Origin of the sequence: Streptomyces sp. NPDC046915, from assembly GCF_040644935.1 — a bacterium.
Taxonomy (GTDB): domain Bacteria; phylum Actinomycetota; class Actinomycetes; order Streptomycetales; family Streptomycetaceae; genus Streptomyces.
Map to the genome: position 1 here is coordinate 1 of NZ_JBEYXB010000001.1, position 115,343 is coordinate 115,343.

The following is a 115,343-nucleotide window of genomic DNA, read 5'->3' on the forward strand; positions in this document are numbered from 1 at the left end:
CTGGCCCGGCGCGTGAACATGAACACCTCCACGCTCCACCGTTACTGCGCGGGGGAAGCCGTGCCGCAGGACTTCGCACCCGTGGAACGGCTGGCCGCCTTCTGCGAGGCGACACCGGAGGAACGGCTCGAACTGCACCGGCTGTGGCTGCTCGCGGTGGCGGCGCGGCAGCGGGTCCGTACGACGGCCGCGGCGGCCGAGGAGCCGGAGGAGCCGGTGGACGAAGCGCCCGCCACCTTCGAGGAGACCGCCGCGCCCCAGGTCGCAGGAGGGCCCGAGCCCTCCCCCGCCCCGGCTCCCCGACCCTGGTACCGCCGCCGGCAGGTCCTGGTACCCACGGCTGTCGCCTGCGCGCTGCTCGCGACTCTGGGCAGCCTGTCGGCCCTGCCGACGGACCACTCCTCGGACGCGTCCGGCCCGCATGCCTCCTCCGGCCCGCGGACGACCGCTCCCAGCCACCACTCGTCGAAGCCGAAACCGTCCGCGAGTTCCTCCCCCACCGACGACCGGAGCTCGTCCTCACCCCGCGCGAAGAACAAGGCCCCCAGTTCGTCCGCCCCGGGCACGGACCCCACCGGCGCCGGAAAGCCTGCCACCGGCCTGCCCGTCACCTGGAACGCCGACTCCCAGGTCTGGAACCTGGGCTGCGGCCACGACTACGTCATCGACAAGCCGCCCGCGCAGGTCCCTCCGCCCCCGGTGCAGCAGGACGCCGCAGCGTGGGCGGCAACGCAGGGCGCGGTGCACGGGCGGCAGACGATGGTGCAGATCTCGGTGCAGGGCCGGTCGTCCACGGCCGTCGTCCTCGAGGCGCTCCGGGTCCGCGTCGTCAGCCGTGGCAACCCGGTCGCCGGCAACGCGTACGCCATGGACCAGGGCTGCGGCGGTGAACTCACACCCCGCAGCTTCACCGTGAACCTCGACGCCGACCGCCCCATCGCCCGCCCGAAGGACGGCGCCGACAGCGAACACGCCATCCCGGCCGTGCACTTCCCGTACCGCGTCTCCGCCGAGGACCCCGAAGTCCTGTTGGTCGACGCGACGACCCAGACCCACGACGCCCGCTGGTACCTGGAGCTCGACTGGTCCTCCCAGGGCCGCACCGGAACGATCCGCGTCGACGACCACGGCCACCCGTTCCACACCACCAGCACCAAGGGAATGCCCCGCTACTGGTACGGCACGAACGACTCCGGCGAACGCCAGTGGGTCCCCTACGGCAACTGAGCGCGAGTTCGCCGCGCGAATCGCCTTCAGGCGGCGGCGCAGCAGGTCGGCGACGTGGGGCCGGCCCGAGCACCTCGCCGACCTGATCTGCGCCCTTCAAGGTGGCGGCACCTCAGTGTTGAGCCTGTCGGCAGGCACGCGCTCGATGCGGGTCCAGCCCCTCCAGCCCCGCTCCTCCAGGATCGCCAACACCCGTTCGGCGCCCGGTGCGGACTCGACCATGGTTGAGTCCAGCAGGTGGACGAATTGGTCGTCGAAGCCGTCGGCACCCACCTCACCGGCCTCCACAGCGCGAATCATCAGGCGCTCCACGATGTCGGCGACCTCGACGACCCGCGGATCGTCGGCCGGCCAGTCGAGTGCCCCTCTGAGAAAGCCGTAGAGCTTCACCATGTCGGGGTCGTCCAACTGCTCGTGTTTCTTGGCGATCACGGAGTCGATCAGGTGCGGCACCTGCGCGGCGACCATGATCCAGGCATCCCGCTCCAGCTCGATGTACCGCTCCCCGACGCCGAGACCGCGCAGCCGGCCGAGGTAGTCCACCACGCTCTGCGGGAGCGCCAGGTGCTCGCCGGCGGCGAGCCGGGCGAGCCGTCTGCGGGTGCCCTGCAACCGCCGGATCTCGGCGCGCAGGTCCTTGTCGATCTCCTGGACGCCCTCGGCGAACTCCTCCGGGCCGGCGTCGAGGAGTTCCTGCACCCTGGCCAGCGGCACGCCGGCATCTGCCAGGGTGTGGATCCGGATCAGTCGCACGACCGCGGCAGCGCCGTAGGTCCGGTACCCGGATCGGTCGCGTTCGGGCTCCGGCAGCAGCCCGATCTGGTGGTAGTGGCGTACCGCCCGCACCGTGACCCCGGCGTACGCCGCTAACTGGCTGATGGTGAGCATGGGGCTCAGACTGCCTCAGGCGATCTTCCGGCGATAGGCGGCCATCGCGAAGACGTACGCCACGACGAGGATGCCGACGCACCACGCGAGTGCGATCCAGATGTCGTCGCCGACCGGCTGCCGGGCGAACAGGTCGCGGATCGTGTTGACGATCGACGTCACCGGCTGATGTTCGGCGAAGGCGCGCACCGGGCCGGGCATCGTCTTTGTGGGCACGAATGCCGAGCTGATGAACGGCAGGAAGATCAGCGGGTACGCGAAGGCGCCCGCGCCCTCGACCGACGCCGCGGAGAGCCCGGGGATCACCGCGAGCCAGGTCAGCGCCAGGGTGAACAGGAGCAGGATGCCGGCGACCGCGAGCCATGCCAGTGCTCCTGCCCCTGAGCGGAAGCCCATGAGGAGAGCGACGCCCACGACGATCACGAGCGAGATCAGGTTGGCGACCAGAGAGGTGAAGACATGTGCCCACAGCACACCCGACCGTGCGATCGGCATGGACTGGAATCGCTCGAAGATCCCGCTCTTCATGTCGCTGAACAGCCGGTACGCGGTGTAGGAGATGCCCGACGCGATCGTGATGAGCAGGATGCCGGGCAGCATGTAGTTCACGTACGCAACCGACCCTGTGTCGATCGCGCCGCCGAACACGTAGTCGAACATCAGCATCATGGCGACCGGCGTGATGACGGTCGTGATGATGGTGTCCAGGCTGCGTGTGACATGGCGCAGGGTCCGCCCCGTGAGAACAGCGGTGTCGCCGAGGAAGTACGCGGTCATCCTTGTCCCCTACTTGTTCATGCCGATGGCGTCGCTCTTGTCGTCGCCGCCGATGATCGCGAGGAAGATCTCCTCCAGGGTCGGCTGCTTCTCGACGTACTCGACCGTGGGGGGCGGGAAGAGCCGCCTGAGCTCGGCGAGGGTGCCGTTCACGATGACCCGGCCCTGGTGGAGGATCGCGATCCGGTCGGCCAGCTGCTCGGCCTCGTCCAGGTACTGCGTGGTGAGCAGTACCGTCCTTCCGTACCCGGCGAGTTCTTTGACCGCATGCCACACTTCGATGCGTGCCTCGGGGTCGAGCCCGGCCGTCGGCTCGTCCAGGAAGATCACCGGCGACTTGCCGATGAGGCTCATCGCGATATCCAGTCGGCGGCGCATCCCACCCGAATACGTCGACACTCTGCGCGCGCCCGCCTGGGTCAGCGAGAAACGCCTCAGCAGGTCATCCGCGATCGCGCCCGGGTCCTTGAGGTGGCGCAGCTTGGCGACGAGTACGAGGTTCTCCCGGCCGCTGAGGATCTCGTCGACGGCGGCGAACTGCCCGGTGAGGCTGATGGACTCCCGCACGTCCGCCGGTTGCGTGCCGACGTCGAAGCCATGGACGCTCGCCGTCCCCGCGTCGGCCTTCAGGAGCGTGGCGAGGATCCTCACGGCCGTGGTCTTGCCCGCCCCGTTGGCGCCGAGCAGGGCGAAGATGCTGCCCGGCGCCACGTCGAAGTCCACGCCGCGCAGCACTTCGAGCTTCCCGTACGACTTCTCGAGACCCTGCACGCGAATCGCCGGACCGGCGATCGATTGGACCGTCATGGTCATCTGCCTCCTTTGCGGAGCCGTTCCAGGCGACCGCGAGGAAGCGCTCCCGCCGGAAGGATGGAGGGTTGACCCAGCGTCAAGGTCAAGCTCGCTCCGACCACGGCATCCAACAAGACCACACCAAACGAAACGGTCTGTCAGCGCGACGGCACCCAGTTCCCTTGTTACCAAGTGCGGACAGAACCGGGTGAACAACTCCCGCCCAGGTGCCATCTCATGGGGTGTAAGGAACAGCAAATAAAGGCCGTTCGTCCTGCGGGAGCAGGCGGAGGTGCCACATTCTGATAATCCATGGGGGATTTCGATTATGACGACTTACCGTGCTCGCCGTACCGTCCGTCACGCCGGCCTGGTGGCTGTCGCCGCCGCTGCGGTGTTCTCGTTGACCGCCTTCCAAGGAGGGGGCAAGGACGAGGTGCCGTCCGCGGTGCCCGCCGCGTACCACACCACCGCATCTGCCGCCGCGACCAAGGCGGCATCCCCGGTCCGCACCCAGACCTTGGCGGACGGCAGCAAGGCCGAGATCTACGAGCTCGGCGCCCAGCACTACCTCGCCAAGATCGTCAGCCGTGGTCAGGTCTTGGCCACGCTGGAGACGAAGCAGCACGACGCCGGGCTCGACGCCAATGACATGTTCGTCGTGCTCACGCTGGACGGCCAGGTCCATTCCTGGATGGGCGGCGGCCACACCGGACCGGGCACCTTCAAACTTGCGGGCGGCTGGACGGCCAAGGTCACGAAATTCGGCGACCTCCGGTACCGCGCGCAGATCCTGGGCCACGAGGGCGCGGTGTACGCCACCCTGGAGGCGAACCAGCACGACGCCGGGCTGGACGCCAACGGCGTATACATCGTGCTCAGCGCCGGCGGTGTGATCAGCGCTCACCAGTAGACGCGCGCCCGGCTGCGGCGGTGGAGCCACCTCGGGCGGCTCCACCGCCGCAGTGACGGAAGGGTTCGGGGGCCCTGAGGGCTTCTCATGCCTGTCGTCGGCGCCTCCAAGCCCGCCGAGGCATGAGCAAGAGCAGGAGAATGAAAGGAAAAAGATGTGCTTGAGACGCTGGGGTTGGATACGGTCTGCGAGGCCGTCTACCGTGTCATGCTCGCTTCCCCTCGGAGTCGCCTGAAGGACGTGGCGGCAGCAGTGGGTTTACCGGAGCAGGAAGTTCGCCATGCCTTGGACGAACTTGCTCAACTTTCCTTGCTGCGCCCTTCATGGGAAGAGCAAGGGCACATGAGACCGATCAGTCCCGAGGTCGGTCTGGAAGCTCTGCTGGCCCGCCAACAGGCCCAGCTGGCTGTCCACCAGCAGCAGGTGGAGGCCGCCCGAGCTGCTGCGGCAAGCCTGATCGCTGAATATGCGCAGTTGCGCCCTGGCCATGCCGAGCGTGAAGTCGAGTACCTGGACGGCATCGACAGCATCCGCGACCGACTGGCTGAGCTCACCCGGCACATCCAGCAGGAGGTCTGCGCTTTCGTCCCCGGTCGTTTCCTGAGCGAGGACAACATCGCCGCTGCTCGACCTCTGGATGATCAACTCTTGAACCGCGGGATCAGCCTGAGAACGCTCTATCTGGACAGCATTCGCCATCACACTCTTACTCTCGCCTACGCCCGCTGGCTCGCCGAGCGAGGCGCTGATGTGCGTACGGTTCCCACGCTGCCCGTCCGCATGACATTGATCGACCGGCGAATCGCTGTGATCCCCGTCAGTGCGGACAGCAGTGGCGCCGCTGCGGTGGTTCTGCACGGCTCGGGAGCGGTTGCGGCCATGCTGGCGCTGTTCGAGCTGACCTGGCAGGGGGCGACTACCATTGACTCGGTCAAGACGCGCAACGCTCAGGGGCTCACCCCACAGGAGCAAGAAGTCCTGCGCCTGTTGGCGGCGGGGCACACCGATGACGTGGTTGCCAAGCGGCTGGACATCTCGGTGAGGACTGCCCGTCGGTTTGCCGCGGACCTCATGGAACGACTCGACGCCAAGAGTCGCTTCCAGGCCGGGTACCGTCTGGCTCATGCAGGGTGGGTGGAAACCGTCCAGCCTGCCATGACGCCGTGAGGCACAACCGTGCTCATCCGGGCATCACCCATCCTGTAACGCGCTGTCCGCCTGCGAAGTGGAGTGCTTGCCGCTGTCCGGATGGTGTGGGCCGAGGGTGCCGGATGAACTGATGCCGCGTCGGCTCGCTCTCTGCGGCCGCAGATGAATCGCAGGCGGACCTTCGCCCGGCCTGGCAAGTTGCCAGCCTGCGTGGATCTTGGCTTCGTACATCGCCGCGTCCGCATGCCGAAGAGCGACAGATATCGAGGGCTCTTGCAGGTCGGCAAGACGGGCCGCACCTATCGAGGCTCGCATCGGCAGCCATGTTCCCCGCCACGGCACCGGCTGATGCAATGCGTCGTGCAGCGCCTGTAGCCGCGACCCGTAGTCGGCGTCTTCGGCAACGATCACCGCGGCGAACTCGTCTCCGCCGAGCCGGCCGGCGATCCCATGAGGAGCGCACCACGCGGCAAGCCGGGCAGCCGCCTCCTTCAACACCGCATCGCCTCCTGCATGGCCGAAAGAGTCGTTGACGGCCTTGAAATCGTCCAGGTCGACGAGGGTCACAATCGCCGGAAACGGATCGCGGGCGATGCGCCGTGCGCGGCTGTGCCAGTCGTACCGCGTCGGCAACCCCGTGAGAGGATCTTTCCGGGCCAGATTGAGGCGACGTCGGCACCAGGCGATATGCGCCGCCCAGCCTACGGCGGTGACACACGACCCATAAACTGCCGAGAAAATGCCGCTACTCATCGCACACTCGCCGTACATGCGATTCTGCAAAAATGCCGATCCATCAGCGGACCTCCTTGATGTCCACTTCCACGGCGAGGCTGGATCGCTCGGCTGTCACGTGTGCGAAGCCGCCTCGGCCGGCGGGTGTGGCGCACAGCGCGCCACACCCACGGCGTATCGATGCGGACTGGTCAGATGACTTCGTGGAACTGGGCGGGCTCGACTCGCTTCGAATCGGCGACCAGCTGCTGAGTGAGAGCACGGAGATTCATGGGTTGTTTCCTCTCGTGGAATTGAGACTCGGATGGTGACGGTGATGCGGTGTTACTTCGCCTCAGCCGCAGTGGAGCACGTCGGTCTGAGGACGTCTGGGTGTGCCCGTGTCAGGTCAGGTCGTGGTGCCCGTGACGCAGGCTTCGATAGGTGAGTGCGCGGCCGATCGCATAGGCGGCGGCGGTCCAGGCAGCACTGAGCAGGAGGGTACGCAGCAGCATTTCGGTGTCCCAGGTGCCGTTCACCTGTGCTCGGTACAGGTCGAGCGCCGGCCGGAACGGGAGCGCTTCAGCGAGGGGCGCGAGGACGCCCGGTTGGGGGCCGGGGAGGATTCCGCCGAGGGCCAGGACCGTGTAGGCAAGTGTGTTGCTGAGCACCACCTCGGATCGGCGTCCTAGGCAGGTACTGGTCACCAGCAGGCCCATGGACATGGCGGCGAGCATGACGAGCAGGTAGGCCGGGAGGGCGAGCAGGAGGTGCGGAGTCAGCGATGCCTGGTGGAGGGCAACGGGGACGATCAGGGCTGCTGCGAGCCAGGTGCCGAGGGCTTCGGCAAGGTAGGGCACACAACGCGCGGCGAGGATCGCGGGTACCGGTATACCGGCGGTCAGTAGGCGGCCCATCGTGCCGAAGTACCGTTCTTCAGTGGCGATGTCGGGCAATCTGACCACCAGCGGGGTGATGGCGAGGTAGGCGACCGCCCCGGTGAGCGCGTAGGCAACTGTGCTTGCGCCGCCTGACAGTTGTCCGAGGAGAGCGTAGAAGGCCGTTTGGAGGACCGCGCGGGGCAGAACGCTGAGGATGAGGGTACGCGGGGGTGCGACGGTCAGGTAGTTCACGGCCGACAGGCGGGCTGCCAGGCGGTAGGGCCAGGTGCCTCGGGCCGTGCGCCGGCCGTCGGCGTGCCAGGAGGAGTGGGCGAGCCGATCATCGCGGGTGCCGTCGCTGAGGTGGGCGCGCGCCGTCACGTCAGTAGTAGTCAAGGGTGGCCTCCTTTCGCGCTCGTTGCAGCAGACGGCCGAACACCGCGTGGGCTGTCGCGTACTGGACAGCCGTGCAGGCAAGAAGGATGGTGACGGCGTGCGATGGCAGGTCAGAACCGTTCATGGCAGCCAGAGTGATCTCTCGCAGCCAACGCAGGTCCAGGAGGGCCGAGGGCCAGTGGAGCCAGGTCGGCAGCCGGCTGATCGGGAGAAGAGCGCCGCTGAGGAGGAAGACAGGAAACAGGAGTGCCTCGGCGATGCGTCCGGCGGCCCGGCTTGAGATGAACAGCCCCGCAAGGAGGGTTCCCACAGCGGTGGCCGAAGCCAGAGCGAGCACGGCGGCCAACGGCAGAAGGGCGGGCCTGGCGACGTGGAGGTGGTAGCCCAGGGCCGGAGGAAGCACGGCGGCGACGAGAAGGTTCAGCAGCAGCGCGGCGGTGCTGGCTCCGAGCGCTTTGCCTGCCACGATCCAGCGCAGGTCCGTGGGACGAGTGAGCAGGCCGGCGATGGTGCCGAGACGGATCTCGCGGCGCAGAAGCATGCCGGAGGACCAGACGGTTGCTGTCCACAAGGTCATCAGGCAGCTTCCGGCGACCAGGGCGGTGGGATCGTCGACTCGGTGGGTGGACAGGAGAAGGGTCTGCACGGCGGCGGGCTGGACGAGCCCGATCACTGCCAGAGCGGGATTCGCTCGTAGCTCGTGGCCGTGGAGGTATGCGGAGCGGATGAGGACGCTGGTGGTCATCGAGACACCAGGGAGAAGACGTCGTCCAGTGTGACCGGACGGACCTCCACGTCGTGCGGAGGGACCTCGACGAATGCCTGGCCGAGCCTGGTGAGCAGGTCGGGATCCCAGGTGGGGAGGGGTACTTCTATGCGCCAGCCGTGCCGGTCGTGCCGGGTGCTGTGGTGGGACAGTGCGTCCGGCAGGCGGGGTGGGGCCCCGGTGCCGCGGACAGTGAGGGTGCCGACGTGGCCTGCCAGTCGCCGGAAGTCGGAGATGGTCAGATCGTGGGTGATGCGTCCCTCGCGGAGCATGAGCACACGGTCGGTCATTTCGTCGATGTCCAGCAGATAATGGCTGGTGAGCAGGACGGTCGTGCCACTGCCGGCCAGTTCACGCACGGTGCCCCGCAGCCGGGATGCCTCCTCCGGGTCCAAGCCGATGGTCGGTTCGTCGAGGAGCATCACCTGGGGGTCCGTCACCAGGCCGGTGGCCAGGTGGAGACGCTGGCGCATGCCTTTGGAGAAGGTCTCCACGCGGCGGTCGGCTGCCTCGGCCAAGCCCATCCGTTGCAGCAGTGCCTCTGCGCGAGCCTTCAGCACCCGGCGGGGTACGTCGGCCAGCATGCCGAAGAACAGCAGGTTCTGGCGTGCACTCAGGCGGGGGTACAGGCCGCGGTCGCCTCCCAGGACGACGGATATGCGGCGGCGAACGGCCTGTGGGTCGGTCGTGATGTCAGCGCCCGCGACACGGGCGGTTCCTGCGGTGGGGGTGAGCAGCGTGGCCAGGATTTTGATCAAGGTGGTTTTGCCGGCGCCATTGGCGCCCAGAATTCCCACCACCTGGCCCTGGGGGACCTGGAAGGTGATGTCGTGCAGGACGGTTTGCGCCTGGCGGCCGCGTCCGAAGGTTCGCTTGATGCCGGTGACGTCCACGGCGGCGTCCGGGTGACTCGTTGCCGCGGCGGCGCGGGCAGGGAGCGTGGTGTTCATCGGCGGTCCTGGGTGCCCGGGCGTCCGGCGGGACGCAGCACGATGGTGACCTCCAGGGCGTCGCGCGGTATGCGGGGCGAGACGAGATCCCGCTGGAGCAGGACGGTGAGTTCCTCGGTGAGGGTGGCGGCGCGTGCCGGAAACAGCTCGGGGTCGAAGGCGGCGGTGACGGTGAGGCTCAGATGTGTCGTGCCTGCGTCCTGGCGTGCGATCGCTTGAGCGACGGGACGACCGCGGTACACGGCGCCGGCTGAGGTTCCAGGGCGTCCCAGCGGGCTGCGGCTGATCTCAGGTACGCCTTCAAGGGCGGCTGACAGCGCGACGGGGGCCAGGACGACTTCGGTGCGGCCGTCGATGCGGGCCAGCGGTGTGCGGTCCCGGCGGCCGATCAAGCGTACGGAGACTTCCCCGGGTTCGCACGGGCTGTCTACGCATTCGACGAGGTCACCGGTGCGGTAGCGGATCATCGGCTGGAGCTGCGCGAAGGGGAACAGTTCGGTGGCCACCAGCTCCCCTGCGCCGGTCTTCACGGGCCGGCCGGTGTCCAGGTCGAGGACTTCGGGCAGACCGGTGGCATCGAAGTGGAAGCATCCGCACTCGTCGCACTCGGTGGCGCCGCAAGTGGCCTCCGACATGCTGAGGCGGTTGATCAGCGTCGTGCCGGGCCAGGCTCGGGCGAGCAAGGCGCGCTGGCCTGGCAGGAGCAGGTCGGTGAGGTTGACGATCCGGTCGATCCGCAGCTCCGCGGGGTCGATGCCGCGCTCCCGCAGGGCGTGGGTCAACAGCAGCAGGCCGCCGGGGGAACCGAGGACGTGGCGGTCGTAATCGCCTGGTGCGAGGTCTTGGCGACGGAGCAGGTCGATCGTCTTGTCCATGCCTTCGTCGGTGAAGACGTCCACCGAGAGGCGCAGTTGGGACAGCGAAGTCTGGGCGAAGGCGCCGTGCACTGTGGCCGGTATCGCGGAGAAGGCCAGGACGGGGCGGATGGGGGTGTTCGTGCGTGCGGCGACGGCCTCGCGCAGGGCATCCATGTGCTCGGAGAAGGCGGCGAGCTCCTGGGCGCTGCGGGCGCGGATGAACGGCCGTCCCGTGGTGCCGGTGGTGTGGGTGACCACGTGGGGCGTCAAGTCGGGATGCCGGCAGGGGTGGGGGCTGGCGAGCACGACCTGTTTGTCGATGGTGGGCAGCCGAGGGAGGTTGTCGGTGCTGGTGACCGCCTCGGTGTCGATGCCGTCCCAGTGGTCACGGTAGAACGGGAGCTTCAGGGCATTGGCCACTGTGGGGGCCAGCAGATGGTTTCGGAAGGCGGTTTTCGCCGGGACTCGCGTGGTCGGCTGGACGATGACGGTCATGCGCGGCCTCCATCGCCTGCGGCCTGCATGCGGGCCAGGTCGTAGTCACTGAAGCCGGCCAACTCGCGCAGCTCCAGATCGGCGTTGCGCCGACCGCGACGGGCGGCGTGGTCGGTTTCGCGCCGCATGAACTCGCCGAGCTCCAGCTCGTCGACCCGGGCGTTCAGACGCTCCAGGCAACGAGTCGTTGCCTGTTCGACCGCTTGGTCGTCGCCGTGCAGATGGCGGAGCCAGTGGTTGGCGTAGGCAACGTGCCGCAGTTCGTCAGCAAGAACATGGTCGAACATCGTGGCGACCTCGGAGTAGCCGCTGGCGCGCAGTTTCGGCACTGCTTGCGAGAGCACCTCGATGGCCGCGTCCTCGCCGGTGCGGGACAAGACGACGAGCCGGTAGTCCAGAGGCTGGTCGGCCATGGCGCGGTAGGTGTCGGGGTTCCGAAAGGTGACTTGACGATAGTCCTCACCCAGGGCGGTGAGATGGTCCAGGAGGAGATGGGTGTGGCGCAGCTCATCGTGCGCATGGCGGGACATGTCGAGGTAGAACTGCAGAGGCATGTCGGGGAAGTCGGCAAGATTGCGCAACGGAACGTCGGTGGAGATGAATTCGGTGGCGATGCCTTTGCGCAGTGCGTGCAGCACGATCTCGCGCGCCGACGCACCTGCGGTGGGGTCCCGGAAGTCAGGATTTTTCACCCCGGTGAACCGGGCCCACTGGGGGTAAGCCCGCTCCGGACAGGGAGGCACGGGAAGAGGCGTGGTACCGGTGGGTGTCCTGGACGGGCCCAGGATGGCCGGCGCCCGCAGCAGAGTCTCGGTGCCCAGGTCGCGGTAGGTCTCCGGGGTGGGCAGTTCACCCGGCCCCTCGGGGTCGTGAGGGTGGGGTTCATAGGGGGCGAGGCCGGCGCGGACCTCGTCCAGGCACGCGTCGTACAGCCGCCGGTCGTGGTAGGTGTGCTCGGAGCGGCAGCCATCGCGTACTGCGGTCAGGAGATCGGCCAGGCGCTCGAGCAGGTTCCGGCCGAAGGCGACCGCGCGTTGAGGATCGTTCACGCCGAGCAGCCCACAGACCACTGCCGCCGACGCGGGGGCCGGTTGGCCGAGCCGCTCGGGATGGACGCGCATCTGGAGCAGGCGGGCGTGCAGGAGACCGCTCTGGCTGATCAAGCTGTGCACGCTCCGGACCAGGATCGCACGGGGAGCCACATCGCCCAGCGTGGGTCCGAATGCGGCAAGAGCGCGACCGGCGAGCAGCGTGGCGTGGTACAGCCGCAGATTGAAAGCGGCGAGTTCGGCGACGGTCATCTCGTCGGGGCTGGGGACCGGGATACCTACAGGGCCAGCCATCGGCTGGAAAGAGGCGCGCATGTTGAACACTCCTGGAGAGAGGACTGTGAGACATCGGAAAGCTGGGCGGCGCAATGACATATGAGGCACAGTCCAGAGAAAGGTCCCGGCTTTGGCCTTCGCGTCGAAAGGCAACGGCCCCGAAGATTCGCCTCTCCCGGGCTACTGCCAGCCCATCGAATCCGTGCCCTGACGCCAACTGGCGTCCACGTCGGCCGTCACGGTGATCCCCGCAGAAGCGCCGGCCCAGCCGCCCGCAGAGGGGGACGCCGAGTGCGGGACGGTGAGGGCGTCGAGGACGGTCAGAGCATTTCCGGCGTCGCGGGCAGTGCTAGTCATCGAGGACCTCCGGCTGAGAAGGAGCAAGAACGCCTCGAAGGCGGACGTGAAGTTCCGCGATGGCGTCGTTTTTCCGCCCGCCGAGCGTCTGCTGCGGCGTGACCCCAATCTGCCCCAACGGTTTCCTCGGAGGCCAGGGTCCCTTCCCCTCCTGAAGCTGCGATGGCAGGAACAGGTCACTACACCCCGCAGAGGCTCACGTCTCACTCAACACGACCGGATGACTCCTCTGCCGTGTGGACGGTTGTTGCCACGGCAGCATCAGTCCGGGCGATGCCCCTTCCCTCCTGGGCATGGATCCGTGAGGCTGACACATGTCGGCGAAGATCATGCATCGAGCTGCGCGCACCGGGGGCGTCCGCCGGCAGTAACGCCGAACAACCGAGACCTGCTCGTCACATCGGACACACACTCCAGTCGCGCTCAAGCCCCGAACGCCGGAGCGGGCCCCCAGCCCAGCACTCACATCCCTGGGAAGACCACTATGACCACCACCACGCACGCCCCTCCCCCCACCGGGGCTCCCGTCAGCGCCCTCACCAGCCTTGTCAGCGCCCCGGCCGCATTCTTGTCCGACACCTGGCGCCGCAGGCCCCGCGTATTCCGCCCCGCGACTGCTCCTGTGGACGTCCTCACCCTTACCGACCTCGACCGCTTCCTGGCCTGCGGCCTCCTGCGCGAGCCGTACGTGGAGATGGTTCAGGCAGGGCGACACCTGTCGGCCGGCAAATTCACCACCAGCCGCATGGTCGGGGCCGCCACCAGCGTTCCCCATGCTGACGCCGGCAAAATCAGTCAGCAGTTGGCCTCCGGAGCCACACTGCTGCTGCGCAACGTGGAGCACTGGCACGCCCCGGCCGCTGACCTGGTGTCACGCCTGGGCAGCGAACTCGGCCGCCGAGTAGAGGCGTTCTTCTTCCTGTCCCCACCCGAGCACCAGGGTCTGTCCGTGCACCGTGACGACGCTGACGTATTCGTCATCCAGGTCCAAGGTCGCAAGGACTGGACCGTCCATGGCACTCCGACTGACGGATGGTGGCAGCCCCAGCCTGAGAAGGATCCGGGAGCCACCGTGCTGCGGACCACCCTGGAACCCGGTGACATCCTTTATCTGCCCCGGGCCGCGGCACACTCAGCCGTGGGTACGGGCGACGACCTCTCTGCGCATCTGTCCCTGACGGTGCGCGAGATCGGCACCGCCCACCTGTACGAGGCCATGCTCCAACTTCTGGAGGCCGAGCTCGAGCTGCCACCCCGCCCCCTGGACGACACCGGTTTGGAGCACGTCGCCCACCAGCTCCTGACCCATCACCGAGCCCGGCTGCGGGACCTGTCCCCCGCGGACCTCCTCTCAGCCGCCAGAAGCGCCACGTGCTTGCCCCCGGCTCACCCCTCCCGCCTGGCCGACTCGCAATCACGGTCAGCGGCATCGTGAGGCCGTCCTCGCGCCTTCCGGTGAACTGCCGTCGCCTGGAGCAGCATCTATGACCGTGTCCTAGGTGGTGAGGCATCGGTGGCCTCGGTATGGGACGGGGTACATGGAGTTGGGTTCCGGGCGGGTGGTGGGAGAGCGCGGAGCGCTGGCGGCAGAGCGCCGCCCCGACCGGCCGGTACCGCCTACCGTCTGCTGCCCGCCAGACGGCCCCGCCTCACTTCAGGTGTCGGTCCAAGAACCGGCGCGACCGGGCCTCCGATGTCGGGCAGTTCGAGGAGGGCGTCCAGAGTGGTCCGCCATTCCGGGACCGCCTTTTCGACCAGCGGGCCGATGAAGGACTCGAAGATCTCGTCGACCGGCTCGCCGGCCCGCATCGCCCGCCGGAGGTCGGTACGGGCCTGCTCGTCGGCGGCGGAACGGGGACGGTCACCGCACCCGGCGGCGTCGATGGTGGCCACCGCGTAGCCGCGCGCCGCGGTGTACCGGGCCCGAGCCACCAGCCGGGGTTCCGCCTTGGGCAGGCCGTTGTTGTGGGCCATCAGGACCAGCGGGGCCGGTGCGGATCCAGACGTCCACAGGGTGCGCTCCCGGACGACCTATCGCCCGACCGTGACCCCGGAGGGAGTTGCTTTGCTCGCCTCGGATCTGCCAGCGGGATCAGGCACAAGGCGATGCGCGCGTCGGGGTCGTCCGCAACGAGCAGCGTTGCGGCGTTGTCGGCATCGGGCTGGGCGGGGGCTCGGCGAAGCATGTGCCGAACCAGCTTACGCGCCTGTTCGTAGGCATCGTCGGCAACCTTGGACACCAAGGCTTGCACGAAGGGGACGACTACGCTTGATGTCGTGGACCGAGGCCGCCGTGCAGCTCCGTCAACGCAACCGGCTCGCTCCAGTGCGTCGCGTCGGCCTCGGCTGCGCTGCCGCTGTTCCGCCTCCCGGTGTGCGCCCCGGTCACGTACATGGCCTGAACATGTCCAGCCTCAGCAGCTCGCAAGTGCCAGTACCCGGCTTGATCCATCCGATGTCCGGTCGTCAGCCGGGCAAGACGGTACTTCGCCTGTGGATCGCCACAGTCAGCAGCCTCTTCCAGACCGGAGTCCGGGTCGTGCCGCGAATGTTGCTCGAACGCCATTCCGCCAACCTCTGGTTGCTGCCGCAACCAACTGGGGTTGAGGAGCGGGGCGATGGGACCCCGGCATCCAGTTCGGCATGGCCCACCCGCACCCTGGCGGATGTACCGGGCGGATGTCCCGGCGCAGGGGCATGACTTGGCGTACCTCTAGTCCGGTTCGGCCAGGCGCTGGCGCCGCTTGGCGACTGTGGCGGAGCCTGTCGCGGGGTGGCCGAAATCAAAAGATCCCCATCAGACGTACTGAGTAGCAGAACTCATGTGCGTCAGGACGCGCGCTGGCAGGCTCGGGGCATGACACATGGCAGAGGGGCGCTGACGGCACTGCATCTCTTCCTGGTCTGGGCGACGATGGCGGCCACGATGCCGGCGCTCGGCTTCGAGTTGGTGGTGACGGCCTGGGGCGGCGGGGCCGGGGCGGCGATGCCGGTCCTCGCGTTGGGCGTGCCGCTGATGGTTGGCCTGCTGGCCACAGCGGGCATACCGGCGAGGACCGTGGTGCCGCTGTGCGGCTCGGTACGCCGACGGCTCGGCTGGGCAGCCCTGGTCTTTGTCCTCGGCACGCTCGGCGTCCTGGCGGGCCTGGCCGCCTACGGCGGGAACGTCGACCTGGGGAGCGCCGGCACACGGGTCGTGCTGACGGGGGTGCCGTACGCCGTCGCCGCGGCGTTCTTCGTGCCGAGCCGGTGGGTACGGCTGGGGGCGGTGGCCGCGCTGGCGGCCGGCGTCGGCTACGGGGGCTTCATCGGCCCGGCGCAGGCGCAGCAGCGCCGGGACACGGCGGAGATCACGCGCTACCGGAAGCATCCGGAACTGCTGTATCTGGGCGCTACGCCGCCTGGAATGCGGGTATCTCGCGCCGTGGTCGGGCCCGCCTACTTCAGCGTCGAGTACCACCCCGTCCGGGAGGGATACGAGTTGGGGTACGTGGGTCTCGTGGTGCGTTCGCCGCTCACGCCGACAGCACGATGCCCAGAGCCCGTGGAGAAGGAGGCGACCTGCACGGTGGACGGGCACGGCGACATGCGCATGATCCGCCGCCTCCCCCGAGGCACCCGCGACATCACCCTCACCCGCCACCTCCACGACGCGGAGGTCGAGGTCACCAGCCAGTCCCTCGACGAAAACGGCCTGCGCCACCTCCTGAACACGCTGCACCCGCTGTCGGACAGGGAGCTGGAAACGCTGATGCGGGAAAAGGTGATCGCCCAGGGCTACTGAGCATGCCCGCCTCGGGCCTCAAGGCAGCCAATCCCTGCCCGGTCCTCAGTCGTGGCGCGTCGGCCTCGGTGCGGACCGGGGCACCCAGGGCTCGCCCCGCGCAACGCATCCTCAGTCGACGACGGCCCCGGTGTGCCGGAGACGTTCGGCGACGCGCTGTTCCAGCCCAGCCGGCGCGCCGATCCCGGTGACGGGCACGACGGCGCGGGCCTGGGGCTGCCGCTCACGCGACGCCTGGCCCGCGCCGTCGGCTGTGAGGTGTCCTACGACCCCCGGCACGTGCCGGGAGCCAGGTTCACGGTCAGCCTGCTCGCCGGGTGACCGGGGCCTGTTCCTCCTCCGTCGGCCGGGCGGCGGACCGGTGTTCCTGAACCTGGGCGTACGCCATCAGTCCGAACAGGATGGCGAGGAGCACGGCGGACGAGCCCGCGGTACCCAGGTCCAGGCCGCCCTTGGCGACCGGTTTGGTGAGGAAGTCGCCCGCTGTGGCGCCCAGCGGGCGGGTGAGGACGAAGGCGATCCAGAACAGCACGACGTTCGGCACCACGGGCACCTTCATGAGCGCCACGAGCACGGCGAGCAGCCCGGTCACGAGCAGCGCACCGCCGGCGTAGCCGAGGCCGGAGCTGTCGGAGAGGAAGTCACCCATGGAGGTGCCGAGGGTGTTCGACACCAGGATCGCCGACCAGAACAGGGCCTCTCCCCTGAAGGTGACGATGTCGCGGATCTGGAACGTCATCCCGCTCAGCTTCCAGGCGAGGAAGATCACCAGGAGGATCGAGATCAGGATGGCCGCCCCGACGGGGTAGCCGAGGCCCAGGCCCTGTGGACCCCAGCCCAGCTTGGTCGCGCCTTTCGCGAGGTACTTGGCGCTGGCGTCTCGGTTCATGAAGTCGGACATCGTGGTGCCGGCCATGCTGGTCGACAGGATCACGGTCCAGTAGAAAAACGGGTTGTAGCGGTTGGACCGCAGCTGGACCACCAGCGTCACCACGAAGACCAGGAACAGCGCGATCGTGGTGAGGAAGTAGCCCAGCTTCAGGGTCTGCGCGAAGAGGTCGCCCGCCGTCTCGCCCAGGGTCGTCGCGGCGATCTTCATGACCCAGAACGCCAGCGTGACCTCGGGCAGCTTCTTCATCACCGACTTGGTCTTCGACGCGCTCGCCACGTCGAGGTCGGTGAGGACCTCCGGTTTCTCCAATTCAACTCTCCTGTCCGGTCGAAAGACAGGGCGCTCGCCTCCGGAAGGCGGGGCGAGCGCCGTGTGAGATGAGCCGACCGCCGAGCGGCCGTGATCTTCGACCGTGGCACAGAGTGCCTGAACGCATCCTGAACGCGTACCGCGCGGCAGGTCAGGCCGTGTGCCGAGCGACAGGTTCCGGCTCGGTGACGTCTTTCCGCGTCCCGATCAGGTACACGACCGGGCCGAGGATGACGGCCAGGAACAGCGCGCTGGTGATCACGGTGCCCAGGCCCAGGCCGCCGTCACCGGTCGGCTGCGAGAGGTGGTCGCCGATCGAAGCACCGAGGGGGCGGTCAGGATGTAGACGATCCGGAAGCTCCACACCGCGTCGAGACCAGCACCGCGAGCCAGTAGAAGGACTCGCGGCCGGTGGTGTCGATGCTGTGGATGGACAGCGCCCGCTCACGCCGGTACCAGACGACGAACACGACCGCGAGGGCGATGGCGAACACCGTCGTACTCGTCTCCAGCGGCTCGCCCATGTTGTCGGTGAGATTGTCGCTGATCAGGGTGCTGACGATGCTGATCACGGCCACGGCGAGCCAGTACGCACGACCGTGCCACCGGACACCTGAACGCATCCTGACCGCTCGCCCGGCACCGTGCGCGGCACAGCGCCGGGTCGTAGTACCCCGGTACCACCTGACCTGCGTACCTCAGTCCCCGGTACCACCGGATCCGGCAGATCTCGGGCTTAGCGTGACGGAGGAGGCGTCAGGCGTTTCGGGCGCCGGAGTCCGAAAGAGAGAACGCGAATGATCGAGGCACAGCAGCTCACCAAGAGGTACGGGGAGAAGACAGCCGTCGACGGTCTGGACTTCACCGTGAAGCCGGGCACGGTGACCGGCTTCCTCGGACCCAACGGTGCGGGGAAGTCCACGACGATGCGCATGATCGTCGGCCTTGACGCGCCGACGCGCGGCTCCGTCACGGTGAACGGACGGCGTTACGCCCGCCACCAGGCGCCACTGCAGGAGGTCGGGGCACTGCTGGAGGCGAAGTCGATCCACCCGGGCCGCTCCGCATACAACCACCTCCGGGCTCTCGCGCTGACCCACGGCATTCCGCGCCGCCGAGTGGACGAGGTCGTCGAACTCGCCGGTCTCGGCAGCGTCGCGAAGAAGCGGGCGGGTGCCTTCTCGCTCGGCATGGGACAGCGGCTCGGCATCGCGGCGGCCCTGCTCGGCGATCCGCAGACCGTGATGCTGGACGAGCCCGTCAACGGACTGGATCCCGAGGGCGTCCTCTGGATCCGGAATCTGCTCACCTCCCTCGCGGCCGAGGGACGCACGGTCTTCGTCTCCTCGCATCTGATGAGCGAGGTGTCCCTGGTCGCGGACCACCTGATCATCGTCGGGCGAGGCCGGCTGCTGGCCGACACGACCGTGCAGGACCTGGTCCGCGACGCGGGCGGCGACAGCGTGAAGGTCTCGACGAACGACCCCACGCGGCTGCGGGACGTGCTGGCCGGGCCGGGCGTGGAGGTCACCGGCCGCGTCGGCTCCGAGGAACTGCAGGTGACCGGGGTGTCCGCCCGGGAGATCGGACTGAAGGCAGCCGAGCATGGGATCCCGCTGTTCGAGCTGACCACGAGCGCGGTGTCCCTGGAGGAGGCATTCATGGAACTGACCAGGGACGCCGTGGAGTACCACGGCTCCACGACCGGCACCGAGACCTCCGGGAGCGCGGCATGAGCACCCTCACGGCAACCCCCGAGACCCCCGAGACCGTTCCGGCCGCACAGGCCCGACCCGCCTACCGGGTGACCGGCCGACGCGTGCTGTCCTCGGAGTGGGCCAAGCTCTGGTCCCTGCGCTCCACCTGGATCACCCTCGGCCTGGGCCTGCTGTTCCTCGTGGCCTTCGGCGTCATCGCCGCCAGCCACTACAAGTCCAATCTCGACTCCGGCCGGCACATGGACCGCGACTTCGCCACCGCGACCGCCGTGAGCCTGTCCCTCTTCGGCACGAACTTCGCCCAGCTCGCCCTCGGTGTGCTCGGCGTGCTGGTCACGGCGGGCGAGTACTCCACCGGCATGATCCGCTCGACCCTCGCGGCCGTACCGCGCCGACTGCCCGTGCTGTGGTCCAAGGCCGCGGTGTACGGACTGGTCGCCCTGGTGGTCGCCACCGTCGGCGCGTTCGTCGCCTTCCTCGTCGGCAGCCGGATCGTCTCCGGCACGCCCGCCGCCATGGACCTCGGTCACGCCGGCGTCGTACGCAGCCTGCTGGGCGCCGGTCTCTACCTCGGCCTGGTCGGCGTGATCGGTGCCGCTCTCGGGGCGCTGCTGCGGTCCGTCGCCGGCGGCATCTCGGTCCTGGTCGCCGCCCTCATGCTGGTGCCCGGACTCGTCTCCCTGCTGCCCACCTCGTGGCAGGGCGACATCAACCCCTACCTGCCGAGCCACGCCGGCGAGTCGATCTTCTCGCTGACCCATGACTCCACCACCCTTTCGCCCTCCGCCGGGCTCCTGGTCTTCCTCGGCTGGACGGCACTGGCGCTGGCGGGGGCGGCGTACCGGCTGCTGCGCAGCGACGTGTGAGCAGCGGCCACCCGCATCATGGGTGGGTGACCTCCGTGACCACCGAAGATCTCAGCGGGATGGGGCCGCTGGTCGCCCGGCTAGGCCGGGTCGGCCAGCGGCTCCGGCACGCCGACCGGGCCCGACCATGGGTGCTGGACACCGCGGTGGTGGCCCTGGTCTTCCTGCTGTTCTGCCTGCCGGACGTGCTGCATGCGGTCGGCGCGATCGGCGGGGACGGCGACGGGGACGGCCCGCGCCGCTTCCGCATGGTGTTCACCCGGTTGCCCGTGGCGGGCATGCTGATCCTGCAAGCCGGGCTGGTGCTGCCGCTGCTGTGGCGACGCCGGGCACCCGCCGTCGCCTTCGGCGCCGTCACAACCGTGTTCGTCCTCCAGTGGTCGCTCGGCGCCGTGCTCCGTGCGGACGTCGCCCTCTTCGTCGCCCTGTACAGCCTGGCCCTGCACGGGCGGCTGCGGCAGCTGCCGTGGGCCTGTGTGGCCATGGTGGGTGCGCTGGGCCTGGTGGCGGCTCGGGTGTCGGCGGCGGTGTCGATCTGGGACGCGTTGTTCTTCCTGCTCAGCACGGCGACCGCGGCTCTCGCGCTCGGTCTGATGATCCGCATCCGGCGGGCTCAGCTGGCCGGGCTGCGCGACCGTGCGGCCCGGCTGGAGATCGAACGCGATCAGCGCGGCAGGCTCGCCGTCGCGGCCGAGCGGACGCGGGTGGCCCGCGAGATGCACGACATCGTCGGCCACAACCTGTCCGTCATCATCACCCTCGCCGACGCGGGCGCCTACGCCACCGCCGTCGCCCCGGAGCGGGGAAAGGAAGCCCTGCATCTGATCGGCGACACCGGTCGTCAGGCCCTGAGTGAATTGCGGCGGGTCCTTGGCGTACTGCGTGAGGCGGATGGCCCGCGGACCGAGCCCGAGCTGAGCCCGCAGCCGGGGCTCGCCGACATCGACGCGCTGTGCGAGGGGGTACGCGCGGCGGGCCTGGAGGTCGTCTACCGTACGGTCGGACACGTCGACGTCCTCGACAACGGGGTGCAGCTGACGGTCTACCGCATCGTCCAGGAGGCCCTGACGAACACCCTCAAACACGCCGGCGCCGGTGCCTGTGCGAACCTGGCGATCGTCGTGGAGGACACACGACTGACCATCACCGTCCAGGACTCCGGCCCGCCCGCCCCGGCCGAACGTCCCGGCACGGCGAACGAGGAAGGACACGGCCTGGTGGGCATGCGAGAACGAGCCGCTCTCTACGGCGGACACGTCAGCGCAGGTCCCGCAGGCCCGGGGTGGACGGTGCGGGCCGCACTCGACCTCGCGCCCCAGGGCGGTGCTGCCAGGTGACCACCGTGCTCGTCGTGGACGACCAGCCGCTCCAGCGGTACGGCTTCCACATGCTTCTGGACTCCATGCCCGAGACGGAGGTGGTGGGTGAGGCCGCGCACGGAGCGGAGGCCGTGCGCAAGGCCGCCGAACTGCGCCCTGACGTCATCCTCATGGACGTACGCATGCCGGGCATGGACGGAATCGAGGCCACGCGTCGTATCGTCGCCACCGGCGACCGCTCCCGGGTCCTCGTCCTCACCACCTTCGACCTCGACGAGTACGTCTATGCGGCCTTGCGTGCCGGGGCCAGCGGCTTCCTGCTCAAGGACGCCCGACCCGAAGAACTTCTCGCGGGCATCCGTGCCGTCGCCGTTGGAGACGCTGTGATCGCGCCCGCGCTCACCCGCCGCCTGCTGCACGAGTTCGCCCGCCTCGTGCCGTCCGGCGGCGACGGCTCCGCCGAGGATCCGCGCCTGACTGCCCTTACCGACCGCGAACGCGAGATCCTCGTCGCCATCGGCAAGGGCTGGACCAACAGCGAGATCGCCACACGTTTCGTCCTGTCGGAGTCCACGGTGAAGACCCACGTCGGCCGCGTCCTGTCCAAGATCGGCGCCCGCGACCGCATCCAGGCCGTGATCTTCGCCTACGACCACGGCCTGGCCCGGCCCCAGGCGGGCTGAGCCGACGAATCGGCCATGGAGACGGCCGTCGTGCATCACCGTGGACCGACGCCAACGCCGTCTCCGACGCGCCCCGTCCACGCGTCGTAGGCCACACCCTCTCGTCGTGCTGGGTTACGTGTGGACCTGCCACCACCGGTCCGCCTCAACGTGATCCAGCTCGGCGTCGTACTGGCCGGCGTCAAAGTGGAACTCCGGCGGCAGAGCCGCGGGAGCGTACGGAACCTCCCAGTCCGACCACTGCACGATGTCCCCGAGCCGCTGCACGACCACGGACAGGAAACCGCAGCAACCGCCGGTGCACTCGGGTTCCCCCAATTCCACGCGCCGAGTCTCGCTCGTCGCCCGCAGGGGACTGGGCCGGCCGGCGGGCAGCACATCAGCCGCGAACGGCCCACGTCCCCCCGTGGCCACTGCCCCTTCGACCACGTCCTCGCCGTTGACCCAGAACCGCAACTGGGCAGCGAACCGGGGACCCGGCGGCAACACTCTGATCTCCAAACGGTCGAACATCAGACCACCCTACGAGGCACGTCACCAAGTACGTAGACATCACGGATGAGCGGCTACCAGGAGGTCGACGACGTAGATCTCTTGTACGGTCTCAGCAGGGAATGCCTCCAGAAGTCGCCTGCGCTCCTCGGCGAGAAAGGCACGGTTCGCGGCCTGGCCGAGGACGAGGATCGCGGAGCGGCTGCTGATATTGGCGAGGTGTGTGTCGAGAGGGACCCTGCGCTGCCAGCGGATCTGCCGGCGTGTGACCCGCAATCCGCTCAGCCCCGCAAGCTGGACGGCCTCGTCGTCGTCGGGACGCACCGCGGAACGCGCGGGAACTCCGCAGTGGTGCGCGATGCGCTCGTGCTGGGCACGGATCCACGGCACGTCGAAGGCGGTGGTGTTCCACCAGACGGCCAGCGCACCATCCGGGCGCAGAACTCGCAGCGCCTCAGGGACGGAACGGCTCGTATCGGTCCACTGCCAGGACTGCGCGTACGTGATGAGGTCGTGTGAGGAATCGGCGAGCGGCAGGGCATTGCCGTCGCCCCGGACGACCGGCACATCCGGGAGCACCCGTCGAAACTCGACGGTCATCGCGTCACCGGGCTCGACGGCGACCACGTCGGCACCCCGCTCGCACAGGAGCGAGGTGGCAATGCCGGTGCCCGCGCCGACATCGGCGACGCGGGCACCGGCCAGGGGGCGGCTCAGGAACTCCTCGACGAAGTCGAGGAGCGCGGGCGGATACGAAGGGCGGCTCGCCTCGTACTGGGCAGCAGCAGAGTTGAAGGAATGAGCACGTGAGTCAGCAGTCATCTCCTCATCATCGGTCCCTGACCGGTGCGACAGGACGCCACCATCCAACCCACTGATCTTTTCCGGTCACAGCACCAGCGGCCGGTTCTGGTGATCTCGCCTTGTTGCAGCGGGCGTTGAGATACGGCTTGAACGGTTCCAGCACAGCGTTGGGACGCCGGTTCCGGACGGAGGGGAGCAGGCCGCGCACGGTAATCTCGGCGAGGTGAACGGTCCCGCACCCATTGGTCCGCCGGAAGTTCTCGCGGCGCTCGGCGCGTCCTTCCGGCTGCTTGAGCACCCTGACGTGATCAGCCCCCTGGAGGTGTGCGCCGCATTGGGCGTTCCGCTTCAGCGGACCATCAAGACCTTGGCATTCGTCACCACCGAGGACCGCCTGCTGCTGGCGGCGCTGCCCGGCCACGCCCGGCTGCGCTACGGCGCTCTCGCCCGCGCAGCCGGGATCCGCCGAGGCGACCTGTCCCCCGCCGGCGCCGGGCGGCTGGCGCGGGCGGGGATGCGGCCGGGCGGAGTGTGCCCCGTGTCCGCGGACCGGGCCGCGATGGTGGTGTTCGACGAGACCGTCAGCAGCCTGGGACGTGTGCACTGCGGCAGTGGCCGGCCCGACCGCAGCATCGAGATCGAGGCGGTGGACCTCATGGCCGCCGTAGCGGCAGCCGGAACACCGGCCGCTACGGCGCCGATCGCCGACCGTCCCGGCGACGAGCCGGCATGACTGTCCGCGGGCTCGGGCAGGTGATGGCCCGGGTACTCCTGCAACGCGGCGCCCAGCGCGTATACGGGCCTGGGACCCGCGGTCGGTCGTGGAGCCCGACGTGAATCCGGTCCGCCTCAACGTCACCCATCCCGCCCAGGTAGAACGCACCCGGCGGGCCAAGGTGGCCCTGGCACTGCCCCCGGCACAACAGCTTTCGCCCGACGCCGCACCTCGGTGACCTTCGCCGGCCGGCTGCCCTGGAGGTCGCAGGAAACGGTGTCTGAGGCCTGCATGACAGGGCGACAGCGCTCCGGATGAGCCCATATATGCTGGTCCGCAGCAGCACCGGGGGAAGGGACATCGGATGGACTGGTTCTGGTGGGTTCTCATCGTCTTCTGGACGGGCGGCTTCGCGTGGGCAGCTGACAACGTCCGCACCGCACTCCGCAACCGGCATGAACGCAAACTGCAGTTGCTGGAGGCGGCGAAGCAGGAACGTTTGGCCGTCGAAGCGGCGAACAAGTCCCCGGAGCCAGTGTGCGGATGCACGCACCATCTCGCCAAGCACGACAAGCAGGGCCAGTGCCACGAACGCGTCGAGGTGCCAACGGCTTGGGACGAGAACAAGAAGCCGCTGCGTTACGAGGCCGGCCAGTGCAACTGCCAGCAGTACGTGGGACCGCAGCCTCTGTCACAGGTGTTCGCTGAGGACCTGACAGATCTCGCCTGATCACGCTCGTCCCCGCCGCGCCGCCAACCGCCGTCCGGTCGTCGCGTCGGTCACGGTCCTCGATCCCAGGGCCGTGTGCAGGGTCGCGCGGGCCGGGCCGATGCGGGCGTCGGCCGGGCAGGCGATGTCCGGGCCCGTCCGTGTGGTGACCCGCACTGTGAGGAAGACCCCCGTGCGCGTCTCGGATGCCCGCAGGTGAACAGGGCCGTCGCATCCACCCGACTGCGCCATGACCGTGAGAGTGCGATCGTCGCCGCTCACCGTGACCGGTTGAGTGATCGCCTCGTTCCTCGTGACGGTTCTCGCCCCGGCTGCTGTTGATGCTGAACATCCCGTCAGGGCGACCAGGGCCGCGACGGTCACTGACACAGGGCGACGATCAAGCGAGTAAGTCTTCACAGTAGACCGACGCCGGCGAGAGCAGATTCGTTCACCCTGTCCTGGGTATCGCAGCGGCCGGGCGGGGGCACGTCACCACCCGCTTCGGCCAGATCAGTCCGCCGAGACCCGCCCCCGGTCTGGCGTCACCGACGGCTTCTGCAGGAGCATCCTGACCCTGAGGGCGTGCGGCGCGCCCACGGTGCTGAGAGGAATGAAGCCCATGGGACTCCTCGACGGAAAGACCGCGCTGATCACCGGGGCGGGCACCGGAATCGGCCGGGAGACGGCGCTGCTGCTCGCCGAGGCGGGCGCGACGGTGATCCTCGTCGGACGCCGGCCGCACGTTCTCGAGGAGGTGGCCACGGCCGTCGACGATGCCGGTGGCTCAGCCTTCACCCGGCCCACACACGTCGAGAACGCCGGGGAGGTCCGGGAACTCGTCGCGTGGACGAGGGAGGTGGCAGGGCCGGTCGACATCCTGGTCAACAACGCGGGCGGCGCGAGCCGGGTGCTCGATGTCCGCTGGATCAGCGAGGCCGAGTGGAACACCGTCATGGGCGTCAACCTCACCGCGGTCTATCTGCTCACCCAAGCCGTCCTCCCGGACATGCTGGCGCACGGCGGCGGCACGGTCATCACGATTTCCTCGCTGGCCGCGGTACGGCCCACCCTGCTCGGCGGAGCCCCGTACGGCGCGGCGAAGGCGGGCGTGCGCAACTTCATGACGTATCTGCGCAACACCTTCCGCAACGACCTGGTCCGCGCCACCTGCATCCTGCCCGGCGAAGTGAACACGCCGATCCTGGACGGCCGAGCCGTCCCGCCGAGTGAGGAGGCACGGGCCGCCATGGTGCAGCCGCAGGACGTGGCACGAGCCGTCCTGCTGTGCGCCACGCTCCCGCAGCGGACGGTCGTCGAGGAGCTGGTGATCGCGCCGACCCTGGTGCGGGACACCTCCGCCGACGTCGAGGCGAGCCGCTGGATCGGAGCCCCGGAGGACGCCCGCGAAGAGCGATGATCCGGGCTGTCCCGTCGGCTCGGCCGGGATCCGGCTGAGAGCGAACGTCACTCAGCCAATCCTCGGCACCCCTTCACCCGCACCCGCTCTGCCACCCACACAGCTTGGCGTCAGCGCCCAGCGTCCCGCGTATGCCGCCCCGCGACGGCGCCGCCGCGCAGTGCCTCGGGGTGGCGCAGGGCTGCGCCGGGCACCGGGGCCATCCCGAAGCGGGCGTAGTACGGCTGCTGCGGCGCGTCGCACAGCAGGTCCACCGAGTAGAACCGCTCCGTGCCCTCCAGGATGCGGCGCATCAGCTCGCTCCCGATTCCCTGGCCCCGGTGACCGGGAAGGACCTCCAGCCAGGGAATGGCAGCAGTGAGCACGCCGTCACTGATCATGGTCACGAATCCGATGACACAACCCGCCGCGTCGTCGATCGCCAACACCGCGCGGAAGCTCCCGCGCAGCACGGCCAAGTGCTGTGCGGGTGAAGGCGGCTTGGGCCAACCAGCGAAGAACCCACACAGCATGCTCTCGTCGGCGTCGGCGATGTCATCGGTATAGCGGATCACACCCAGCTCCCAGTCTCCGCCGGTCACCGGGACCGTACGCGTCTGCCGAGCCGACACGCAATTCAGGAGGGCAGGTCGAGGATGACGGCGCTCCCGTGCCCGGTGTTCTCGGCGTGTGCGGTGCCGCCGTGGGCGATGGCCACCGCCTGCACGAAGGCGAGACCCAGGCCGGAGCCCTCGCTGGTGCGGCTTGCTTCAGCGCGGGCGAATCGGTCGAACGCTCGGGGCAGGAACTCGGGCGGGAAGCCGGGCCCCTCGTCCGTGACGCGCAATCGCAGCCTGCCGTGGTGGACGGCGGCCGTGAGGTGGACCGCCCCGTTGCCGTGGCGCAGGGCGTTGTCGAGCAGGTTGCCGATCGCGGGCACCAGCCAGCGGGCGTCGACGTCGACGACAGTGTCGGGCGCCTCGACGGTCAGGATGCGCCCGGTCCGTTCGGCGGTGCGTCGATGCGGGGCGACGGCGGCCTCCATGAGGTCGGTCAGGCGCATGGGGGACCGGGTGATGTGGTCGCTGCTGCCGAGCTCCTCCAGGTCGAGGAGCGCGTTGGAGAGGTCGATCAGGCGCTGGACCTCGGTGTCCACGGAGCGCAGGGTGAGGGTGAGTTCGCCGGCGGAGCGGGGGCGGTGCAGGGCGACGTCGAGTTCGGCGCGCAGCAGGGACAGGGGGGTGCGTAGTTCGTGGCTGGCGTCCGCGACGAACCGGCGCTCGCGTTCGGCGGACGCCTCCAGGCGGTCGAGCATGCGGTTGAGGGTGTGCCCGAGTCGGGTGATCTCGTCGTCGCGGTCGGCGGGCACGTCGAGGCGCAGGTTCTTGTCGCCGTCGGCGAGGGTGGCGGCTCCGCTGCGGTAGCGCTCGACCGGGCGCAGGGCGGCGCGGGCGGTGCGATAGCCGACGTAGGAGGCGGCGATCAGGGTCAGGCCCGAGGCGACGGCGAGCTGGGCGAGGAGTTCGCGCAGCGCCTCGTCGCGATGGCCGCGCCGGACGGCGGCGATCACGATCCGGGGCTGTCCGTCTGCCGTGACGCGCTTGGCCTGTAGGCGCAGGGTGTCGGAGGTGATGGGCAGGAGGGAGCCGACGTCCCGCCGCACGGTGGCTCCGCGTACGACCCGGTCCAGCTCGGCTGGGGTGAGGAGCATCTGGTGGCGGAGGGCGTCGCTGGAGTGCAGGACGCGGCCTTGCCCGTCGAGGACCTGTTGGAGGCTGCCGCTGGGACCGGGCGGGAGCCGCGCTTCGGCTCGCACGGCCTGGTCGAGGCTGCGTTGGTAGGTGGTGAGGTCGTCGTTCAGTTGCTGGTCCAGGGCGGTTTTGACGCGCCAGTAGACCAGTCCGGCGGCTCCGGTCAGGACCAGGGACATGGTGACGGCGACGGCCAGGACGAGGCGGGTGACGACGGGCAGCCGCCGCAGCCGGGGTCGCAGCCCGCCCGGCAGGGTCACGGGGCGCTCTCCAGGCGGTAGCCGCGCCCGCGCAGGGTCGTGATGGTCGTACGGTCGAAGGCACGGTCGACCTTGGCACGCACCTTGGAGACATGGACGTCGATGGCGTTGCTGCGCAGGTCGGTCTCGCCGTCCCAGACCTCGTCGAGCAGCTGGAGGCGGGTCACGACCCGGCCGGCGTTCTCCATCAGCACCCTCAGGACGTCGAACTCGCGGCGGGAGAGGTCGAGTTCGGTATCGGCCCGCCAGGCCCGCTGCTGCTCGGGATCGAGGACGAGGTCGCCGACCTGGAGGCGGCCGGAGCAGTCGGGGCGGCGCCGGGAGATGGCCCGCAGCCGGGCCAGCAGCTCCTCCATGGCGAACGGCTTGACCATGTAGTCGTCGGCGCCGGCGTCCAGCCCGGCGACCCGCTCGTTGATCGCGCCGCGCGCGGTCAGCAGGATGATGGGCACGTCGATGCCCTCCCCGCGTAGCGTCCGGCACACCTCCACGCCGTCCGTCCCCGGCAGCATCACGTCCAGGACCACGGCGTCCACGCGCGGATCACGGGCGGCGGCCAGCCCGGAGGAGCCGTCATAGCGACCCTCGGCGGTGTGGCCGGACTCGGTGAGGTAGCGGACGACCAAGTCCGTGAGGCGCGTTTCGTCGTCGACGACCAGGTAGTGCATGCCGGTCAGGCTAACCGTCCGTAACACCGGCTGCGGACGCCGGAGAGGCTTCATGGTCTGTTCATGTGACATCCCTACCGTCCTTCACGTCGCGGTGCACCGCGGACCGCGACCGGTCCGCCGTCCGACGTGCCGTGACGGAAGGGACAGTCATGCACACAGCGGTCACGGTGCTCGCCGCCAAGGGCATCACCGACCACATCGCGCCCGCGGACCTGATAGCCCGGGGCGGCCTTGACGTCGTCGCCCTGCTCGTCCTGGTCGGCCTGCTCCACCGGCGCCGCCCCAGCGCACCGGCGATGCCGCTGGTCCTGGCCGCGCTGAACATCGGCCTGTTCGCCGCGATGAGTACGATCAGCGCCGGAAAGTTCCCCGCCGGGGTCGGCTTCGGGTTGTTCGGCATCCTCTCCCTGGTGCGGCTGCGCAGCGCGGCGTTCACCCTGCGTGACGTCGCCTACACCTTCGTGGCCCTGGTCGTCGCCCTGTGCACCGGGCTGCCGCAGCGTCAGACCTGGCTCGTCGTCGCGCTCGTCGCCGTGGTGCTGGTCGCCGTGCTGTTGGTCGACGACCCGAGGTCGTACGAGCCGCCGACGCGGACGGTCAAGCTCACCCTCGACCGGATCTACCCCGAGCCCGCGCTCATCGCCCACGACGTGGCACTCCGTTTCGGGCAGGCCCCGCTCTCCGTGGTCGTCGACGAGGTGGACTACGTGCGCGAGACCACCCGGGTCTCCGCCCGCTACCCGACCGTTCCGGAGGAGGCCGGGGCCGCTGCGGACGCCGAACCGCGCGAGCAGGTGATGGCGTGACCTCGGCCTTCTCGTTCGAGGCCGGGCTGGGCCTGTCCGCCCTGCGGGGCGCGACGCTGGCCGAGGTCGACGCGGCGGCGGCCCTGCAGTACCGCACCGACCGCAAGTACCTGGTCCCGCTCGACCAGGCGCGCGCCTTCGTCCACCTGCTCGCCGACCGCCACCACGTCCTCGACCTGACCGGGCGCCGTACGACGAGCTACCTCAGCACCTACTTCGACACGGAGCAGCTGGCCTCCTGGCACGCTCATGTCCAGGGCCGGCGCCGACGCTGGAAGGTCCGCACCCGCCTGTACGCGGAGGACGGACTGTGCCGGGTGGAGGTGAAGACGAAGGACGGCCGCGGCGCCACGGTGAAGCACGCGCTGCGGGTCGCGGCCGCCGCGTACGGCGCACTGGGCCTGGAGGCCGGGGCCTTCGTGGATGAGGTGCTGGGACGCTCCGGTATCCCGGTCACGGCCGCGGAGCTGTCTCCCGCCGCCGAGATCCGTTACGTCCGCGCCGCCCTCGCCGACCTGGGGCACGGCACCCGCGTCACCCTCGACGGCGCCCTCACCTGCCACCACGGCGACCGCACCGCCGCCCTCGACGCCGGGCACGTGCTCGTGGAGACCAAGGGAGGCGTCCGACTGGCCTCCGCCGATCGGATGTTGCTGCGCCTGGGTGCCCGGCCCATGTCGCTGAGCAAGTACATCGTCGGCCAGTCGCTGCTCACCCGCGGCCTGCCCGACAACGACGTGCGCCGCCTCGCCCGCACCCACTTCTCCGCACAGACGAGCACGGAACCCCTCTTCGAAAGGATCTCCGCCGCATGAACGCCCTGCGTGGCATCAAATGGCCGTACGTCGTGATCGCACTGCTCGCCGTCGCCGCTGCCGCCTTCGGCCTGCTGCATCCGGCCGCGGCCTCGGCCTCCGCGAAGAAGAAGCCCGGAGCAACGGCACGGATCAAGCAGAATCCGCCGCCGAAGCTCTTCACCGACGCCGAGATCGCCACGATCGGCAAGCAGGCGGCGGACCAGCGCAAGAAGGCAGACGCCCTCTTCGCACAGTGGAAGGCCGCGCACGGCACCACTCGCGACGACAAAGCCTTCGCAGCCTGGGCGGCGCGGCAGATCCCGGCACCGCCTTCGGCCCAGCAGCGCACCACCGAACTCCACCTGGTCCAGGCACTCGCCAAGACCCGTACGGCAGCGGGAAGGAAAGCCGCCACCTGGCTGGAGCTCCATGGCAAGAAGGACATCTGGAAGCTCTACCTCCACGACCAGCGCGAACTGATCCCCGCCGCACAGGGCAACGCGGAGAAGGCAGAACTGAAGGCCGCCCTGAAGCTGGCCAAGACCATCAGCGACCAACTGGCGGCCAAGGACAAGCAGCCGGCCCCGTTCGTCCTCGACCCCACCCTGCGCCTGGACAAGCACATCAAGCCCGGCGCCAAGGGCCCGTACTCCTACCCCTCCCGGCACGCGGCCCGCTCCGCCGCGGCCGTCACCTTCCTCAGCGCCCTTTCCCCGCACCGGGCGCGGGACTACGAGTGGATGCGGGCCGAAGTCCTCTACTCCCGCCTCTACATGGCCGGCCACGTCCCCAGCGACCTGACCGCCGGCACTCTGCTCGGCGACCTGATCGGCGACTACGAACTCGGTATCACCGGCCACTGACGGGTTGATGAGCCGCTTCCTGGCATGGATGTCGAAGGCCGGGCGCGGTTCGGGGATCGTCCGGGCGGAACCCACACCCTGCCCTGCCGAGGCCAACGCATCGGCAGGGCAGGGTGTTGTGCGCGGTCAGGTCATCGGGCGTTGAAGCGGTAGGAACCCGCTCGGGCCCGGTAGACCTTGTAGGCGGCTCCGCCCGAGGCGTCGTCGCGGACGTGAGCGACTCCTCGGGGCGCGGTGACGGGCTTGTCCTGGGTGGGGACCCAGATCTCGGCCTCGGTGTTGTACGGGACGGTGACGGCGAGGTCGATCCTGCCGTCCGGCCGGCGCCGCCATTCCGAGGACACCCTGCCGCGCACCGTGTCGATCGAGGCGCTGACATGGTCGAGGGTCGCGGGAGACAGCTCGGTGTCCTGAGTGTCCTTCGGGACGCGCCTGTTGACCGCGACCGAGGGGATGCAGGGGCGGATGCGCAGTGATTCGTAGGCGGTGGCGGTCGGCTTGATACCGGCCAGGCTCTGGTAGAACCAGGTGGCCACGTTGGAGCGGTAGTGGTGGTCGACCGAGAGCCGGTCGGTCCACTGCTCCCACAGCGAGGTGGCGCCCTTGGCGATCTGGTAGACGTAGCCGGGCACCCCGGTCTGGGTGACCGCCTGCAGCGCGATATCCGTGTAGCCGTACTCGCTGAGGATGTTGAACTCGTAACGCGAGCCGTACATGTCGTTCTGGATGTGCCGGTCGGCGGCCACGATACGGTCGGCGAGCAGCTTGGCGAGGGCCTTCTTGTTCTCGGCGAGTGTCTTCGTACCGGCCAGGTACCGGGGGTCGCCGGGGTTCAGGTCCGAGCCGGGCACCAGGTCGAGGGCGATGGCCATCGCGTTCTCGCTGGAGATGCTGCCCTGGGTGAAGTGGCCCTGGGAAGCGTCCCAGTAGTTCGCGATGAACGCCTTGCGCAGGGTGCGGGCCAGTTTCGCGTAGTGGGCGGCTCGTTCGGTGCGGCCGATTCTGCGGCCCACCTCGTCCATGTAGTCGCAGAAGTGGATGTAGAAGGCGAGGCTGATGACGGCGTTGCTGCCGGGGCTCTCCGCGCCGGAGTAGGCGCCGAGGGAGGCTTCGAACTTGTAGTCGTTCTCGGCGGTGAACAGCGTCTCGTAGTACTTCAGGAGCGTGTCCTGATGCTCGTAGAGCTCGGCGAACAGGCTGCTGTTGCCGTAGTACGTGTACAGCTCCCTCGGGATGACGAAGTACGCCGAGTCCCAGGCCGGCACCGCCTTCCACGCGGCGTTCCAGCCGGGTGTGCGGTCGTAGCCGTAGCCGCCCTTGGCGATGGGGACGAACATGGGCAGTTGGCCGGTGGAGATCTGGGTGTCGGGGAAGTGGCGCAGGTAGTTGGTGAGGAGCGCGTTGACGTCCCAGGTGAGGGATTCCGACTCGGAGCTGGCCATGGCGTCACCGGTCCAGCCGTTCTTCTCCCGTGACGGGGTGTCCGTGGGCTTCTGGACGAGGTTGTTCTGCTCAGCCCATTCCAGGTTGCGCTGGAGGCGGTTGAGCAGTGCGTTGTCGGTGGTGAAGGTGCCGGTGCGGGCGAAGCCGGAGCGGGCGACGCCGACCGTCAGCACGTCCGCGTCCCGCTCGAGGCCGGGGGCCCGGCCGAGGACGGCCTCGAGGTTCATCACCTCCAGGTAGCGGAAGCCGAAGTGGCTGAACTGCTGCTCCCAGGTCTGTGTCGACTGCCTGCCGAGGGTGTAGTAGTGCGTCTGCAGGTCGGCGTCGTGCTGGAAGTTCTCCTCCTCCACGGAGAGCGGGGAGCCGGCCGTGCCGTCACCGCCGCTGATCCGGTTGCCCCCGCGGATCCGCAGGGTCAGGCCCTCCCTGTCGGGGCGTACACCGGTGAGCCGCAGGCGGACGAAGCCCGTCAGGATCTGGCCGTAGTCCAGGACCCAGACCCCTGTGCCGGGGGCCGTCTCGGTGATCGAGGCCGGGCGCAGTGACTGCTGGACCAGCACCGGATCCGCCTCGTGGGCCCGTAGGACGGCGGGCTTGAAGCCGTCGGGAGTCGTCGTGGCGGGTAGGGCGCCGTGATACTTCGGCGACGGGCCGGAGCAACTGCCCGGCGGGATCAGCACGGTGGCCGGACGCCACTCGTGGCCGGTCCGGTGTCCGACCGCGCGCCACTCCCCCAACTCGTCCGCGCGCCGGGCGTCGTACTTCTCGCCCGAGTACACGGAGTCGAACGTCGTGGGCCCGTCCGTGGTGAGCCAGTCCCTGTCCGTGACGAGGGTGGTGACGGAGCCGTCGGTGTACGTCACGACGAGCTTCGCGCGCAGGCGGGGCTGGCCGGTGTACGGAGCGAGCTGCCAGTACCACTCCTGCGGGGTCGTCAACCCGTACCAGCCGCGGCCCAGTTCGGCGGCGACCACGTTCTGCCCGCCCGCCCGGAGCAGCGCGGCGACGTCGAAGGTGTCGTACAGCACCGTGCGGTCGTAGGCGCTCTGGTCGGTGAGCAGGCGGGGCACGTTGTTGCCGCCCCGGTCCGCCTGCTTGCCGTCGACCGTGATCGGGTCGCCGTTGACGGTGAAGGTGACGTTGCCGGCGGCGCTCAGGTGCAGACGGGCCTTGGCGATGCGGCGCCCGCGGGGCAGCGTGAAGGCGCGGCGCAGCAGCGGGCCCGGGTTGGCGATGGGGAGGATGGCGTTCTTGGCGGGGATATAGGGGTTCTTGGGCGGGAAGGTCAGGCCGTCGGTGGTGGCGATGCCGCTCTCGAACGGGTTGGTGCCGGTGGTGAGATCGGTGGAGAAGTCGCGGGCGCCGGTGCCGGTCACCTTGACGCTGCGGATCGTGGCGTCGGTGCCGCCGGCGAAGCCGAAGCTGCCGTGACGGCGGATCTGGTCGCCGGTGAGGGTGCGGCTGTCGGCTTCGACGCCGTTGACGGTGGTGGTGACGGTGAGGCCGTGGGCTGCGACCTCCACGGTGTGGTCCTGGGTGGCCCAGCTGTCCTTGGTCAGTCCGGTGGAGGCGGGGAGGGTGATCGTGGCGACCGGGACGCTGCGGGTGCCGGCGGTGGTGGGGTTGGTCTCCCTCTGCGGGTCGTAGTGGTCGACACCCCAGTCCGGCTCGGAGGTTCCGTCGTCCACCCAGGTGTTGCCGGCGTAGTGGCTGGTCCTCATGACCAGCTGCATGTCGTCGCCGTTCTGCCGGACTGTCCAGTTGAGGCCCTCTCCCCAGGTCTTGCCGACGGGCTCGGCGCGCAGCAGCAGGTACAGCCCACTCGCGGGGTCCGTGCCGCCGCGGAAGACGACCGTCGCGGTCAGATCCTCCCAGTCGTGGTCCTGCGTGGTGCGACCGCCGATCCATCGCGCGCCCGACCAGTCCTTCTCCCCCTTCAGCAGGCCGGTCTCCCACATCGCGGGCTCGCTCCAGGTTCCGGGTGCGCCGTTCTCGTCCCAGGTCCGCACCCGCCAGAAGTACGCCTGCTCCGACCGCGGCGTGCCGCCCCCGAAGGCGACTTCGGTGCTGTTCGAGCCAATCACCTTGCCGCTGCGCCAGATGTCCGCCCTGCCGGGGCGGGTCCCGACCTGGATCTCGTACGCGGTCTGTTCGGCCACCGGGGGCACCCAGCTGAACGTCGGCGCGGTCTGCGTCCCCAGCGGCTCGACCCGGGAATTCACTTGCAGGTCGGCGGGTGCGGAACCGTGAACGGCGGTCGTCGCCCGCGCGTTCGCCGCGGTGGCGAGCGGGAGGGAGGCCCCGGCTGCCGCCGCTGTCATGATGCCGAGCATGTGCCGGCGGCTCAGCGCACTTCTGTTCTCCTCGGCCACGGCTCAGATTCCTTTCGTGAGCGCACAACTAGTTGCGCAGGAATGGGGGTGCCTCTCCCCGAAGCACCTGGTCGCGCGTGGCTACGGGCAGGCCGGCAGCAGGCGACGCGGTGATTGAATCGTTTCAATACCTTCCAAGTGGAAAGCTTACGAACAACCTGGCCCGGATCACAATGGGGTGACGACCAAGACGGCTTCGTATGGGAGAGTGAGCGCACCGTGGGTCAGGCACATGCACGTGGGCCGTACGCCAGGACGCCGGCCCGCAGGGCGGAGATCGTCCGGGCGGCACGCGACAGTTTCGCCGAGAACGGCTTCGCCAAAGCCTCGCTGCGGGACATCGCGGAACGGGCCGGTATCACCCACGCCGGCCTCCTGCATCACTTCCACAACAAGGACGAGCTGCTTGCCGAGGTGCTCGCCCAGCGTGACGCCGATGACTGGCGGCAGGGCCTGGCACAGGTCGACGACCTTGACCAGCTCGCTCCCTACCTCGCCGAGCTCATCCGCCACCACCAGAAGGCTCCCGAGCTGATGCGCCTGTGGATCGAGCTCGCCGCCGCGGCCTCGCGCCCGGATCATCCAGCCCACACCTACTTCGCCGCACGGTACGACCACGCGCGCACGCAGTTCGCTGAGGGAATCCAGGACAAGGCGGCCCGTGGCGAGCTGCGTCCTGGCCTCAGCCCCGAGAGCGCCGCGGTTCTCTTTCAGGCCGTGCTCAACGGGCTCCAGTTGCAGTGGCTGCTCGACCAGGACCTCGACATCATCGGCCCCCTCGACGACTTCGTGCGCCTGCTTCACGACCGGGACGAACACTGAGCGGGGCGCCGCCCGATCCGGCCTGCACGCGGTTCGTACGTCCGCGTGCCCCACGGCGAATCACTGAGGACGTGGACCAGGCACCGGACGTCGCGTCGTACCCTGCATCGCAGACGATCAAGACGCCCCTCGCGTGGCGTTTTGGCCGCTGTCAACACTGAGTCACAGGAAGGTCAGGCCAGGCCATGGCACACGACGACGGAAACCAGCCGACGCGCCGGGTGGCCGATGGCATCACCGACGTCCCCGCCGAGCAGCCGGGCGGCAGCGTCGGCGGGGCACTCGGCGTCGTCAGGCGCTACCGCCGCGCGCTGTACGGCTTCACCCTCCGCGTCTCCGCCCTGACGGCCGTGCTCGGCTGCGTGATCGTGGCCGGGGGATTCGCGGCGACATGGGACACCTTCGAGGCGGTCCGGGACTATGCGGACTCCAACATCGCCAATGAGGACTCCTACGTGGCCTACGCCGATGGCGGCATGCCCCCGTTGGTACGGGTCGGTGCCGTGGTGTCGCTGCTGCTGTTCGTCCTGGCCCTCCTCGTCGTCTCCGTCCTGCACACCGCGTACGCCGTCGGTGACTCACACGCCAGGCGTGACGGCGGACCGCTGGCCACCCGCGAGTTGTGGCGGCGCACCCGCCGGCGCTTTCCCGCCACCCTCGCGGTCAACGCGCTGACGGGGCTGGCTGTGGGCGCCATAGAGGTGACGGCGCTGGTGTTCTGGGGCCTCGTCCAGAGCAGCGAGGTGCCCGGTGTCGAGCGCCCGTATCTGCATGAGGCCGCGAGCCCGCAGTACACGCTGGTGGGATGGGTACTGCCGATCGCCGTCGGGTGTCTCGGCCCGCTGCTGTACTTCCGCCTCTCGGTGGCCACCGCCGAGTCGGTGCTGGAGCACCGTTCCCCGTTCGTGGCGTTGTACCGCTCCTGGCGGCTGACCCGCCGCGCACGGTGGCGCACGCTCGGCTTGGGCACGCTGGTCACTGTGGGCGCCGTGCTCGTCTTTGGGCTGGCCCGGTACGCGGCGGCTCCCCTGGCGCACCCGGCCGGGCTCGGCATGCTGTGGCTCAGCGATGGCAACGTGTGGATCACCGGCGTGCTGGTGCTGATTCTGCCGACCGCCGTGGCCCTTCTTCTGTTGCCCCCACTGGTCATGCCGCTGGTGTGCGCGGTCTTCGCCCGGCTCCATGGGGACCTGCGGGTACGCGAGGAGGCGACCGTGCGGGCGGACGCGTCGAGTTCCATCGCCCACGGATGACAGTCGCAGCGGACCGACATACGTCCTGGAAGCCGGTCGGCGGCCAGGACGACCGTGTCTCGCCGGTCGTTGACAGGCGCCGCCGGCATCCGCCGGTGCACCGGGGCTCGAGTGGTGCACACCCACTCAGAAGTGGCTCGCTTACGCGAAGTACGGACGTTCATCGGCCTGTCCTGGTGGCAAGGGCCGGGCTGCCCCCGGTGTAAATCCTGGAGTGAAGTCGTGAGCGATACTCAGCATCGGCGCCGCCGACGACGACAACTCCTCCAGATTTTCGCTTCTCTCCGTGATTGACCATAAGCGAAACGCGATCGACATGACGCGAAGTCCTCTTGAGCCGGGCCCGAGTCGGCAAAAGACTGCTGCGGTAGCAAGGCCGCGCTCCCGTCCCGGGACCCGCGGCACAGCAGTCGCAATCGCAATGTGAGGAGACCGTCGATGCCCGACGCCAGCCGTCGAGACGACGCACACTCGATCACGCTGGCCGATGGAACCGCCACCCGAACCCAGGAGGCGGCCCCCGTCGACCTGGTGCCAGTCCAGGAACTGCACCGCCGTTGCTCGCTGGGCAGCCGAGCCCTGCGATACCACGCGGGCAGGTCCGGGCTCTCACCCGCCGAATGGCGTCAGTTGTCCAGCCCGGAGCGCGGCACCACGCTGGTGACCGCTCCAGCCGAGCGTAGGGAGCACATCATCGCCATGACGAACGTCATGCGCACCGATCAGCAAGGGGTGGGGGAACTCGCGATCCTGATCGAGGACGCGTGGCAGGCCAGGGGGCTTGGCACCGCGCTGGCCGAACATGCGGCGGCCGTTGCCCGCCGCGAGGGACACCACGCGCTGGCCGCCGCGGTGGAGGCGAGCAACAAGCCGATGCTCCACGTCCTGGAGAAACTGGACGCGAGGCCGGTCGGAGCCAGCGGGTCCGTGCTCGACCTCCGCATCCTGCTCTAGGCCTTCATGGACCATCGTTGTTGACCCGAGCCCATCAGTCGATCCAGGCCCACGCCGACGCGGCCGGCGGCATCGACTGGCTGATCCAGATCGACTCGCGATCCTGCTGACGCCGGACCAGGTCGTCGACGGACCCTAGTGGGCCCCGCTCGGGGACGATGCCTGTGGTGTGCCGGGGAGGCGAATCGTGACCACGAGGCCGCCGGTGGGGCGGGGTGTGAGGTCGAGGGTGCCGTTGTGTGCTCGGACGATGCTGTGCACGATGGCCAGCCCGAGGCCGACGCCGGCGTGCTCGCCGGTGCGTGTGCGTTCCGTTCCGCGTTGGAAGGGTTCGGTGAGGGTCGGTACCAGTTCCGATGGGAGCGGATGGCCCGTGTTCTCGACCCGCAGCAGGCCCGCGTCGTGCTGCGGTTCGGTGTGGACCGTTACGGTGCCGCCGGCGGGGAGGTTGTGGACGACGGCGTTCTGGACGAGGTTCGTCACCATCCGCAGTATGAGCGCCGCGGAGCCGACGGCCTGTGTTGTCTCGCCGGAGACGTCGAGCGTGATCTGGCGCCTTTCGGCGAGGGGAAGCAGCGTTTCGGCGGCCTCTTCGGCTATGAGGGAGAGGTCGACGGGCTCGCGGGTGAAGCTCCCGCCGTCGGCGCGGCTGAGCAGCAGGAGGGCCTCGGTGAGGTTGATCGCCCGCGTGTTGACGGTGTGGAGGCGTTCGATGAGTTCGCCCTGGTCCCGCGTGGGATCGTTGCGGGCGGCGTCGAGGAGTGCCTGGGAGATCGCCAGCGGGGTGCGCAGTTCGTGGGAGGCGTTCGCGGCGAACCTCTGCTGCTCGGCGACGTGGGACTCGAGTTGTTCGAGCATGGTGTCGAACACATCGGCGAGTTCGCGGAATTCGTCCTGGCGGCCCTCCATGCGGATCCGGTGGGACAGCGACCCGTTCGCGGCCGTCCGTGCCGCGTATGCGATCCGTGTGAGTGGTGCGAGCATCCGGCCGGCGAGGATCCATCCTCCCAGGAGGCCGAACACGAGGAGGAAGGCCAGTGCCGTGGCCGCGGCGGGGGCGAAGCCGCGCAGGAGGTCGGAGCGGTTGGGCCCGATGATGATCAAGCCGTTGAACGTCCTCCGGATGGATCTGGCGTCGGCGGTCGGTATCCAGCGCAGCACGAATACCCACACCACGGCCAATAGGAGAGCGCCGGCGAGGAGGAGGAATCCGGCGTAACTGAGGGTGAGTCTCAGTCGGGCGCTGAGCCCTCGGCGTCTATTCATGAGTGCCGCCGGACTGGGTGGTGTCCGTGCCGGTGTCGATTCGGTAGCCGACGCCGGGCACCGTGGCGATGAGCCATGGCTCGCCGAGTCGTTTGCGCAGGGCGGAGACGGTGATGCGGACGGCGTTGGTGAAGGGATCGGCGTTGTTGTCCCAGGCCCGTTCCAGTAGCTGTTCGGCGCTGACGACACCGCCTTCGGCGGCGACGAGGACCTCGAGCACGGCGAACTGCTTGCGGGTGAGCGCGACGTAGCGTCCGCCGCGGAAGACCTCCCGGCGGAAGGGGTCCAGCCGCAGGCCCGCGATCTCGCGGACGGGGGGCCGGGCGTACGCGCGTCTGCGGTCGAGCGCCCTCAGCCGCATGACGAGCTCACGCAGCTCGAACGGTTTGGTGAGGTAGTCGTCGGCGCCGAGCTCGAACCCGGAAGCCTTGTCGTCGATCCGGTCGGCAGCGGTGAGCATGAGGATCGGGATGCCGCTGCCGGAGGCGACGATGTGCCGGGCGAGCTCGTCACCGGTAGGGCCGGGGATGTCGCGGTCGAGGACCGCGAGGTCGTAGGAGTGGACGCTGAGCAGTTCCAGGGCGGAGTCGCCGTCGCCGGCGATGTCGGCGGCGATCGCCTCCAACCGCAGTCCGTCACGGACGGCTTCCGCCAGGTAGGGCTCGTCCTCCACGATCAGCACGCGCATACCTGAAGCCTAAGCAGCGCACCATATCGCCGACGTATGCAAAGACGTGTACACACCGGACACGGGACTCAGCCTGCCGGTGCCGGCGCGGGGCGAGGCTGGTCCGTCGGCGTCTCCGCCGTAGTGCGCCACCAGCGTCGCGACGCGAGCGCGGCCAGCACGGTGCCGGCGGTGTTGACCAGTACGTCGTCCACGGAGGACACCCGGTCCAGCCACAGGACGTACTGTGCGGTCTCGACCAGGACCGAGCAGCCCGCCCCGAGCGCCAGGATCCGCGGCACGGACGCCAGCGCCGCGAACCGCATCGGGGCGAAGAACCCCAGCGCCGCGAAGACCAGCAGGTTGCCGACGATCCCGAGCGGCCCCATCGTGACCAGGTCCCGCAGCGGTACCAGGCTCACCCGGCGGGGGGCGGTGCCGGGCCCGGCACCCGGCATCATGGTCAACCACAGGAACGGCACCGTCCCGTGGACCATGCCCACCTCGGCCAGCGACATCCGCCACGCCGATGTGACGCCGGCGGCACGCCGCCGGCGCGCCAGAGCCCACACCACCAGCGCGGCCCACGGCAGCGTGACCAACGTCATGAGCACCACACCGTTGAACGTGTCGAAGCAGCCGTGCCACCGCCCGGTCATGCACATCGGAGCGGACATCATGAGCGGCCGCCACAGGACGAACGCCGCGCTCGCCACGGCGAGGACCGCCAGGCTGAGGAGCACGATCCCGCGCGTGCGGCGGGGCGGTGCTGACAAGGACGCGTTGTGGTTCATGCCCTCATTGGAGACGGAGAGCCGTTGCGGTGGTGTATGCGACTTTCGATACGCCCGCGATACACGGAGTCCCCGGCATCAAGGAACCGGCCCGAGCCGGCAGCGAGATGGTCCAGCCTCCGGCGGTCGCACCGACCCCAGGAGTCAACTTCAGTCTCTCCTAAGCCAGTTACCGCCACTCGAACGGACAACGAGCGCGGTTCTTCGGTCATCATCTGTCAGTCCCAGAGACGCTGACCCGGCGTCACTCCCCCGGGCCTACGGTCCGTGTATCGGACGGGCCGGCGAAGCGCCGGTCCGTCGCAACCGACAGTCAAGGGGAGGACGTCGCCATGGCGAGCGTGGAAGTGTCACTGAAGGAAATGATGACCGCTGTCGAGGGGGCGCTGGGAGCCGCGGTCGTCGACTACACCAGCGGCATGGCCCTGGGAACGCTGGGCGGGGACAAGGACCTCGATCTGACGATCGCCGCGGCCGGGAACACGGACGTCATCCGCGCGAAGGTGCGCACGATGGAAGAGCTGGGCCTCAAGAGCCGGATCGAGGACATCCTGATCACACTCGAGAAGCAGTACCACCTCATCCGCCTGATCACCGGTCGCAGCGGGAACGGCCTGTTCCTCTACCTGGTCCTCGACAAGGAGCTCTCGAACCTGGCCATGGCCCGCCACCAACTCAAGCGGGTCGAGGAGCAGCTCGAGGTCTAGCGACGTCTCAGAACCCGGGGCGACGTGCGCCCACGATGTGAAGACTTCTTCAAGTCACCACATCAGCATGACCCCAATTCATGCCTGCGCACGGCCCCGAGCAGCAAGGATGGGCCGTAAAAGGGCCGGTGCGGCGGTGTCACAGGGCGCCGCCGCACCCTGGCAACCCCAACCCACCCGACGGGCAGAGAGCGAGCGCTCATGCAAGTCCCCCTCTACCAGGCCAAGGCGGACTTCTTCCGCATGCTCGGGCACCCCGTACGGATCAGGGTCCTGGAACTGCTCCAGCACGGGCCGGTTCTCGTGCGGGACCTGCTCGCCGACATCGAGATCGAGCCGTCCAGCCTCTCGCAACAACTGGCCGTCCTGCGCCGATCCGGCATCGTGGTGTCCATCCGGGAGGGATCCACCGTCCGTTACGCACTGGCCGGTGGCGACGTCGCCGAACTCCTGCGCGCGGCCCGCCGTATCCTCACCGAACTCCTCGACGGGCAGAACGTACTCCTCGCCGAACTGCGCCAGGCCGATGCGTCCGCCGCACCCATGTCCATGAACAGCCGCGGCTGACGGTACCGCGCACGCTCTCCAGCAACCTGACGCCGGACGTCCGGCAGCCGTGACGACCAGAGGGCTGTCACGCGCTGACTCCAGGGGCCGGGGGCCGGGAGCCAAGATCGATTGTCAGTGGTGCGTGAGACGGTAGGAGCATCGAGTCGGAAAGAGGGGGAGCAGTCATGTCCGGAAGCCAGAACTACATCAATCACGTCGCTCTCGTGCTGGATGCCAGTTCGTCCATGTCGCACCTGAGCCGCAAGGTCGTCGAAGTCGCCGACCAGCAGATCGCCTACCTTGCCCGCCGATCGGGGGAACTGGACCAGGAAACCCGCGTCACGGTGTACGTCTTCGCGGACAAGGTGGAGTGCGTCATCTACGACAAGGACGTGCTGCGGATGCCGTCGCTGAAGCAGCTGTACCGGGTCGGTGGGATGACGGCTCTGCTGGCGGCGGCACTGAAGTCACAGCGGGAGCTGGCGCAGACGGCTCAACTGTACGGCGACCACAGCTTCCTGACGTTCGTGCTCACCGACGGTCAGGAGAACGCAAGTCATCGCTGCCCGGACGCTCCTGCCAGGGATCCGCGTGAACTGGTCGAGGCCGTGGCCAAGATGACCGCGACACAGGAGGACAACTGGACGCTGGCCGTCCTGGTGCCGGACCAGATGGGCAAGCGCGAGGCCATGCAGTGCGGTTTCCCCAAGGACAACATCGCCATCTGGGACGCCACGAGCACGCAGGGTCTGGAGGAGGCAGGGCAGGTCATCCGGCAGGCCACCGAGAAGTTCATGGTGGGGCGCTCCCAGGGCATCCGGGGATCGCGGGCGGTGTTCTCCACGGGTGCTGAGGCGGTCAACAAGGACACCATCAAGGCGGCCGGCCTCACCCCGGCGGATCCGGCAGAGTACGAGCTGATCCCGGTGACTCGTGACGCGGCGATCCGGGACTGGGTCATCGAATGCGGGCACACCTACCGTACCGGTGGCGCGTTCTACCAGCTGAGCAAGTCGGAGAAGATACAGGCGCGGAAGCAGATCGCGGTGCTGGAGAAGAAGACGGACCGGGTGTACACGGGGCCCGAGGCCCGAGCCCTGCTCGGCCTGCCGGACGCGGAGGCCCGTGTCAGGCCGGACCACAACGACGACTTCACGATCTTCGTGCAGAGCACCAGCGTGAACCGCAAGCTCGTCCCCAACACGCGGCTACTGCTCATGCTCTGACGCCCGGGAAACAGGGTCCGGTCGCTCAGCCCCTTCAGGTGCCGGTGGGCAGCACAAGTCCCATTATCGAACACTTGAACGATCTACGCTCGCTGTTGCGACCGGGCGCGACCGTGCTCCGGGCGATGCCTGGGCGGGCGGATATGCCTTCGCTGGGGGAAGCTGAAGGCGTGAGCATCAGTAGCGAGCGCCCGGCAAGTGCTGAGCAGATCTACGCAGCGCTGGCCGCTCTGGCAGCTGAACCGGTGGCAGATCCGGAGAAGCGACCCGAGGGGCCGCAGGAAGAAGACCGCCTGCACCTGCTGGGCAGTCTGCTGGCGAAGACGGAGCTCGAGATCACCGCCGCAACCCGTCTGACCGAGGAAGAGGAGATCGAAGACGTCCTTGAGACGCTGCTCGGCTGGGGGGAACAGTTGGGAGCGGCTCCTGGCCTCGCGGTCAACGTCCTGACGAACAGGCTGCAGCGCACCGCGCTGCAGGTCTCCGAACCGGAGGCGGAAGAACTGCCACCGGGCCGGGAGGCCGCCTTCGCCGCCGTGATGACAGCGGTGTACGCGCTCAGCGCCCAGCTGCACGCGGAGCGCGGCGATACGGAGGCAACCCGACGCGCTCTGAGCGGGGCGGAAGAAGCTCTCATCGACATCCTGCAAGGCATGCATGACCTGCGCGTCGCCATCGGCGACGCGGCCGGACAGGAGGACAAGGCCGACAGCTGAAGAACCCTGCCCGTCCCTGCGCCATGGCACCCGCACAGCTTCCGCCTCGATCCAGCTCGGAGGCGGAGAAGGGCCGTGGCCTGGGCATCGGGCAAGCCTGCTGCGACCGTCCGCCCGGCCGCTACTCATCGAGGAGATCGACCAATGACCGCCACCAGCCTCGTCCGTCCTCCTCGCCAACGCAGGTGACGTCGGCCGTACGGTCCTCGAGGAGCTCCAAGCGCAGGGCGTACCGGTGCGCGTGATGGTCCGCCGCGACGACGGGCGCGCAGCCGATTTGCGCGCGCTCGGCGCGGAGGTGGTCGTCGGTGATCTGACCAGGCCGGAGACCGTCGCGACCGCGCTGGAGGGGGTCGGGCGGATGTACTTCGCGATGCCCGTGTCACCGGACCATCTGCTGGCCGCGACGGTGGTGGCCACTGTGGCACGCGAGTACGGGCAGTTGGAGGTCCTGGTGGGCATGTCGCAGATGACGGTGTCGCAGATGACCGCCACCAGCACCGCCGAGTCCGACCAGCAGCGGCTGCACTGGCTGGCAGAGCAGGTTCTGAACTGGTCAGGCCTGCCCGTGGTCCACATCCGGCCCACGTCGTTTCTGGACAACCCGCTGTTCACCACCCTGGCGGCGGCGTCGATCCGGGAGAACGGCACGATCGTCCTGCCGTTCGGCACCGGGCGCACCTCGCCGATCGCCGTGCGGGACGTCGCCCGGGTGGTCGCCACCGTGCTCCGCGATCCGGCCCCGCACATCGGGCACGTCTACGAACTGACCGGACCACGCTCGGTCGACATGACCGAGATGGCCAAGGAGTTCTCCCAGGCCTTGGGGCGCGAGGTGACCTATGTGAACGTGCCGCTGGACCAGTGGCGGGCCGATGTGCTCGCGAAGGCGGGCCTGTCACCACACACCGAACAGCACATCGCCACCATGGCCCGACTGCACCGCGAAAACCGCTACGACCGCACTTCTCACGACGTCGAAAGCGTGACGGGCATACCCGCCCAGACGATCGAGGCGTTCGTGTCCGCCCGCAAGGACTTCTACCTGGGCTGAGCGGCAGCTCAGTTCCAGAGGTGCGGGCCGGTGGACGTCAAGGACGTCGGTTGGGGGGCACGGGTCCGGGCGACGTCGTCTTCTTGGGGTGGTGCCGGGGCACCACATCCTGGGGGAAGGTCAGCTGTTGGCCCATCCATTTCAGGGTGGCGGGCATCTCCCGTACCCAGGTCGGGAAGTTGTGACTCCCCTGGTCGGGTTGGATCGACGCGACGCGCATGGGTGCCTTGGCGGCCTTGATGAAGGCCAGTGTCTGCGGGTAGCCCCGCTCGCCGTGTTTGCTCTCGGCGACCATGACCGAGACCTGTGGTGCGGGCAGGTGCTTCAGCCGCCACATCAGATCGTGCTCGTTGACCCGGTCGATGCGACTCGGGCCGCTACCGAAGAGGTTGCCGGTCGTGGGGTCGTCCTTGACCTTGTAGTCGGGGGACAGCGCGCCGGCGGTTGTGTACACCCCGGGGTTGCGCATCGTCAGCTGCAGGGCGCAACTGCCGCCGGACGAGTAGCCCATGACGCCCCAGGCACTGCCGTCGTGCCCCACCCGGTATGCGGACTTCAGGGCATCCGGGAGGTCCTTGGCCAGGAAGGTCTCGGTCAGCGGCCCGCCCGGCACGTCCACGCACTCGGTGTCGCGCGGCGGTGCGATCGTCGGCCGGATCATCACCATGATCGTCGGCTGCATCTGACCGCTCTTCTGGAGCTGTCCGGCGGTCTGCGACACCCTCAGGTGCTCGGCGAGATTGAAGATGCTGCCGGGATATCCGCTGAGCGCCACGATCACCGGGAAGCGCTGCCTGGCGTACGCCTTCTGGAAGTACTGCGGCGGCAGGTAGACGAACGCGGGGTCGACCACGCCCGTGCGGCGGCCGATGACCTTCACGGACTCCACGCGGCCGTTCACCGCGGCAGGACCGGTGGGCAGTCCACCGACCCGGTTCAACTGCTCGTTGGTGCCGGGCTGTATCAACTTCCCCGTCACCGCGACACCGCGCCCCGTGCCGTTGCCGATGGACGCCTGCGTCACACCGACAGGAGCGGTTTCGGTGTCGCCGAAGAGCTCGCCCCACGATCCGAAGAACTGGTACGACGAGTTCAGCCAACACGCGAAGGCCGCGATGAGCGCCACCTGCGTCACTCCGATGGCCGCCAGCCGTCCGAGCACCTGCCGCAAGCCCTGTCGCGCAAGCCGTGGCCACAGCCAGACCAGCAGAGCCACACAGACGACGGACAAGGCCGCCATGACGTACACGGTCGCTTCGCTGGTCAAACCCATGCCACTCGATCCCCGGTTTTCTTGCCTGTGCTGATTCCTTCATACAGAAAGAGGGCTACAGACATCTCTACGTTCCTCAACGAGGGCAAAGCCCTCTGGTTCTACGCGGAAGCACCGATTGTCGGTGCGCAGATGCCCGGCCTGTCGCGGTGCCTGTCGAACTTCACGCCCGCCAAGCGATCCTGACATTCGAATGATCTTACTCCGGCAGGGAACCGATCTCCCGTTCTGCGGCGTGGGCGTAGCGGGCGGCGAGGTCTGCGAATGCCGTGGCCAGTCGGGGTGGGCCGATGACCTCGATATCGGTGTCGAAGCGGCCGATGGTGGCGGCGAGTCCGGTCCATGACCAGGAGCCCAGGGTGAGTCGGCAGTGGTGGGGGCCGAGTTCCTCGACCATTCCGTCCTGGGCGAAGGGGGCGACGTCGGCGGCCGGGAGGTGGAGGATGACTTCGCCTTGGCAGGGCCAGTCGGTGGTGGGGCCCTCGTTGCCGCGGAATCGGCTGGTGATGAAGGTGGAGATGTTGCCGCCGGGGAGTTCGCGCGGGGCGAAGCGGGGGCCGGTGGGTGTGCGGGGCCGGATGCGGTCGACGCGGAAGGTGCGCCAGTCCTCGCGGTCGAGGTCCCAGGCCACGAGGTACCAGCGATTGCGCCAGGTGACCACGTGGTGGGGTTGTACGCGGCGGGGGTTGTCGGCTGAGGTGCTTGGGCCTGGGGTGTAGTCGAAGCGCAGTTCCTCGCGGGCGTGGATGGCGCGGCTCAGGTCCACCAGGACCTGACTGTCGACCTGCGGGGTGTCGCGGCCCGCGGGCGGTTGGACGGCGGTGATGCGCAGCAGGTCGATGCGGTGGCGTAGGCGGGGTGGCATGACCTGGCGGAGGGTGGCCAGGGCGCGGGTGGCGTCTTCGGCGATGGTGGTGCCGGTCGCTGTGGTCTGCAGCGCGACGGCCAGGGCGACGGCCTGGTCGTCGTCGAACAGCATGGGTGGCATGTGAGTGCCGGCCTCCAGGCGGTAGCCGCCGGCCGGTCCTTTGGCGGTCGTGATCCGGTAGCCGAGTTCGCGCAGGCGGTCGACGTCACGGCGCACGGTGCGCGAGGTGATGTCGAGGCGCTCGGCGAGCGCCTGGCCGGACCAGTCACGGTGCGTTTGAAGCAGCGAGAGGAGAGCGAGCAGCCGGGAGGAGGTCTTATGCATGAGATCCATCCTTACGGCAGTACAGGACACAACCTGTCCTCTACCTCCGCCATGGTGGCATACGAGCCGTTCGGGAGGCATCGCTCCTGGTCACGGCAGCCGCCACAGGGCTTGGCCGGTCGGCGGCGTAATCGGTTTGTCGAAGCAAGGAGCAGATCATGTCCGTCACGACCACCACCCACCTGAACTTCCGGGGCGCTGCACGTGAGGCGCTGGACTTCTACCAGTCCGTCTTCGGCGGACGTACGGTCGCGGTCACCTACAAGGACGCGGGCGCCGTGCAGAACGAGAGCGAGGCGGACTGGGTGATGTGGGGCGAGGTGGCCGGCGACAACGGCTTCCACGTCATGGCCTACGACGTGCCCTCGCAGCTGCCCTGGAACCAGGGCGAGAACCCGTTCTTCGTCTCCGTACGCGGTGACGACGCCGAGGAGATCAGCGCGTTGTGGGGCAAGCTCGCCGAGGGCTCGACCGTCACGCGTCCGCTGGAGCCGGCGCAGTGGGCGCCGCTGTACGGCATGCTCACCGACCGCTTCGGCGTCACCTGGGTCCTGGACGTCGCCGCCCCGTACAACGGCTGACCCAGCCGCCCCGACATGCCTGTGCCGTCCGGCCCGCCGCAGCCACACGGGCGGCCCGGACGGTGCAGGCACCGAACACGCACAGCAGCGGATGGAAACGGGGCACCGTGCGGATGCGGAAGCTGGGGCGGGCCGGGCGAAGGTGAGGGCGCGGCGGCAGGCGGGGCTGTCGATGTCGCGGCCCGCCGCCCTGCGTCCGGCTCACGGAGGGAGTCGGCTCGGAGACCTTCCTCGCCCTCACGGGGTCGCTCGCGGCCTTCCTGAGGGGCGGGCGGACTCCGGTGGCTGGCGGTAGGCGGCACCACTACGAGTATCGATGTCAGTGGTGGCAGGCAGGATGACAGGCATGACCACACCAGTTGCGCAGATCATGGATGCCGCTGCCTACGCGCAGACCGTCGAGACCGTGGTGAAGGCCGCGGCCGCCTACTACGCGGACGGCACTTCCCCGCTGGACGATGACACGTACGACCGGCTGGTACGGGGCATCGCCGTGTGGGAGGCCGATCATCGCGATCAGGTGCTGCCCGACTCGCCGACCGGAAAGGTCGCCGGCGGTGCCGTGGAAGGCGACGTGCCGCACACGGTGCCCATGCTGAGCCTGGACAACGTGTTCTCGCCCGAGCAGTTCACGGCCTGGACGGCCTCGCTGGCGCGCCGGATCGGGCACGAGACGGAACGCTTCTCCGTCGAGCCGAAACTCGACGGACTCGCCATCGCCGCCCGCTACACCCACGGGCGGCTGGCCCGGCTGATCACGCGCGGCGACGGGACGGCCGGGGAGGACGTCTCGCACGCGATGGGCACCGTCGAAGGCCTGCCCGAAACGCTGTCCCAGCCGGTCAGCGTGGAGGTGCGCGGCGAAGTCCTCATGACGAACGCGCAGTTCGAGCACGCGAACGAGGTGCGCACCGCACACGGCGGGCAGCCTTTCGCCAACCCTCGGGGCGCGGCCGCCGGCACCCTGCGGGCCAAGGACCGCGCCTACACGGTCCCGATGACCTTCTTCGGCTACGGCATGCTGCCGCTGCCCGACAGCGACGACGATCTGGCCGCGCGGCTGGGCGGCCTCGCACACAGTGAGTTGATGACGTTGGCCGGAGAGCTGGGAGTGAACACCACCGCCACCACCGCGGTGCCCGGCATCACCGCAGCCACCACGGACGAGGTCCTGACCCGGGTGCAGGAGATCGCCGCGCTGCGTGCCGAACTGCCGTTCGGGATCGACGGCATCGTCATCAAGGCCGACCTGGCCGACGATCAGCAGGCCGCCGGGTCCGGTTCGCGGGCGCCGCGGTGGGCGATCGCCTACAAGCTGCCCGCCGTCGAGAAGATCACCCGGCTGCTGGCAGTGGAGTGGAACGTGGGCCGCACCGGCATCATCGCCCCGCGTGGCGTCCTGGAACCGGTCGAGATCGACGGCTCCACGATCACCTACGCCACACTGCACAACCCGGCCGACATCACCCGCCGCGACCTGCGCCTGGGCGACCACGTGATGGTCCACCGCGCCGGCGATGTCATCCCGCGCATCGAGGCCCCGGTCGCCCACCTGCGCACCGGCGAAGAGCAACCGATCGTCTTCCCCGAGGTGTGCCCGCGGTGCGGCTCCGGTATCGACACCGTCCAGGAACGCTGGCGGTGCGGGCAGGGCCGCAACTGCCACTTGGTCGCCTCCCTCTCCTACGCCGTGGGCCGCGACCAATTGGACATCGAAGGCCTGGGTGCCACCCGCATCGTCCAACTGGTCGAGGCGGGCCTGGTCGCGGATCTCGCCGACCTGTTCACCTTGACCCGGGACCAGCTTCTCGGGCTGGAGCGGATGGGTGAAACCAGCACGGACAATCTGCTGGCCGCGCTCGCCACGGCCAGGACACGACCGCTGGCGCGGGTGCTGTGCGCGCTCGGCGTCCGCGGCACGGGCCGCTCCATGTCCCGCCGTATCGCCCGGCACTTCGCCACCATGGACAACATCCGCGCCGCCGACGCCGAGGCCCTGCAGCAGGTCGAGGGCATCGGCGCCGAGAAGGCACCCGCGATCGTCGCCGAACTCGCCGAACTCGCCGGGCTGGTCGACAAACTCACAGCGGCCGGGGTGAACATGGCCGAACCCGGCGCCACTCCCCCATCCGCGGTCGGCGAGGACACGTCCGGGACCGCCGAGGACCCTGGTGGCGCCGCGGCCGGCGATCCGCTCGCCGGGATGACGGTGGTGGTCACCGGCGCGATGACCGGACCTCTGGAGCAGCTCAGCCGCAACCAGATGAACGAACTCATCGAGCGGGCCGGCGGACGCTCATCCTCCAGCGTGTCCAAAAGGACCACCCTCGTCGTCGCCGGGGAAGGCGCCGGATCCAAGCGGGCCAAGGCCGAGGACCTCGGCATCCGACTGGCCACACCCGACGAGTTCGCCCTGCTCATAGCCGACTACCTGGACTGACCCCGGCCGACGGGCCACCCGCACACCGCAGCGACCGCCTGCGTTGCCTTCAAGCCCGACGGCTCCGGCTTTGTCGACGAACTGGCCGACCAATGGGTTCACGCGAGCTCGCGCATCCGGCGGATCGGGCTCGCGAGGAGGATCGCCGGGCTGACCATGGAGAACACGGCCATGAGCGCGAAGGAGGCGCGGGTTCCCCACAGGGCGGCGGCACCTCCCGCGGCCAGCGCGCCGAACGGGACCGCACCCCAGGAGATGAAGCGGACCGTCGCCATCACGCGCGGCAGCAGCTCCGGGGGTGTGGCGGTCTGCCGGTAGGTGCGGGTCACGATGCTCGTCACCACCACAGCCCCGGCGAAACCGCCGTTCCCCAGGGCGAACAGGCCGAGTGCCACGGAGTGGCCGGCCAGCGGCATCAGCGCCGCGAAGCACGGGGAGACCACCGCGGCCCAGCACAGCGCCCGGCCACTGCCCAGGCGTGCGACGATCCGGGGCGTCAGCGCCGCACCGACCAGGGTGCCGAGGCCGTCGGTCGCGATGAGTATCCCGACCAGGGCGGGCGGCGCGTCGAGGGTGCGGACCAGGAAGACCGGGGTGAGCGCCATCAGGCCGCCGCAGACGAAGTTGACGGCGGTCGCGTCCGCCGTGCAGGGGCCGATGACCGGGTGGCGGGTGACGTAGCGCCAGCCCTCGCGGATCATCTCGCCCATGCCGCGGCGCGACCCCTCCTGTGCGGGGTGCGCGACCTGCGGCAGGCTGCCCATGAGCGCGGCCGAGACGAGGTAGCTCACCGCGTCGACCACGATCGACGTCGCCGCCCCGAGCAACTGGACCAGCACGCCGCCGAGGGACGGCCCACCGAGTTGGGTCGCCGCCCGGGTCCCCGAGGTGAGGCTGTTCCTGGCGGTGAGCTCCTCCTTGCTGACGATGGAGGGCAGGAAGGTGGAGTTGCCGACGTCGAAGACGACCGATGCCAGCCCGACCACCAGGGCCACGACGATCAGCTGCGGCAGGCTCAAGACGCCGAGCGCGGCAGCCACCGGTACCGAGGCCACCGCAGCGGCCCGGACCAGATCCATCGCCACCTGCGTCCCGCGCAACGGCAGACGGTGCACGAGGACTCCGGCCGGGAGGCCGATCAGGAGCCACGATGCGAAGGAGGCGGCCGTGATCAGGCTGACCTCGAACGCCGAGGCGTGCAGCACCAGTACCGCGAGCAACGGCAGGGCCACCGCCGTCACGGCGTCGCCGATCCCGCTCACCGTGGACGCACCCCAGTACCGCCAGAACGCCGCCACGCGCGACGCGCTGTCCGGCTGATTCTCCCTCTCTCCCCGTCCCTGCACCGCCGTCGTCATACCTGCCCCCTGCGACCGTCGAGTGAGTCCCTTTAGGGAACTGACTATACTCATGGATCATGCGGTACACAGAGCTCGGCGACCCGGACTGCGCGATCGCGCAGTCGCTGGCGGTGGTCGGTGACCCATGGACGCTGCTGCTCATCCGCGACGTCGCGGGCGGGACGCACCAGTTCGACGCGCTCCGGGACGGGCTCGGCATCAGTCGCAAAGTACTGACAGAGCGCCTGAAGACCCTGGTCGCGGACGGAGTGCTGGAGAAGCGTCTCTACAGCCCGCACCCTCCCCGGTACGAGTACCACCTCACGCCGGCCGGACGCGGCCTGCTACCGGTCCTCGTCGCCCTCCAGGACTGGGGCGCCCGCCATGTCATGGGCGACGGCGTCCTGTCGGCCACCAGCGCGACCGACTCCGCCGAGACCCGACGCGTGCACGCCCTGGTAGGGCGTCGGCTCCCCGAGCTCGAACTCGCCGGCCCCGATGGCGTGCCGGTCGACCCGGTCTCCACGGACCGGGCGTGGACGGTCCTGTACTGCTTCCCCGGGGCCTACGCACCCGGCGGGCACGACTATCCGCCGGGCTGGGGCCAGATCCCCGGCGCCCGCGGCTGCACGCTCGAGTCGTGCACCTATCGTGACCGGATGGCGGCCTTCGCGGAGCGCGACGCGAGGGTGCACGGAGTCAGCACCCAGCGCCCCGACCAGCTCGCCGCCTTCGCGGAGCACGAGCGGATCGCGTTCCCCCTCCTGTCCGACGCCGATCTGCAACTGGCCGCGGCGCTGCGGCTGCCCACCTTCCGCGCAGCGGGTGTGGACCGGCTCAAGCGGCTCACCCTCGTCCTCGACTCCTCCCGCACGGTGCGCGGCGTGCTGTACCCGCTCAACGACCCGGCGGGTTCCGTCGACGACGCCCTGGCGCTCGTCGACTCGCTGACAGGAGCGTGACGGCTCAGCCCGCCGAGACGAGGGGCGCGCACCGGGGGCCGGTTCCAGTGCCGTCCGCCCCGTTCGCCGGAGCCGGCATCTACCTGCTCCGGGAACTCGGCCAGGGGGGCCTGGAGGCCGCGAGCTCGGCTGCCGCCGCCCGCAGCTTCTCCGCGTTGCGTTGCGCGCCGGCCCGCATCCGGCTTGCCCCCTCGTCGCGTGCTCGGCATCCATGATCACATTCCCCTCCAGCCACCTAACTTGACCTCTGTGTCAAGTTAGGTGTTATCGTCGAAGTGGAACTTGACCCATGGGTCAGGATATCTCTGAAGCGAGCAGGAGAGCCTCATGTCGAAAGTGATCGCCGTCTTCGGTGCCGGTACCGGTCTCGGGGCGTCCGTCGCCCGCCGCTTCGGCCGGGAAGGCTTCCGTGTCGCCCTGGTGGCCCGCCGCAAGGACCGGCTCGATGCCCTGGCCGCCCAGCTCGGGGGCGAGGGCATCGAGGCCGCAGCCTTCCCCGCCGACCTGTCCGACCCCGCCGGGGTGCCCGCCCTGGTGGGCGCCATCCGGGAGCGCTTCGGCCGGATCGACGTCGTCGAGTACGCCCCGATCGGCGGCGACGTGTCCTTCACTCCGGCCAGCCGCCTGGACGCGGCCACCCTGGAGAAGTTCTCGCGCCTGCTGCTCCTCACCCCGGTGGAGGTGGCCCGCGCCGTGCTGCCCGAGATGACCGAGCGCGGCGACGGTGCCTACCTGATGACCACCGGCTACACGGCCGCACAGCCCGTACCCCATCTCAGCGGCCCGGGCCCGGTGATGTCCGCCGCCCGCAACTGGCTGTACTCCCTGAACGGTGAACTCGCCGACAGCGGCGTCTACGTCGGCACCCTCACCGTCGCTGCCCTGATCCTGAACAGTGAGACCGCCGAGGCGGCCGCCGCCGGCGCGGACGCTGCGGTTCCGGACACCTTCGGCACCGAGTTCCCCGTCGTCCACCCGGACGAACTCGCCGAGCACTACTGGGACATGTACACCAAGCGCGACCGCGTCGAGCAGGCCCACCCCGTGGAACTGACCCCCCAGGCCGGCGCCCCCGCGTGGAGCCCGCAGGGCGGCATCGGCGCATAGCCCGAACCCACGAAGAGGCCCTCGCCGAGGGTGAAGCGGCAGCCCTCACGACCACTGGCAAGACCGCTGCCTTGAGAGGCCTTAGGTCGGCCTGAACACGCCGACGAGGCCGGGATCCACGACGAGACCGGCCCGTCGGCACCTCATCTCCGCACCGCGCATCGCCCACGCGAACGACTGATTCGAACCTGCCCGCCGGACCAGAACTCCCCGGGATTCCGGTTGGCCTTGGCCCTGCTCCTGCGTCGCCTCGGGTTGCGACGCCATGCCGTGTCCTATGTGGTGCCCGGTTCGTCAAGGAAGCCAAGCAGCACGGCGGCCTCTGCGCGGAGCCGCGCGGCCCGGGCAGCGTGCGCGGGCGCAGTCAACTGCGCCGCAGCTTGCAGCCGCTCGGCGGCCTCGGCACGCACGACATCCACCACACTGTGCTCGCTCAGCTCACGCCGCGCTGCTTCGGTGACGCCGACACCCACCGGCGACTGCTCAAGGGCCAGGCCACGGAGCTCGGTTTCGCTCACGGGGACCGCCTCAGCGTTGTCCAGCGCGGCAAGCGTCGCACGCAGAGCGCTCACCGCGGCCTTGTCACGGGCGCGCATCGCTTCCGGCAGTGCTTGACGCATACGAAGACGCAAAGACATGCCGGTGACCTTATGTCGGCGCCCCTGGACCCACAACGCGATATACGTGCCGCAGGTGAGGCGCCTGCTCCCTCAGCCGAGCGCAGTTGGCAATGCGGGGCGGCATCAGCGGTCTCGGTCGCTCCCTCGGCGTCCTCCGGACGGCGCGGGTTGACTGGTCTAAACCCTTGACTGGTACAGACCAAAGCGGTTGAGTGTGCTTTCACACCCCCCACCACGGCCGTGCCCACGCCGTGGCCGGTCCGCCGACCGGCACGTGCGCACAAGGTCCGGCTCTGCCCTGCCCTTGTCCGGGTGCGGCCGTGCTCCGCAAAGGAGTTGATCCTGTGTCGAGGCGCCGCATCTCCGCCGTGGTCACCGCACTCGTCCTCGGAAGCACCGTGCCGGTCCTGCTGCCGGCCACGAACGCGTCCGCCGCCGCGTGTTCGAGCTACCCGAGCTGGGTCGCCGGAAGGACATACACCACCGGCGACATCGTGCGATACACCGACGGCAAGGCCTACATCGCCGAACACGACAACCCGGGCTACGACCCGACCATCAGCACCTGGTACTGGGACCCCTACGCCTGCGACGGCTCCGGGACGCCCGTCGGCACCTTCGTGGTGAGCGAGGCCCAGTTCAACCAGATGTTCCCGAACCGGAATTCGTTCTACACGTACAGCGGCCTCACCGCCGCTCTCAGCGCCTACCCCGCCTTCGCGAACACCGGCAGCGACACGGTCAGGAAGCAGGAGGCCGCGGCCTTCCTCGCCAACGTCAGCCACGAGACCGGCGGTCTGGTGTACGTGGTCGAACAGAACACGGCCAACTACTCGCACTACTGCGACTGGAGCCAGCCGTACGGCTGCCCGGCCGGCCAGTCGGCCTACTACGGGCGCGGCCCCATCCAACTCAGCTGGAACTTCAACTACAAGGCCGCGGGCGACGCACTCGGCATCGACCTGCTCAACAACCCGTGGCTGGTGCAGAACGACGCCGCCGTGGCCTGGAAGACGGCCCTTTGGTACTGGAACACCCAGACCGGGCCCGGCACCATGACGCCCCACAACGCCATGGTCAACGGCGCCGGCTTCGGCCAGACGATCCGCAGCATCAACGGCTCCCTCGAGTGCGACGGCAGGAACCCGGCGCAGGTGCAGAGCCGCGTGGACGCCTACCAGCGGTTCACCCAGATCCTCGGGACGTCGCCCGGCGGCAATCTCTACTGCTGACCGCCGTGCAGGAGTTCGTGAAGTGAGTGCGTTTCGGCTCACCGCCGTCCACCGCATCGGCTTCGGCGCGATGCGGTGGACGAGTAGCATCCGCCTGCCATCCGCAGGGGCGTGAGCGGCGATGGCGATATTCCGTTGCCTCTCGGCATTTTCGCCACTGGTTGATCAACAAGAGTGGCGCTTAGTGTCGGGGCTGTCGGCATCACTCACCTGAAGGGCAGTCAGATGCACGCCCAGATCGTCTTGTTCGACGGCTTCGACCCGCTCGACGTCATCGGTCCCTACGAGGTGCTGTACGCAGGCGGCACCGCTTCCGGCGGGGCGGTGACGGTGGAACTGGTCTCCGCCGAGGGGGCGCGTGAGGTGGTCAGCGGGACCGGTGGCCTGCGGCTGCGGGCCACAGCCCCGCTCGACCCTGCTCATTGCGACCTGGTCCTGGTGCCCGGGGCCTCCGGGCTCGTCGGTGAACCTGACGAACTCTCGCAGTTCGACGAGGACAACGGCACGTGGCGGCAGGACGAGTACATCTCCGTACTCCTCGGCCGGACGCTTGGCACCGGGCTCCCGGCACTGCTGAAGAGCGCCATGGAGAACCCCCAGGTGACCGTAGCCACGGTGTGCGGTGGTTCCCTCGTGCTGGCCCTGGCCGGTCTGTCCGAAGGCCGCTACGCCACCACCCACCACATGGGCATGGACCTGCTGGATGCCACAGGCACCCACGCGGTGCACGCACGCGTCGTGGACGACGGGGACCTGGTGTGCGGGGCCGGTGTCACATCCGGGCTCGACCTGGGCCTGTACCTGCTCGAGCGGGAGGTCGGGCCGCAGATCGCGCACGCCGTCGAGGAGTTGTTCGCCCACGAGCGCCGCGGCGTCGTGTGGCGCGACCGCGGGCCCGTACCCGCCTCGCTCTGACCGCCCGCACGTACCCGCACACATCGCACAGAAGGACTCTCGACATGAACCCCGCCGGCACCTGGGACCTGTCCATCGCCACTCCGATCGGGAAGATCACCGTCGTACTCGACCTGCGTGAAGAAGCCGGAGCCTGGCGCGGCAGCGCGCACGGTGCGGGCGAGGAGGTCCCGTTGCGCGACCTCGCACTGCACGGAAACCGGCTGACCTGGCGGCAGTCCATCACCAAGCCGATGCGCCTGAACGTCGCCTTCGACGTGGTCGTCGACGGCGACACGATGACCGGCACCTCCAAGGCGGGCCGCCTGCCCCGCACCGATGTCGCCGGTCAGCGCCGCGCCTGAACAGCCTGAGGAGACGCTGTGTGCCTCAAGATCTCTCGTGCCATGGCTGAGGCCGCGTCACAGCCCGGCTTCAGTCGTCGCCGGTCACCTGGCCGGCCTCACCGGTGAGGATGCGGGCCTGCCGAGAGCAGCTCGCCGGCGGCGCGCTCGACGTCGGCCTCGGACACGAGCACCAACTGCGCTGCCTCCCCCAGCGGGATGAAGCTGTCCACGCCGGCGACCCGTCGGATCGCGCCGGTGAATCCGGCGTCGACCAGGGCGGTGACGACTCCCTCCGACACGCCTCCGGTACGGCGGGTCTCGTCGACCACGAGGACGCGTCCCGTCGCGCGGGCTTCCCGCAGCAGGTCTTCGACCGGCAGGGGGGCCAGCCAGCGCAGGTCCACGACCCGGCACGCGATACCCTGCCGCTCCAGCCGGCGTGCGACGCGAAGCGAGATGTGCAGGCCGTTGCCGAATGTCACGAGGGTCAGGTCCGCGCCTGCGCCATAGGTGCGCGCCTGGCCGATCGGTACGTGCTCCGTGGATGGCGGGTGAGCGGCGAGCCAGGCGTTGTCACCCTCCGTGTACAGATCTCGCGTGTGGTAGAGCGCGATCGGCTCGAGGAAGGCGCTGACCGTTCCGTCCACTTTCCCCGCTGCCACACACGTGCGAAGCATCGCGGCGGCGTCGTCAGGGCGGGACGGGGAGGCGATGACCAGACCGGGAATGTCACGCAGGACGCCGAGCGCGTTGTCGTTGTGGAAGTGGCCGCCGAACCCGCGCTGGTAGCCGTAGCCGGCGATGCGGACCACAAGGGGGTTGCGGTACTGGCCCTGGGAGAAGAACTGAAGCGTGGCGGCCTCGCCGCGCAGTTGGTCCTCGGCGTTGTGCAGGTAGGCGAGGTATTGGATCTCCGCCACCGGCAGCAGCCCGGACAGCCCGGCCCCCAGCGCGAGGCCGAGGATGGCCTGCTCGTCGAGCAGGGTGTCGAAGACCCGAGCGCTGCCGAAACGCCGTTGCAGTCCCCGGGTCAGTCCGTAGACCCCGCCTTTGCGGCCGACGTCCTCGCCGAAGACGACCATCTCCGGGTAGCTGTCGAGCAGGTCGGCGAGTGTGCGGGTGATGGCCTGGGCGACGGTGACGGGCTCGCCGCCGGGCCCTGCGGGTGGTTCGCTCGTACGGCGTGCCGCAGCCCCCACGAGATCGGGACGGCGGGGTGCGATGGGGGCGGCGATCTCCGCGGCGGTGGTCAAGGGCTCGCTGTCGAGGGCCTCCTTGGCAATGGCGAACACCCGTCCCCCGACCTCGTCGTACCGGTCGAGAACCTGCTCCTCGGTGAGGACGCCGGTCGCGGTGAGCAGCCGGGCCGTGGCGAGCAGCGGGTCACGTCGCAGATCCGCGGCGACTTCGGACGGCAGCCGGTAGGCGGCTTCGGCGTCCGAGCCCGCATGGCCGAGGAACCGCACCATCGACAGGTGCAGGAACGCGGGCTGCCGGTGCTTGCGTACATGGGCCACTGCCTCGGACGCGGTGGCGAAGGCGGCTGACGGATCGCACCCGTCCGCGGCGAAGTAGGCGAGAGGAGGCCGGTCTCCGTAGGCGCGCCGCACCCAGTCGTGCGGTGTCGGCACACTGATCCCCAGCCCGTTGTCCTCGCAGACGAACAGCACTGGCATCGGAAGGCCCTGGTAGGCCGCGTGACAGGCGCTGCTGATGGCGCCGGCCGCCGTGGAGTGGTTGACCGAGGCGTCGCCGAAGGAACAGCAGACGACGGCATCCTCGGGCCAGGCGCACTCGGCCCCGAGCCGCTTGGCGCGGGCGATGCTCCATGCCACCCCGACTGCCCGCGGCAGGTGGGAGGAGATGGTCGACGTCTGCGGGATGACGGCCAGTTCGCGACGCCCGTACACCTTGTGCCGGCCACCGGCGATCGGCTCCTCGGCCCCGGCGGCCACCCCCAGCAGCATGTCCCTGACCGCGTCGACACCGCCGGCCTGCCGGGCGCGGGCGCAGTAGAAGGCGCCGGACCGGTAGTGCAGCAGCGCCGGGTCGGTGGGGCGCAACGCGAGGGCGAGCGCGGCGTTGCCTTCGTGCCCGCTCGATCCGATGGTGTAGTAGCCACGGCCCTGCTGCTGCATCCACCGCGCGGCGGCGTCGGTGTGCCGGCTCTCCAGTTGGGCGTCGAACAGGTCCAGCGCGGTACGGGTGTCCAGGGCGCCGCCCGGACTCGCGGCGTGGTCGGGAGACCGGAGACCGGACACTGCCTCGCGGAAGTGCCGGTCCAGGTCCTCTGCGCTGCTCACAGGCGGAAGGACAGGTCGGGTTCGAGGGTGGCCACGTCCATCTGCGCTTTCTGGAGACGGCCGGAGTGGTCCCAGTTCATCGACTGCCAGCGGGTGAACTGGTCGAGCACCCATTGCCCCGACTGGCGACTGCCGTTGCCCGACTTGCCGTTGCCGCCGAACGGGAGGTGCGCCTCGGCTCCGGAGGTGGTGTTGTTGACGCTGACCATGCCCGCGGAAATGCCGCGCCGGAACGTCCACACCTCGTGCGGATCGGTGGTGTAGATCGCGGCGGACAGCCCGTAGCCGTGGGCGGTGGCCAGGTCGAGGGCCTCGTCGAAGTCCCGGTAGGTGGTCACTGAGACGATGGGGCCGAAGGTCTCGGTGAGGAACAGGTCGTCGTCGCGGCGCACCCCGTCGACGATCACCGGGTGGTAGAACATGCCCGCCTCAGGGTCCCCGACGAAGCCCTTGCGCGGGTTGTCGGCCCTGATCCGCCCGACGCCGTCGGAGCCGTAGGTGCGGTGATGGTCCTTGATCCACCCGAGGAAGGTCTCGTAGCGCCGCGCGAACCGCTCGTCGAGCATCGGACCGTAGAGGACGTCCTCGAACGCGTCGCCGATGCGTGCCGCGCGGCTCGCGGCGTCGAAGCGGGCGAGGAAGTCCTCGTGCACCGACTCGTGCACGATGAGCGTCCCGAGGGAGGTGCAGCGCTGCCCCGCGGTGCCGAATCCGGAGAACAACGCCCCCTCGACCGCCAGGTCGAGGTTGGCGCTCGGGGTGACCACCTGGGGGTTCTTGCCGCCCAGCTCCAGGCACGGGGTCTGCAGGTGGCTTCCGCACAGGGCGCCGATCTTCTGGCCGACGAGCGTGGACCCCGTGAAGCCGACCTTGTCGACCAGCCCGCTTCCGAGGGAGGCCTCCAGACCGGCGTACGTCTGCTCCCCGTCGGCGAGTACGAGGTTGAGCACTCCGTCGGGCAGGCCGCCTCCGTGCACGAACAGCTCGAAGAGGGCCTTGGCGCTCGCCGCGGCGTACTCCGCGGGCTTCCACACCACGGTGTTGCCGGTCACGAGCGCCGGCACGAGGTACCAGGCCGGGACGGCCACCGGGAAGTTGCCCGCGGTGATCACGGCGACCGCACCGACGGGGTTGCGGAAGGTGAACAGCTGTTTGTCGGGCATCTCCGAGGGAACCGTCTGGCCGTACAGCCGGCGGCCCTCGCCGAGGAAGAAGTCGCAGGTGTCGATGATCTCCTGGACCTCGCCGAGTGCCTCCGCGAACGGCTTGCCGATCTCTTCGGTCACGATGCGGGCGAGCCGGTCCTTGTTGGCTTCGACGAGCCGGCCGATCTTTCCGATCGCGGATCCGCGCACCGGCGCCGGGACGTCCGCCCAGGACCGCTGGGCCGCCTTCGCGGCCCTGGCGGCCTCGACGAACGTCGAGGCGTCCCCGAGCGAGACCTCGGTGACCAGCTCTGCGGTACGACCAGGATTGGGGCGCTGAAGAGTCCCGCCGGGGGCGCCGGCGACCAGGCGGCCGGCAACGATCGAGGCGACGGAACGGGCCATGGCTTTGCTCCTTGTCGGCTGGTACGGGGTCAGTGCAGACCGGCGAGGATCCGGTCGAGGGCCCGCAGGGCGATCCCGAGCTCGTCCTGGGTGACGGACAGGGCAGGGCGGAAGCGCACGGAACGCTCACCGCACGGCAATGCGATCACCTGCTCCTCGGTTCGCAACCGGTGAACCACCTCGTCGCGGACGCCGCTGTCGGACAGATCGATGGCGCTCATCAGTCCGCGCCCGCGCGAGTTGGACGTCACCGGTGCGTGTCGGACTTCCAGATCACGTAGCTCGGACAGGAACCACGATCCCACGGCTGCGGCACGGGCCACCAGGTCGTCTCTTTCGATGATCTCCAGGATGCGGCGTGCCCGGAGCATGTCGACCAGCCCGCCGCCCCAGGTGGAGTTGATCCGCCCGGACACCCGGAAGACGTTGTCGGGTACCTGGTCGACCCGGCGGCCGGCCATGATGCCACCGAGCTGGACCTTCTTGGCGAAGGCGACGATGTCCGGCTCGAGGCCGAGTTGCTGGTAGGCCCAGGTGGTGCCGGTGATTCCCACCCCGGTCTGCACCTCGTCGAGCACGAACAGCGCGTCGTACTCGTGGCAGAGCGCCTGCATCGCCTGCAGGAACTCCGGACGCATGTGGTTGTCGCCCCCCTCGCCCTGGATCGGCTCGGCGATGAAGCAGGCGATGTCGTGCGGGTTGTCCTCGAACGCTCGTCGCGCCTGTTCGAGGGACCGTCCCTCGGCCTCCTCGACCTCGGCAAGGTGGTGCTGGAGGGGGAACCGCACGGCGGGTACGTCGATGCGCGGCCAGTCGAACTTCGGGAAACGGGCCGTCTTGTTGGGCTCGGTGTTGGTCAGCGAGAGGGTGTAGCCGCTGCGGCCGTGGAACGCCTGCCGAAGGTGGAGCACCTTGGTGCCGAGCTCGGGTGAGCGGCCCGCGGCCTCGTTGCGGCGGCTCTTCCAGTCGAACGCCGTCTTGAGCGCGTTCTCGACGGCGAGCGCTCCACCCTCGACGAAGAACAGTCTCGGCAGCTCTGGATCACCGAGCACCCGGGCGAACGTCTCGACGAACTCGGCGTAGTGCGTGGTGTAGATGTCGGAGTTGGCGGGCTTGTTCGCCGCCACCTGCGCGAGCAGGGTCATGAACTCCGGATCGTCCACGATGCCCCGCGCGTTGAGCCCCAGCGGAGCGGACGCGAAGAACGAGTAGAGGTCGAGGAACTTCTCACCGGTGCGCGCGTCGACGATCCACGAGCCCTGACTGGCGAGCGGGTCGAGCACCAGTTTGAAACCGTCGGTCAGCACATGGCGGCCGAGCCTCTCGTGCACCTCGTCCGGGTGAGCCGTCGACGTAGCGGCAACCGTCATGGAGCACCTACTCTCGATAGCTGTTCACAGAAGGTCTTTCGGTAAACGCAGGGAGCAGAAGAAATATTTTAGCTATCACGCAACAGTAACCACAAAGTTTTGCCCATTGGTAGGGTCGCGGAAAAAATGGGCTGATCCGGCCACGGCGACACCGCCCACGACCACGACAAAGGCGAGCAAGGTCGCCGTCTCGCCGTTTTGAGCAGTATGCCGGAATTGATGGAAATTGCGAGGACCGGCTTTCCGGCGATGGAAGGATGCCGACGCAGGGGCGTCCGCATGCCCGAGCCCGTCGCCGGGTCCCCGCCCCGACCGCCTGCCGTCGAGCAGGGCAGCCGTACGGTCGGTGAACAGGGCCTGCGCGACACGACCGAAGGACGGAACCGGGTCCGGGCGGGTGGGCGGGCGAGGTTCAGTCGTCGACTTTGACGGCGAGGACGGGGACGGGGCTCTGGAGCAGAAGCCGCTGGCTGACGCTGCCGAGAATCGCCTTGCCGACGGGGGTACGGCGCTTGATGCCGATGACGAGTCGGGTGGCGCCGCGGCTGGTGATCTCGTTGAGGACGGCGTCGACGGGGTCGCGATCGTCTTTGCCTTTGCGGTCGATGATGGTGAGTTCGACGCCGGTATCGACGGAGGCCGTGCCGAGCGGCCGAAGGCCGAGGTTGCAGACGACCAGGTCCGTACCGAGGTACCGGGCTTCGGCGACGGCGGCCGACAGCGCACGAGCGCCTTCGATGCTGTCGGGGACTGCCACGATGACGGTCATGAGTCTCCTGCGTCTGGTCCGGGGACTTGGATTTGTGGCCCTGGTATCGGAGGTGCTCAGCGGAGGTCGCCTCGCATGAAGGCCTCCTCGAGTTCCTCCAGCGAGCGTCCGCTGGTGTTCGGCAGCGTCTTCCACGCGAGGAAGGAGAAGACGGCGCCGAGTACGAAGAACGTCCCGTAGGTGCCGGTGATACCGCCGATGGACACCAGCGTCGGGAAGGACTGCGCCACCAGCGCGTTCGCCAGCCACAGGACGAGCACGCCGACTCCCATGCCGAAGCCGCGCATCCGCAGCGGGAACAGCTCGGAGAGACAGACCCAGACGGGGACGTTCAGGGTGATCTGAATGACCAGGACGAGCAATGCGACGAAGCCGAGGATCGTGAAGGCCCGGAACTTGCCGTCCGGCAAGAGGGCGGAGGACAGGACGATGAGGCCGTGGCAGATCGTGGTCCCGACCAGGCCCATGATGATGATCTTGCGCCGTGGGATGCGGTCGATCAGGACGAACAGGCAGATCGCTCCACCGATCACGGCCATGACTCCCAAGGAGATGTTGGCGATCGGTGCCGCGTTCTGGCTGAAGCCGGCGACCTGGAGCAGCTGCGTGCCGTAGTACATGACGGAGTTGACCCCGGTGAACTGCTGCGCGACGGCGATGACGATCGCGGCGAGCAAGAGGCGGCGAACCCACGGGATGGCCAGGTCACGGATGCCTCCGGTCTGCGACTCCTCCTCTTCCCCGGCGAGGTGCTCGACCTCCGCCATCTCCGCGCGGGCGCGGTCCTCCGTGCGTACCTGCATCAGCACGGCCAGCGCCTCGTCGTAGCGGCCCTTCGAAACCAGCCAGCGCGGAGTCTCCGGCATCCGCAGCATGCCCACGAAGAGAGCGACGGCGGGCAGGGCGCAGACGGCCAGCATGTACCGCCATATGCCGTCGTGGTCTCCCCAGATACCGGCGATCACGGCGTTGAAGACGAAGGCCAGCATCTGGCCGACGACGATGGCGAGTTCGTTGCGGCCGCCGAGCCTTCCTCGCCGCTCGGTGGGCGCCAGCTCGGAGAGGTACACCGGGACCGCGACGGATGCACCGCCGACGGCCAGACCGAGAACCAGCCGCGCCGGCAGGATGACACCGAGATTCGGGGCGAAAACCGTGCCGAGCGTGCCGACCAGGAAGATGACGGCGAGGACGGTCAGGGTGTTCTTCCGCCCCAGGGTGTCGCTCATGCGGCCGATGACGAGGGAACCGATGGCGGCGCCGATGAGCAGGATGCTGACGACCAGGCCCTCGGTGACGCTGTCGAGTCCGAGATCCTTCTGCATCGGCTCCAGGGCGCCGTTGAGGACACCCGTGTCGTAGCCGAAGAGAAGGCCGCCGAAGGTGGCGACCACGGCCACCGTGTCCATTCGTCTCTGGTGCGGCCCGGGTCGCAGCGGCGGCAGTGTGACGCCGTTCTTCGAACTGGTTGTCGGGCCATGGGGCATAGGGACTCCATATCTGTCCGTGAGGGCCGGCTGGACACGACTCCGCGCGACGGGCCTCGGGAGGACCCCGGTGCCGCTCCGCCCTTCCGGGTCCGCCGGGTCACGGGTGCCTCGGCGGCAGCGCTTGCCGATGAGTACGCACCGGTAGCGCGGTCCGCGCTGCACCGCCTCATCGAAGAGCGGCGGGATGTTCGCCGCGGGATCAGTCTCGCTGAACCGCCGACCCTTGATTTAGAGCGCTTTAATTCTGGGTGTTCGTTCATGGTGTGTTGCCCGGATGTGCGTGTCAAGACTCTCGTCAGATCGGACGGCCGGCCCGCTCGGTCGTTGTGGGCCGTCCGGTGACGGTGCCCGCCCGCGTGCGCGGCGCCGGGGAAGCCTGTAGGCAGGAGGCATCGGACCTGGCGGGAGAGCAACATGAGACGTGTGCGCCGGGACACCCGGCCGGCCGCGGCCGGGGGGTTTCTGACCGCCCTACCTGGGGATCTTCGCCGTGCCTGAACTGCCGGACGTCGAGGGTTTCCGCGAGGTGCTCGTCACCTGCGCGAAGGGCAGGCGCATCCGGAGCGTCGACGTACGAGACAAGGGTGTCCTGCACGGGGTGAGCGTACGGCGACTGCGCGAGGCTCTGGAGGGCCGGCGGTTCACCGGGCCGGAGCGGCACGGCAAGTGGCTGCTCGCCCACACCGACGGACCGACCCTCCTGCTGCACTTCGGCATGACCGGCCGACTGCTGTGTGCCCACCCCGACGACGTGGTCGAGGCCCACGACCGCGTCCTGTTCACCCTGAGCGGCGACCGTCAGCTCCGCTACCGCGACCAGCGCAAGCTCCAGGGCCTCTGGCTGGCCGACGACGGTCCCGCCGTCGCCCGGCTGCTGGAGCGCCAGGGCCCCGACGCACTGGCGGTGGACCGCGAGGACTTCGAGGCCACACTCGCCTCACGCCGTGGTCACATCAAGACCGCGCTGACCGACCAGTCCGTGCTGGCCGGGCTCGGCAACCTGCTCGCCGACGAGATCCTGTGGCGCGCCGGGCTGCTTCCCAGCACCCGGGCCGACGTCCTGACGGAGGCCGAACGCCGACGCCTGTACACCCACATGCGACGCACGCTGCGCTCCGCGGTCACCGCCGGCCGCGTCCCACCGCGCGACTCATGGCTCACCGGCCACCGCGACGACCCCGACCCGATCTGCCCCCGCTGCGGAACCCACCTGCGCCGCTCCCGTATGGCAGGCCGCAGCACGGTCTGGTGCCCGCGGTGCCAGCCGGACGAGACCTGAGCGCACGACCGAGCGGCCCGGTCAGCCGTACATCGCCACACGGTAGAGAGCCGCGAGCGCGTCGTCGATGGGATGGGGCTGCGGCTTGCCCGAGGAGTCGAGCCTGTTCCACCTCTGCAGGTTCACCGCGACGGCCATCTGCCGCTTGCCGTCGGCACGGGTCATGGCCAGCGCTCCAGCACCCCAGACCGTGCCGCCGTGGCCCCAGAAGGTGCCTTGACCGGGAACCTCCATCGGGTGCAGGCCGAGACCGTATTCGATCGTCTTTCCCTCCTGGGAGACGACCGGAACCGTGCGTCGCATCTGCGCCAGCGACGACGGGCTGACGATCTCGCCGGTCAGCAGCATGCCGAAGAAGAGGTTGAGGTCCGTGACGGTCGATATCAGCGAGGCCGCCGGCCCCACCCACGACATGTCGTAGACGCTGTAGTCGCGCGGCGGGTCGATCATGCCGAACCACGCCTCGTAGATCCGCGAGTGCGGCCCGTTGACGTACGGCTCGGCGGGGAGTTCGCTGTCCCGGAGCCCGGCGCGCTCGATGACGTTCCGGGTGATGTACCGCTCGGCCGTGGTACCGGTCACCTGTTCCAGGAGTTCGCCGAGGAGCAGGTAGTTGGTGTTGGAGTACACCCCCGGAGTGCCGCCGGGGGCGCCGACGGCAGGTGCGGTGACTCCCATCTCGATCAGTTCGGTGGGGTGAAACCGCTTGAGCCGGTTGTCGTCCAGGCTCTGCGGTCCGGTGTCCGCGAGGGCGGGGAACGCCTTGAGGGAGGGATAGGCACAGGGGAGGTACTCGGCGAGGCCGCTGGTGTGGTTGATCAGCATCCGGACCGTGATCGCGTCACCGCGTCCTCCGGGAACCAGCCTCGGAAGGTACCGGCCGATCGGCAGGTCGAGACCGATCTGACCGCTCTCGACCTGCTGCAGAACCGCGGCGGCGGTGAAGGTCTTGGTGATGCTGCCGACGCGGTGCCGCATGTCGGCGGTGACAGGGCGACCGGTGGCGACATCGGCGACCCCCGCGGCGCCGCGCCAGACCTGGTCGCCGTCACGCACCTCGGCGAACAGGCCCGGCATCCCGGCGCGGTGGACGTTCTCGATGGCGGCGTTCAGCTTCGCGGGATCCAGTGGGTTCCTCACGGCATGCGTCCTTTCGAATTCCCCGGGGTGAGCTCCTCGGTGGTCGCCTGACCCGGGCCACAGGGCACGGATGGCACGCCGGCCCGCCTGCTGCCGGGCCCTTCGGCACGCTCATGTCCTCATTATGCACGCGGTGCGTGCAACACCAAGTGCATAAGTTAGGCTGAGTACGGCGAGAGGAGTGAGATGGCAGACCGAAGGCGCTGGTCGACCGAGGAGATCCTGGATGCGGCGGCGGAGCTGCTGCGCACGAGCGACGCCGACTCGTTCAGCGTGCGCAAGCTCGCCACGGCCCTCGGGACCGACTCCTCCAGCCTCTACCGGCATTTCCGCAGCAAGACAGAACTGCTGCGGGCGGTCGCCGACCGGATCCTCGTGGCCGCCATGGACGGCTACCGCCCCGAGGGCGACTGGAAGCAGCGCATCACCGCCCTCGCCCTGCGCGTGAGAGAGGCCTTCGGTCAGCAGCCCCAGCTCGCCGCGGTCTGGGGACGCTATGCGTCAGGCGGCGCCGGTTCCCGGCTGGTCATGGAAGAGGCGCTACAGGCCCTGCGAGCTTCGGGACTGCCCGACGAGGAGATCCCGGCGCGCTACCACCGGATCGCGGTCCTCATCGCCGCATTGATCGCCTCCGAGGCCGGGGTCAGCACCATCACCCCCACGGAGCACGAACAGGGCATGGAGCTGTTCCGCGTCGCGGTCCTGGGCGCCGACCCCGAACGCTTCCCCGCCCTGGCCCACTTCGCCCGTGACGTCCGCCCCCTCGGGGCGGACCGTCGCGCCGCGTTCGAAGAAATCCTCGCCGCCCAACTCGCCCACATCGAAGCCTCGATCTGACCGAGCCGGCCAACCGGCTCAGGAGTGTCGACAACAGGTGCGTGATGGGCCGGCCCACCCCCGTCGGAGTGCGGGCCCGGGAGTGCGGGCCCGCCCGAGTTCACAGCCGGTGCCGCGCGACGTAGCCGTAGGCGAACCCCTCGCCCGTGCGTGGCGCCCGGGTCCAGGAGCGGGTGGTGAAGGTGCGGAGCCTGCCTCGGGTCAGCGCGAAGCGGGGAAGGGCGAGCCCGAGTTCGGTGTGCAGGGCCTCCAACACGCGGAGTTCGCAGTCGAGTTCGGTGCCCTCGGGGCGGAGCAGCCGTGCGGGGTCCAGGGCCTCGGGTATCGCGCCGGAGCGCTGGATGTCCGTACCCCGCACGGTGAACGCGTAGAGCTCCTCGTCCTGTTCGGCCACCGACAGGTGGAACGCGGCCGGGCGGTCACCCGGAGACGAGCGCCTCGGGTCGCGCCACACCGCCACCGCGCGGCCGGACGCGGAGGCGACCGGAGCGGGGGAAAGGAACAGCTTGGTCAGGTGGTGGCGGGAGTGGCCGTCGAAGGCGAAGGCCCACGCTTCGGCGGTACGGCCGACGGCGACCACGGCCCGGTCCTCCCAGAGTTCCACGCCCTCCCGCTCGTGGGGCTTGGGTGCCCGCCAGGAGGCCCTGCGCGGATCCGTGGGCGCGCTCAGTTCGGCGCCTTCCTCACCGATCACGGCGGGCAGGCGGGCGGGGTCGATCCCCTCGACCCAGACACAGCGGTATCCGTCGAACGGCTGCCCGTTCGCCACGGGCTCCGTCAGCCAGGCGAGGCCCGCCGGATCGAGATCGGGCACCGGCTCGGGAGCAGGCCCCCTCTCCCCCGCCCGCGGTGTCGCGAGGATTTCCCGCCCGCGCTCCGGGGTGATCAGCGGACCGAGGACCGGATCGGCGAGCAGGCCGATCGGGGCGATCAGCGCGGGCCCGGGCGCCTCCCACAGCGGGAGCGCGTCCCGCAGCACCCGCCACGCGGCGTCGGTCGCCCCCCACCGGGCCGATTCCCAGGCCTCGGCGACGGCCCGGCCCCATGGACCGGGAGGCGCGTAGCGATGGGTGCCGTCCCGCATCGTGCTCAGTACGGCCTCGGCGCTCTCCCGGGCGGCTCCACGGGCGGTCATCATCCCGATCCAGCGGTCGTCCTCGCCCGGCCGCCATCCGCCGCGTGCCGGTTCCATGGCCTCCACGGGCAGGATCTCGGGCAGGTAGCGCGGGTCGGCCACCAGATTGCCGTAGCCCCGGGCGCTGTGCGGAGCCAGCAGATGCCGGAGCTGGTTCAGCAGGACGGCGCTCCGTGGCCGTCCGAAGGACTGCGCCTCCTCGAGCAGGGGCAGGGCCTCCTCGTACCGTCCGCGCAGGGCCAGCAGGCGGGCCTTCTCCACATGGGCGTCCTGGGCGCGCGTGGTCGCGTTCACGAAGTCGGGTCTTGCCGCCCGGTCGCCGTGGAAGCCGCGGTACATGGCCTCCATGTACGCGCGGAACGACGGGTAACGGTCCGGCAGTTCACCGCTCCAGCCCTTGTAGACGTACAACGCCCACTCGCCGTCCTGGTCGCTGTCGCCCGGGTCGAGCAGGGCGTACGACATGTCGGAGTCCGTCTCCAGCCGTAGCGCCCGCTGCCACATCCCGGCCAGCAGGACGTCCTCCTCGCGCGGGTTGTCGCCCAGGTTCTGCTCGTACAGCGGGGTCATGTCGTACGGATCCTGGAACCAGTCGATGTCCGCGGCACCGCCGAGCTGATAGACCCCGGCCGTCTCGTCCACGTGCCAGCCGTCACTCACAGCCAGGAACTCCCGGTACGAGGGCGGCAGCCTCCGCCCGAGCCGCTCCTCGGCCGCGGCGACCGCCGCCTCGTCCGCCCCGAGCCTGCCCAGGGGGACAACGGTCTGCCCGCCGTCCTCGTCCCCGTCCGCGTCCTCGTCCGCGCGCGGAACCCACTCCTCCTGCCAACGCCCCAGGAACTCACGCCAGTTGAAAGACTCACCACTCATGACCGGATAGTGCCATCCGGCACCGACAACGGCGCCCCGCCTCTTCGTTCCAAGTCCCGGAGCGGCATCCCCCGGCGCGGTAGCGGCCCTGGGATGCTGGTGCTGGTCAGTGGGACGGACGGGGTCGGAAGGGGGTGTCGGCGTGCCGAGGAGGGAACGTCCGCTGGAGGAGGGGGACGGACCATTACTGCGTCTCGCGGCGGGCCTGCGCCGATTACGGCGGGAGGCAGGGAACCCGACGTACCGGGAACTGGCCAAGACCGCCCATTACTCGGCCTCCACCCTGTCGGCGGCGGCCGCGGGACGGCAGCTGCCCAGCCTTGCAGTGGTGGTCGCCTTCGCCCGGGCCTGCGGTGCCGACCCCGCCGTGTGGGAGGAGCACTGGCGAGTCGCAGCGGAGGAAGCGGCAGCCGGAGACGGCGATGGGACGCCCGGCCCGGACGCCGCGCCGGAGGAGAAGAACGCGCCGTACGCGGGGCTGCTGGCCTTCCGTACCGATGAGGCCGAGTGGTTCTTCGGCCGTGAGCGGCTGGTGGCGGAGCTGATTCGGAAGGTGACGGCGTGCCGGTTCACCACCCTGGTCGGGGCGTCGGGCGCCGGCAAGTCCTCGCTGCTGCACGCCGGGCTGCTTTCGCAGTGGCCGGCGGAACATCCCGACTGGCCGGTGGTGGCCCTCACTCCGGGTCCGCATCCTGTGGAGGAGTGCGCGGCGACGCTGGCCGCCCATACAGGTGAGTCCTCCGGCGAGCTGTACGAAGCGCTGGTGCGGGATCCGCGGGCCCTGCACCGGGCCGTGCTCCAGGCCCTGGCCGCGCGGCCGGCGGAGACCGAACTCCTGCTCGTCGTGGACCAGTTCGAGGAAGTCTTCGCCTTGTGCGAGGATCCCGTCGAGCGCGGCGCCTTCATCGAGGCGCTGATCACCGCGGCCCACGCCGCGAACAGTCGCTGCCGGATCGTGGTGGGTGTGCGGGCCGACTTCTACGCCCACTGCACCGATCATCCCCGACTGGTCGAGGCGGTGGGCGAGGCCCAGGTCCTGATCGGTCCCATGACCACCGACGAACTGGGCCGGGCCATCACCCGGCCCGCCGTCCGCGCCGGGCTGGCCGTCGAGGGAGCGCTGCTGGCGGAACTGGTCGCCCAGGCGAAGGACCAGGCCGCGGTCCTTCCGCTGCTCTCGCACGCCCTGTTGGAGGCCTGGCGGCGACGGCGCGGCAACGCCCTGACCCTGGCCGGTTTCCGGGCGACGGGCGGTATCGACGGCGCCCTCGCCCGCACGGCCGAGACGGTGTACGCGGCGCTGGAGCCGGACGGTCAACGGGTCGCCCGCAATGTGCTGTTGCGGCTCACGGCGCCCGGCGAGGGCACCGAGGACACCAAGCGCCGGGTGGACCGCGCGGAACTGGACTTCCCCGGCACCGACACCGCGACCGTACTGGAGCGCTTCGCGCGCGCCCGGCTCCTTGTACTCGACCAGGGCGGCGTCGAGATCGCCCACGAGGCCCTCATCCGCCGCTGGCCACGGCTGCGCGGCTGGCTGGCCGAGGACCGTGAGGGGCTGCGGATCCACCGGCGGCTCACCGAGGCCGCGACCGCCTGGGAAGCCGTCCAGCACGACCCCGGCGCCCTGTACCGGGGCGTCCGGCTCGACCAGGCCGCGGAATGGGCGGCGGACTGGGGCAAGGACACGCTCAGCGAGCGGGAGGGCCGGTTCCTCACGGCAAGTCTGGCCGCCCGGGCCGCCGCTCGGGCGGCGGCGCTGCGCGGTGCCCGGCGGCTGCGAACGCTCCTCGTGCTGCTCGCCGTCCTGCTGTTGGGCACCGCCACGGCCACGGGAATCGCTCTCGTCTCCCGGGATCAGGCCCAGCAGCAGCGCGACATCGCGGTCTCCCGTCAGGTCGCGCAGCAGGCCGACGCGCTGCGCCGCACCGAGCCTGCCCTCGCCCTCCAACTGGCGCTCGCGGCCTACCGGTTGCACCCGACCGCCGCCGCGCGCGGCGCCCTGCTCAGCTCGTACGCCACACCGTACGCAACCCAGCTGAGAAGCAAGGACAAGGTCGACGCCGTGGCCTTCAGCCCCGACGGGCGTCTCTTCGCGGCCGCCGGGGCGGACCGGACGGTACGGCTCTGGGACGCCACCGCCCCGCACCTCCCCCACCCGTCCATCGTCCTGCCCGGCCGGGCGGCGAGCGCCGCGGCGGTGGGCGTCCGGGCGATGGCGTTCAGCGGCGACAGCCGGACTCTGGCCACGACCGATGCGCTCGGCACGACGACTTTGTGGGACCTTCGTGCGCCGCACCGGCCGCGCGCCCGGGCGGTGCTAAATCCGCCGCGGGCCGCAGCCGGGCCGGGACACGCGGCGGTGGCTTTCAGCCCGGACGGCCGGATCGTCGTGTCCGCGGGGCCCTCGGGCACCGTCGCCAGGTGGCCCGCCGCGAGCCGGGGGCGCCCACCGGCGACGGCTGTCCTGGGTACCTTGGACGGCGAGGTCCGCTCCCTGGCGTTCGCCCCGGACGGGCATGCCCTCGCCGTCGCGGGACCGGCCGGGACCCGGCTGTGGCACCTGGCGCACACCTCGACCGACGGCGACGCTCAAGCAGTGAAGGCGGCGGAGACGGTGCGGCTGCCGCCCGCCAACGCCGTGGCCTTCGCCCCCGACGGCCGTACGCTCGCGACCGGCGGGGACGACCGCGCCGTACGCCTGTGGAATCCCGCGACGCTCCGGCCCGGGGGCCGGCCCAGTCCGCTGACCATGCTCACCGGCCACACCGACACCGTCTTCGCGCTCGCCTTCGCTCCGGACGGCCGCACCCTGGCCAGCGCGGGCGTCGACGCCGACGTCCGGCTGTGGGACACCGGTGTCCGGCCGGACGATCGGACGGCCGTCCGGCTGCTGGGCGTCCTCAGCGGTCATACGGGGTACGTCACTTCGGCGGCCTTCAGCCCTGACGGCCGTACCCTGGCCACCGGCGCGAGCGACCAGACGGCACGCCTGTGGAACCTTCCCCTCCCCGCCCTCACCGGTCATACGAGTTCCGTGTACACGGTCGCTTTCAGCCCTGACGGCCGCACCCTGGCCACCGGCAGCTACGACCGCGCCGTACGACTCTGGGATGTCACCCATCCGCTCCGCTCACGTCCGCTGTCGGTGCTGTCCGGACACACTGCCGCCGTCAACGCGGTCGCCTTCGACCCGCACCGGCCGGTGCTCGCCTCCGCCAGCCTGGACCGGACCGTCCGTCTGTGGGACGTCGGCCGTCCCCGCACACCGCGCCCGCTGGCCCGCGTGACCGGCGGCACGGACGCGGTGAACACCGTCGCCTTCGCGCCGGGCGGCCGCCTTCTCGCCGCCGGCGACGGAGACGGGACCGTACGTCTCTGGGACACCGGCGACCCACGGCGGCCCCGGGCGCTGTCCGTGGTGCCGGCCCACAGCGACGAGGTGGAGTCGGTGGCGTTCAGCCCCGACGGCCGCATGCTGGCCAGCGCCGGCCGGGACCATCTGGCCCGCCTCTGGGACGTGAGCCGCCCCGGCCGGCCGCGTCCACTGGCCCTGCTCGACCGTCACCACGACGCGGTCAAGACGGTCGCCTTCGCTCCCGATGGCCGCACCCTGGCCACCGGCGGGGACGACCGGGTGCTGCGTCTGTGGGACATCACCCAGCGCACCGCACCCCGGCCGATCGCCAGCCTCGGCGACTACGCCGGCGCGGTCAAGGCCGTCGCCTTCGCTCCGAACGGCGGCACCCTGCTCACCGCGAGCGAGCGGGCCGTGCGGATGTGGGACGTCCGTGATCCGCACCGGCCGGCCGAACTGGCCGTACTGAGCGGACACACCAAACAGGTGGACGCGGTGGCCTTCCGCCCCGACGGCCGCCTCATCGCGACGGGCAGTGAGGACTGGACCGCGCTGCTCTGGGATCCCGATCCGGAACGGGCGGCCACACGGGTCTGCCGCGACGTGGGCCGCTCGGTCCTTGGCACCGCCGACTGGCGCCAGTACCTGCCGGGCCTCTCCTACAGGCCCCCATGCCCGGCGGCGACGGCTCCGGCGGACGGACCGTAGAGCGGACCGGCTGCGCAGAGGCGCTGGGAAGGCCGCCGCCCTGTACGACGACCGGGCCCGCGACGGGTGGTGGCACCCGTGCCGTTGTTCGCCGTTGGCGCTCCGGGGCGCTGTGGGGTGTCTGCGGGCGCTGTGGGGTGGTCTGCGGGCGCTGTGGGCGAGCGCCCTTTGTACGGCGGTTGATTGTTCGGCGCCCTTGTCTCGACGCCGGACAACGTCCACGGGCTATACCGGTGCCGGGGATGGAGCAGGCCTCGGGGCCACGCTCACGCAAGTCGGAACGGGACGGGACGGGCCGGACCAGCGGCCCGTCGACGCCGTTCCTCAGGAAAGGACAGTGCCATGAATGGCAAGCGACGCATCCGCGCCCTGGTGATGGCGACCCTCGCCGGGACGCTGTGCTGGTCCGGCGGGACCGCGTCCGCGCACGTGCCCGCCACCGTTACGAGCGCGGCGGCCATCACCTGCGTCGGCACATCGTTCTCCGGAACCCTCGGAGTCAACCAGGCCATCTGCAACAGCGGCTACTCGGTGACGATGCAGGACAACGGCGATCTCGTACTCCGCCGCTCCAACGGAAGCGCCTGCTACGCCAGCGGCACGCGCGCCCCCGGTGACGCCTCGGCCACCTTCGTCTTCCATGCGGCCGCCCCGCCGACCGTGGACATCAACAGCGTCTCCCAGGGGCGGGTCGGGCGCATCGTCGGGGCGCACAACGTCACCGGTCTGGGGACCAACGCAAGCGTGAACAACAGGGGCGAGTTCTACGTCGGCTACAAGAAGATCGGCTACTGCTGACTCGCCCACACAACTTCCGTCCATCGAACGCAAGGAGATCCGCCACGATGCGTGTCAAACGCTTCCTCGTCGCCATAACCGGCCTGACGGCCTTGCTGGCCGGATTCACCCCGGCCGCGGCGGATGCTTCCGCGACCGCCGGCTCGCTGTCCAGCGACGGTGCGCGAGCCCAGCCGTCAGCGCCGCGCCCGCTCCCGCCCGCTCCCCGGCTTCCCGCGGGCGTGAAAGCTGTCGCGCCCTCCATCGCACCCGCGGCCGGATACGCGGAGTACGTGCCCGGCTCGTTCCCCGCGCCGTGCAGCCACGGTGTCCTCTGCCCGGCCGTGTGGAACCCGGCGTCGGGCAAGTGGCGGCAGTACCACCTCGCCGCGTGCAGCGCCTACCAGCTGTTCAACTGGCAAGGGGACGGCGGCTACTTCGACAACCAGACCGGCAACGTCACCTCGTACTTCTACGACCAGCAAGGAAGGGTGCTGTACTCCTTCACACCCGACCAGACCAACCACTACTACAACTGGGACCCGGTCTGGTCCATCCGCAACTGCTGATCTTCTCCGGCCCGGTCACGGGCTGACCCGGTGCCGATCCGTGAGCTGTGCTTCGCGGACCGGCACCGTGTCATCGCCTTCGGCCGTCAATGAGCCGAGATCTCAGGCGGACACCGTGGTTCCAGGAGTACCGAACCAATGACCGGCGGCTCGTTCGAACGCTTCATGATCGGGGTCGCCATCATCTGCCCAGGCGACTACGCCGTCAGGTCGGACGAGCACGGCGCCCAGTGCGAGGTCGTTCCTCGCCGGCCCGGCCACATAACGTATGCGGCTCTCCCAGCCCAGCGCTGAACCGTGCAGGCATCGGTCACTGCTGAAATCGAGTACGACGCCTCGTCCGTCCGCCAGCAGGGCGCCGAGGCGAGTGCCGTCCTCCAGACGGAAGTCCGGGGCGTTGCGGCCGGCCAGGGGGTGCTTGCTGCCGAATTCGTAGCGGTTCGACAGTCCCGACATCTTGTCGAACACGTAGGTCGTTCCGTCACCGGTGTCGATCAGGTCGCGCATCACTTTCTGGATGGCCTGGGAGTGCGGGTCCGGCCGCATGGCCGCCACTTGGGCGCGTGACCAGTCCAGTACCCACGCGCCGATCGGATGGCGCTCGTGGGTGTAGGTGTCGAGAAGCTGGGCCGGCGCGTTCCCCTGGACGGTCGCTGCGAGCTTCCATCCCAGGTTCATGGCGTCACCGAGGCCGAGGTTGAGTCCCTGCCCTCCGAGCGGGGAGTGAATGTGGGCGGCGTCGCCCGCGAGCAGGACGCGCCCCTGCCGGTAGGTCGTCGTCTGCATGGCCCGGTCCGTGAAACTCGAGGCTAGATGGATCTCGCTCAGGGTCACGTCGGTGCCGGATACACGGCGCAGGACTGCCTGGAGGTGCTCTTGAGTCGGCCGCTGCGAGCGGTCGAACGCGCCGCCGTCGAAATCCATGATGCCGAGGTGCCCGTTCACGGCTGTCTGGAGGTACATGCCTGTCGGGGTCAGGTTGAACCCACGGCGCAGCTTCTCGGGATCGGCGATGGTGGCGAAAACGGCGTAGCCGGTGAGCTGCGGCTCCGTGCCGACGAAGTCGAAGCCCGCGAGCCCGCGCACCGTACTGCGTCCGCCGTCGCAGCCGACGAGCCACCGCGCCGCGTACTCGTCCTCGCCGGCTCGCGCGATCACCCTCTCGTCGTCCTGCGCGATGGCGGAGACGGTGACCCCGCGCCTGACCTCCACGCCGAGCTTGGTCGCCTGCTCCGACAGCACCGTCTCGACCGCTTCGAGGCTTGTCATCACGCCCTCCGCCGCCGGGCTGGGAAGCCGGAACGGCAGAGCGGTGACGTCGACCTTGGCCGGGTCGAGCATCATGCCGGCGAAGTGACCCCCCTGACGAGGGGGTGGCAGCTCGTCCTCGTCGGAGTACGCGCCGGTCCCGTCGTCGACGCCCGACGCCGTCAGCAGCGGGAGTAGTATCCCGCGGCGGTAGAACGCCCCAACCGATGCGGCGGACAGGCCCCGCGTCCCGAGCGGGACCGCCTTCCAAGGGGAGAGGGGCTCCGCTTCCCGCTCGAGGACCAGGACCGAGCAGCCCGCGAGGCCGAGCTCGCAGGCCAGGAACAGGCCAACCGGGCCGGCGCCCACGATCACTACGTCATGCATGAGGGGTCCCCTTACCGGAGGTGGTGGATGCGCTGATCGGGCCGCGGGGTGCGTCGTCGCCGTAGGGCACGCGGGCGAGGGCCAGTCCTCCGAGCCCGGCGTCGGCGATTCTGCCGTCACTGATCATGGTGACTCCTTGGGTTTCGCACGCCTGCCGAACACTCCTCCGGCAGGCCCGCGAGAAAGATCCCAAACCCCACCGACACATCGCCGACATCCGACCGACGGCTCCGACAGCTGACCGACACGTCATCTCACCGCTGAGCAAAGCGACTTGACGGGAAGGCCAGCCCCGGGCCCAGCACAGGAGGGCGCCGCGGCCGAGGCGTCGGAAACAGGCTGGTCATGTCTCCTCTCTCAATCGCGCCCACGTGTGGGTGTCCAGGCCGTCATGTGGGCCAATGCGGGAGAGTTCGGCACCGTCGCGTCCCAGTGCCACGATGACGGGACGGGCTCCGCGGCTGACGTAGGGGGACTTCCAAACGGCGATGAGCTTGTGCTGCTCGGGAGTCTCGAACCGGCGGGCACCGACGAGAACGTGGCCCACGTCCCGTCCGAGGCGCACTTTGACGCAACTGATCCATGGGGCCGAGGTGATGGAGCGCGGCGGGTCAATGCGGCGGGTGAGGCTGAGGACGCCCCCACCGTTACAGACGCCGAGCACATCGACGTCGACAGGATCGTCTCCGGAGCCGCTGCCGCCCCCCACGTACCGCCACTGCTCGCCGTACCACTCCAGCAGCGCAATGTGCTCACGCATCCGCGGCGATCTCGGACGCCACACGATCCAGACCGCCCCGACACCGGCAGCGACGTCGACATCGGCCGACACCACGGTCAGCGCGCGCCGCGGCAGCCACCACGGCTGCGGCCCATCTCCCGCCAGCACCCGCCGCACCACGCCCCGCAGTAAATTCTCCCACCGGGGTCCCGTCCACACGGTCTCTCCCCATGCCTGCATGCGCCTGCGATACCCGGCACGCGAGAGCATCAAGCCCCAAGCGCCTGAGGCAACGCTTCACAACCCCCCGACCAAGAGATCGTCTCAGGACCTCAGAACCTGTCTGGATGATCTTGCATGGCTCGTGCGATGAGTTCGTAGATCAAGAACTCTCCGGGGTCACGGTTTTCTTTGAGGCGGTCAAGGTTGCCGGGGCTGAACCAGCCATAGGTCGAGTGCTTGGACCACTCCAGCATGGGATGGTCCAAGTCGCCTTCGACGTCCACGAGATAGTCCGCCTCATGACGGAGTCCAGCGCCGTCGTCTCCGTTCCAGGTCGTGGCGCCCAGGAATCGCCGCACATGGCGCAGGCGCCAGCCGGTTTCTTCTTCGACCTCTCGCGCGAGAGCCTCAAGGAGGGTCTCTCCGGGCTCGACGTGGCCGCCGACGATGTCCCAGGTGTCAGGGAAAAGGCGCCGGTATGGACTTCGCTTCTGGGCGAAGGCTTCACCGTCACGGTTGAGGATGACAGCACCGACGGTCCAGAGCTCGCCAGGCGCGGGAACGGGCAGCTCGACGTCGTGTGCCACGCTGAAAGGCTGCTTGCGTGCGGGCATAGCCGACAGCGTAGGCCGGGCGTTTCCGCGGCCCTCCGCTTCGCTGCACTCCAGCGCCCGTTCAGGCAGTTGCCGGTGTCGGGCTCGCTGGGATCGTTGCCACAGAGCCGATCAAAGGGATGCCGGCGCGCGACACGGCTGGAGTACTCAGAACGGCACTGACAAGACCTCAACCCAATGACCCGGATCAGTCCCACCAGTTGAGCATCAACTCGGCGCGCCTGCGGCCGGGGTCACTTCGCCGACCGTGGCCCGAATCGACCGGGCCACCGCATGGCAGGCGGTTTTGAAGGCCACGATGTCCACCTGCGGCGACGGGCCGTCGCCATGTCCCCAGAACCCGGTGGCTCCTCGCGCGACACGGATCAACGCGTGACTCGACTTCCACTTGCCCGTCAGATCGTCTGGCAAGGATGCCACGTGACCCGGCGGAGTGATCACGTGCCGCCTGCTCATCGCAACCGTGCAGCCCGCCGCTCCCCTGAATGCTCAACTTCACAGGCAGAGCCCGCGTCACGGCCTCGCCAGCTTCGCCAGCCAGGGATGTCCGGGATGCACGCGCGTCTGCCACCCGCCAAGAACTTCGCGCCGTGGCCGGCTCAGCAGCGGTAGGACCCTGTCGAAGTCCGCATGGTCCTTGGGTCGTGGCGCCTTCGCTTTGAACAACAGCACCAGCTCCGGCACCAGGTAGGGGATGCCGTCCGCGGTCCGCTCGATGATCGCGTCGTACGGCAGCCGCAGGTTCTCGTCCCGTCGGCAGATCCATGTGCCGCCGTCGTGCGGCTCCCGGAAGACGTCGAACAGGAACTGGCCACTCACCGGATCCCGCAGCCAGGTCTGGTGTGTGGTCGCGAGCGCCTCGGCTCCTGCCCTCGCCCAGACCCGTCCCGAGCCAACCGCGTCAAACACGTACTCGGGGAAGCGGTCTCGAATCTCCGCGAAGCCCGCCGCGGGCACCGCGATCTCCAGATCACCGTGGGGTCGCGACTGCTCTCCACGCCTGGACCTGTCGGAGCGGTGGGCGGACTGGAACGAGGCACCTTTCACCGCGTCGAGCAGGTCACACGTCTCGGTGTGGCAGAAGCCGACCGACGGTTCGCCGGCGGCGACAGCGGGTGACCAGCTCCGCCGGGGCTGAGTCGGGTACCTGGAAACCACACGGTGCTCGGCGCCGTCGGGGACGGCGAACAGACCCGGCTGTGGCCTCGTACCCTGTTTCCTGTGTCGTCCTCCCGCCGCCTGCGTCGCGTCGCCGTCCTCGTGCTCGAGGGTGCGAAGCCGCTCGATGTCGGCATTCCCGCGCAGGTGTTCACGACCCGGGCGAGCATGCCGTACGAGGTGCGGGTGTGCGGCGCGGCACCCGGGCTCGTGACCGGCGGCGACGGACTGGCGTACCACGTCGCCCACGGCCTCGACGCACTTAAGTGGGCCGACGTCGTCTTCGTCCCCGGCTATCGGTTCCCGGACCGCGACGACCCGCCACAGACCGTGGTCGACGCGCTGATCGCCGCACATGACCGAGGTACGCGGCTTGCGGCCATCTCGACGGGCGCCTTCGCGCTCGCCTGCACGGGCCTGCTCGACGGCAAGCGCGCCACGACGCACTGGCATTACACACGGGCGCTCGCGCAGAAGCATCCGCTCGTCCAGGTCGACGAGAACGTCCTCTTCGTAGACGAGGGCAGCGTGCTGACGTCGGCCGGCGCCGCCTCGGGCATCGACCTGTGCCTGCACATCCTGCGCGGCGACCTCGGGGTGGCCGCGTCGAACCACGCGGCCCGGCGCCTGGTCGCGGCCCCGTACCGCAGCGGCGGCCAGGCGCAGTACGTGCCGCGCAGTGTGCCCGAGCCGCTGGGTGAACGGTTCGCCGCCACCCGCGAATGGGCCCTGAACCGGCTCGGCGAGTCCCTCAGCCTCGAAGCCCTCGCCCAGCACGCGGCGGTCTCACCTCGCACGTTCTCGCGGCGCTTCGCCGAGGACACCGGGTACACGCCGATGCAGTGGGTCATGCGTGCCCGTATCGACCTGGCCCGTGAGCTGCTCGAACGTTCGGAGCGCGGCGTCGAGCAGATCGCGAACGACGTCGGTCTCGGCACCGGTGCGAATCTGCGGATGCATTTCCAGCGCATCCTCGGCACCACCCCCAGTGAGTACCGGCGCACCTTCACCCGGGGCGAGTAGCCCGCCACCCGGCGTCTGGCGCGATCCTTTCGAACCATGGCGCTCACGCCAGGGCCGCGGTCTGATCCCGCACGCGAGGCTGGTGACCGAACCGAAAGGACGTCACACATGACTCGCATCGCCATCAACGGATTCGGCCGCATCGGGCGCAACGTGCTGCGCGCTCTGCTCGAACGCGACAGCGACCTCGAGATCGTCGCCGTCAACGACCTCACCGAGCCCGCCACCCTCGCCCGGCTCCTCGCGTACGACACGACCGCCGGCCGGCTCGGCCGTCCGGTGTCCGTCGACGGGGACGCCCTTGTCGTCGACGGCCGACGCATCACGGTGCTCGCGGAGCGGGAGCCGGCGCGGCTGCCGTGGGCCGAGCTCGGCGTCGACATCGCGCTGGAGGCGACGGGCCGCTTCACGTCGGCCAAGGCCGCCCGCGGCCACCTGGACGCGGGAGCGAACAAGGTCCTCGTCAGTGCGCCGTCGGACGGCGCCGACATCACGCTCGCGTACGGGGTCAACTCCGAGGCGTACGACCCGCTTCTGCACACGATCGTCTCGAACGCCTCGTGCACGACCAACGCGCTGGCGCCGCTGGCCTCGGTGCTCGACGAACTCGCCGGCATCGAGCACGGCTTCATGACCACGGTGCACGCCTACACGCAGGAGCAGAATCTGCAGGACGGTCCGCACCGCGACGCCCGCCGCGCCCGTGCCGCCGCTGTCAACATCGTGCCGACCACCACGGGTGCCGCCAAGGCGATCGGCCTCGTGCTGCCCAACCTCGACGGCAAGCTGTCGGGCGACTCGATCCGCGTGCCGGTGCCGGTCGGCTCGATCGTCGAACTCAACACCACCGTCGCCCGCGACGTGACCCGTGACGACGTGCTGGCCGCGTACCGCGCTGCCGCGCAGGGCCCGCTCGCCGGCATCCTCGAGTACTCCGACGACCCGCTCGTGTCGTCCGACATCGTCGGCAACCCCGCCTCGTCGATCTTCGACGCGGCCCTCACCCGCGTCGACGGCCGCCACGTCAAGGTGGTCGCCTGGTACGACAACGAGTGGGGCTTCTCCAACCGCGTGATCGACACGCTGGAACTCCTCGCCGCACGCTGATCTGCCCCCGAGACGTGCTCTCCGACGACCGACGTCCGGCCGGTGCGGCGGGCTGCGGCGATGGGCGGCGACTCGCTGAAAGTCGACCGCCCCGCGGCTCGCGTCAGGCAAAATTCTCTGACTAGAGTCAGAGAATGGACAGGGCGCAGATCGAACAGGTCCGGCGGTTCAACCGCACCGTGACCGAACGCGTGGGGGCACTGCAAGATCGCTACCTGGGCCGCGACCGGCCGATCGGTGAGGCCCGGCTGCTGTGGGAGGTCGGCGAACAGGGTCGGGACGTGCGCCGGCTGCGCGAGCGCCTCGGGCTCGACTCCGGTTACGTCAGCCGGCTGCTGCGCTCCCTGGAGACGGCCGGTCTGGTGACGGTGGAGCCGCAGCCTGAGGACCGACGGGTGCGCACGGTCCGGCTCACCGACGCCGGCCGTGCCGAGCGCGCCCTGCTCGATCGCCGTAGCGACGAGTTGGCCAGCTCCCTGCTGGAGCCGCTCAACGACGCCCAGCGCGCCGGGCTCGTCGCAGCCATGGCCGAGGTCGACCGGTTGCTGACCGCCGCAACGGTCACCCTTGACGCCATCGACCCCGATCACCCCGACGCCCAACACTGCCTTCGGTCCTACTTCACCGAGTTGCAGGAGCGCTTCGAGACCGGCTTCGACCCCGCGCGGAGTCTGCTGCCCGACGTCGGCGAACTCCGTCCGCCCCACGGCCTGTTCCTCATCGCCCGACTGCGCGGCGAGCCGGTGGGCTGCGCCGGTCTCAAGCTGCCGCCCGGGGCGCCGGCCGAGATCAAACGTATGTGGGTCGCACCCCGCGCCCGAGGCCTTGGACTCGGCCGCCGGTTCCTGACCGAACTGGAGGCTCGGGCCGTCCTGCACGGTCGCGACGTACTACGCCTGGACACCAACAAGGCGCTCACCGCCGCGATCAACCTGTACCGCTCCCAGGGTTTCCAGGAGGTCTCCGCTTTCAACCACGAGCCTTACGCTCACCACTGGTTCGAGAAGCGGATCACCACAACTCCGCGGGGAGAGGCATCTCGTGGCTGACTTCGAGCCAATGGATCTTGTCGTCCTCGCCGACGACGAGGGCAACAGCGTTCGCGTCCACGTGTTCGGGCGGGAGCCGTCGTGGCCGCAGGGGCTCGCGGCCGAGATCGTCGTGGAGACACCGTTCGTCACCGGTCGGACCCATCTGATTCTCTCCGGCCACAAGCTGCGGTCCTGGGCAGAGTCCCTGGACAAGCTCGACGCCGGCGAAGCCGCCGCGTGGATGAAGTGGGACCGTGGGCCTTCCATCTCCATCCAGCTCACGGGTGATCGGGACTGTCCGGAAGTGGTGGTGGACGACGAGTCCTTCTCGATGGTCACGGTGCGGGTGCCCGTCGTACTGCCCGACGGCTGGATCGAGGACCATCGAGCGCGACTGCGATCACTTCAGTCCGCGATAGCGGACTTCTGACCGGACGGGGTGACGGCATACCACTCCTTGTCTTTGCCCTGACCGTTCATCTGGCCGGCCTGTGTGTCGCCCACGTACCGGTACAGCGGCCAGCCGGCGAGGGTGAGCTGCTTCATGCCGTTGCGGTGGACCGTGCCGAGAAGGCTCTTCTCAACCCCCGAGGTCTGTACGGAGTCCCCCACGATGACGGGCACCCATGTCCGTGTGCACGCACCGGCACAGGTCCACTTGGAGGGATTCGCCTGGTCCTTGCCGTAGAGATAGAGGGTCATCCCCTTGTCGTCGGTGACCACGCTGCCCGTGCCCTTCATCGCCTTGGCCGTCACCGTGGTGGTCGTGGCCGTGTGTCCGCTCCCGGAGTCGCCGGCGGCGGCAGGTGCCGACGTGGCCGGTGCGGAGGTAGCTGGTGCGAACGTAGCCGGTGCGGAGGTCGCGGGATCCGACGCGGCCGTGGCGGCTGGGGCAGCACTGCCGGGACTCATGCCGGACGCATTGTCGTTCGAGGAGCCACATGCCCCCAGCAGGAACGCGGAGGCAAGGCCTGCGACCGAGGCGATGACGATGCGTTGCGGGATCAAGGAGTTGCCCTTCGTCGGGAGTCGCATCTGCTTACTCGCTTAGTACGTCGGGTGGCTCACCGGGCTCTCAGCCGCTGATGTCACATGACGCAGTCTTGACCATCGCCGTGCTCGCTCGGCGGAGGGCGTCCGGCGTGCGGGCGGCGAGGGTGGGGTAGCCGTCGACGCCCATGAACAGGTCGGCCTCGGCCGGCAGGGAACGCAGGACGTGGCCAGGGCGAGTGCCTTGATGACGTCCGCCCCCGTGCGAAGAAGCCGGGAGGGGCGCCGAACTCGGCGGCGGCCTGCTCCATCGGATCGTCCGGCTGACGGAGGACGAGCTGGCGCCAATCAATGCCCTGAAGCCAGTGGCAGGCGGCCTCCACGACATCGGCGACGACTCCGTAGCCATCGGCCGGGCCGATGTTGGTCAGGGCCAGGTCGATGGTGCCGGTGTGGAAGGTGAAGCCACGGGTGGTGTACCAGCCGCCGGCGTCGTAGGCGTGCTGCGGGAAGCTGAAGTGGCCGAAGTGTAGGCGCCGCCTGTGGTGGGCTTCCATGCCCCGCTGTCGGCGTGGAAGCTCGCCCGCGCCGCGTCGGAGGAGGCACATCCGATGCCCGAGTAGCCGGTCCGGGTGGCGGCCCGCGCGGTGCCGCCGCCGATGACGCCACCTCCCGTGGCGGGGCCCTTCCTGGCGGGAGAGGCGGACGGTCCCGCCGTGTGGGAGGTCAGGACCACGGCGAGGACGACCACGGTGGCGAGGACGAGCGGCACGGCGGTGAGTTTGATGCGTACGTCGGTGCGGCGGGTGGCGGCCTTGGCGAGGGTCTCGCCGACCTGCTCGCGGCGGGCGGCCAGCCGGGCGGCTGCGGCCGTGGGCAGCCAGGCCACTTCCTCGGGATGGTCCCCGCCGCCGACCGGTACGGACCGTGAGCGATCCCGGGCATACGCCGTGGGAGTCCCCCGAGACCCGCCAGATCGCCTTTCGCTGTGCTCGGTCATGGCAGTGCCGGGCCCAACCTTTCGCCGCAGCCCTGCTCTTGGAAAATCATGTGCCGGGCGGCGCCGGATCGTCGAGAATCCACGCATGGCCACCATGACCGTCAACAGGACTGAACGCGGCCCGTTCCCCCGGTCCTCCGTGACCGCGGTGGCCGGACGTACCTTCGGCGCGATCCCGCCAACGGCACTGGTGCTGCTCGGCATCGTCAGCGTTCAGGTGGGCTCGGCGTTGGCCAAGCACCTGTTCAGCGCAGTGGGCAGCTTCGGGACAGTCGCGTTGCGGCTGTTGTTCGCGGCGGCGGTGCTGATGCTGTTGTGGCGGCCCTCGCTGCGCATGAGCCGTCGCGCGTGGACAGTGGTGCTGGGCTACGGCGTGACCCTCGGCTTGATGAACCTGTGCTTCTACCTGGCGCTGGCCCGGATCCCGCTGGGGATCGCGGTGACCATCGAGTTCCTCGGGCCGCTGGCGGTGGCCCTGGCCGGGTCGAGGCGATGGCTGGACGCCTTCTGGGCCGTGCTCGCGGCAGGCGGTGTGGTCCTGCTGATGGAGGGACGCGGCGACCTCAACCCGGTCGGTCTTGTCCTCGCCCTCGCCGCGGGAACGTGCTGGGGCCTGTACATCCTGGTCGGCGCGGCGCTGGGCCGCCACACCACGGAAGGCAATGGGCTGGCTCTGGGCATGGCCGTCGCTGCACTGGTGGCTGTGCCGTTCGGCGTGGCCGACAGCGGAACGGCGCTGATGCAGCCGGGGGTCCTGGTCGCGGGGCTCGGCGTGGCACTGTTGTCGTCGGTGATCCCGTACTCGCTGGATCTGGAAGCGCTGCGCAGGATCCCACCGCGCGTGTTCGGCATCCTGATGAGCCTCGAACCAGCGATGGCGGCCCTCATCGGCCTCATCGTGCTCCAGGAGTCGCTGCGCTGGTCGCAGTGGATCGCGGTGCTGTGCGTGGTGGCCGCATCGGCGGGCGCGGCACGCGGCACCCGCTCAGAATTCTGACCGGCTCCCGTATCGGCCCTCGGATCGGCCCTCGGATCAGCAATGATCAATGCATGAACGAGTTCGTGCTGATGTCAGATCCAAAGGTTGCGGCGATCCCGACAACCGACTGCGGCGAACCCCTAGTCGACGTCCGGATCGACGGATCCCTCGCCGTCGACTCCCGCAGGGCGGACGACGCGGGGGCGTTCGCGTATCTGCGAGAAGGGGTCCTGAACCGTCTTCTGAGGGCTCAGCAGTTACTCCCGGACGGCATCCGTCTGCTGTTCATCGAGGGGTACCGGCCGCCTGCGCTACAGCGCCGGTACTTCGAGCATTACGGCGACGAACTGCGAGCCGGCAATCCGCACTGGTCGCAGACGCAGGTCCGCGAGGCCGCAAGCAGGTACGTATCGCCACCGGAGATCGCGCCGCACAGCGCGGGCGCCGCGGTGGACCTCACCCTCGTCTCGGCCGACGGGAGAGAACTCGACCTGGGTACTCGGGTGAATGCCAGCCCGGAAGAGAGCGACGGCGCGTGTTACACCGCCGCCGAAAACGTCGGCTCCGAGGCTCGGGCCCACCGCCGGGCGCTCGGTGCCGCGCTGACCGCTGCGGGCCTGGTCAACTACCCCACAGAGTGGTGGCACTGGTCCTTCGGCGATCGTTACTGGGCTCTTTCCACCGGAGCCGACAGTGCGGTGTACGGGCCACGAGAACTCATCCGGCCACTGTGAGGAGCCGCGGGGCCGGCCCGAGTTGAGGTGGACTTCGAGTCACTGCCACACCTGTGCGGCGACGTGCCGGAAGGTGCCGCCCAGATGCGCGGTGGCGGCGTCGCCGGTGTTCGCGATGCTGTGTTCCCTCTACAGTGAAGCCCGATGACACTCCTGCATGTTCGTGACCATGGGGGCGACGGCCCTCAACTGGTTCTGCTGCACGGTTACGGACGGTCGCTCACCGACTGGGATGCCTCGGCCGCCCTGCTCACCGCGGGGCACCGTGTCCTCGCCGTCGACCTTCCCGGGCACGGCCGCTCTCCGGGTATCTCTTCCTGGACCATCCCCACCGTCGTGCGGTGCATCGCGGACACGCTCGACGCGCGTGGCGTGCCGGAGGCCGTTGTGGTGGGCCATTCCCTCGGTGGACTGGTCGCGGTCGAGTGCGCCCGGGTGAAGCAGGAGCGTCCCCGTGCCCGTGCCGCCGTGAATCTCGACGGCTTCTGGTGGGGGCGCGAGTACCCGGGAGGTGCACGGGTGAGTGAGGGGCTGCTGGCGTCGGCCGGGATCATCGCGCCACCCGAGTACGTCGAGGAGCAGGTCGTCCACTCCGCCCGGTTCGGGATTCCCGCCGATCGTGCGGAGGCCGCTGCCCGCGAGGCCGCACGCCAGTTGCCCGACGGCAAGTGGCAGACGATGCCGTCACGGACGGAGGCACTGGAGATCGTCGACGAACTCCACAGGCTCGGCGCGCTCGGTGTCACCACATGGCTGGACGGGGTCGACTGCCCGCTGCTGCTGGTACAGGCCGGCCGACGGCTGCCGCCCGCGCCTGGCATGGAGTGGTTCGACGAGTTCAACGGCCGGTTCAAACGAGGGGTCTCCGACGAGCTGGCCGCGCTCTCCCGCACCCGGCCGACTGTCAGCGTCAAGCAGATCGACGCCACCCACTCCATGACCCTGGAGACTCCAGAAGCGGTGGCGACGCTGGTCGCCGCGTACGTTCGAGGCCTGCCCGACTGAAGAATCCGGCACAACTCACGAGCCCGGCTTGCCGATACCAATCCCGCAGGTACGTCACTGCCCAAGGCCCGCGCGGTTGACGATGCCCACGATGGCCATCGGCTCGCGCCGAGGACTGCGGCCACGTCATCCCGCCGCACCGCCCTGACGCCTTGCTCGGCCTTCTTTGCCCCTTCCTGTTCCTGGCCGGTCTTCCAAGACTGCGCAGACATCCGTGAGCCGTGCTCGCTTCCGCGGTGGGCGACGTCCTGGGAGCAGCCGAGGCTGATCAGCGGGCCCCGGCTCCGACGGCCCGTTGAGGCCGGCGTTCCCGCGTTTCCGCGATGCGCCCGGCCACTTCCAGTACTCGGGCCACGTGGGCGTACTCCGCCAGGTCGGCCGGCAGGTCGACCACGAGCGTGGTCATGCCCAAGTCCCCCAGGCGCAGTAGGGCGTCGGCCACCTCGTGGTAGTCACCGACCAGCTTGGGTGTGTCGATGCCCACGCGCCCGGCGCCGTACCAGAGACAGTCGTCGTGCCAGTCGGCATCCTCCGCCAGGTCGAGCGTCGCCCGGTGCTGAGTAGACGTCAGCCCCTCGGTGAAGAGCTTGCGCAGCAGCGCGTCCCGGCGGGTGCCGCCGTAGTCGTAGACCGCCGCTTCCCGCGCCTCCCGGGACGTCTCGCGTGCCACGATGCCGACGATCAGCGCCACTCCCCCGGTCGCGCCCTGCTGCTCCAACCGCCGGATTTCCCCGGCCAGTTGCTCGTAGGGCTTGGCCATCAGCAGGCAGGCGTCCAACAGGGGGGCGAGAGCGTCGAATCCGGGGGACGTCGAGGCCGGTGCGTAGATGCGTGGCTGCTCGCCCGGCAGCGGGCCGGGAGACGGGGCGGCGACGTCGTACCAGGCTGAGTGGTGCGGGAGGCCGGCCAGTACCGCCCGCACGCAGGCGGCGAACTCGGCGCAGCGGCGCTGCCGTTCCGCGGCGGGTGCCGTAGCCGCGCCGAGCAGGCCGAGGTCTGCTCCTCGGGCCCCGGCGACGACGTTGAGGTGGACGGCTCTGCCGTGGAGATAGGACAGCGAGGACACATGGCGTGCCACCATCGCCGGCTGGGACAGCGGTGCGGTGACCGCCACGACCGGTTCCAGGGTGCGGCTGCGCGCCAGCACCTCCTGGGCGGCCGTCCAGGGGTCGAGGGCCTGCCAGAAGTCGTAGACGAGCATGCCGTCGGCGCCCAGTCTCTCGGCCCACGAACAGTGCTCGCCCAGGATGCGGAGGTAGTCCGCACCGTCGGCCGGTTGCTCGCCGGCGAACGCCGTGCCGTGCGACGGACACACCGTCCAGAACCGCCAAGGGACGGGCGCCGGGACCGCATCGCATTCCGGGAATTTCGTGGCGGCGCTTCCCGGACCTCCCAGACTTCCCAGACTTCCCGAACTTTCCGAGCTTCCCGGTGAGCGGTCAGTCATGGAACACGTTCGCTTCGCGCGGTTCGCGACGAATTCCTGACGAGTCCATCCGAAGAACTTGCGTAATCCGGCTCATGAGTTCTCATCCAACGGCCGGGTGCGGTATCAGGTCAATGTTCGGGGGGCGGGCGCTCGAGGGTTTCTGTAGCGGGCCGCGAGCGTCCGGCGGTGGTCGTCCGGATCGGCGAGTGGTGAAGCCGCTGGTCGGCCGTGCAGGGCCTGCTGTTGCCCGCGGGATCTGCGAGGCGGGGAGGAACACAGGGAAAGAAGCGCCTCCAGAGACGGTCGAGAAGAACTCGACGGGAACCGCTGGTCCGGAAATTCGATGCTAGGTTCCCGGCATTGTCCATGGCGACGAGAACGGGGCGTCGGAACGAGCCCCCTGTGCCGACCCGGTCGTACCCACGGAATTCCCTCGAGAGGTACTATTGATGACCGCTGAGCTTCGTCAACCTCCTTTCGCCGCTGGAATCGTCGCCGACCCGGTGACCGGTCCGCGCTCCCTCGCCGATCTGGTGATGGCGCAGTGCCGGCACACCCCTGGCCTGCCGGCCGTGGTGGACGGGGACCGTACGCTGACCTATGCCGAGTTGGAGAGGGCCTCCGCGTCGCTGGCCCGTCGGCTGCGGGCCCTCGGCGCCGGACCCGACCGTATCGTCGCCCTGCGGCTGGAGCGGTCGGTGTCCCTGGCAGTCGCCGTGCTCGCGGTCGTGCGCTCCGGAGCCGCGTACCTCCCGCTGTCCCTCGACGACCCGCCCGCCCGGCTGCGCATGCTGCTCGACGACGCCAACCCGGTGGCGGTGGTGACCGAGCCGGAAGGTGTCGGGGCGATGCTCGCCGAGTCGGGTGTGCCGCTGGTCGGTCCGGAAGCGACGGGGGCGGCCGGGGAACCGGGCATGGACGACACCGGGCTGGATGCCGCGGCCGGCCACGACCTCGCCTACCTGCTGTACACGTCCGGCTCCACCGGGCGGCCGAAAGGCGTGCTGACCGAGCACCGGGCCATCGTCAACCGGCTGAGCTGGATGCAGGACGCCTTCCTGCTCGGGCCCGGCGACACCGTGCTGCAGAAGACCCCGTACACCTTCGACGTGTCGGTCTGGGAGTTCTTCTGGCCCATGATGACCGGCGCCACGCTGGTCATGGCCGCTCCCGGAATCCACCGCGACCCCCAGGCCCTGGCCCGGCAGATCCGGGACCACGGCGTGACCACGGTGCACTTCGTGCCCGGCATGCTCGCCGAGTTGCTGCGGCTCAGCGAAGTGGACGTGGGTCCCCGGCTGCGCCGGGTGCTCTGCAGCGGCGAAGCGCTCACGCCGGGGCTGCAACGGGCCTTCTTCGCCGCGTTGCCCGGCGTCGAGCTGCACAACCTCTACGGGCCGACCGAGGCCGCCGTCGACGTGACGCACTGGCAGTGCCGGCCGGACGACCCGGCCGACGCACCGGTGCCCATCGGCCGTCCGGTCTCGGGCGTCGAACTGCATGTGCTGGACGAGCGGCTGGACCGGGTGCCGGACGGCGAGCTCGGTGAGCTGTGCATCGGCGGCGTCCAGGTCGCCCGAGGGTATCTGAACCGGCCCGACCTGACCGCGGACCGCTTCCCCCGCGACCCGTACGGCGGTGAGCCCGGCGCCCGGCTGTACCGTACGGGCGACCTGACGCGCCGTCGGCCCGACGGAGTACTGGAGTACCACGGACGCCAGGACGACCAGGTCAAGATCGGGGGCGTGCGGATCGAGCTGGGCGAGGTGGAGGCCGCGCTGTCCGGACTGCCCGGCGTCTCCCAGGCGGCCGCCGCGGTGCGGCACAGCGGCTCGGGCACCGCTCTGCTCGTCGGCTATCCCGTGGCCGGCGAGCGGGTGGACGCCGGTCTGCTCGAGCGGTGGAACGCCCTGCTGCGCCGCACGCTGCCCCCCGCGCTGGTTCCGGCCGTGCTCGTGCCCCTGCGCTCCCTGCCGCTGACCGCACACGGCAAGACGGACCGGGCCGCGCTGCCCTGGCCCCCGCCGCGGGAGGAGACGGCCGGGGAGCCCGGCGCGGATCCGGACGACAGGCTGCTCGCCCTGTGGAACCGGGTGCTCGGGCAGGGTGTGGCCCCCGACCGGGACTTCTTCGCCACCAGCGGCAGCTCGCTGCAGGCGCTGGCCCTGCTGGCCGCCGTACGCGACGAACTGGGGGCCGAGATACCGCTGGACCGGTTCTTCCGCCGGCCCACCCTGGAAGGGCTGCGCCAGGCCGTGGCGGAGGCGGGTGCCGCTTCCCGCCCGGACGAACTGCCCCGCCTGGACACCTCCGGGCCCCTGCGGCCGGCGCCCGTCCAGGAACGGATGTGGTTCCTCCAGAGCCTGGAGCCCACCAGCACCGCGATGAACGTCCCCACCGGACTGCGCCTGCGCGGTGCCGCGGAGCCGGCGGACCTGCGCCGCTGCCTCGCCGCACTGCTCGCCCGGCACGATGTGCTGCGCACCCGCTATCCGGAGCGGGACGGCAGCCCGCTGGCCGTGGTCGAGGTGCCAGGCGACGATTCGCTGCCCGAGGCCGAGGAGCTGCCGGGTCTCGGCCCGGCGGACCGGGACGAGGCGGTGCGGCGTCTGGTGGCCGAGGCAGGGGCGGCACCCTTCGACCTGGCGGCCGGGCCACCGGTCAGGGTGCGGCTGATCCGTTTCGCCCCCGACGACCATCTGCTGGTCCTGACGCTTCATCACATCGCCACCGACGGCTGGTCCTGGTCCCTGCTCGCCCGGGAGTTCGCCGACGACTGGGCGCGGGTCGCGCGGGGACTGCCGCCGGCGGCTCCCGACGGCCGCCCGCAGGTCCTCGACCACGCGGCCTGGCTGCACGAGGAGTCGCGGCACGAGCAGGCCCGGGCGGAGCTGGAGGCTTCCCGCGCCCACTGGCGCCGGCAGCTCGCGGACGCGCCCCCGCGGATCGCCCTGCCGGCCGACCGGCCGCGCCCCCAGCGGCTGAGCGTCCCGGCCGCCGTCCAGCCCGTCACCTGGAGCGAGGGGATGAGCGAGCGGCTCGGCGCCTTCTGCCGACGCGAGCGGGTCACCGGACACATGGCGCTGCTGGCCGTCTTCGGCCTCTGGCTGGCCAGGCTCGCCGACCAGGAGGACCTCGTCGTCGCCTCGCCGAGCGCCAACCGGACGCCGGACCGGACGCGGACGATGCTGGGCTGCTTCGTGACCACGGTGCCGCACCGGCTGCGGCTGGACGAGGACGCGACCTTCCGGGATGTGCTGCGGCAGGCGCGGGAATCGACCCTGCTCGGACACCGGCATGCCCGGGTGCCCATCGACCGTATCGTCGCCGACCTGGGTGTGGACCGGCAGGCGAGCAGTCTGCCGCTCTTCCAGAACCTGCTGGTGGTGCAGAACATCCCGTCGTGGCGGTCCTCCGCCGAGGCCGGCGAGGTGAGCGTGGTCCAGGTGCAGCCCAGCCAGACGCACTACGAACTGAAGCTCGAGGTGTTCCCGGCCGAGGCCGATCTCGCGGCCCGGCTCGTCCATCCCGCCGAGATGTTCGGCCCGGCGCGGAGCGAGGCGATGGCACGGCAACTCGCGGCCCTCGCCGACCAGGCGCTGGCCGCTCCGGACCGTCCGGTCTGGGACTACTCCCTCGCCTGAGCTCCCCCCGCCACTGTCTGATCTGGAGTGCCGGATGACCACGATCGCCCATCCCATCGACCCGAGCGCCGTGCTCCGCCCTGAAGCCCGGTGCACCGTCCTGGAACTCTTCGAGCGGCAGGCGTGGGACACCCCGCAGCTGGTGGCGCTGACCCGGAACGGGGACGAGCTCAGCTACGGGGAGCTGCTGGAACGGGTCCGGCGCGGGGCCGCCGGACTGCGCGCCGCGGGACTCCGTCCCGGCGAGGTGGTCGCGGTCGACGGCGGCCACACGCCGTCCGGCGTGACCGCGCTGCTCTCGGCCCTGTGGGCGGGAGCCGTCGTCCTGCCGCTGGACCCCTCGTTCCCGCCGGCGCGCCGCTCCGCCCTGCTGACGGAGTCGGAGTCGGCCCTGCTGCTGCGGACGGACGCGGCCACCGGCGACGAGCCGGAGTTCCAGGGGCGCATCGTCACGTACGAGCAGCTGATGGAGGCCGGGGACCGCGCGCGGATTGCGGTGCCCGCGCCGCCGCGGCCCGACAGCGACGCCTGTCTGATCCTCACCTCCGGCAGCGTCACGGGCCGTCTCCGCGGACTGCCGGCCCGCCACGACGCCCTCGCCCACCGTGTCGCCTGGGAGGCGCGCACCCTGCCCTGCGGTCCGGGCGAACGCGTGGCGCACCTGGCGGCGTTCACCGCCGACTCCCTGGTCAGGGGCATGCTGCCCGCGCTGGTCAGCGGGGGCACCGTGTGCCTGCCGGCCGCCGACCGGCCGCTCGACGACCTGGACGCGCTGCTCGACTGGCTCGTCACCTACCGCGTCACCGTCGTCCACACGGCGCCCGGCGCCCTGGACGCCCTGCTCGGCGTGTGCGAGCGGAGCACCGCGGCGGACCTCTCCGCGGTACGTCTGCTCTGCCTGGAGGGCGAACCGCTCCAGGGCACGCTGGTGCGGCGGTGGCGCCGGACCTTCCCCGCGTCGACGGCACAGCTGGTGAACCTGTACGGCACCGCCGAGTCCGCCCTGGCCACGGCCTGGTATCCGGTGCCCGGAGAGGTGGACGAGGGGATCGTGCCGGTCGGTCACGGCATCGACGGCACGCAACTGCTCGTGGTCAACCGGCGCGGCAGGCTGTGCGGCATCGGCGAGCTCGGCGAGGTCCTCATCCGCTCCCCGTACCTGAGCCGTGAGCGCCTCCGGCCGGACTCCGGCCCGGCCGCGCCGTTCGAGACCAACCCGTTCCGCCCGGACGACGAGGGCGACCTGGTGCAGCGCACCGGAGACCTGGGCCGGTACCTGCCGGACGGCGGGGTGCAGATCGTGGGACGCCGGGACGACCAGCTCAGGATCCAGGGGGTGCGCGTCCAGCCCGCCGAGGTCGGCGCCGTACTCGGGCAGCACCCGTCGGTCGCCGCCGCCACGGTCGTGCCACGGCGCGGCGACAGCGGCGAGCAGCACCTCGTCGCCTACGTCGTCCCCGCCGGGGACACCGTGGCGGACCCCAGGGCCCTCCGGCAGGCCGTGGCCGAGCGGCTGTCCACCGCGGCGGTGCCCACGCACGTCGTGCCGCTCACCGCCCTGCCCCTCACCCCGTACGGCAGGCTCGACAGGCAGGCCCTGCCCGCCGCCGAGGAGAGTTCTGCCGACGCTCAGGAAGAGGCGGGTCCGCCGCGTAGCGGGACCGAACAGGCCATCGCCGCCTACTGGGCGGAAGTGCTCGGCGTGCCGGCACCGGACCGCGCGGCGGACTTCTTCGCCCTCGGCGGGCACTCCTTGCTCATGGCGCGCGTACTGGCGCGGATCCGGCGCGACTTCGGCGCCCCGCTGGAGCTGCGTGACCTCTTCGAGGCACCCACCGTGGCCGCTCTCGCCGCCCTGATCGACGCCGGCGATCACTTGCCCGAGGCGGCGGCGCCCCCGCCGCCGGCCGTAACCGCGGAGCACGGTGCGCACGTACCGCTCACCCCGGAGCAGGAGGGCGTCTGGTTCCTCGAACAGCTCGCCCCCGAGGCCGGCGCCTACAACATGGCCGGTGTCCTGGCTCTCCCCGCCGACGTCCCGGCCGAGCATGTGCGAGGCGCACTGGACCGCCTGGTGGAGCGGCATGAGGCGCTGCGCACCGCGTTCGGCATGGAACAGGACCAGCCGGTGCAGCGTGTGCTGCCGCCCGGCCCCGCGGACCTCGACGTGCTGCCGCCGGCCGCGAGCCGTAGCGAGGCGCTGGCCCGCCTCACGGCCGAGGGGGCCGAACCGTTCGTGCTCACCGAAGGCAGGCCGCTGCGTGCCCGGCTGGTCCGCTGCGCCGTGGATGCGGCCGAGCAGTTCCTCGGCCTGACGATCCATCACCTCTCCTGCGACGGATGGTCGTGGGACATCGTCCTCAGTGAGCTCGACGAGCTGATCTGCGCCGCTCGGGAGGAGCGGGAACCGGTCCTGGCGCAGTCCCGGCAGCAGTACACGGAGCACGCCGTGCGCTCTCGCCGGCCCGGTCAGGAGGCCCGGCGTGCGGCCGCGGTCGCCTACTGGCGCCGGCAGCTCGGCACTCCGCCGCCGGTCCTCGACCTGCCCACCAGCCGTCCCCGTCCGCCGGTGCAGACCCATCGCGGGTCCCTGCGCCCGGTAGTGGTGCCGGAGGGACTGGCGGCCGAGCTCACCGAGTACTGCCGCGGTCGGGGGGTGACCGCCTACATGGCGCTGCTCGCGGCCTTCGGGCTCGTCCTCGCCCACACCGCGGACCAGGACCAGGTGGTCCTCGGCACCGACAGCGCCGGACGGGACCGGGCCGAGACGGAGGAGACCGTGGGCTTCTTCGTCCGGACCCATGCGCTGCGCCTCGACCTCGGCGGCGGGCCGGGCTTCGACGAGGCCGTCGGCCGGGTCCGCGAGCTGCTGCTGGCCTCGCATCCGCATCAGCATCTGTCGTTCTCCCGGCTGGTCGAAGCGGTCCGGCCGGTACGTGACCCGAGCCGGGCCCCGGTCTTCCAGGTGATGCTCCGTATGCCGCCGAGCGGTTCTCCTGCCGCCCGGCGCGTCCTGCGTCAGACGTCGAGCGCCGAGATCCCGGCGGACGTCAGCCTCGCCCCGGCCGCCAAGTTCGACCTGACGCTCGTGGCACGGGCGGAACCGGAGCGTCTACAGCTCGAATTCGAGTACAACACCGACCTGTTCGACACCGATCTGGTCGACGCGATGGGCGGGCGGCTGGTCCGGCTGCTCTCCGCGGGCCTGCGGGCACCGGACCGGCCGGAAGCCGTGAGGCGGGCCGGCCGTCCGGCCCATCCGTTCGGCTCGGCCCTGCCCGCCCGGCCGCAGCCCGGGGTGATGGCGGAGTTCGCCCGGCAGGCGGCCGACGCCCCCGGCTCCCCCGCCCTTCGCTTCGCCGACGGGCACATCGGCTACGGAGAGCTCGCGGCCCGGGTGGCCGCCACCGCGGCACTTCTGCGCCCCGGTGACGTCACGGCGATCGTCGGCGGCAAGCACCCGGATTCGATCACGGCCCTGCTCGCGGTCGTCCAGGCCGGTGCGGTCGCCGTACCCGTCGACGAAGAGCTGCCGCCGGCCCGGCAGCGCGCACTGGCGGAGCTGGCCGGCGCCACGGTGGTGCTCGCGGCGGGCCGCGACCGCAACCCCTCGTGGTGCGAGGGCGCGGCGCTGCCCGTGCTCACGGTCGTCCCCGTGCGGGCCGCGGCTCCCGGCGGCGTACCAGAACCGCCGCGGTCCGGCGCATCGCCCGATCCCGCAGCGCCCGCCTACGTGTTCTTCACCTCCGGCAGCACCGGAACACCGAAGCCCGTACTGGGCCGTCGCCGCGGGCTCGACCACTTCGTGGCCTGGGAGCGGGCCGAGTTCGGCATCCGCCCCGGCGACCGCGTCGCCCAGCTCACGACGTACTCCTTCGACGCCGTCCTGCGGGACGTCTTCGTACCGCTGACGGCCGGTGCGGCGCTCTGTCTGCCCCCGACGGCCGCGCGGGAGGACGCGCTGCGCCTGCTGGAGTGGCTGGCGGCGGAACGTGTCTCCGTCGTGCACACCACCCCGTCCATGGTGGCGTCCTGGCTGGCGCTCGGGGCCGACGCCGCCGGGCCCGACCTCTCGGCGCTGCGGCTGATATGCCTGGCCGGTGAACCGCTGACCGGGGAGCTGGTGGCCCGGCTGCGGACCCGGCTGCCCAGCTGCCGCGCCGAGATCGTGAACTTCTACGGACCCACCGAGACCACGATGATCAAGACCTTCCTGAGGGTGCCGGAGCCGCCGCGGGAGGGACCCCAGCCCGTCGGCCGCCCGCTGCCAGGAACCCAGGTGGCAGTGCTGGGCCGGGACGGCCGGCCCTGCCTGCCGTACGAACGGGGCGAGGTCGTCATCCGGACGCCGTACCGAGCCGAATACCTCTCCGGCGGCCCCCAGGGATTCAGGCCCAACCCGTTCCACGGGGACGCGGCGCCGGACGACCTGCTCTTCTGGACGGGCGACACCGCGGTGGTCCGGCCGGACGGCGGGATCCTGCTGACGGGACGTCGGGACGCCATGGTGAAGCTCCGGGGCATCCGCGTCGACCCGGCCGAGGTCGCGGCGGCGATCGCCACGCACCCGCAGGTGGCCGACTGCCACGTGGAACCGCACCGGGACTCCGACCGGGTGTCGCTCGTCGCCTACGTCGTGCGCGTCCCGGACGTGGCGGTGAGCACCGAGGCGCTGCGCGAACACGCGGCCGAGCGGCTCCCGGCGGCGATGCTGCCCTCCCTGATCCTGTTCATCGACGCGCTGCCCCTGCTGCCCAACGGCAAACCCGACCGGGCCGCGCTGCTGGGCGGCCGTACGGCCGGCCCCGACGCGGGTGCCACGACCGAGCGCGTCGATCCCCGCACCGCGCAGGAGGCCAGGCTGCTGCGCATCTGGCGCAGTGTCCTCGGCACCGAGGGGATCGGGGTGACGGACGACTTCTTCGCCGTCGGCGGACACTCCCTGCTCGCCACCGTCCTCATCACCCGGATCCGCAAGGAGTTCGGCGTGGCGGTGTCGCTGCGTCATCTGCTGGCCGCGCCGAGGATCGACCGGCTGGCCCTGACGCTGGCCGGGCTCGGCACCGACGGCACCGCGGAGCACCAGGGCCCGCTGATCCAGCTGCGGGAGGGGCGGCCCGAGGCGGCTCCCCTGTTCCTCGTGCATCCGATGGGCGGCGACATCGTCTGCTACCAGCCCCTGGCGCAGGCGCTCCCGGCGGGCCAGCGGCCCGTGCACGCCTTCCGCGCCCCCGGCCTGGACGGCGGGCCGGTACCGCGGGACCTGCGCCAGCTCGCCGCCGGATACCTGCACGAACTGCGGCGCGCGCAGCCCTCCGGGCCGTACCGGCTCGGCGGCTGGTCGTTCGGCGGTGCCGTCGCCGTCGAGATGGCCCGGCAGCTCTCCTTCGACGGGGAGCGCACCGAACTCCTCGTCCTCCTGGACAGCTACGCACCGGGCAGTGCCGCCTACGGAGACGCCGGTTCGTCCGCCCGCGAGGATCTGCGCGCCTTCGCCGAGGACGTCGGCCGGCTCACCGGCGCCGACCGGGAGCAGACCGAGCAGGCCCTGCTCCGGCCGCCGCGGGCCGGTGACCCGGAGGCGACCGCCGAACTCCGCCGCCGCTTCGCCCTGTTCACCGCGCACCGCGGGTGCGCGGCCCGGTACCGCGCGAGCACGGTCCGGCTACCGGAGACCCGGCTGCTCCTCTTCGTCGCCGGCGCCCAGCGCAGGCCCGAGGGAACCACTCCCACGCTCGGCTGGTCCGAGCTCCTCGACGGCGCCGTGGATCCGGTGATCATCGCGGACACCGATCACTACTCCGTCGTCACCGACGCCCGCGTCGCCGCCCTGCTCGGCCGCGCCCTCGAACTGCCGGACGGATCAGCGGGCCGCTGACGCGAGGCGGCGATCTCCTGCCTGGCCAGGAAGTCCCTGCTGCGGGCCGCCGACGGCGCGCACGGTCTTCCTCGGCAGAGCCCGCAGGGACCGCCGACCGAGCGAGGACGCGGGAGCACTGCTGACGGCCGGGGCGGAGGTTCGTTCCGTCCCGGCTCTGCCGTTGGGCATGTCGGTCTTCGACGGGAGCACGGCCATGGTGCCGTTCGACCCGACGACTGCGGCCAGGGCGTCGTGGTGCTGACCTCGCGCGGGGTGGTGACAGCGCTGGGCGCCCTGTACGCGATCCTCGTTCGTAACGGCGGCGCAAACGCCCCCGAGCGAGCTGATGGAGGCCATGTGCCGGTGGTCTCTTGCCGAACCGGCCATGTCCGGCTGGTCCCTGACGTCCTGTGAGCCCAGGTGTGCGGCTCCTCGGGCGGCTCAGGCGAGGCGCGCCAGGAGGGCGGTGCGGTCGACCTTGCCCGTGGCCGTGGTGTCGAAGAGGTGCAGCACCGTCACCGACGCGGGGACCATCGGCCTCGGGAGCGTCTCGCGCAGGACCCGCTCGACGGCTGCGGCTTCGGCAGCGCCGGTGACGAAGGCGCGCAGGCAGGGTTCGCCGGCCCGGTCGTCCAGCAGGACGACCGCCTCCCGCACCCCTGGTGCCCGGCGGGTGACCTGCTCGATCTCCTGGAGGTCGATCCGCCACCCGTTGAGCTTGATCTGCGTGTCCCGGCGCCCCGACACACGGAGGTTGCCGTCGCCGTCGAGCCAGCCGAGGTCCCCGGTCCGGTACACGCGGATGACGCGGCCCGCGAGCTCCACCGTGGTGAAGGGGGACGGCCCCGCCTGTTCGCCCAGGTAGCCGACGGCCAGTCCGGGACCGGCGATGACCACCTCACCGAGGACACCGCTCGGCAGCACCGCGCCGTGCTCGTCGGCGACGGCGACGGCGGCGCCGGCCACCGGCCCGCCGACATGGATGTCTCCCGCCGGGCTCATCGGGCCCGCCGTGGCCGTGGCCGTGGTCTCGGTGGGACCGTAGAGGTTCCACACCTCGACCGACGGATAGCGGACCCAGATCCGGCGGAGCAGTTCCGGGGAGAGCGGCTCTCCGCCGAGCAGCAGCCGGTTCAGGCGCATCGTGGGGCCGTCTCCGGCGTCCTCCTCGTCGGCCAGCAGGGCCGAGAAGTAACTCGGTACGCAGTTCAGTGTGACCGGGGCGGCGGCGTAGCTCAGTTCCGCCCGGACCGCCGGGAGGTCCAGCCGATGGGCCGTCAGCAGCTGGACGCAGCCCCCGGCGTACAGCGGGCCCAGCGTCTGCTTGAAGCTCGCGTCGAAGATGGGGCTGGAGATCACGGGCAGCGCGCTGCCGTCGGCCAGCAGGTCGCGGGCGGCCCAGGACAGGTAGTTGTTCAGACTGGCCCGGCCTACGGCCACCAGTTTCGGGACGCCGGTCGAACCCGAGGTCCGCAGCAGGTAGGCCGGTGCCGAGGAGGCCCTGTCCGGCGGCTCGGAGAGCTCTTCCGCGGTGTCCCCCACACTGCTCAGTTCGAGGATCCGGCAACCCGAGGGGGCTGTCACAGCCGGGGCGGAGGAGCCGCTGAGAAGCATCGACGCACCGGAGCGGACCAGCGCGTCCCGCAGCCGCGTCGCGGGCTCCTGCGGGGACAGCGGCAGGAACGCGGCACCGCGCCAGGAGATCGCCAGCAGCGCGGCGAGCAGATCGGGTTCGGCGTCGGACAGCACCGCGACCACGGCCCCGTCGGCGAGCCCGTCCAGCCGGGCGGCCACGGCGGCGGTACGACGGCTCAGCTGACGGTACGTCCAGGTGCGCGTGGACTGCCGGCAGGCCGGTGCGTCGGGCCGGGCTGCGACGTGCTCCCTGAAGCGGGCCACCAGGTCCGGCGCCGCCGGCGTCCCGACGGCTCCGGCCGGGTCGCAGGCGAGCAGCGCGGCTTGCCGCTCGGCCTCGTCCCCGGGTAGCAGGGCGAGTTCGGCCAGCGGGGTGCCGGGCCGGGTGAGCAGATCCGCGAGGAGGGCCGCCCACAGGTCCAGTACGGCCCCGAACCGGTCCTCCTCCGTCGGCGTGGCGGACTCGGCGTGCAGGGACAGGCCGGTGCCGGTCCGGCGCAGCGACAGGGTCATCTCCCCGCCGACCGGGTACGACCAGTGCAGCAGCTCCCAGGAGCGGGGCATCCGTGGCGTGCCGGCGCGGTCGAGGACCACCTCGAGGCGTTCGTCCCCGGGGCCGTAGGCCGGGCCGCGGACCATCGCGGCCCAAAGCTCACGGTCGGCGCGGGTCAGGTCGAGGACCGTCCGCGCGTCCTTGGCCGTGTCCACCGCCCGGCCGGCCGGGACCACCCGGGTCAGCGGGCCGATCACGTCCGGCAGGCCCATGAGGTCGCGAGCGGCGCAGGCGGCGCCGAGCGACTCGGGGGCCATGCCCACGCGTTGCAGGACGACGGTGAGCGCCAACTGCGCCACGTCGAGCGGGTCGCAACCGGCCTCGTCCGCCAGTCGTTCGAGCCGCGACGCGAGGCCGGCGGGCATGGTGCGGTCCAGGTGACGGACGCGGGGGCCCCAGCCCGTGCCGGGGACCGCGTCGGCGAGACGAAGCAGGTCGGTGCGCGCCGCGGCCCGCCGGGCCGCCCAGAATCGTTGTGCCCGCGCCGGATCCCCGCCGCGCGGGACTGGCTCGTGCTGCTGGGTGATGTCCCGGAAGCCGGGTCCGTCCTCCTCCGTGGCCGTACCCGCCAGACGGCGGTCGACCTCCGCGAACAGCAGGCCGATGGCGGCGGCGTCGGCCGCGCCGGTGTCGCAGGACAGCGTGAGCTCAGACGCGTCTCCGTCGCCGCGTACCTCGGCCCGGGTGCCGTGCAGCACGGGTGCCGCGGCCAGGGCCTGCGACAGCGCGGAGCGGAGTGCTGTGCCGGTGGCGGACGGGATGCGGACGCGCACGGTCAGCCTGCGCTCCCCCGCCCCGGCCCCGCCCCCGGCCGACGTTCCCTCGGACGGCCCGAGTTCGTGCGGCGTCCCGGCGTCCTGCGTCGGGCTCCCGGCCGGGGCAAGGTGAGCGGGCATCATCAGCTCCTTGACACGTGGATGATCGGTGCACCGCGAAATTTCCGTCGGCGCCGCTGCTCAAGGCGGAAAGACCAAAAATCGTTCACCCCGCCGCCGCTGCCCCCGCCGCGCATTCCGCGACGGTCTCGACCAGCAGATCGGCACCGGCCGCGGCCTGGTCCTCGCGCAGCACCAGTGGTGGTGAGACGCGGACGGTGCGGTCGCCGGCCTGTAGGACCAGCAGGCCGCGGCGGAAGCAGGCGGCCTCGACCTGGGAGGCGAACCGCGCCGAGGTGAAGGTGATGCCGATCATCAGGCCGAGCCCGGTCACGCTCTCCACGTGCGGTTCGTCCTCGAGGCGGCTGAGCCGGTCGAGCAGGAAGGCGCCCTGTTTCAGGGCGTTCTCGGCCAGCGACTCGGTGACGAGGTCCGTCGTCGCGAGGGCTGCCGCGCAGCTGACGGGGTTGCCTCCGAACGTGGAGCCGTGCGCCCCGGCCGGCCAGTCCATCACCGAGCTCCGCGCGATCATCGCGCTCAGCGGCAGACCGCTGGCGAGGCCCTTGCCGGCCAGCAGGATGTCCGGCGTCACGCCGAACCGGTCGCAGGCCCAGAAGGTGCCCGTGCGCCCGCAGCCGGTCTGCACCTCGTCGGCGATCAGCAGGATGCCGTGCCGGTCGCACAGCTCCCGCAGCCCGCGCAGCCAGGCCGGGTCGGCCGGTACGTATCCGCCTTCGCCGAGGACGGGCTCCACGAGGATCGCGGCCACCTGGTCCGGCGCGGTCAGCCGTGCGAAGACCACCTCCTCCAGATAGTCGGGCACGGTGCTGCGGGTGCCGTCGGCGAGGGTGAAGGTGTCGTTGTACGGGGCGTGGAACACACCGGGCAGCAGCGGGCCGAACCCGTCGCGGTAGGCGTGTTTCGAACCCGTCACCGACACGCTCCCGTAGGTGCGGCCGTGGAACGAGCCGAGGAAGGAGACGATGTTCGGGCGTCCGGTGTGGCGTCGGGCGAGCTTCAAAGAAGCTTCCACCGCCTCCGTGCCGGAGTTGCCCAGGAACACCCTGGCGTCCTCGCCGAACGGGCTGAGCCGCGCGAGCCGCGCGCACAGCTCGGCGTAGACGGGGACGTAGAAGTCGGAGGAGCAGTAGTGCAGCAGTCGGCCCGCCTGCTCCTGGACGGCGGCGACCACGCGGGGATGGGCGTGCCCGGTGGAGTTGGTGGCGATGCCGGCGTTGAAGTCCAGCAGGATGTTGCCGTCGGCGTCCTCGATGAGGCAGCCCTCGCCGCGCACCGGCACGAAGGGGTAGGCCCGGGGCAGGGACGGGCTGGTGACCCGTTCGTCCTCGGACACGACCCGGCGGGCCCGCGGTCCGGGCAGCGGGGTGCGCAGCACCGGTCCGGAGTGGTCACCGAGCCGGCTGACCTGATCGTTCATGAGGGGACACCTCGCAGACTGTGGAGGGTGCGGCTCTGTTCCCGCACATAGAGCTGGGTGTAGTGCTCGCCGCCGCCCCCGCGGCCCGTGCTGCCGGAGCCCTTCCAGCCGCCGAACGGCTGCATCCCGGGCCAGGCCCCGGTGGTGGCGCCGCCGGGCCGGTTGACGTAGACAACGCCGCAGTGCACGCCGTCGAGGAAGGCCTCGATCTCCCGTTCGTCACGGGAGAAGAGCCCGGCCGACAGACCGAACCGGGTGGCGTTGGTCTCGGTCAGGGCCTCGTCGAGGGTGTCGTAACGGGAGACGGCGACCAGCGGCAGGAACAGCTCCTCCTGCCAGAGGGGTTCGTCGCGCGGTACCGCGACCACGGTCGGCTCCAGATACACCCCGTGCGAGCGGATCCCGCCCGTCAGCCGGGACCCGCCGGTGAGCACGGCCCCCGCGGCGGCGGCGCTCTCGACCGCCCGGGTGAAGCGCTTGGCCGCGCGTTCGTCGATGACCGGCCCGTAGTCCGTCGCACGCTCGCGCGGGTCGCCCACGCGCAGCCGTGCGGTCCGTTCGAGGACCGCGGCGACCAGTTCGTCGTGCACGTCGTGCTGGACGAGCACCCGGGAGCACGACGAGCACTTCTGCCCGCCGAAACCGAAGGCCGACCGCACGATGCCCTCGGCGGCGTCCGCGATGTCCGCGTGCCGCGTCACGATCGCGGTGTTCTTGCCGCCCATCTCGCAGATGACCGGGCGGGGCCACGGCCCGGCCGCGGTGCGCTGAAGGATCTCCGTGCCGACGTCGTAGGAGCCGGTGAAGGTGATGCCGTCCGCGCCCGCGCCGACGAGTTCCGCCCCGACCGTGGGTCCGTCACCGAGCAGGACCTGAAGGGCCTGTGCCGGTACACCGGCCGCGACCACGGTCTCGCGCAGCCGCAGCGCCGCCAGATAGCCGTGCTCGGAGGCCTTGACGACCACGGTGTTGCCCGCGGCGAGGGCCGCGGCGGCCGGGCCCGCGACAAGCGCCAGCGGGAAGTTGAACGGCGCGATCACGGCCCACACCCCGTGCGGCCGCAGGGCGCTGCGGGTCTGTTCGCGAGGGGACGCGCTGGCCATGGGCCGCTCGAAGCCGCCGTCGGCCCGCCACCGGCCGCTGTAGTAGCGGAAGAACTCCGCCGCCTCCTCGGCCTCGCCGATGGCCTCCAGACGGGTCTTGCCCGTCTCCAGGGTGATCAGTGCGGCCAGGTCGTAGACCTGCTCGGAGAGCCGTTCGGCCGCCGACTCCAGTGCCTCCAGACGCTCCTGCCAGGGCCGCCCGGCCCAGTCGGGTCCCGCGGCGCGGGCCGCCGCCACGGCGTGGTGCACCTCGTCGGTGCGGGCCTCGGCGAAGTGCCCGACGACGATGCGCCGGTCGAGGGGGGAGCGTTCGGTACGGTGCGCTGCGCGGGTGGCACCGGGCGGGTGCTCCACGCCGGCGCACAGCGTGGCCAGCGCCTCTTCGTATGCCCGGTGCAGTTCCTCCCCGGGCAGGGCCAGGTCCGCGTACGTGAGTCTGCTGGATGCCATCGGTGCCTCCTTGCGAAGTGGGGGGGGCGGGGCGGCTTTCAGGCGGTGTGCCGTTCCCACCACTGGCGGCCCTCGGGCGGCAGCGTGTGCAGCGGGTCGTAGTAGTGGAAGGCGCGCGCCGTGCCGGGCGGCTCGAAACGGGCACCGGTGGCGCTGGCCTCCCAGCGGGACACCCCGGTGACCCGGTCGTACTCGGCGGCCTGGTGGACCCACCGCTTGCCGAGGTAGGGAACGTCGCAGACCAGACGGGGCGTCGCGAAGCCCGGCAGGTGGCCCATGAGCCCGCTCTGCAGTTCCTGGGCCCGGCTCAGCGGGAGCCGCCAGTGCTCGCTCTCCGGGATCATGTCGCAGAGGTAGAAGTAGTACGGCATCACCCCGGCTCCGTCGAGCAGCGCGAAGCACAGGTCGAGCAGCGCCTCGGCGGAGTCGTTGACCCCGGCCAGCAGCACGCCCTGATTGCGTACGTCCCGGATCCCGGTGGCCAGGACGGCCCGGCTCGCCTCCGCCACGAGCGGCGTCACGGACTGGGCGGCGTTGGCGTGGGTGTGCAGCGCGATGGCGACGCCGCGGCGGTCGGCGCGGGCGGCGAGCCGGGCGAGGCCGTCGAGCACCTCCGGCGCGAGCCAGTGCTGCGGCAGCCCGACCAGTGCCTTGGAGGCCAGGCGGATGTCGCGGATGTGCTCGATGTCCAGGAGCCGGCCGACGAAGTCCTCCAGTCGCGGCCAGGGCACGTTGGCGACGTCGCCGCCGGAGACCACCACGTCGCGGATGCCCGGGGAGCGGCGCAGATACCCGAGCATGGCCTCGGTGCGATCCGGGGCGCGCAGCTGGAACCTGGTCTTGGCCACGGTGGGCGTGGAGTTGCCGACCAGGTCCATGCGCGTGCAGTGCCCGCAGTACTGCGGGCAGGTGGACACCAGCTCCACCAGCACCTTGTTGGGGTAGCGGTGGGTGAGGCCCTCCACCGCCCACATCTCGGACTCGTGCAGCGAGTCGCGGGTGGCCATCGGGTGGGACCGCCAGTCCGGCCGCCGGTCGGCGGCGAGGGGCAGCATGTAGCGGCGGACCGGATCGGCCCGGAACGCCTCCGTCAGCGATCCCGGGCCAGCCGGACTCACGCCCGCCATCAGCGTGTTGAGCATCTGCGGAGGGACCAGCAGGGACATCGTCGCCTGCTTCTCCTGGTCGACCTGGAGGTCGTCGTAGACGCTGTCGTGCAGCAGGTCGCCGAAGACCTTGCGCAGTTCCCGGACGTTCTTGACACAGTGGCTGCGCTGCCACTGGGCGGAGCGCCACTGCTGTGCGGTGACGGCGCGCCAGCCCGGAAAGCGGGTCCAGTCGGGCTCCGCGAGTGCGCGATGGCGGTAGACGTACGGCGTCTGGAGTTCGGTGGGGGCGATGATGGTTGCCGTCATGCGCTTGCCTCCGTGTCGTGCGACGGCGGTCGGGGCAGGGATGTGCCGTCAGCTCTCCGTGCCGGCCTCCCGCAGACGACCGGCGAATGAAGCGACCGCGGGCCGCCGCAGCGCGGAGTAGTGGTCGGCGTCTACCGGCAGGACGAGCGGCCCCTCGCCACCGGTGAACCGTTCCCAGCCGAGCGCCGCCGAGGTGCCCTCCGGGCGCTCCTGCCCGGTGGCCCGCACCAGCAGCAACCGGTCGACGTCGAGCCGCCGGGCACTGGGCCGGTAGCGGGCGGCGGCCGTGGAGTGGGCCAGGTACATCCGGAAGCGCCGCCGCAGTTCGTCGTCGGGGCCGCCGGCCGATCCGTCGGGCAGCACCAGGGACTCCGCGGCGGGGATGTCGCCGGGGAATCCCGTCCCGGCGAGTTCGGCGGTGAAGGAGCGGGCGCGGGCCCGGGCGTCGCCGTCGAACCCGTCGTAGGCACGTGTCCCGGGTGCGTACGTGTCGACCAGGAGCAGCAGTTCGGTGCGCTCCCCGTCGAAGGACAGCTGGCGGACGATCTCGTAGGCCACCAGCCCGCCCAGCGACCAGCCCGCGATGCGGTAGGGCCCGCTGGGCTGGACCTTGCGCATCTCGAAGAGGTAGGCCGCGGCCATCTGGCGGATGTCGTTGCGCGGCTTCTCGCCGAGGTCGGTGCCCTGGGCGCGGAACGCCAGGACGGGCCCGTCGTCGCCGAGTTCCTCGGCCAGCGCCCGGAACGGCAGGACGTCCCCGCCGATGCCGTGGACGCAGAACAGCGGGCGCGTGCCCGAGCCGTGGGAGAGCCGGACCAGGTGGCCCTCGTCCTCCTGCTCCTCCTCGCCGCGGGCGGAGTCGATGGCACGGGCGAGTTCGGCGATCCGGGGCATCTCCAGGACCTGGCGCAGGGTCAGCTGGGCGCCCAGCTGCTTGCGCACCCGGGTGATCATGACGGTGGCGAGCAGGGAGTGCCCGCCGATCTCGAAGAAGTCGTCGTGGACGCCGAGTTCGTCCTGCCGCAGCAGCGCGCCCCAGATCTGCGCCAGCGCCTGTTCGGTCGGTGTGCTCGGCGGGGCGGGCCGACGCCCGGCGGCGGGCCGTGACCGGTCGAGCAGCGCCCGCCGGTCCACCTTGCCGTTGGGCAGCAGCGGCAGCGCGGGCACGGTGAACAGCAGACCGGGCACCACCGGCGCGGCGAGGCGTTCGGCCAGGTGCAGGCGCAGGGCCTCGGCGCTGATGGCGGTGCCCTCGCGCGGGCTGAGGAAGGCGATCAGCTGGGTGCCGCCGTCCTGAGTGACGGCCTCGACGTGGCAGGCGGCGACGTCCGGGTGCGTCAGGGCCGCCGCCGCTATCTCCGCGGGGTGCACGCGCACCCCGCGGATCTTGAGCAGTCCGTCACGCCGTCCCTGCGCGAAGAGCGTCCCGTCGGGCCGCTCCACTCCGATGTCCCCGGTCGGGTAGGGGGCGCCGTGGATGCCCGGCAGGACGTCGAGCAGTCCCGGTTCCCCGGACGGGGCGAGGTAGCCCAGGGTGCCGAAGGCGGTGTCGATGACGATCTCGCCGCGCTCACCGGGCGCGCATGGCCGTCCGTCGCGGCCGATCAGCCGGATCCGGGTGCCGGGCAGCGGCCGGCCCACCGGCTGTACCCCGGGCACGGGGTGCGCGGGCACCTCGAACCAGCTCTTGATCATGGTGGTCTCGGTCGGCCCGTAGAAGTTCACGATCTTGGCCGCGGAGTCGGCGAACAGCCGGCGGAAGCCGCCCACCGTGGCGTCGAGCAGCGGCTCACCGGCCAGGCAGACCAGGCGCAGCGCGCGCAACGCGACCCCGTCGGCGTCCGTGGCGACGGCGAGCAGCGAGCCCAGCACGCTGGGCGTGGTGTGCAGCACCGTGATCCGTTCGCTCTCCAGCCACTGGAGCAGGCGCAGCGCGTCGTCGCGCACGGCCGGTGCGGGCAGCACGACCGTGCCGCCGCAGGACAGCGGCAGGAACACGTCGCGCAGCACCGCGTCGAAGGAGTACGAGGTCAGCTGGGCCACCCGGTCGTCGGCGCCGACGGCGAACTCCCGGCGCTCCCAGTCCACGAAGTGGTCGAGGGAGCGCCGCATGCCGAGGACCGGTTTGGGCTCGCCCGTGGTGCCGGAGGTGAAGAAGACGTATGCCGCGTCGTCGGGCACCCGGCACGCGGGGATCGCCGACAGGTCCGGCGGTGCGGTCGTGAACCGGGCGTCGGGACCGAGGTGCAGGGTGGGCACCGGCAGTGCGGCGTCCGGTTCGTCGACCACGACGGCCAGCTGGACCCCGGCCCGTTCCAGCATCTGGCGGCGCCGTACCGGGGGCATCGAGGAATCGACCGGGACGGCCACCCGGCCCCGGTCCGTGGCGGCGACCAGCGCGGCCACCGAGGCGAGGTTCCTTCCCCCGAGCACGGCGACCACGGCCCGCTCGGGCAGGGCCGCGTCCAGCGCCCGGACGGCGTCGGCGAGTTCGGCGTACGTCCAGTCCCGCTCACCCTCGCGCACCGCCACCGACCCGGGCGCACGCCGGGCGCGCTCGGCGAACAGGCCGTGCGCCGAGGGCGGGGTCGCGGTCTCGGTCTCGGCGAGGGCATCCCGGCCGTCCCCCTGCCCGGCCGGGACGAGCAGGGCCGACTCCGGGGTACGGGGGGCGCGCACGGACTCGGCGAGCAGGGTCCGGTACCGGGTGCCGAGTGCCTCGGCGACCTCGTCGTCGAACAGGTCGGTGTTGTACTCCAGTTCGCAGACCAGGCCGCCCTCCTCGGCCCGCACCATCAGGGTCAGGTCGAACTTGGAGGTCACGAAGGTGCCTTCGAGGTCCACCGGGTGCAGCGCGGTCGCCGGCTCGGTGCGCACCCCGCTCGGCGGCATGCGGAACAGCACCTGGAACAGCGGGGTGCGGCTCGGGTCGCGCTCGGGGTTCAGTGCCTCCACGATCCGGGAGAAGGGGACGTCCTGGTGCGGGTACGCCTCCAGGAAGCTGTCGTGCACGTGCTGCACCGCCTCCAGGAACCCCGGCGAGTCCGCGAAGCCCATGCGCACGGCGTGGGTGCGCACGAAGAAGCCCACCGTCTGCTCCAGTTCGGCGTGGTCACGGCCCGCGCTGTCCACGCCGACCACCACCTCGTCCTGGTAGGCGGACCGGGACAGCAGCAGCCCGAAGGCGGTCAGCAGCGCCATGTAGCGGGTGAAGCCGTGCTCGTGGCAGAACCGGTCGAGTTCGGCGGCCAGCGGTACGTCGATCGTGAAGCGCTGCACCTTGCCGTGGTGGGTGAGCCGGGCCGGGCGGGGCCTGCTCAGCGGCAGGTCGAGCTGAGGGGCGTCGGCCAGCTTCCCGGTCCAGAAGGCCAGATGCCGCTCCAGCTGCGTCTCGTCCGTCTGCTCGTGCTGCCACACCGCGTAGTCGCCGTAGCTCAGCGGCAGCGGCCGGGCGGTGGGGGCGCGGCCGTCCAGGGCCGCGTTCAGCTCGCTCGCCATCACCTCCCACGACCAGCCGTCGCAGACGATGTGGTGCACGGTCAGCCCCAGCAGCAGTCCTCGCGGCTCGGCCACCAACCGGGCCCGCAGCAGCGGCCCCTGAGCCAGGTCGAAGGGCTGTGCGGCGGCCGTGGCGAGCGTGGCCAGCGCCGCGGCGCGGTCCTCGGCGGCGGGCAGCACGGCCAGGTCGGGAACCGTCGCGTCCAGCACGATCTGCACCGGCCGGCCGTCGCCGTTCTCGCCCGGCCGGAAGACCGTACGCAACGCCTCGTGCCGCTGGACCAGCCGGGTCAGCGCGCGCTCGACGTCCTGCGCCGTCGTGCCCGGTGCCACCTCGAAGGCGCCGGCCATGTGATAGGCGAAGCTGTCCGGGGTGACCTGGTGGACGAACCACAGGCCCTCCTGCTCCTGGGAGAGCGGCAGCGGCCCGCTCCTGGTGCGCCGGGTGATCGTGTCGCCGCTCACGGCCCCGGACCCGGCCCCGTTGTCGCGGGCCACCGCGGCGAGCCCGGCGACCGTGGGATGCCGGAAGAAGTCCTGCATGCCCACGTCGGCCCCGGTCTCCCGGCGCAGCCGGGAGAGCACGCGCACCATCGTCAGGGAGTCGCCGCCGAGCTCGAAGAAGTGCCGCCGGCGCGGTACGGCCGAGGGTGCGAGGCCGAGGATCCGCGCCCAGATGGCGGCGACCTTCTGCTCCAGCGGGTCCGTCACCGGCTCCTCGGTCCCGGCGGGCTCTTCGGCGGCGGAGGCGGGAGCGGGCAGCCGGGTGCGGTCCAGTTTGCCGTTCCCGGCCAGCGGCAGGGCGTCGAGGGGGACCAGGTGAGCGGGCACGGCGGCGGTGGACACCCGGGCCGCCACCAGATCCCGCAGCTCCTGCTGCCAGTCCGCGGGGGCGTCCGGACCGAGCACCACGTACCCGACGAGCTCCGTGCCGCCGCTCTCGGCCGTGCGCGCGACGGCCGCGGCCTGCCGTACCGTCGGGTGCGAGGCGAGCACGGCGGCCACCTCGGACGGCTGTATCCGTACGCCGCGCAGTTTGACCTGGTCGTCGAGGCGCCCGGCGATGAACAGGGTGCCGTCCGCCTCCCAGCGGCCCACGTCGCCGGTGCGGTAGACCCGGTCGGCCGGATCCCGGCGGAAGGGGTTGGCGCCGAACCCGGACTCCGCGGGAGGCTCCAGATAGCCACGGGTCAGGAACGGCGAGCGGACGACGACTTCACCGGGCTCGCCCACGCCGCACGGCGCGCCGCGGCGGTTGAGCACCAGCAGTTGGGTCTCACCGATCGGCGTGCCCACCGGAAGGGTCGCCTCGTCGGTCTCCTCGGGCACCTCGTAGCAGGACTGGAGGATCGTGCCCTCGGTGGTTCCGTAGAGGTTGAGCACCAGGCCGGTGAACTCGGGGAACCGCGCGCGCCAGCGGCGTGCCAGGGCGCCGGTGAGCGGTTCGCCGGCCAGCCCCAGCAACCGGATGCTGCGCAGCGACGGGCCCGCGTCCTGGGCGGCGTGCAGCCAGGAGGCGAGCACACTGGGGACGGTGTGGACGATGGTGACGCCCTCTTCGTCGAACCATTCGAGCAGCCCCTCCGGGTCCTCGAAGGGACGGTCCGTCGGCGGCAGGCTCAGCGTGGCCCCGCAGCCGAGTGCGAGGAACACGTCGCGCAGCACGGCGTCGAAGGAGAACGACGCGACCTGCGCGACCCGGTCGTGCGCCCCGAAGCCGTACCGGGACTGTTCCCAGTCCACGTAGTGCGCGAGCGCGCCGTGCCAGCCGAGCACTCCCTTGGGGCGTCCCGTGGTGCCGGACGTGAAGATCACGTACGCCGGGTCCTGCGCGTCCACCTCGGCGAGCTCGGCGGGCGCCGTCGCCGCCAGCTCCGCGTACCGCAGTACCTCCCGGGCCGGCCCGTCCACCGAGTCGTCGGTGACCACCACGATGCGGGCGCCGGCCTCCTCGAGCAGGATCCGGACGCGGTCCTCGGCGTGGGCAGGGTCCAGGAGCAGCACGACCGCCCGGGCCCGCATGACGCCGAGGAGCGCGGCCACCGTCTCGAAACTGCGCCCGCCGCGGACCGCGACGGTCTCGCCCGGCGCGACCCCCGCCGCCACCAGTCCGGAGGCGATGCGGCGGGCCGAGTCCGCGAGGTCGCGGTAGGTCCACTCCCGTGTGCCCCGGCGCACCGCGGGGAGATCGGGTGTCTCGGCGGCGAGGCGCTCCACCTGTGCGGTCAGCGGTGCGGGGACGGTGAACGGAAGGGGGGCCGCTGCCTGCGCCGTGGTGGGCGGGGCCGGCGCGGGGGCGGTGAGCAGGCCCGCCTGGCTGCTGTGCGAGGTCATGACGGAAAGTTCCTCCGGGTGGGTTGCGGCTGGGGGCGGACTCGTCACCGCAGGGGGTCGAGGAGTGAGAAGTCGTAGACGTATCCGTGCGGATCGGCCAGTGCCTGGTCGAGCAGGGTGACCAGCTGTGCGGCGATCGTCGCGGCCCGGTCGGCGTCCAGGGCGTCCGCCGCGTACACCAGCCGGGTCGGCATCGGCGGTGCCGGGGTGAGCACTTCGAGCTTCAGCAGATAGTGGGTGCGCGGGCTCGGCTGCTCGACGACCTCGACCCGGTGGCCGAGGTGCTGCGCGTGCCACGGCGGTGTGTTCTGCACGACGAGGAGCGCCTGGAGCAGGGGGGACCGGCCGGGGCCGCGGTCCGCGTCGGCCAGGGGCATCCGCTCGATGGGCAGCCGCCCGTGGGCCTGCGCGGCGGTCGCGGCGGCACCGGCCTGATCCACGAGCTCGGTGAAGGTCTGGTCCTCGTCCAGTTCCAGGCGCAGCGGCAGGGTGTTGATGAAGCAGCCGATGAGGGGTTCCACGTCGACGCTGGTCCGGCCCGCCACGGGTGCGGCGACGATGACGTCCTCCTGCTGGGCGAGCCGGCCCAGCAGCAGCGCGTACCCGGCGAGGAGCACGGTGAAGACCGTGACCTCGTGCCGGGCGCAGAACGCGCGGAGCCGTTCGGTGAACCCGTCGGGCCACGCCACCTCGGTGACGCCCGCCGCGACGCTCAGCTCCTGCGGGCGGCCGGGAGTCCCGGCCGGGCGCGGGGGCGGCGGCGGGTCCCGCAGCACCTCGCCCCAGTACGCCACGTCCTCCTCGCGCTCCGGCAGTCCCGCCTCCCACGCCGCGTAGTCCTGGTACTGCACCGGCAGCGCGGGCAGTGCGTCGCCGCCCTCGGCCCACAGGCGGGCGAAGTCGTGCGCGAGCACCGACCAGGACCAGCCGTCGGTGACGATGTGGTGCAGGCCGAGGGCCAGGAAGTGGTCGTCGTCGGCGAACGACAGCAGCCGGGCGCGTACGAGGGGTCCGCCCGCGAGGTCGAACGGCGCGGCGCCGATCTCGGCGCAGGCCGCCAGCGCCGCCCGGTCCCGCTCGGGTGCGCTCAGCCCCCGGCACTCCTGAAGCGGCACCTCGATCCGGAGGGCGTCCCCGATCACCGGGACCGGCCGGCCGTCGAAGTCGGGGAAGGTGGTGCGCAGTACCTCGTGACGGCGGGTCAGTTCCGTCAGGACGCGGGTCACGCCGGCCCGGTCGATCGGTCCGGTCAGCCGCAGCCCGCCGTGGATGTTCATCGCCACGTCCCGGGGGTCGGCCCGGTGCAGAAGCCACATCCGGCGCTGTGCCGACGACAGCGGCAGCCGGCCGGTCCGGGGCACGGGCCGTACCCGGGCGGATTCGTGCCTGCCGGACGCGAGCGCCTTGTCGACCATCTGCACCAGGCCGTCGACGTGCGGGGTCTCCAGGAAGTCCGCCGTGGTCAGGTCGATGTCGAGCTCCCGGCACACGGCGGCCACCAGCTGGCCAGCGAGCAGCGAATCCCCGCCGGCGACATGGAAGTTGGGCTGCCGGCGCGGGTCGCGGCCCACCAGCTCCCGCCAGACCCGGTGCACCCGGGCGACCGTGCGCTCCGACTCCGGATCGCCGGAGGACGAAGAGGCTTCGGGTTCCTCCGGCGCGTCGGGTTCCTCCCCCGGCGGCGGCCACGGCAGCTTCGCGCGGTCCACCTTGCCGTGCCGGCTCAGGGGAAGCTCCTCCAGCGGAACCAGCACACCGGGGACGTAGGCCGCGGGCAGCGTCCGCAGCAGCCGTTCCCGGACGTCCGTCGGTCCCTGTGCGCCGAACCGCCCGGTCACCCAGCCGACGAGGACCGGCCTGCCGGTGGGCCAGGTGCGCAGGTCCACCACGGCCTGTTCGACGTCTTCGAGCGCCTCCAGGGCGGCCTCGACCTCGCCCGCCTCGATGCGCACGCCGCCGAGTTTGACCTGGTTGTCGATCCGCCCGTGGTAGTCGATGACACCGTCGGCGCGCTGCGAGGCGAGGTCTCCGGTGCGGTAGAGCCTGTCGCCCGGCTCGGTGGCGTACGGATCGGGTACGAAGCGGGTCCGCTGCTCCTCGGGCCGGTTGAGGTAGCCGCGGGCGATGACCGGCCCGCCGATGCACAACTCACCCACCTCCCCCTGCGGAACGCGGCGCAGTTCCGTGTCGAGGACGTACAGCCGGGCTCCGTCGATGGCCCGTCCGATGGGCACCCGGTCCGGGTCCTCACCCGGGGCGCACCGCCAGTGCGTCACGTCGATGGCGGCTTCGGTGGGGCCGTAGAGGTTGTGCAGTTCGGTGGTGGGCAGGACGTCGAAGAATCGGTCCCGCACGCGTGGCTTGAGCTCCTCGCCGCTGACCAGCACCCGCCGCAGGGACGCGGCCCTGTGGTTCGGCAGTTCCTTGAGGAACTCCTCCAGCATGCTCGGCACGAAGTGCGTGACCGTCACCTGGTACCGGTGGATCGTGTCCAGCAGATAGCGCGGGTCACGATGGCCCCCCGGCCGGGCGAACACCAGCCGCGCGCCGGTGATCAGCGGCCAGAACAGTTCCCACACCGACACGTCGAAGGTGTACGGCGTCTTCTGCAGGACGGTGTCGCCCGGTCCGATCGGCAGCGCCCGCTGCATCCACGCCAGCCGGTTGACGATGGCCGCGTGCTCGGTCAGCACCCCCTTGGGCAGGCCGGTGGAGCCCGAGGTGTAGATGACGTACGCCAGGTCGCCGCCCGTGGGCGCCACCGGCTCGGGCCCGCCGGGGCCGGGGGCGCCGTCCGGCGGCTCGCCCGGGTCGAGGACGGGCACCCCCCACGGCGGGACGCCCGCCGCCGGCTCGGTTGTCGTGAGGACCGCGACCGCGGCCGAGTCCTCGACGAGCAGCCGCAGCCGGTCCGGTGGATCCTCCGGCGCGAGGGGCAGATAGGCGGCACCCGACTTGATGACGCCGAGGACCGCCACGGCCAGGGCGGCCGACCGCTGGAGGGCCAGGGCGACCACTCGGTCGGGTCCCGCGCCGAGCGCCCGCAGCCGCGCGGCGACGGCCTCCGAGCGCTGCGCGAGCTGCCCGTACGTCAGCGTCTCACCGTCGCTGACGACGGCCACCGCGTCCGGTGTCCGGGCGCACTGCCGGTCCACCAGGTCCATCAGGGTCGATGTGCTCACGTACATGGTCACTCCGCTGTCGTCTCGTGCGGGTCGGCAGGAGGGCGGGGCAGTACGGCTCAGGACGTCCGGTATCCCAGGCGGGCCGCCTGGTCGAGTTCGCCGACAAGATCGCGGTGCCGGGCGTCGTCGGCGGCGAGGTCCGGTTCCACGGGGTCCACCACGAGCCGGATCCGCGACGTGAGGTCCCGGGCGAGTGCCAGGGCCTCCTCGGCCGTGTCGGCCCGGGTCACGACGTACCCGGCCCGGTCCAGGGACCAGCGCAGCCGGGGAACGCTGGTGCCGACGGGGAAGTTGACGTGCAGTTCGAGGGCCTGGGGGTGGGCCCGCGCCTCCTCGGCTCCCAGCACCTCGCGCACCACGCCCCGCTCGGCGGTGAAGAAGCACACGGCGGTGCCGCACCGGGCCTCGGGCGCG

89 protein-coding genes and 4 pseudogenes (1 of these 93 running past the window's edge) are annotated in these 115,343 nt (G+C 70.5%); 45 read left to right on the top strand and 48 right to left on the bottom strand.

Features of this window, described 5'->3' with window-relative positions; all coding sequences use genetic code 11:
• The coding region (locus ABZ915_RS00005; protein ID WP_361793116.1) for a helix-turn-helix transcriptional regulator at positions 1–1,227 on the top strand (1,227 nt) is incomplete at its 5' end.
• Between the two features lie 96 nt (positions 1,228–1,323).
• On the opposite strand, the gene ABZ915_RS00010 is transcribed toward ABZ915_RS00005, so the two are convergent.
• From ABZ915_RS00010 to ABZ915_RS00020, 3 genes are read right to left on the bottom strand one after another with little or no spacing between them, the layout of a single operon-like run.
• Positions 1,324–2,115, bottom strand: coding sequence for a MerR family transcriptional regulator (locus ABZ915_RS00010; protein WP_361793119.1), 792 nt, complete (start codon positions 2,113–2,115; stop codon positions 1,324–1,326).
• A 15-nt stretch (positions 2,116–2,130) separates the two neighbouring features.
• Complete coding sequence (locus tag ABZ915_RS00015) at positions 2,131–2,892, bottom strand: ABC transporter permease (RefSeq protein ID WP_361793122.1); 762 nt, start codon at positions 2,890–2,892, stop codon at positions 2,131–2,133.
• A 9-nt stretch (positions 2,893–2,901) separates the two neighbouring features.
• Entirely contained in the window at positions 2,902–3,699 is a 798-nt protein-coding gene (locus ABZ915_RS00020; RefSeq protein WP_361793125.1) for an ATP-binding cassette domain-containing protein, read from the bottom strand.
• Positions 3,700–4,012: 313 nt separating this feature from the next.
• Between ABZ915_RS00020 and ABZ915_RS00025 the strand changes: the two genes are divergently transcribed.
• Positions 4,013–4,597: a hypothetical protein gene (locus ABZ915_RS00025; protein ID WP_361793128.1), complete on the top strand. Its 585-nt coding sequence runs from the start codon at positions 4,013–4,015 to the stop codon at positions 4,595–4,597.
• A gap of 156 nt (positions 4,598–4,753) precedes the next feature.
• Complete coding sequence (locus ABZ915_RS00030; protein ID WP_361793131.1) at positions 4,754–5,764, top strand: LuxR C-terminal-related transcriptional regulator; 1,011 nt, start codon at positions 4,754–4,756, stop codon at positions 5,762–5,764.
• 24 nt (positions 5,765–5,788) lie between these two features.
• On the opposite strand, the gene ABZ915_RS00035 is transcribed toward ABZ915_RS00030, so the two are convergent.
• From ABZ915_RS00035 to ABZ915_RS00065, 7 genes are all read right to left on the bottom strand, one after another.
• Positions 5,789–6,499: a GGDEF domain-containing protein gene (locus ABZ915_RS00035; protein WP_361793134.1), complete on the bottom strand. Its 711-nt coding sequence runs from the start codon at positions 6,497–6,499 to the stop codon at positions 5,789–5,791.
• A 365-nt stretch (positions 6,500–6,864) separates the two neighbouring features.
• Entirely contained in the window at positions 6,865–7,737 is an 873-nt protein-coding gene (locus ABZ915_RS00040; RefSeq protein WP_361793137.1) for an ABC transporter permease, read from the bottom strand.
• Positions 7,724–8,482 (bottom strand): ABC transporter permease, encoded by a 759-nt coding sequence (locus tag ABZ915_RS00045; protein WP_361793140.1) that lies wholly within the window; start codon positions 8,480–8,482, stop codon positions 7,724–7,726. The genes ABZ915_RS00040 and ABZ915_RS00045 overlap by 14 nt, the downstream gene beginning before the upstream one ends.
• Entirely contained in the window at positions 8,479–9,453 is a 975-nt protein-coding gene (locus ABZ915_RS00050) for an ABC transporter ATP-binding protein (protein WP_361793142.1), read from the bottom strand. The genes ABZ915_RS00045 and ABZ915_RS00050 overlap by 4 nt, the downstream gene beginning before the upstream one ends.
• The gene (locus ABZ915_RS00055) at positions 9,450–10,805 is read right to left on the bottom strand and encodes a hypothetical protein (RefSeq protein WP_361793145.1); all 1,356 of its coding nucleotides are present in this window, start codon (positions 10,803–10,805) and stop codon (positions 9,450–9,452) included. The genes ABZ915_RS00050 and ABZ915_RS00055 overlap by 4 nt, the downstream gene beginning before the upstream one ends.
• Positions 10,802–12,169, bottom strand: coding sequence for a DUF455 family protein (locus ABZ915_RS00060; RefSeq protein WP_361793148.1), 1,368 nt, complete (start codon positions 12,167–12,169; stop codon positions 10,802–10,804). Before ABZ915_RS00060 ends, ABZ915_RS00055 begins: the two co-directional genes overlap by 4 nt.
• A 141-nt stretch (positions 12,170–12,310) precedes the next feature.
• Positions 12,311–12,487, bottom strand: a complete 177-nt coding sequence (locus ABZ915_RS00065) for a hypothetical protein (protein WP_361793151.1) — start codon at positions 12,485–12,487, stop codon at positions 12,311–12,313.
• Positions 12,488–13,109: 622 nt separating this feature from the next.
• On the opposite strand from ABZ915_RS00065, the gene ABZ915_RS00070 reads away from it, so the two are divergent.
• Complete coding sequence (locus ABZ915_RS00070) at positions 13,110–13,922, top strand: cupin domain-containing protein (protein WP_361793153.1); 813 nt, start codon at positions 13,110–13,112, stop codon at positions 13,920–13,922.
• Between the two features lie 245 nt (positions 13,923–14,167).
• Here the strand turns inward: ABZ915_RS00070 and ABZ915_RS00075 are convergent.
• A pseudogene (locus tag ABZ915_RS00075) lies at positions 14,168–14,503 on the bottom strand (alpha/beta hydrolase); the annotation flags it as partial.
• Between the two features lie 841 nt (positions 14,504–15,344).
• On the opposite strand from ABZ915_RS00075, the gene ABZ915_RS00080 reads away from it, so the two are divergent.
• Both ABZ915_RS00080 and ABZ915_RS00085 read left to right on the top strand, forming a co-directional pair.
• Entirely contained in the window at positions 15,345–16,271 is a 927-nt protein-coding gene (locus ABZ915_RS00080) for a hypothetical protein (RefSeq protein ID WP_361793155.1), read from the top strand.
• 117 nt (positions 16,272–16,388) lie between these two features.
• Positions 16,389–16,592: pseudogene (locus tag ABZ915_RS00085) on the top strand (sensor histidine kinase); the annotation flags it as partial.
• On the opposite strand, the gene ABZ915_RS00090 reads toward ABZ915_RS00085, so the two are convergent.
• Together ABZ915_RS00090 and ABZ915_RS00095 are read right to left on the bottom strand one after the other, a co-directional pair.
• Positions 16,573–17,472: a hypothetical protein gene (locus ABZ915_RS00090; RefSeq protein ID WP_361793157.1), complete on the bottom strand. Its 900-nt coding sequence runs from the start codon at positions 17,470–17,472 to the stop codon at positions 16,573–16,575. The pseudogene ABZ915_RS00085 and the gene ABZ915_RS00090 overlap by 20 nt on opposite strands.
• Before the next feature lie 151 nt (positions 17,473–17,623).
• Positions 17,624–18,062, bottom strand: a pseudogene (locus tag ABZ915_RS00095) (hypothetical protein); the annotation flags it as partial.
• Positions 18,063–18,269: 207 nt separating this feature from the next.
• On the opposite strand from ABZ915_RS00095, the gene ABZ915_RS00100 reads away from it, so the two are divergent.
• From ABZ915_RS00100 to ABZ915_RS00115, 4 genes are read left to right on the top strand one after another with little or no spacing between them, the layout of a single operon-like run.
• Entirely contained in the window at positions 18,270–19,208 is a 939-nt protein-coding gene (locus tag ABZ915_RS00100; RefSeq protein WP_361793160.1) for an ATP-binding cassette domain-containing protein, read from the top strand.
• Positions 19,205–20,056, top strand: a complete 852-nt coding sequence (locus ABZ915_RS00105; RefSeq protein ID WP_361793163.1) for an ABC transporter permease — start codon at positions 19,205–19,207, stop codon at positions 20,054–20,056. Before ABZ915_RS00100 ends, ABZ915_RS00105 begins: the two co-directional genes overlap by 4 nt.
• Positions 20,057–20,091: 35 nt before the next feature.
• Positions 20,092–21,393 (top strand): sensor histidine kinase, encoded by a 1,302-nt coding sequence (locus ABZ915_RS00110; protein WP_361793166.1) that lies wholly within the window; start codon positions 20,092–20,094, stop codon positions 21,391–21,393.
• On the top strand, positions 21,390–22,058 hold the full coding sequence (locus ABZ915_RS00115) for a response regulator transcription factor (RefSeq protein WP_361793169.1): 669 nt from the start codon (positions 21,390–21,392) through the stop codon (positions 22,056–22,058). The genes ABZ915_RS00110 and ABZ915_RS00115 overlap by 4 nt, the downstream gene beginning before the upstream one ends.
• Before the next feature lie 114 nt (positions 22,059–22,172).
• Here the strand turns inward: ABZ915_RS00115 and ABZ915_RS00120 are convergent, their stop codons facing one another.
• Complete coding sequence (locus tag ABZ915_RS00120) at positions 22,173–22,382, bottom strand: hypothetical protein (RefSeq protein WP_361793172.1); 210 nt, start codon at positions 22,380–22,382, stop codon at positions 22,173–22,175.
• 228 nt (positions 22,383–22,610) lie between these two features.
• Positions 22,611–23,372, bottom strand: coding sequence for a methyltransferase domain-containing protein (locus tag ABZ915_RS00125; RefSeq protein WP_361793175.1), 762 nt, complete (start codon positions 23,370–23,372; stop codon positions 22,611–22,613).
• Positions 23,373–23,577: 205 nt separating this feature from the next.
• Here ABZ915_RS00125 and ABZ915_RS00130 point away from each other — a divergent pair, with 205 nt between their 5' ends.
• The 3 genes from ABZ915_RS00130 (at position 23,578) to ABZ915_RS00140 (ending at position 26,198) form a co-directional block, all read left to right on the top strand.
• Positions 23,578–24,087: a YbaK/EbsC family protein gene (locus tag ABZ915_RS00130; RefSeq protein ID WP_361793178.1), complete on the top strand. Its 510-nt coding sequence runs from the start codon at positions 23,578–23,580 to the stop codon at positions 24,085–24,087.
• Positions 24,088–24,433: 346 nt separating this feature from the next.
• Positions 24,434–24,799, top strand: coding sequence for a hypothetical protein (locus tag ABZ915_RS00135; protein ID WP_361793181.1), 366 nt, complete (start codon positions 24,434–24,436; stop codon positions 24,797–24,799).
• 601 nt (positions 24,800–25,400) lie between these two features.
• A complete protein-coding gene (locus ABZ915_RS00140; protein WP_361793184.1) occupies positions 25,401–26,198 on the top strand; it encodes an SDR family oxidoreductase in 798 nt (265 codons plus the stop codon).
• Between the two features lie 110 nt (positions 26,199–26,308).
• Here ABZ915_RS00140 and ABZ915_RS00145 read toward each other — a convergent pair whose 3' ends face one another.
• The 3 genes from ABZ915_RS00145 to ABZ915_RS00155 are packed head-to-tail and all read right to left on the bottom strand — an operon-like array spanning position 26,309 to position 28,856.
• Positions 26,309–26,779: a GNAT family N-acetyltransferase gene (locus tag ABZ915_RS00145; RefSeq protein WP_361793187.1), complete on the bottom strand. Its 471-nt coding sequence runs from the start codon at positions 26,777–26,779 to the stop codon at positions 26,309–26,311.
• A 35-nt stretch (positions 26,780–26,814) separates the two neighbouring features.
• Positions 26,815–28,188 (bottom strand): ATP-binding protein, encoded by a 1,374-nt coding sequence (locus tag ABZ915_RS00150; protein ID WP_361793190.1) that lies wholly within the window; start codon positions 28,186–28,188, stop codon positions 26,815–26,817.
• Positions 28,185–28,856: a response regulator transcription factor gene (locus tag ABZ915_RS00155; RefSeq protein ID WP_361793193.1), complete on the bottom strand. Its 672-nt coding sequence runs from the start codon at positions 28,854–28,856 to the stop codon at positions 28,185–28,187. The genes ABZ915_RS00150 and ABZ915_RS00155 overlap by 4 nt, the downstream gene beginning before the upstream one ends.
• A 152-nt stretch (positions 28,857–29,008) precedes the next feature.
• On the opposite strand from ABZ915_RS00155, the gene ABZ915_RS00160 reads away from it, so the two are divergent.
• The 3 genes from ABZ915_RS00160 to ABZ915_RS00170 are packed head-to-tail and all read left to right on the top strand — an operon-like array spanning position 29,009 to position 31,325.
• Complete coding sequence (locus ABZ915_RS00160; RefSeq protein WP_361793196.1) at positions 29,009–29,665, top strand: DUF4956 domain-containing protein; 657 nt, start codon at positions 29,009–29,011, stop codon at positions 29,663–29,665.
• A complete protein-coding gene (locus ABZ915_RS00165) occupies positions 29,662–30,480 on the top strand; it encodes a VTC domain-containing protein (RefSeq protein ID WP_361793199.1) in 819 nt (272 codons plus the stop codon). The genes ABZ915_RS00160 and ABZ915_RS00165 overlap by 4 nt, the downstream gene beginning before the upstream one ends.
• Positions 30,477–31,325 carry a phosphatase PAP2 family protein gene (locus tag ABZ915_RS00170; RefSeq protein ID WP_361793202.1) on the top strand — a complete coding sequence of 283 codons (849 nt, stop codon included), beginning with the start codon at positions 30,477–30,479 and terminating at the stop codon, positions 31,323–31,325. The genes ABZ915_RS00165 and ABZ915_RS00170 overlap by 4 nt, the downstream gene beginning before the upstream one ends.
• 131 nt (positions 31,326–31,456) lie before the next feature.
• Here the strand turns inward: ABZ915_RS00170 and ABZ915_RS00175 are convergent, their stop codons facing one another.
• The gene (locus ABZ915_RS00175) at positions 31,457–35,140 is read right to left on the bottom strand and encodes a family 78 glycoside hydrolase catalytic domain (protein WP_361793205.1); all 3,684 of its coding nucleotides are present in this window, start codon (positions 35,138–35,140) and stop codon (positions 31,457–31,459) included.
• Between the two features lie 219 nt (positions 35,141–35,359).
• Between ABZ915_RS00175 and ABZ915_RS00180 the strand changes: the two genes are divergently transcribed.
• From ABZ915_RS00180 to ABZ915_RS00190, 3 genes are all read left to right on the top strand, one after another.
• Positions 35,360–35,962 carry a TetR family transcriptional regulator gene (locus ABZ915_RS00180; RefSeq protein ID WP_361793208.1) on the top strand — a complete coding sequence of 201 codons (603 nt, stop codon included), beginning with the start codon at positions 35,360–35,362 and terminating at the stop codon, positions 35,960–35,962.
• 185 nt (positions 35,963–36,147) lie between these two features.
• A complete protein-coding gene (locus tag ABZ915_RS00185; protein WP_361793211.1) occupies positions 36,148–37,215 on the top strand; it encodes a hypothetical protein in 1,068 nt (355 codons plus the stop codon).
• A gap of 438 nt (positions 37,216–37,653) precedes the next feature.
• A complete protein-coding gene (locus tag ABZ915_RS00190) occupies positions 37,654–38,169 on the top strand; it encodes a GNAT family N-acetyltransferase (RefSeq protein ID WP_361793214.1) in 516 nt (171 codons plus the stop codon).
• Between the two features lie 135 nt (positions 38,170–38,304).
• On the opposite strand, the gene ABZ915_RS00195 is transcribed toward ABZ915_RS00190, so the two are convergent.
• From ABZ915_RS00195 to ABZ915_RS00205, 3 genes are all read right to left on the bottom strand, one after another.
• Entirely contained in the window at positions 38,305–39,435 is a 1,131-nt protein-coding gene (locus ABZ915_RS00195; RefSeq protein WP_361793217.1) for a HAMP domain-containing sensor histidine kinase, read from the bottom strand.
• Entirely contained in the window at positions 39,428–40,123 is a 696-nt protein-coding gene (locus ABZ915_RS00200; RefSeq protein WP_361793220.1) for a response regulator transcription factor, read from the bottom strand. Before ABZ915_RS00200 ends, ABZ915_RS00195 begins: the two co-directional genes overlap by 8 nt.
• Before the next feature lie 68 nt (positions 40,124–40,191).
• Positions 40,192–40,896 carry a VanZ family protein gene (locus tag ABZ915_RS00205; protein WP_361793223.1) on the bottom strand — a complete coding sequence of 235 codons (705 nt, stop codon included), beginning with the start codon at positions 40,894–40,896 and terminating at the stop codon, positions 40,192–40,194.
• Between the two features lie 332 nt (positions 40,897–41,228).
• Here ABZ915_RS00205 and ABZ915_RS00210 point away from each other — a divergent pair, with 332 nt between their 5' ends.
• The 5 genes and pseudogenes from ABZ915_RS00210 to ABZ915_RS00230 form a co-directional block, all read left to right on the top strand.
• On the top strand, positions 41,229–41,603 hold the full coding sequence (locus ABZ915_RS00210) for a hypothetical protein (protein ID WP_361793226.1): 375 nt from the start codon (positions 41,229–41,231) through the stop codon (positions 41,601–41,603).
• A 201-nt stretch (positions 41,604–41,804) separates the two neighbouring features.
• A complete protein-coding gene (locus ABZ915_RS00215; RefSeq protein WP_361793228.1) occupies positions 41,805–42,170 on the top strand; it encodes a metalloregulator ArsR/SmtB family transcription factor in 366 nt (121 codons plus the stop codon).
• A gap of 167 nt (positions 42,171–42,337) precedes the next feature.
• Positions 42,338–43,378 (top strand): vWA domain-containing protein, encoded by a 1,041-nt coding sequence (locus tag ABZ915_RS00220; protein WP_361793231.1) that lies wholly within the window; start codon positions 42,338–42,340, stop codon positions 43,376–43,378.
• Positions 43,379–43,548: 170 nt separating this feature from the next.
• Complete coding sequence (locus ABZ915_RS00225) at positions 43,549–44,094, top strand: hypothetical protein (RefSeq protein WP_361793234.1); 546 nt, start codon at positions 43,549–43,551, stop codon at positions 44,092–44,094.
• Between the two features lie 187 nt (positions 44,095–44,281).
• Positions 44,282–45,148: pseudogene (locus ABZ915_RS00230) on the top strand (NmrA family NAD(P)-binding protein); the annotation flags it as partial.
• 37 nt (positions 45,149–45,185) lie between these two features.
• Here ABZ915_RS00230 and ABZ915_RS00235 read toward each other — a convergent pair.
• A complete protein-coding gene (locus tag ABZ915_RS00235) occupies positions 45,186–46,421 on the bottom strand; it encodes an alpha/beta hydrolase-fold protein (RefSeq protein WP_361793237.1) in 1,236 nt (411 codons plus the stop codon).
• Positions 46,422–46,620: 199 nt separating this feature from the next.
• Positions 46,621–47,613: a WYL domain-containing protein gene (locus tag ABZ915_RS00240; protein WP_361793240.1), complete on the bottom strand. Its 993-nt coding sequence runs from the start codon at positions 47,611–47,613 to the stop codon at positions 46,621–46,623.
• 158 nt (positions 47,614–47,771) lie between these two features.
• Between ABZ915_RS00240 and ABZ915_RS00245 the strand changes: the two genes are divergently transcribed.
• Both ABZ915_RS00245 and ligA read left to right on the top strand, forming a co-directional pair.
• A complete protein-coding gene (locus tag ABZ915_RS00245; protein WP_361793243.1) occupies positions 47,772–48,194 on the top strand; it encodes a VOC family protein in 423 nt (140 codons plus the stop codon).
• A gap of 346 nt (positions 48,195–48,540) precedes the next feature.
• Positions 48,541–50,634, top strand: a complete 2,094-nt coding sequence (gene ligA / locus ABZ915_RS00250; protein ID WP_361793246.1) for an NAD-dependent DNA ligase LigA — start codon at positions 48,541–48,543, stop codon at positions 50,632–50,634.
• Between the two features lie 98 nt (positions 50,635–50,732).
• Here the strand turns inward: ligA and ABZ915_RS00255 are convergent, their stop codons facing one another.
• Positions 50,733–51,992: an MFS transporter gene (locus ABZ915_RS00255; protein ID WP_361793249.1), complete on the bottom strand. Its 1,260-nt coding sequence runs from the start codon at positions 51,990–51,992 to the stop codon at positions 50,733–50,735.
• 59 nt (positions 51,993–52,051) lie between these two features.
• Here ABZ915_RS00255 and ABZ915_RS00260 point away from each other — a divergent pair, with 59 nt between their 5' ends.
• Together ABZ915_RS00260 and ABZ915_RS00265 are read left to right on the top strand one after the other, a co-directional pair.
• On the top strand, positions 52,052–52,936 hold the full coding sequence (locus ABZ915_RS00260) for a winged helix-turn-helix transcriptional regulator (protein WP_361793252.1): 885 nt from the start codon (positions 52,052–52,054) through the stop codon (positions 52,934–52,936).
• 327 nt (positions 52,937–53,263) lie between these two features.
• Positions 53,264–54,043, top strand: coding sequence for an SDR family NAD(P)-dependent oxidoreductase (locus ABZ915_RS00265; protein WP_361793255.1), 780 nt, complete (start codon positions 53,264–53,266; stop codon positions 54,041–54,043).
• Positions 54,044–54,318: 275 nt separating this feature from the next.
• Here the strand turns inward: ABZ915_RS00265 and ABZ915_RS00270 are convergent, their stop codons facing one another.
• Entirely contained in the window at positions 54,319–54,639 is a 321-nt protein-coding gene (locus ABZ915_RS00270; protein WP_361795718.1) for a hypothetical protein, read from the bottom strand.
• A 368-nt stretch (positions 54,640–55,007) separates the two neighbouring features.
• On the opposite strand from ABZ915_RS00270, the gene ABZ915_RS00275 reads away from it, so the two are divergent.
• From ABZ915_RS00275 to ABZ915_RS00285, 3 genes are all read left to right on the top strand, one after another.
• Positions 55,008–55,895 carry a glycoside hydrolase family 19 protein gene (locus ABZ915_RS00275; protein ID WP_361793258.1) on the top strand — a complete coding sequence of 296 codons (888 nt, stop codon included), beginning with the start codon at positions 55,008–55,010 and terminating at the stop codon, positions 55,893–55,895.
• A 225-nt stretch (positions 55,896–56,120) separates the two neighbouring features.
• Complete coding sequence (locus ABZ915_RS00280; RefSeq protein ID WP_361793261.1) at positions 56,121–56,810, top strand: DJ-1/PfpI family protein; 690 nt, start codon at positions 56,121–56,123, stop codon at positions 56,808–56,810.
• Positions 56,811–56,854: 44 nt separating this feature from the next.
• Positions 56,855–57,154, top strand: coding sequence for a hypothetical protein (locus ABZ915_RS00285; protein WP_361793264.1), 300 nt, complete (start codon positions 56,855–56,857; stop codon positions 57,152–57,154).
• Between the two features lie 98 nt (positions 57,155–57,252).
• On the opposite strand, the gene ABZ915_RS00290 is transcribed toward ABZ915_RS00285, so the two are convergent.
• The 5 genes from ABZ915_RS00290 to ABZ915_RS00310 form a co-directional block, all read right to left on the bottom strand.
• Positions 57,253–59,439 (bottom strand): thiamine pyrophosphate-dependent enzyme, encoded by a 2,187-nt coding sequence (locus tag ABZ915_RS00290; protein WP_361793267.1) that lies wholly within the window; start codon positions 59,437–59,439, stop codon positions 57,253–57,255.
• On the bottom strand, positions 59,436–60,989 hold the full coding sequence (locus tag ABZ915_RS00295; protein ID WP_361793270.1) for an aldehyde dehydrogenase family protein: 1,554 nt from the start codon (positions 60,987–60,989) through the stop codon (positions 59,436–59,438). Before ABZ915_RS00295 ends, ABZ915_RS00290 begins: the two co-directional genes overlap by 4 nt.
• A 29-nt stretch (positions 60,990–61,018) precedes the next feature.
• Entirely contained in the window at positions 61,019–62,359 is a 1,341-nt protein-coding gene (gene lat / locus ABZ915_RS00300; protein ID WP_361793273.1) for an L-lysine 6-transaminase, read from the bottom strand.
• Between the two features lie 412 nt (positions 62,360–62,771).
• The gene (locus ABZ915_RS00305) at positions 62,772–63,128 is read right to left on the bottom strand and encodes a universal stress protein (protein ID WP_361793276.1); all 357 of its coding nucleotides are present in this window, start codon (positions 63,126–63,128) and stop codon (positions 62,772–62,774) included.
• Between the two features lie 56 nt (positions 63,129–63,184).
• Positions 63,185–64,615, bottom strand: coding sequence for a sugar porter family MFS transporter (locus ABZ915_RS00310; RefSeq protein ID WP_361793279.1), 1,431 nt, complete (start codon positions 64,613–64,615; stop codon positions 63,185–63,187).
• A 493-nt stretch (positions 64,616–65,108) separates the two neighbouring features.
• On the opposite strand from ABZ915_RS00310, the gene ABZ915_RS00315 reads away from it, so the two are divergent.
• Positions 65,109–65,897 (top strand): DNA-formamidopyrimidine glycosylase family protein, encoded by a 789-nt coding sequence (locus ABZ915_RS00315; RefSeq protein ID WP_361793282.1) that lies wholly within the window; start codon positions 65,109–65,111, stop codon positions 65,895–65,897.
• 21 nt (positions 65,898–65,918) lie between these two features.
• On the opposite strand, the gene ABZ915_RS00320 is transcribed toward ABZ915_RS00315, so the two are convergent.
• Entirely contained in the window at positions 65,919–67,037 is a 1,119-nt protein-coding gene (locus tag ABZ915_RS00320; protein WP_361793285.1) for a serine hydrolase domain-containing protein, read from the bottom strand.
• A 186-nt stretch (positions 67,038–67,223) separates the two neighbouring features.
• On the opposite strand from ABZ915_RS00320, the gene ABZ915_RS00325 reads away from it, so the two are divergent.
• The gene (locus ABZ915_RS00325) at positions 67,224–67,874 is read left to right on the top strand and encodes a TetR/AcrR family transcriptional regulator (RefSeq protein ID WP_361793288.1); all 651 of its coding nucleotides are present in this window, start codon (positions 67,224–67,226) and stop codon (positions 67,872–67,874) included.
• Positions 67,875–67,974: 100 nt separating this feature from the next.
• Here the strand turns inward: ABZ915_RS00325 and ABZ915_RS00330 are convergent, their stop codons facing one another.
• On the bottom strand, positions 67,975–69,879 hold the full coding sequence (locus ABZ915_RS00330; protein WP_361793291.1) for an SMI1/KNR4 family protein: 1,905 nt from the start codon (positions 69,877–69,879) through the stop codon (positions 67,975–67,977).
• A gap of 142 nt (positions 69,880–70,021) precedes the next feature.
• Between ABZ915_RS00330 and ABZ915_RS00335 the strand changes: the two genes are divergently transcribed.
• The 3 genes from ABZ915_RS00335 to ABZ915_RS00345 all read left to right on the top strand — a co-directional run bounded on the left by ABZ915_RS00335 (position 70,022) and on the right by ABZ915_RS00345 (position 75,291).
• Positions 70,022–73,945: a WD40 repeat domain-containing protein gene (locus tag ABZ915_RS00335; protein ID WP_361793294.1), complete on the top strand. Its 3,924-nt coding sequence runs from the start codon at positions 70,022–70,024 to the stop codon at positions 73,943–73,945.
• Positions 73,946–74,287: 342 nt separating this feature from the next.
• Positions 74,288–74,743 (top strand): hypothetical protein, encoded by a 456-nt coding sequence (locus ABZ915_RS00340; RefSeq protein ID WP_361793297.1) that lies wholly within the window; start codon positions 74,288–74,290, stop codon positions 74,741–74,743.
• 47 nt (positions 74,744–74,790) lie between these two features.
• Complete coding sequence (locus tag ABZ915_RS00345) at positions 74,791–75,291, top strand: hypothetical protein (protein ID WP_361793300.1); 501 nt, start codon at positions 74,791–74,793, stop codon at positions 75,289–75,291.
• A 102-nt stretch (positions 75,292–75,393) separates the two neighbouring features.
• Here the strand turns inward: ABZ915_RS00345 and ABZ915_RS00350 are convergent, their stop codons facing one another.
• From ABZ915_RS00350 to ABZ915_RS00370, 5 genes are all read right to left on the bottom strand, one after another.
• Complete coding sequence (locus ABZ915_RS00350) at positions 75,394–76,926, bottom strand: FAD-dependent monooxygenase (RefSeq protein ID WP_361793303.1); 1,533 nt, start codon at positions 76,924–76,926, stop codon at positions 75,394–75,396.
• On the bottom strand, positions 76,919–77,053 hold the full coding sequence (locus ABZ915_RS00355; protein WP_361793306.1) for a hypothetical protein: 135 nt from the start codon (positions 77,051–77,053) through the stop codon (positions 76,919–76,921). The genes ABZ915_RS00350 and ABZ915_RS00355 overlap by 8 nt, the downstream gene beginning before the upstream one ends.
• A 216-nt stretch (positions 77,054–77,269) precedes the next feature.
• Positions 77,270–77,827 carry a hypothetical protein gene (locus ABZ915_RS00360; RefSeq protein WP_361793309.1) on the bottom strand — a complete coding sequence of 186 codons (558 nt, stop codon included), beginning with the start codon at positions 77,825–77,827 and terminating at the stop codon, positions 77,270–77,272.
• 152 nt (positions 77,828–77,979) lie between these two features.
• Positions 77,980–78,483 carry an NUDIX domain-containing protein gene (locus tag ABZ915_RS00365; RefSeq protein WP_361793312.1) on the bottom strand — a complete coding sequence of 168 codons (504 nt, stop codon included), beginning with the start codon at positions 78,481–78,483 and terminating at the stop codon, positions 77,980–77,982.
• A 513-nt stretch (positions 78,484–78,996) separates the two neighbouring features.
• Positions 78,997–79,530, bottom strand: a complete 534-nt coding sequence (locus ABZ915_RS00370; protein ID WP_361793315.1) for a hypothetical protein — start codon at positions 79,528–79,530, stop codon at positions 78,997–78,999.
• Between the two features lie 174 nt (positions 79,531–79,704).
• Here ABZ915_RS00370 and ABZ915_RS00375 point away from each other — a divergent pair, with 174 nt between their 5' ends.
• From ABZ915_RS00375 to ABZ915_RS00390, 4 genes are all read left to right on the top strand, one after another.
• A complete protein-coding gene (locus ABZ915_RS00375; RefSeq protein WP_361793318.1) occupies positions 79,705–80,664 on the top strand; it encodes a helix-turn-helix domain-containing protein in 960 nt (319 codons plus the stop codon).
• A 108-nt stretch (positions 80,665–80,772) separates the two neighbouring features.
• Positions 80,773–81,771 (top strand): type I glyceraldehyde-3-phosphate dehydrogenase, encoded by a 999-nt coding sequence (gene gap, locus ABZ915_RS00380; RefSeq protein WP_361793321.1) that lies wholly within the window; start codon positions 80,773–80,775, stop codon positions 81,769–81,771.
• A 134-nt stretch (positions 81,772–81,905) separates the two neighbouring features.
• Positions 81,906–82,820 (top strand): helix-turn-helix domain-containing GNAT family N-acetyltransferase, encoded by a 915-nt coding sequence (locus tag ABZ915_RS00385; protein WP_361793324.1) that lies wholly within the window; start codon positions 81,906–81,908, stop codon positions 82,818–82,820.
• Positions 82,813–83,232 carry a DUF5959 family protein gene (locus ABZ915_RS00390; protein ID WP_361793327.1) on the top strand — a complete coding sequence of 140 codons (420 nt, stop codon included), beginning with the start codon at positions 82,813–82,815 and terminating at the stop codon, positions 83,230–83,232. Before ABZ915_RS00385 ends, ABZ915_RS00390 begins: the two co-directional genes overlap by 8 nt.
• Here ABZ915_RS00390 and ABZ915_RS00395 read toward each other — a convergent pair.
• Complete coding sequence (locus tag ABZ915_RS00395) at positions 83,208–83,714, bottom strand: hypothetical protein (RefSeq protein ID WP_361793330.1); 507 nt, start codon at positions 83,712–83,714, stop codon at positions 83,208–83,210. The genes ABZ915_RS00390 and ABZ915_RS00395 overlap by 25 nt on opposite strands.
• Before the next feature lie 505 nt (positions 83,715–84,219).
• Positions 84,220–84,681 carry a hypothetical protein gene (locus ABZ915_RS00400; RefSeq protein ID WP_361793333.1) on the bottom strand — a complete coding sequence of 154 codons (462 nt, stop codon included), beginning with the start codon at positions 84,679–84,681 and terminating at the stop codon, positions 84,220–84,222.
• 196 nt (positions 84,682–84,877) lie between these two features.
• Here ABZ915_RS00400 and ABZ915_RS00405 point away from each other — a divergent pair, with 196 nt between their 5' ends.
• The 3 genes from ABZ915_RS00405 (at position 84,878) to ABZ915_RS00415 (ending at position 87,510) form a co-directional block, all read left to right on the top strand.
• Entirely contained in the window at positions 84,878–85,789 is a 912-nt protein-coding gene (locus ABZ915_RS00405) for a DMT family transporter (protein WP_361793336.1), read from the top strand.
• Positions 85,790–85,842: 53 nt separating this feature from the next.
• The gene (locus ABZ915_RS00410; RefSeq protein WP_361793339.1) at positions 85,843–86,505 is read left to right on the top strand and encodes a M15 family metallopeptidase; all 663 of its coding nucleotides are present in this window, start codon (positions 85,843–85,845) and stop codon (positions 86,503–86,505) included.
• A 144-nt stretch (positions 86,506–86,649) separates the two neighbouring features.
• Positions 86,650–87,510 (top strand): alpha/beta hydrolase, encoded by an 861-nt coding sequence (locus ABZ915_RS00415; RefSeq protein WP_361793342.1) that lies wholly within the window; start codon positions 86,650–86,652, stop codon positions 87,508–87,510.
• Between the two features lie 268 nt (positions 87,511–87,778).
• Here the strand turns inward: ABZ915_RS00415 and ABZ915_RS00420 are convergent, their stop codons facing one another.
• Positions 87,779–88,825 carry a hypothetical protein gene (locus ABZ915_RS00420; protein WP_361793345.1) on the bottom strand — a complete coding sequence of 349 codons (1,047 nt, stop codon included), beginning with the start codon at positions 88,823–88,825 and terminating at the stop codon, positions 87,779–87,781.
• A 563-nt stretch (positions 88,826–89,388) separates the two neighbouring features.
• Here ABZ915_RS00420 and ABZ915_RS00425 point away from each other — a divergent pair.
• Both ABZ915_RS00425 and ABZ915_RS00430 read left to right on the top strand, forming a co-directional pair.
• Positions 89,389–92,583: an amino acid adenylation domain-containing protein gene (locus tag ABZ915_RS00425; protein WP_361793348.1), complete on the top strand. Its 3,195-nt coding sequence runs from the start codon at positions 89,389–89,391 to the stop codon at positions 92,581–92,583.
• Between the two features lie 34 nt (positions 92,584–92,617).
• Complete coding sequence (locus ABZ915_RS00430; protein WP_361793351.1) at positions 92,618–98,461, top strand: AMP-binding protein; 5,844 nt, start codon at positions 92,618–92,620, stop codon at positions 98,459–98,461.
• A gap of 423 nt (positions 98,462–98,884) precedes the next feature.
• Here ABZ915_RS00430 and ABZ915_RS00435 read toward each other — a convergent pair whose 3' ends face one another.
• From ABZ915_RS00435 to ABZ915_RS00465, 7 genes are all read right to left on the bottom strand, one after another.
• The gene (locus tag ABZ915_RS00435; protein WP_361793353.1) at positions 98,885–101,527 is read right to left on the bottom strand and encodes an AMP-binding protein; all 2,643 of its coding nucleotides are present in this window, start codon (positions 101,525–101,527) and stop codon (positions 98,885–98,887) included.
• Between the two features lie 85 nt (positions 101,528–101,612).
• Positions 101,613–102,944 (bottom strand): aminotransferase class III-fold pyridoxal phosphate-dependent enzyme, encoded by a 1,332-nt coding sequence (locus tag ABZ915_RS00440; RefSeq protein ID WP_361793356.1) that lies wholly within the window; start codon positions 102,942–102,944, stop codon positions 101,613–101,615.
• On the bottom strand, positions 102,941–104,497 hold the full coding sequence (locus tag ABZ915_RS00445) for an aldehyde dehydrogenase family protein (RefSeq protein ID WP_361793359.1): 1,557 nt from the start codon (positions 104,495–104,497) through the stop codon (positions 102,941–102,943). The genes ABZ915_RS00440 and ABZ915_RS00445 overlap by 4 nt, the downstream gene beginning before the upstream one ends.
• A 38-nt stretch (positions 104,498–104,535) precedes the next feature.
• Positions 104,536–105,912, bottom strand: a complete 1,377-nt coding sequence (locus ABZ915_RS00450) for a lysine 2,3-aminomutase (RefSeq protein ID WP_361793362.1) — start codon at positions 105,910–105,912, stop codon at positions 104,536–104,538.
• A 48-nt stretch (positions 105,913–105,960) separates the two neighbouring features.
• Positions 105,961–111,744 carry an amino acid adenylation domain-containing protein gene (locus ABZ915_RS00455; RefSeq protein WP_361793365.1) on the bottom strand — a complete coding sequence of 1,928 codons (5,784 nt, stop codon included), beginning with the start codon at positions 111,742–111,744 and terminating at the stop codon, positions 105,961–105,963.
• Between the two features lie 44 nt (positions 111,745–111,788).
• Positions 111,789–114,926, bottom strand: a complete 3,138-nt coding sequence (locus tag ABZ915_RS00460) for an amino acid adenylation domain-containing protein (protein ID WP_361793368.1) — start codon at positions 114,924–114,926, stop codon at positions 111,789–111,791.
• A gap of 59 nt (positions 114,927–114,985) precedes the next feature.
• Positions 114,986–115,343: the end of an ATP-grasp domain-containing protein gene (locus ABZ915_RS00465; RefSeq protein WP_361793371.1), read on the bottom strand. It continues 932 nt past the right edge of the window; the window shows 358 of its 1,290 coding nt (coding positions 933–1,290); its start codon lies beyond the right edge, outside the window; its stop codon occupies positions 114,986–114,988.

Coding starts and splice junctions, on each gene's coding strand:
- ABZ915_RS00010 (WP_361793119.1), bottom strand. CDS start 2,115: ATGCTCACCATCAGCCAGTTAGCGGCGTACGCCGGGGTCACGGTGCGG.
- ABZ915_RS00015 (WP_361793122.1), bottom strand. CDS start 2,892: ATGACCGCGTACTTCCTCGGCGACACCGCTGTTCTCACGGGGCGGACC.
- ABZ915_RS00020 (WP_361793125.1), bottom strand. CDS start 3,699: ATGACGGTCCAATCGATCGCCGGTCCGGCGATTCGCGTGCAGGGTCTC.
- ABZ915_RS00025 (WP_361793128.1), top strand. CDS start 4,013: ATGACGACTTACCGTGCTCGCCGTACCGTCCGTCACGCCGGCCTGGTG.
- ABZ915_RS00035 (WP_361793134.1), bottom strand. CDS start 6,499: ATGAGTAGCGGCATTTTCTCGGCAGTTTATGGGTCGTGTGTCACCGCC.
- ABZ915_RS00045 (WP_361793140.1), bottom strand. CDS start 8,482: ATGACCACCAGCGTCCTCATCCGCTCCGCATACCTCCACGGCCACGAG.
- ABZ915_RS00050 (WP_361793142.1), bottom strand. CDS start 9,453: ATGAACACCACGCTCCCTGCCCGCGCCGCCGCGGCAACGAGTCACCCG.
- ABZ915_RS00055 (WP_361793145.1), bottom strand. CDS start 10,805: ATGACCGTCATCGTCCAGCCGACCACGCGAGTCCCGGCGAAAACCGCC.
- ABZ915_RS00060 (WP_361793148.1), bottom strand. CDS start 12,169: ATGCGCGCCTCTTTCCAGCCGATGGCTGGCCCTGTAGGTATCCCGGTC.
- ABZ915_RS00065 (WP_361793151.1), bottom strand. CDS start 12,487: ATGACTAGCACTGCCCGCGACGCCGGAAATGCTCTGACCGTCCTCGAC.
- ABZ915_RS00080 (WP_361793155.1), top strand. CDS start 15,345: ATGACACATGGCAGAGGGGCGCTGACGGCACTGCATCTCTTCCTGGTC.
- ABZ915_RS00100 (WP_361793160.1), top strand. CDS start 18,270: ATGATCGAGGCACAGCAGCTCACCAAGAGGTACGGGGAGAAGACAGCC.
- ABZ915_RS00105 (WP_361793163.1), top strand. CDS start 19,205: ATGAGCACCCTCACGGCAACCCCCGAGACCCCCGAGACCGTTCCGGCC.
- ABZ915_RS00125 (WP_361793175.1), bottom strand. CDS start 23,372: ATGACTGCTGACTCACGTGCTCATTCCTTCAACTCTGCTGCTGCCCAG.
- ABZ915_RS00135 (WP_361793181.1), top strand. CDS start 24,434: ATGGACTGGTTCTGGTGGGTTCTCATCGTCTTCTGGACGGGCGGCTTC.
- ABZ915_RS00140 (WP_361793184.1), top strand. CDS start 25,401: ATGGGACTCCTCGACGGAAAGACCGCGCTGATCACCGGGGCGGGCACC.
- ABZ915_RS00155 (WP_361793193.1), bottom strand. CDS start 28,856: ATGCACTACCTGGTCGTCGACGACGAAACGCGCCTCACGGACTTGGTC.
- ABZ915_RS00160 (WP_361793196.1), top strand. CDS start 29,009: ATGCACACAGCGGTCACGGTGCTCGCCGCCAAGGGCATCACCGACCAC.
- ABZ915_RS00170 (WP_361793202.1), top strand. CDS start 30,477: ATGAACGCCCTGCGTGGCATCAAATGGCCGTACGTCGTGATCGCACTG.
- ABZ915_RS00185 (WP_361793211.1), top strand. CDS start 36,148: ATGGCACACGACGACGGAAACCAGCCGACGCGCCGGGTGGCCGATGGC.
- ABZ915_RS00190 (WP_361793214.1), top strand. CDS start 37,654: ATGCCCGACGCCAGCCGTCGAGACGACGCACACTCGATCACGCTGGCC.
- ABZ915_RS00195 (WP_361793217.1), bottom strand. CDS start 39,435: ATGAATAGACGCCGAGGGCTCAGCGCCCGACTGAGACTCACCCTCAGT.
- ABZ915_RS00200 (WP_361793220.1), bottom strand. CDS start 40,123: ATGCGCGTGCTGATCGTGGAGGACGAGCCCTACCTGGCGGAAGCCGTC.
- ABZ915_RS00205 (WP_361793223.1), bottom strand. CDS start 40,896: ATGAACCACAACGCGTCCTTGTCAGCACCGCCCCGCCGCACGCGCGGG.
- ABZ915_RS00210 (WP_361793226.1), top strand. CDS start 41,229: ATGGCGAGCGTGGAAGTGTCACTGAAGGAAATGATGACCGCTGTCGAG.
- ABZ915_RS00215 (WP_361793228.1), top strand. CDS start 41,805: ATGCAAGTCCCCCTCTACCAGGCCAAGGCGGACTTCTTCCGCATGCTC.
- ABZ915_RS00220 (WP_361793231.1), top strand. CDS start 42,338: ATGTCCGGAAGCCAGAACTACATCAATCACGTCGCTCTCGTGCTGGAT.
- ABZ915_RS00235 (WP_361793237.1), bottom strand. CDS start 46,421: ATGGGTTTGACCAGCGAAGCGACCGTGTACGTCATGGCGGCCTTGTCC.
- ABZ915_RS00240 (WP_361793240.1), bottom strand. CDS start 47,613: ATGCATAAGACCTCCTCCCGGCTGCTCGCTCTCCTCTCGCTGCTTCAA.
- ABZ915_RS00245 (WP_361793243.1), top strand. CDS start 47,772: ATGTCCGTCACGACCACCACCCACCTGAACTTCCGGGGCGCTGCACGT.
- ligA (WP_361793246.1), top strand. CDS start 48,541: ATGACCACACCAGTTGCGCAGATCATGGATGCCGCTGCCTACGCGCAG.
- ABZ915_RS00255 (WP_361793249.1), bottom strand. CDS start 51,992: ATGACGACGGCGGTGCAGGGACGGGGAGAGAGGGAGAATCAGCCGGAC.
- ABZ915_RS00260 (WP_361793252.1), top strand. CDS start 52,052: ATGCGGTACACAGAGCTCGGCGACCCGGACTGCGCGATCGCGCAGTCG.
- ABZ915_RS00265 (WP_361793255.1), top strand. CDS start 53,264: ATGTCGAAAGTGATCGCCGTCTTCGGTGCCGGTACCGGTCTCGGGGCG.
- ABZ915_RS00270 (WP_361795718.1), bottom strand. CDS start 54,639: ATGCGCGCCCGTGACAAGGCCGCGGTGAGCGCTCTGCGTGCGACGCTT.
- ABZ915_RS00280 (WP_361793261.1), top strand. CDS start 56,121: ATGCACGCCCAGATCGTCTTGTTCGACGGCTTCGACCCGCTCGACGTC.
- ABZ915_RS00285 (WP_361793264.1), top strand. CDS start 56,855: ATGAACCCCGCCGGCACCTGGGACCTGTCCATCGCCACTCCGATCGGG.
- ABZ915_RS00295 (WP_361793270.1), bottom strand. CDS start 60,989: ATGGCCCGTTCCGTCGCCTCGATCGTTGCCGGCCGCCTGGTCGCCGGC.
- lat (WP_361793273.1), bottom strand. CDS start 62,359: ATGACGGTTGCCGCTACGTCGACGGCTCACCCGGACGAGGTGCACGAG.
- ABZ915_RS00305 (WP_361793276.1), bottom strand. CDS start 63,128: ATGACCGTCATCGTGGCAGTCCCCGACAGCATCGAAGGCGCTCGTGCG.
- ABZ915_RS00310 (WP_361793279.1), bottom strand. CDS start 64,615: ATGCCCCATGGCCCGACAACCAGTTCGAAGAACGGCGTCACACTGCCG.
- ABZ915_RS00325 (WP_361793288.1), top strand. CDS start 67,224: ATGGCAGACCGAAGGCGCTGGTCGACCGAGGAGATCCTGGATGCGGCG.
- ABZ915_RS00330 (WP_361793291.1), bottom strand. CDS start 69,879: ATGAGTGGTGAGTCTTTCAACTGGCGTGAGTTCCTGGGGCGTTGGCAG.
- ABZ915_RS00340 (WP_361793297.1), top strand. CDS start 74,288: ATGAATGGCAAGCGACGCATCCGCGCCCTGGTGATGGCGACCCTCGCC.
- ABZ915_RS00345 (WP_361793300.1), top strand. CDS start 74,791: ATGCGTGTCAAACGCTTCCTCGTCGCCATAACCGGCCTGACGGCCTTG.
- ABZ915_RS00350 (WP_361793303.1), bottom strand. CDS start 76,926: ATGCATGACGTAGTGATCGTGGGCGCCGGCCCGGTTGGCCTGTTCCTG.
- ABZ915_RS00355 (WP_361793306.1), bottom strand. CDS start 77,053: ATGATCAGTGACGGCAGAATCGCCGACGCCGGGCTCGGAGGACTGGCC.
- ABZ915_RS00365 (WP_361793312.1), bottom strand. CDS start 78,483: ATGCCCGCACGCAAGCAGCCTTTCAGCGTGGCACACGACGTCGAGCTG.
- gap (WP_361793321.1), top strand. CDS start 80,773: ATGACTCGCATCGCCATCAACGGATTCGGCCGCATCGGGCGCAACGTG.
- ABZ915_RS00385 (WP_361793324.1), top strand. CDS start 81,906: ATGGACAGGGCGCAGATCGAACAGGTCCGGCGGTTCAACCGCACCGTG.
- ABZ915_RS00395 (WP_361793330.1), bottom strand. CDS start 83,714: ATGAGTCCCGGCAGTGCTGCCCCAGCCGCCACGGCCGCGTCGGATCCC.
- ABZ915_RS00405 (WP_361793336.1), top strand. CDS start 84,878: ATGGCCACCATGACCGTCAACAGGACTGAACGCGGCCCGTTCCCCCGG.
- ABZ915_RS00410 (WP_361793339.1), top strand. CDS start 85,843: ATGAACGAGTTCGTGCTGATGTCAGATCCAAAGGTTGCGGCGATCCCG.
- ABZ915_RS00415 (WP_361793342.1), top strand. CDS start 86,650: ATGACACTCCTGCATGTTCGTGACCATGGGGGCGACGGCCCTCAACTG.
- ABZ915_RS00425 (WP_361793348.1), top strand. CDS start 89,389: ATGACCGCTGAGCTTCGTCAACCTCCTTTCGCCGCTGGAATCGTCGCC.
- ABZ915_RS00430 (WP_361793351.1), top strand. CDS start 92,618: ATGACCACGATCGCCCATCCCATCGACCCGAGCGCCGTGCTCCGCCCT.
- ABZ915_RS00435 (WP_361793353.1), bottom strand. CDS start 101,527: ATGCCCGCTCACCTTGCCCCGGCCGGGAGCCCGACGCAGGACGCCGGG.
- ABZ915_RS00440 (WP_361793356.1), bottom strand. CDS start 102,944: ATGAACGATCAGGTCAGCCGGCTCGGTGACCACTCCGGACCGGTGCTG.
- ABZ915_RS00445 (WP_361793359.1), bottom strand. CDS start 104,497: ATGGCATCCAGCAGACTCACGTACGCGGACCTGGCCCTGCCCGGGGAG.
- ABZ915_RS00450 (WP_361793362.1), bottom strand. CDS start 105,912: ATGACGGCAACCATCATCGCCCCCACCGAACTCCAGACGCCGTACGTC.
- ABZ915_RS00455 (WP_361793365.1), bottom strand. CDS start 111,744: ATGACCTCGCACAGCAGCCAGGCGGGCCTGCTCACCGCCCCCGCGCCG.